This window comes from Glaciecola sp. G7-5 (assembly GCF_055808975.1).
Genome location: NZ_CM147892.1, coordinates 2,768,232 through 2,883,574 on the forward strand (window position 1 = coordinate 2,768,232; position 115,343 = coordinate 2,883,574).

The 115,343-nt window shown below is 41.2% G+C and carries 97 protein-coding genes, 3 tRNA genes and 5 pseudogenes (2 of these 105 cut by a window edge); 74 read left to right on the forward strand and 31 right to left on the reverse strand.

Annotated elements, in window-relative coordinates:
* The 10 genes from AC0L6H_RS12225 to AC0L6H_RS12270 all read right to left on the reverse strand — a co-directional run.
* On the reverse strand, positions 1 to 735 hold the 5' portion of the coding sequence (locus tag AC0L6H_RS12225; RefSeq protein WP_473389269.1) for an EAL and HDOD domain-containing protein. Its footprint begins 486 nt before the window's first position; 735 of the gene's 1,221 nt are visible here — the first part of the coding sequence; the start codon lies at positions 733 to 735; its stop codon lies beyond the left edge, outside the window.
* A 25-nt stretch (positions 736 to 760) separates the two neighbouring features.
* Positions 761 to 2,272, reverse strand: a complete 1,512-nt coding sequence (gene putP, locus AC0L6H_RS12230) for a sodium/proline symporter PutP (protein ID WP_473389270.1) — start codon at positions 2,270 to 2,272, stop codon at positions 761 to 763.
* Between the two features lie 163 nt (positions 2,273 to 2,435).
* On the reverse strand, positions 2,436 to 3,134 hold the full coding sequence (locus AC0L6H_RS12235; RefSeq protein WP_473389271.1) for a DUF3379 family protein: 699 nt from the start codon (positions 3,132 to 3,134) through the stop codon (positions 2,436 to 2,438).
* The gene (locus AC0L6H_RS12240; protein ID WP_473389273.1) at positions 3,127 to 3,678 is read right to left on the reverse strand and encodes a sigma-70 family RNA polymerase sigma factor; all 552 of its coding nucleotides are present in this window, start codon (positions 3,676 to 3,678) and stop codon (positions 3,127 to 3,129) included. The genes AC0L6H_RS12235 and AC0L6H_RS12240 overlap by 8 nt, the downstream gene beginning before the upstream one ends.
* Before the next feature lie 71 nt (positions 3,679 to 3,749).
* Positions 3,750 to 5,498 carry a BatD family protein gene (locus AC0L6H_RS12245; protein ID WP_473389274.1) on the reverse strand — a complete coding sequence of 583 codons (1,749 nt, stop codon included), beginning with the start codon at positions 5,496 to 5,498 and terminating at the stop codon, positions 3,750 to 3,752.
* A 5-nt stretch (positions 5,499 to 5,503) separates the two neighbouring features.
* On the reverse strand, positions 5,504 to 7,573 hold the full coding sequence (locus AC0L6H_RS12250) for a vWA domain-containing protein (RefSeq protein WP_473389275.1): 2,070 nt from the start codon (positions 7,571 to 7,573) through the stop codon (positions 5,504 to 5,506).
* The gene (locus AC0L6H_RS12255) at positions 7,570 to 8,613 is read right to left on the reverse strand and encodes a vWA domain-containing protein (protein WP_473389277.1); all 1,044 of its coding nucleotides are present in this window, start codon (positions 8,611 to 8,613) and stop codon (positions 7,570 to 7,572) included. The genes AC0L6H_RS12250 and AC0L6H_RS12255 overlap by 4 nt, the downstream gene beginning before the upstream one ends.
* Positions 8,606 to 9,202 (reverse strand): DUF4381 domain-containing protein, encoded by a 597-nt coding sequence (locus AC0L6H_RS12260; protein WP_473389278.1) that lies wholly within the window; start codon positions 9,200 to 9,202, stop codon positions 8,606 to 8,608. Before AC0L6H_RS12260 ends, AC0L6H_RS12255 begins: the two co-directional genes overlap by 8 nt.
* Positions 9,199 to 10,209 (reverse strand): DUF58 domain-containing protein, encoded by a 1,011-nt coding sequence (locus AC0L6H_RS12265; RefSeq protein ID WP_473389279.1) that lies wholly within the window; start codon positions 10,207 to 10,209, stop codon positions 9,199 to 9,201. Before AC0L6H_RS12265 ends, AC0L6H_RS12260 begins: the two co-directional genes overlap by 4 nt.
* 64 nt (positions 10,210 to 10,273) lie before the next feature.
* Positions 10,274 to 11,242 carry an AAA family ATPase gene (locus AC0L6H_RS12270; protein WP_473389280.1) on the reverse strand — a complete coding sequence of 323 codons (969 nt, stop codon included), beginning with the start codon at positions 11,240 to 11,242 and terminating at the stop codon, positions 10,274 to 10,276.
* Positions 11,243 to 11,699: 457 nt separating this feature from the next.
* Between AC0L6H_RS12270 and fadI the strand changes: the two are divergent.
* The 3 genes and pseudogenes from fadI to AC0L6H_RS12285 all read left to right on the forward strand — a co-directional run bounded on the left by fadI (position 11,700) and on the right by AC0L6H_RS12285 (position 15,493).
* Positions 11,700 to 13,009: pseudogene (gene fadI / locus AC0L6H_RS12275) on the forward strand (acetyl-CoA C-acyltransferase FadI).
* Positions 13,009 to 15,117: a fatty acid oxidation complex subunit alpha FadJ gene (gene fadJ, locus AC0L6H_RS12280; protein ID WP_473389281.1), complete on the forward strand. Its 2,109-nt coding sequence runs from the start codon at positions 13,009 to 13,011 to the stop codon at positions 15,115 to 15,117. Before fadI ends, fadJ begins: the two are co-directional and overlap by 1 nt.
* A gap of 172 nt (positions 15,118 to 15,289) precedes the next feature.
* Positions 15,290 to 15,493, forward strand: coding sequence for a hypothetical protein (locus tag AC0L6H_RS12285; RefSeq protein WP_473389283.1), 204 nt, complete (start codon positions 15,290 to 15,292; stop codon positions 15,491 to 15,493).
* Positions 15,494 to 15,512: 19 nt separating this feature from the next.
* On the opposite strand, the gene AC0L6H_RS12290 is transcribed toward AC0L6H_RS12285, so the two are convergent.
* Positions 15,513 to 18,383 carry an insulinase family protein gene (locus tag AC0L6H_RS12290; protein WP_473389284.1) on the reverse strand — a complete coding sequence of 957 codons (2,871 nt, stop codon included), beginning with the start codon at positions 18,381 to 18,383 and terminating at the stop codon, positions 15,513 to 15,515.
* 274 nt (positions 18,384 to 18,657) lie between these two features.
* Between AC0L6H_RS12290 and sixA the strand changes: the two genes are divergently transcribed.
* Both sixA and AC0L6H_RS12300 read left to right on the forward strand, forming a co-directional pair.
* A complete protein-coding gene (gene sixA, locus AC0L6H_RS12295) occupies positions 18,658 to 19,167 on the forward strand; it encodes a phosphohistidine phosphatase SixA (protein ID WP_473389285.1) in 510 nt (169 codons plus the stop codon).
* A gap of 49 nt (positions 19,168 to 19,216) precedes the next feature.
* Entirely contained in the window at positions 19,217 to 19,393 is a 177-nt protein-coding gene (locus AC0L6H_RS12300) for a hypothetical protein (protein WP_473389287.1), read from the forward strand.
* Between the two features lie 25 nt (positions 19,394 to 19,418).
* Here AC0L6H_RS12300 and AC0L6H_RS12305 read toward each other — a convergent pair whose 3' ends face one another.
* Both AC0L6H_RS12305 and AC0L6H_RS12310 read right to left on the reverse strand, forming a co-directional pair.
* Entirely contained in the window at positions 19,419 to 20,732 is a 1,314-nt protein-coding gene (locus AC0L6H_RS12305) for an HlyC/CorC family transporter (protein ID WP_473389288.1), read from the reverse strand.
* A gap of 53 nt (positions 20,733 to 20,785) precedes the next feature.
* On the reverse strand, positions 20,786 to 21,592 hold the full coding sequence (locus tag AC0L6H_RS12310) for a cytochrome C assembly family protein (protein WP_473389289.1): 807 nt from the start codon (positions 21,590 to 21,592) through the stop codon (positions 20,786 to 20,788).
* A 234-nt stretch (positions 21,593 to 21,826) separates the two neighbouring features.
* Here AC0L6H_RS12310 and ffh point away from each other — a divergent pair, with 234 nt between their 5' ends.
* Positions 21,827 to 23,263, forward strand: a complete 1,437-nt coding sequence (gene ffh, locus AC0L6H_RS12315) for a signal recognition particle protein (protein ID WP_473389290.1) — start codon at positions 21,827 to 21,829, stop codon at positions 23,261 to 23,263.
* 49 nt (positions 23,264 to 23,312) lie between these two features.
* Here the strand turns inward: ffh and AC0L6H_RS12320 are convergent, their stop codons facing one another.
* Genes AC0L6H_RS12320 through AC0L6H_RS12335 form a run of 4 tightly spaced genes read right to left on the reverse strand, consistent with a single transcriptional unit; the run spans position 23,313 to position 25,284 of the window.
* A complete protein-coding gene (locus tag AC0L6H_RS12320; RefSeq protein ID WP_473389292.1) occupies positions 23,313 to 24,002 on the reverse strand; it encodes a hypothetical protein in 690 nt (229 codons plus the stop codon).
* A complete protein-coding gene (locus AC0L6H_RS12325; RefSeq protein WP_473389293.1) occupies positions 23,995 to 24,597 on the reverse strand; it encodes an RNA polymerase sigma factor in 603 nt (200 codons plus the stop codon). The genes AC0L6H_RS12320 and AC0L6H_RS12325 overlap by 8 nt, the downstream gene beginning before the upstream one ends.
* A 28-nt stretch (positions 24,598 to 24,625) precedes the next feature.
* The gene (locus AC0L6H_RS12330; protein WP_473389294.1) at positions 24,626 to 24,826 is read right to left on the reverse strand and encodes an energy transducer TonB; all 201 of its coding nucleotides are present in this window, start codon (positions 24,824 to 24,826) and stop codon (positions 24,626 to 24,628) included.
* 8 nt (positions 24,827 to 24,834) lie between these two features.
* Complete coding sequence (locus AC0L6H_RS12335) at positions 24,835 to 25,284, reverse strand: hypothetical protein (RefSeq protein ID WP_473389295.1); 450 nt, start codon at positions 25,282 to 25,284, stop codon at positions 24,835 to 24,837.
* Positions 25,285 to 25,516: 232 nt separating this feature from the next.
* Between AC0L6H_RS12335 and rpsP the strand changes: the two genes are divergently transcribed.
* The 4 genes and pseudogenes from rpsP to rplS all read left to right on the forward strand — a co-directional run.
* Positions 25,517 to 25,765: a 30S ribosomal protein S16 gene (gene rpsP, locus AC0L6H_RS12340; RefSeq protein WP_472616181.1), complete on the forward strand. Its 249-nt coding sequence runs from the start codon at positions 25,517 to 25,519 to the stop codon at positions 25,763 to 25,765.
* A gap of 30 nt (positions 25,766 to 25,795) precedes the next feature.
* Positions 25,796 to 26,326 carry a ribosome maturation factor RimM gene (gene rimM, locus AC0L6H_RS12345; RefSeq protein WP_473389297.1) on the forward strand — a complete coding sequence of 177 codons (531 nt, stop codon included), beginning with the start codon at positions 25,796 to 25,798 and terminating at the stop codon, positions 26,324 to 26,326.
* Positions 26,326 to 27,081 (forward strand): tRNA (guanosine(37)-N1)-methyltransferase TrmD, encoded by a 756-nt coding sequence (gene trmD, locus AC0L6H_RS12350; protein ID WP_473389298.1) that lies wholly within the window; start codon positions 26,326 to 26,328, stop codon positions 27,079 to 27,081. The genes rimM and trmD overlap by 1 nt, the downstream gene beginning before the upstream one ends.
* Positions 27,082 to 27,120: 39 nt before the next feature.
* A pseudogene (rplS, locus tag AC0L6H_RS12355) lies at positions 27,121 to 27,474 on the forward strand (50S ribosomal protein L19); the annotation flags it as partial.
* Between the two features lie 145 nt (positions 27,475 to 27,619).
* Here rplS and AC0L6H_RS12360 read toward each other — a convergent pair.
* Both AC0L6H_RS12360 and AC0L6H_RS12365 read right to left on the reverse strand, forming a co-directional pair.
* The gene (locus AC0L6H_RS12360) at positions 27,620 to 28,693 is read right to left on the reverse strand and encodes a GGDEF domain-containing protein (protein WP_473389299.1); all 1,074 of its coding nucleotides are present in this window, start codon (positions 28,691 to 28,693) and stop codon (positions 27,620 to 27,622) included.
* The gene (locus tag AC0L6H_RS12365) at positions 28,690 to 29,736 is read right to left on the reverse strand and encodes a GGDEF domain-containing protein (RefSeq protein WP_473389301.1); all 1,047 of its coding nucleotides are present in this window, start codon (positions 29,734 to 29,736) and stop codon (positions 28,690 to 28,692) included. Before AC0L6H_RS12365 ends, AC0L6H_RS12360 begins: the two co-directional genes overlap by 4 nt.
* Positions 29,737 to 30,108: 372 nt before the next feature.
* Here AC0L6H_RS12365 and AC0L6H_RS12370 point away from each other — a divergent pair, with 372 nt between their 5' ends.
* Entirely contained in the window at positions 30,109 to 31,722 is a 1,614-nt protein-coding gene (locus tag AC0L6H_RS12370) for an eCIS core domain-containing protein (RefSeq protein WP_473389302.1), read from the forward strand.
* A 51-nt stretch (positions 31,723 to 31,773) separates the two neighbouring features.
* Here the strand turns inward: AC0L6H_RS12370 and AC0L6H_RS12375 are convergent, their stop codons facing one another.
* Complete coding sequence (locus AC0L6H_RS12375) at positions 31,774 to 32,952, reverse strand: 1-acyl-sn-glycerol-3-phosphate acyltransferase (RefSeq protein WP_473389303.1); 1,179 nt, start codon at positions 32,950 to 32,952, stop codon at positions 31,774 to 31,776.
* Between the two features lie 203 nt (positions 32,953 to 33,155).
* Here AC0L6H_RS12375 and modA point away from each other — a divergent pair, with 203 nt between their 5' ends.
* From modA to tyrA, 7 genes are all read left to right on the forward strand, one after another.
* The gene (modA, locus tag AC0L6H_RS12380) at positions 33,156 to 33,980 is read left to right on the forward strand and encodes a molybdate ABC transporter substrate-binding protein (RefSeq protein WP_473389304.1); all 825 of its coding nucleotides are present in this window, start codon (positions 33,156 to 33,158) and stop codon (positions 33,978 to 33,980) included.
* The gene (modB, locus tag AC0L6H_RS12385) at positions 33,977 to 34,663 is read left to right on the forward strand and encodes a molybdate ABC transporter permease subunit (RefSeq protein WP_473389306.1); all 687 of its coding nucleotides are present in this window, start codon (positions 33,977 to 33,979) and stop codon (positions 34,661 to 34,663) included. The genes modA and modB overlap by 4 nt, the downstream gene beginning before the upstream one ends.
* A gap of 30 nt (positions 34,664 to 34,693) precedes the next feature.
* Positions 34,694 to 35,569 carry an ATP-binding cassette domain-containing protein gene (locus AC0L6H_RS12390; RefSeq protein ID WP_473389307.1) on the forward strand — a complete coding sequence of 292 codons (876 nt, stop codon included), beginning with the start codon at positions 34,694 to 34,696 and terminating at the stop codon, positions 35,567 to 35,569.
* Positions 35,529 to 35,867, forward strand: a complete 339-nt coding sequence (locus AC0L6H_RS12395) for a hypothetical protein (protein ID WP_473389308.1) — start codon at positions 35,529 to 35,531, stop codon at positions 35,865 to 35,867. The genes AC0L6H_RS12390 and AC0L6H_RS12395 overlap by 41 nt, the downstream gene beginning before the upstream one ends.
* Before the next feature lie 162 nt (positions 35,868 to 36,029).
* On the forward strand, positions 36,030 to 37,568 hold the full coding sequence (locus AC0L6H_RS12400; RefSeq protein WP_473389310.1) for an AbgT family transporter: 1,539 nt from the start codon (positions 36,030 to 36,032) through the stop codon (positions 37,566 to 37,568).
* 324 nt (positions 37,569 to 37,892) lie between these two features.
* The gene (locus AC0L6H_RS12405; RefSeq protein ID WP_473389311.1) at positions 37,893 to 38,981 is read left to right on the forward strand and encodes a 3-deoxy-7-phosphoheptulonate synthase; all 1,089 of its coding nucleotides are present in this window, start codon (positions 37,893 to 37,895) and stop codon (positions 38,979 to 38,981) included.
* Between the two features lie 15 nt (positions 38,982 to 38,996).
* Positions 38,997 to 40,160: a bifunctional chorismate mutase/prephenate dehydrogenase gene (gene tyrA / locus AC0L6H_RS12410; RefSeq protein ID WP_473389312.1), complete on the forward strand. Its 1,164-nt coding sequence runs from the start codon at positions 38,997 to 38,999 to the stop codon at positions 40,158 to 40,160.
* Positions 40,161 to 40,272: 112 nt separating this feature from the next.
* Here the strand turns inward: tyrA and pheA are convergent.
* The 3 genes and pseudogenes from pheA to yciH form a co-directional block, all read right to left on the reverse strand.
* Positions 40,273 to 41,450: pseudogene (gene pheA, locus AC0L6H_RS12415) on the reverse strand (prephenate dehydratase).
* 268 nt (positions 41,451 to 41,718) lie between these two features.
* The gene (locus AC0L6H_RS12420; RefSeq protein ID WP_473389314.1) at positions 41,719 to 42,519 is read right to left on the reverse strand and encodes a response regulator; all 801 of its coding nucleotides are present in this window, start codon (positions 42,517 to 42,519) and stop codon (positions 41,719 to 41,721) included.
* A gap of 92 nt (positions 42,520 to 42,611) precedes the next feature.
* Entirely contained in the window at positions 42,612 to 42,938 is a 327-nt protein-coding gene (gene yciH, locus AC0L6H_RS12425) for a stress response translation initiation inhibitor YciH (RefSeq protein ID WP_473389315.1), read from the reverse strand.
* A gap of 188 nt (positions 42,939 to 43,126) precedes the next feature.
* Between yciH and AC0L6H_RS12430 the strand changes: the two genes are divergently transcribed.
* From AC0L6H_RS12430 to AC0L6H_RS12610, 37 genes and pseudogenes are all read left to right on the forward strand, one after another.
* A complete protein-coding gene (locus AC0L6H_RS12430; RefSeq protein ID WP_473389316.1) occupies positions 43,127 to 43,552 on the forward strand; it encodes a hypothetical protein in 426 nt (141 codons plus the stop codon).
* Positions 43,549 to 44,148, forward strand: a complete 600-nt coding sequence (locus AC0L6H_RS12435; protein ID WP_473389317.1) for an extracellular solute-binding protein — start codon at positions 43,549 to 43,551, stop codon at positions 44,146 to 44,148. Before AC0L6H_RS12430 ends, AC0L6H_RS12435 begins: the two co-directional genes overlap by 4 nt.
* An 82-nt stretch (positions 44,149 to 44,230) precedes the next feature.
* Positions 44,231 to 45,871 (forward strand): ABC transporter permease, encoded by a 1,641-nt coding sequence (locus tag AC0L6H_RS12440; protein WP_473389319.1) that lies wholly within the window; start codon positions 44,231 to 44,233, stop codon positions 45,869 to 45,871.
* Entirely contained in the window at positions 45,868 to 46,932 is a 1,065-nt protein-coding gene (locus tag AC0L6H_RS12445) for an ABC transporter ATP-binding protein (protein WP_473389320.1), read from the forward strand. Before AC0L6H_RS12440 ends, AC0L6H_RS12445 begins: the two co-directional genes overlap by 4 nt.
* Before the next feature lie 140 nt (positions 46,933 to 47,072).
* Positions 47,073 to 48,851 (forward strand): aspartate--tRNA ligase, encoded by a 1,779-nt coding sequence (gene aspS / locus AC0L6H_RS12450; protein ID WP_473389321.1) that lies wholly within the window; start codon positions 47,073 to 47,075, stop codon positions 48,849 to 48,851.
* 20 nt (positions 48,852 to 48,871) lie between these two features.
* Positions 48,872 to 49,327, forward strand: coding sequence for a dihydroneopterin triphosphate diphosphatase (nudB, locus tag AC0L6H_RS12455; RefSeq protein WP_473389323.1), 456 nt, complete (start codon positions 48,872 to 48,874; stop codon positions 49,325 to 49,327).
* Positions 49,328 to 49,425: 98 nt separating this feature from the next.
* Complete coding sequence (gene ruvC, locus AC0L6H_RS12460; RefSeq protein WP_473389324.1) at positions 49,426 to 49,947, forward strand: crossover junction endodeoxyribonuclease RuvC; 522 nt, start codon at positions 49,426 to 49,428, stop codon at positions 49,945 to 49,947.
* A gap of 45 nt (positions 49,948 to 49,992) precedes the next feature.
* Positions 49,993 to 50,616 carry a Holliday junction branch migration protein RuvA gene (gene ruvA / locus AC0L6H_RS12465; protein ID WP_473389325.1) on the forward strand — a complete coding sequence of 208 codons (624 nt, stop codon included), beginning with the start codon at positions 49,993 to 49,995 and terminating at the stop codon, positions 50,614 to 50,616.
* Positions 50,617 to 50,672: 56 nt separating this feature from the next.
* Complete coding sequence (gene ruvB / locus AC0L6H_RS12470; RefSeq protein ID WP_473389326.1) at positions 50,673 to 51,677, forward strand: Holliday junction branch migration DNA helicase RuvB; 1,005 nt, start codon at positions 50,673 to 50,675, stop codon at positions 51,675 to 51,677.
* 263 nt (positions 51,678 to 51,940) lie between these two features.
* The gene (ybgC, locus tag AC0L6H_RS12475) at positions 51,941 to 52,333 is read left to right on the forward strand and encodes a tol-pal system-associated acyl-CoA thioesterase (RefSeq protein WP_473389328.1); all 393 of its coding nucleotides are present in this window, start codon (positions 51,941 to 51,943) and stop codon (positions 52,331 to 52,333) included.
* A gap of 11 nt (positions 52,334 to 52,344) precedes the next feature.
* On the forward strand, positions 52,345 to 53,025 hold the full coding sequence (gene tolQ, locus AC0L6H_RS12480; RefSeq protein ID WP_473389329.1) for a protein TolQ: 681 nt from the start codon (positions 52,345 to 52,347) through the stop codon (positions 53,023 to 53,025).
* 15 nt (positions 53,026 to 53,040) lie between these two features.
* The gene (gene tolR / locus AC0L6H_RS12485; protein WP_473389330.1) at positions 53,041 to 53,463 is read left to right on the forward strand and encodes a protein TolR; all 423 of its coding nucleotides are present in this window, start codon (positions 53,041 to 53,043) and stop codon (positions 53,461 to 53,463) included.
* A gap of 35 nt (positions 53,464 to 53,498) precedes the next feature.
* Positions 53,499 to 54,365, forward strand: a complete 867-nt coding sequence (gene tolA / locus AC0L6H_RS12490; protein ID WP_473389332.1) for a cell envelope integrity protein TolA — start codon at positions 53,499 to 53,501, stop codon at positions 54,363 to 54,365.
* A 37-nt stretch (positions 54,366 to 54,402) separates the two neighbouring features.
* The gene (tolB, locus tag AC0L6H_RS12495; RefSeq protein WP_473389333.1) at positions 54,403 to 55,770 is read left to right on the forward strand and encodes a Tol-Pal system beta propeller repeat protein TolB; all 1,368 of its coding nucleotides are present in this window, start codon (positions 54,403 to 54,405) and stop codon (positions 55,768 to 55,770) included.
* 59 nt (positions 55,771 to 55,829) lie between these two features.
* Positions 55,830 to 56,408 carry a peptidoglycan-associated lipoprotein Pal gene (gene pal, locus AC0L6H_RS12500; RefSeq protein ID WP_473389334.1) on the forward strand — a complete coding sequence of 193 codons (579 nt, stop codon included), beginning with the start codon at positions 55,830 to 55,832 and terminating at the stop codon, positions 56,406 to 56,408.
* Positions 56,409 to 56,413: 5 nt separating this feature from the next.
* Positions 56,414 to 57,247 (forward strand): tol-pal system protein YbgF, encoded by an 834-nt coding sequence (gene ybgF, locus AC0L6H_RS12505; protein WP_473389336.1) that lies wholly within the window; start codon positions 56,414 to 56,416, stop codon positions 57,245 to 57,247.
* A 166-nt stretch (positions 57,248 to 57,413) separates the two neighbouring features.
* Positions 57,414 to 57,489: transfer RNA gene (locus AC0L6H_RS12510), tRNA-Lys, on the forward strand.
* 27 nt (positions 57,490 to 57,516) lie between these two features.
* Positions 57,517 to 57,592 (forward strand) — tRNA-Lys (locus tag AC0L6H_RS12515).
* Positions 57,593 to 57,738: 146 nt separating this feature from the next.
* Entirely contained in the window at positions 57,739 to 58,797 is a 1,059-nt protein-coding gene (gene nadA, locus AC0L6H_RS12520; protein WP_473389337.1) for a quinolinate synthase NadA, read from the forward strand.
* 130 nt (positions 58,798 to 58,927) lie between these two features.
* Positions 58,928 to 59,017: transfer RNA gene (locus AC0L6H_RS12525), tRNA-Ser, on the forward strand.
* A gap of 301 nt (positions 59,018 to 59,318) precedes the next feature.
* Positions 59,319 to 60,533, forward strand: a complete 1,215-nt coding sequence (locus tag AC0L6H_RS12530) for a tyrosine-type recombinase/integrase (RefSeq protein WP_473389338.1) — start codon at positions 59,319 to 59,321, stop codon at positions 60,531 to 60,533.
* Between the two features lie 74 nt (positions 60,534 to 60,607).
* Positions 60,608 to 60,865, forward strand: coding sequence for a hypothetical protein (locus AC0L6H_RS12535; protein ID WP_473389340.1), 258 nt, complete (start codon positions 60,608 to 60,610; stop codon positions 60,863 to 60,865).
* Between the two features lie 39 nt (positions 60,866 to 60,904).
* On the forward strand, positions 60,905 to 61,327 hold the full coding sequence (locus AC0L6H_RS12540; RefSeq protein WP_473389341.1) for a hypothetical protein: 423 nt from the start codon (positions 60,905 to 60,907) through the stop codon (positions 61,325 to 61,327).
* A gap of 162 nt (positions 61,328 to 61,489) precedes the next feature.
* The gene (locus tag AC0L6H_RS12545) at positions 61,490 to 62,074 is read left to right on the forward strand and encodes a restriction endonuclease subunit S (RefSeq protein WP_473389342.1); all 585 of its coding nucleotides are present in this window, start codon (positions 61,490 to 61,492) and stop codon (positions 62,072 to 62,074) included.
* An 89-nt stretch (positions 62,075 to 62,163) separates the two neighbouring features.
* Positions 62,164 to 63,729: a type I restriction-modification system subunit M gene (locus AC0L6H_RS12550; RefSeq protein ID WP_473389344.1), complete on the forward strand. Its 1,566-nt coding sequence runs from the start codon at positions 62,164 to 62,166 to the stop codon at positions 63,727 to 63,729.
* Positions 63,719 to 64,903, forward strand: a complete 1,185-nt coding sequence (locus tag AC0L6H_RS12555; RefSeq protein WP_473389345.1) for a restriction endonuclease subunit S — start codon at positions 63,719 to 63,721, stop codon at positions 64,901 to 64,903. Before AC0L6H_RS12550 ends, AC0L6H_RS12555 begins: the two co-directional genes overlap by 11 nt.
* Positions 64,904 to 64,917: 14 nt before the next feature.
* On the forward strand, positions 64,918 to 66,189 hold the full coding sequence (locus AC0L6H_RS12560; protein ID WP_473389347.1) for an SIR2 family protein: 1,272 nt from the start codon (positions 64,918 to 64,920) through the stop codon (positions 66,187 to 66,189).
* Positions 66,186 to 68,204 (forward strand): ATP-binding protein, encoded by a 2,019-nt coding sequence (locus AC0L6H_RS12565; RefSeq protein WP_473389348.1) that lies wholly within the window; start codon positions 66,186 to 66,188, stop codon positions 68,202 to 68,204. The genes AC0L6H_RS12560 and AC0L6H_RS12565 overlap by 4 nt, the downstream gene beginning before the upstream one ends.
* A gap of 7 nt (positions 68,205 to 68,211) precedes the next feature.
* Positions 68,212 to 69,339 (forward strand): MBL fold metallo-hydrolase, encoded by a 1,128-nt coding sequence (locus AC0L6H_RS12570; protein WP_473389349.1) that lies wholly within the window; start codon positions 68,212 to 68,214, stop codon positions 69,337 to 69,339.
* Positions 69,332 to 72,625 carry a type I restriction endonuclease subunit R gene (locus tag AC0L6H_RS12575; RefSeq protein ID WP_473389351.1) on the forward strand — a complete coding sequence of 1,098 codons (3,294 nt, stop codon included), beginning with the start codon at positions 69,332 to 69,334 and terminating at the stop codon, positions 72,623 to 72,625. The genes AC0L6H_RS12570 and AC0L6H_RS12575 overlap by 8 nt, the downstream gene beginning before the upstream one ends.
* A 3-nt stretch (positions 72,626 to 72,628) precedes the next feature.
* Positions 72,629 to 73,426: a M48 family metallopeptidase gene (locus tag AC0L6H_RS12580; protein WP_473389352.1), complete on the forward strand. Its 798-nt coding sequence runs from the start codon at positions 72,629 to 72,631 to the stop codon at positions 73,424 to 73,426.
* Between the two features lie 1,359 nt (positions 73,427 to 74,785).
* Positions 74,786 to 75,727 carry a hypothetical protein gene (locus tag AC0L6H_RS12585; protein WP_473389353.1) on the forward strand — a complete coding sequence of 314 codons (942 nt, stop codon included), beginning with the start codon at positions 74,786 to 74,788 and terminating at the stop codon, positions 75,725 to 75,727.
* 10 nt (positions 75,728 to 75,737) lie between these two features.
* The gene (locus tag AC0L6H_RS12590; protein ID WP_473389355.1) at positions 75,738 to 78,986 is read left to right on the forward strand and encodes a hypothetical protein; all 3,249 of its coding nucleotides are present in this window, start codon (positions 75,738 to 75,740) and stop codon (positions 78,984 to 78,986) included.
* Between the two features lie 423 nt (positions 78,987 to 79,409).
* Positions 79,410 to 79,682, forward strand: a pseudogene (locus AC0L6H_RS12595) (hypothetical protein); the annotation flags it as partial.
* A 314-nt stretch (positions 79,683 to 79,996) separates the two neighbouring features.
* Positions 79,997 to 81,520 carry a tyrosine-type recombinase/integrase gene (locus AC0L6H_RS12600; RefSeq protein ID WP_473389356.1) on the forward strand — a complete coding sequence of 508 codons (1,524 nt, stop codon included), beginning with the start codon at positions 79,997 to 79,999 and terminating at the stop codon, positions 81,518 to 81,520.
* A gap of 667 nt (positions 81,521 to 82,187) precedes the next feature.
* A complete protein-coding gene (locus AC0L6H_RS12605) occupies positions 82,188 to 84,227 on the forward strand; it encodes a metallophosphoesterase family protein (protein ID WP_473389357.1) in 2,040 nt (679 codons plus the stop codon).
* A 798-nt stretch (positions 84,228 to 85,025) separates the two neighbouring features.
* A complete protein-coding gene (locus AC0L6H_RS12610) occupies positions 85,026 to 86,096 on the forward strand; it encodes a hypothetical protein (RefSeq protein ID WP_473389359.1) in 1,071 nt (356 codons plus the stop codon).
* Between the two features lie 467 nt (positions 86,097 to 86,563).
* On the opposite strand, the gene AC0L6H_RS12615 is transcribed toward AC0L6H_RS12610, so the two are convergent.
* The 3 genes from AC0L6H_RS12615 to AC0L6H_RS12625 all read right to left on the reverse strand — a co-directional run bounded on the left by AC0L6H_RS12615 (position 86,564) and on the right by AC0L6H_RS12625 (position 89,603).
* Positions 86,564 to 87,460, reverse strand: a complete 897-nt coding sequence (locus tag AC0L6H_RS12615; RefSeq protein WP_473389360.1) for a hypothetical protein — start codon at positions 87,458 to 87,460, stop codon at positions 86,564 to 86,566.
* Positions 87,461 to 87,707: 247 nt separating this feature from the next.
* The gene (locus tag AC0L6H_RS12620; RefSeq protein WP_473389361.1) at positions 87,708 to 88,727 is read right to left on the reverse strand and encodes a patatin-like phospholipase family protein; all 1,020 of its coding nucleotides are present in this window, start codon (positions 88,725 to 88,727) and stop codon (positions 87,708 to 87,710) included.
* A gap of 390 nt (positions 88,728 to 89,117) precedes the next feature.
* Positions 89,118 to 89,603, reverse strand: a complete 486-nt coding sequence (locus tag AC0L6H_RS12625) for a hypothetical protein (RefSeq protein WP_473389362.1) — start codon at positions 89,601 to 89,603, stop codon at positions 89,118 to 89,120.
* A gap of 213 nt (positions 89,604 to 89,816) precedes the next feature.
* On the opposite strand from AC0L6H_RS12625, the gene AC0L6H_RS12630 reads away from it, so the two are divergent.
* The 14 genes from AC0L6H_RS12630 to AC0L6H_RS12695 all read left to right on the forward strand — a co-directional run bounded on the left by AC0L6H_RS12630 (position 89,817) and on the right by AC0L6H_RS12695 (position 104,069).
* Positions 89,817 to 90,563 carry a hypothetical protein gene (locus AC0L6H_RS12630; protein ID WP_473389363.1) on the forward strand — a complete coding sequence of 249 codons (747 nt, stop codon included), beginning with the start codon at positions 89,817 to 89,819 and terminating at the stop codon, positions 90,561 to 90,563.
* A 2-nt stretch (positions 90,564 to 90,565) separates the two neighbouring features.
* On the forward strand, positions 90,566 to 91,768 hold the full coding sequence (locus AC0L6H_RS12635; protein WP_473389365.1) for a phage tail sheath family protein: 1,203 nt from the start codon (positions 90,566 to 90,568) through the stop codon (positions 91,766 to 91,768).
* A gap of 32 nt (positions 91,769 to 91,800) precedes the next feature.
* Positions 91,801 to 92,259: a phage tail protein gene (locus AC0L6H_RS12640; RefSeq protein ID WP_473389366.1), complete on the forward strand. Its 459-nt coding sequence runs from the start codon at positions 91,801 to 91,803 to the stop codon at positions 92,257 to 92,259.
* Between the two features lie 34 nt (positions 92,260 to 92,293).
* Positions 92,294 to 93,517: a hypothetical protein gene (locus AC0L6H_RS12645; RefSeq protein WP_473389368.1), complete on the forward strand. Its 1,224-nt coding sequence runs from the start codon at positions 92,294 to 92,296 to the stop codon at positions 93,515 to 93,517.
* A complete protein-coding gene (locus AC0L6H_RS12650; RefSeq protein WP_473389369.1) occupies positions 93,505 to 94,245 on the forward strand; it encodes a CIS tube protein in 741 nt (246 codons plus the stop codon). Before AC0L6H_RS12645 ends, AC0L6H_RS12650 begins: the two co-directional genes overlap by 13 nt.
* A gap of 2 nt (positions 94,246 to 94,247) precedes the next feature.
* A complete protein-coding gene (locus AC0L6H_RS12655) occupies positions 94,248 to 95,744 on the forward strand; it encodes a phage baseplate assembly protein V (protein ID WP_473389370.1) in 1,497 nt (498 codons plus the stop codon).
* Between the two features lie 24 nt (positions 95,745 to 95,768).
* Complete coding sequence (locus AC0L6H_RS12660; protein ID WP_473389372.1) at positions 95,769 to 96,113, forward strand: hypothetical protein; 345 nt, start codon at positions 95,769 to 95,771, stop codon at positions 96,111 to 96,113.
* A gap of 15 nt (positions 96,114 to 96,128) precedes the next feature.
* Positions 96,129 to 96,560: a GPW/gp25 family protein gene (locus tag AC0L6H_RS12665; protein WP_473389373.1), complete on the forward strand. Its 432-nt coding sequence runs from the start codon at positions 96,129 to 96,131 to the stop codon at positions 96,558 to 96,560.
* Positions 96,560 to 99,124, forward strand: coding sequence for a hypothetical protein (locus tag AC0L6H_RS12670; RefSeq protein ID WP_473389375.1), 2,565 nt, complete (start codon positions 96,560 to 96,562; stop codon positions 99,122 to 99,124). Before AC0L6H_RS12665 ends, AC0L6H_RS12670 begins: the two co-directional genes overlap by 1 nt.
* 16 nt (positions 99,125 to 99,140) lie before the next feature.
* Complete coding sequence (locus AC0L6H_RS12675) at positions 99,141 to 99,701, forward strand: phage tail protein (protein WP_473389376.1); 561 nt, start codon at positions 99,141 to 99,143, stop codon at positions 99,699 to 99,701.
* A gap of 96 nt (positions 99,702 to 99,797) precedes the next feature.
* Complete coding sequence (locus AC0L6H_RS12680; protein WP_473389377.1) at positions 99,798 to 101,102, forward strand: PASTA domain-containing protein; 1,305 nt, start codon at positions 99,798 to 99,800, stop codon at positions 101,100 to 101,102.
* 120 nt (positions 101,103 to 101,222) lie between these two features.
* The gene (locus tag AC0L6H_RS12685; RefSeq protein WP_473389379.1) at positions 101,223 to 101,843 is read left to right on the forward strand and encodes a hypothetical protein; all 621 of its coding nucleotides are present in this window, start codon (positions 101,223 to 101,225) and stop codon (positions 101,841 to 101,843) included.
* A 268-nt stretch (positions 101,844 to 102,111) separates the two neighbouring features.
* Positions 102,112 to 103,158, forward strand: a complete 1,047-nt coding sequence (locus AC0L6H_RS12690; RefSeq protein ID WP_473389380.1) for a YecA family protein — start codon at positions 102,112 to 102,114, stop codon at positions 103,156 to 103,158.
* A gap of 293 nt (positions 103,159 to 103,451) precedes the next feature.
* Positions 103,452 to 104,069, forward strand: a complete 618-nt coding sequence (locus tag AC0L6H_RS12695; protein WP_473389381.1) for a hypothetical protein — start codon at positions 103,452 to 103,454, stop codon at positions 104,067 to 104,069.
* A 94-nt stretch (positions 104,070 to 104,163) separates the two neighbouring features.
* On the opposite strand, the gene AC0L6H_RS12700 is transcribed toward AC0L6H_RS12695, so the two are convergent.
* From AC0L6H_RS12700 to AC0L6H_RS12710, 3 genes are all read right to left on the reverse strand, one after another.
* Entirely contained in the window at positions 104,164 to 105,465 is a 1,302-nt protein-coding gene (locus tag AC0L6H_RS12700) for an Lcl domain-containing protein (protein ID WP_473389383.1), read from the reverse strand.
* Positions 105,466 to 105,717: 252 nt separating this feature from the next.
* Positions 105,718 to 109,749 (reverse strand): hybrid sensor histidine kinase/response regulator transcription factor, encoded by a 4,032-nt coding sequence (locus tag AC0L6H_RS12705; protein ID WP_473389384.1) that lies wholly within the window; start codon positions 109,747 to 109,749, stop codon positions 105,718 to 105,720.
* Between the two features lie 244 nt (positions 109,750 to 109,993).
* Positions 109,994 to 110,245, reverse strand: coding sequence for a DUF3293 domain-containing protein (locus AC0L6H_RS12710; protein ID WP_473394527.1), 252 nt, complete (start codon positions 110,243 to 110,245; stop codon positions 109,994 to 109,996).
* A 131-nt stretch (positions 110,246 to 110,376) separates the two neighbouring features.
* Here AC0L6H_RS12710 and AC0L6H_RS12715 point away from each other — a divergent pair.
* Positions 110,377 to 110,520 (forward strand): annotated as a pseudogene (locus tag AC0L6H_RS12715) (antitoxin Xre/MbcA/ParS toxin-binding domain-containing protein); the annotation flags it as partial.
* Positions 110,517 to 110,927 carry an RES family NAD+ phosphorylase gene (locus tag AC0L6H_RS12720; RefSeq protein WP_473389385.1) on the forward strand — a complete coding sequence of 137 codons (411 nt, stop codon included), beginning with the start codon at positions 110,517 to 110,519 and terminating at the stop codon, positions 110,925 to 110,927. The pseudogene AC0L6H_RS12715 and the gene AC0L6H_RS12720, both read left to right, overlap by 4 nt.
* A 163-nt stretch (positions 110,928 to 111,090) precedes the next feature.
* Here the strand turns inward: AC0L6H_RS12720 and AC0L6H_RS12725 are convergent, their stop codons facing one another.
* Both AC0L6H_RS12725 and AC0L6H_RS12730 read right to left on the reverse strand, forming a co-directional pair.
* A complete protein-coding gene (locus tag AC0L6H_RS12725; protein WP_473389387.1) occupies positions 111,091 to 111,939 on the reverse strand; it encodes a hypothetical protein in 849 nt (282 codons plus the stop codon).
* A 190-nt stretch (positions 111,940 to 112,129) separates the two neighbouring features.
* Complete coding sequence (locus AC0L6H_RS12730) at positions 112,130 to 112,702, reverse strand: hypothetical protein (protein ID WP_473389388.1); 573 nt, start codon at positions 112,700 to 112,702, stop codon at positions 112,130 to 112,132.
* 356 nt (positions 112,703 to 113,058) lie between these two features.
* Between AC0L6H_RS12730 and AC0L6H_RS12735 the strand changes: the two genes are divergently transcribed.
* The 3 genes from AC0L6H_RS12735 to AC0L6H_RS12745 all read left to right on the forward strand — a co-directional run.
* The gene (locus AC0L6H_RS12735; RefSeq protein WP_473389389.1) at positions 113,059 to 113,814 is read left to right on the forward strand and encodes a hypothetical protein; all 756 of its coding nucleotides are present in this window, start codon (positions 113,059 to 113,061) and stop codon (positions 113,812 to 113,814) included.
* A 4-nt stretch (positions 113,815 to 113,818) separates the two neighbouring features.
* Positions 113,819 to 114,322, forward strand: coding sequence for an alpha/beta hydrolase (locus AC0L6H_RS12740; protein WP_473389390.1), 504 nt, complete (start codon positions 113,819 to 113,821; stop codon positions 114,320 to 114,322).
* 118 nt (positions 114,323 to 114,440) lie between these two features.
* Positions 114,441 to 115,343: the 5' portion of a hypothetical protein gene (locus tag AC0L6H_RS12745; protein WP_473389392.1), read on the forward strand. The gene runs 321 nt beyond the window's last position; 903 of the gene's 1,224 nt are visible here — the first part of the coding sequence; the start codon lies at positions 114,441 to 114,443; the stop codon falls past the right edge of the window.

Genomic DNA, 115,343 nt, shown 5'->3' on the forward strand with positions numbered 1-115,343 from the left:
AAGCGGGGACTGCGTGTAGCGTAATACTTTAAATGAAAGACCCGCATCCATTTCTAGCAAAGCAGTTACGTGTTTTACATTGGGTTCGGGCTTAGTGACTTCGTTTAACAAATCTGACAGCAATGATTGTGCAGAAGACATACTGACGTTTTTCATTACCTCAGGCTTGCTAAAGAAAAAACCTTGAAATAAATCAAAACCCATCTGTGCATAGCGCGTGAACTCTTCATAGGACTCGACTTTTTCAGCGAGCAGAATAATGTGCGGATGCCTTATTTTAAGCTTTGAAATTTCCTTTAATTCTTCAGGGGAGGTGTTTAAGCAATCTACTTTTACGATTTTACAAATCGCATAGAAGGCCTCCCATGCGTCGCTGTGAATAAAATCATCAAGGGCAATTACATAGCCTTCCTCAGATAATTCTTTAAGTGCTTGGTAAATGTCAGCGGTGGGCTGTACTGTTTCGAGTACCTCTACAACCACTCGGCTTTTAGGAAGCAAACTAGGATAGGACTTTAATATTGAGTCTTCGGTAAAATTAATAAAGGCATATTTACCAGAAGAAATTTTGTCGAGGCCTAAGTCAAACTGTAGGCCTTCAATCATTTTGGAGGTGGCTTTTTCTTGATCAATATCAGGAAAAACGTTATCGGTACTGGTACGAAACAAGAGTTCGTATCCATAGACCTGTTTATTAACGTCTAAAATTGGTTGTCTTGCTGCGAAAAAAGCCATAAGCCCCTAAAAAAATTATGCGTTACTACCCTTGGTTATAACGCTCTGTAAATTGATCAAATAGCTTAGTGATTTCTTTATTTTTGTCTGGCATCGCTAAACTTGTAATGACTATAACGGCAGAAGCGACCAAAAACCCAGGGATTATTTCGTAAATATACGAAGATAATACTGTTCCTTGAGCATCAATTGGCACAAAAATCCAAATTAATACAGTGATTGTGCCTGCAAGCATGCCTGCTATTGCACCGGCTTTTGTCATTTTATCCCATAGTAAAGAGATGATAACTAGCGGCCCAAATGCCGCGCCAAATCCTGCCCAAGCATTACTGACCAGAGATAAAATCGTTTTATTTTCACCTAATGCCAAGCCAATAGCGGCTACGGCTACAACGATAACGCACAAACGCCCAACCAGCACTTGCTGGCTTTCACTCGCTTCTTTGTTAATAAAACATGCGTATACGTCGCGCGTAAGAGAACTAGAGGTCACTAATAGCTGAGACGAGATTGTACTCATAATCGCGGCTAATATGGCGGCCAATAAAAAACCACCAATTAAAGGATTAAATAGGAGTTGTGACAGCACAATGAAAATAGTTTCGGGATCGTCTAAGGGAATCGCATTACTGTTCATGTAAGCGAGACCAAAAACACCGGTCATTGCAGCGCCTATTAAGGCGACTATCATCCAAGTCATCCCAATTCTACGAGCAGTCGGAATATCTTTTACACTTCTTATCGCCATAAATCTGACGATAATATGAGGTTGGCCAAAGTAGCCTAAGCCCCAAGACAGGAGCGAGATTATAGCAACGATACTCAACATTTCACCTGTTGCTGCATCAATCATCAATGACAGTAAGTCGGGGTTTATCTCGCGCAAAGTATCAAGGGTATTGTTAATCCCACCAAGCTCAAAGACAACTACGCTTGGCACTAGTACAAGGGCTATAAACATAATGCACCCTTGCACGAAGTCGGTTATCGAAACGGCCATAAATCCGCCGAAGAAGGTATATGTAACTACTACCCCAGCAGTGATAAATATGCCAATTTGATAGCTCAGACCAAAAGAAGATTCAAATAACTTGCCGCCGGCAACTACGCCCGAGGAGGTGTAGAGCGTGAAAAACAAGATAATCACGATTGAGGCAATCACACGAAGCATTCGGCTTTTGTCTAAAAAACGATTTTCGAAGTAATCGGGAAGGGTAATTGAATCATTAGCGACTTCGGTAAACACACGCAGGCGGGGAGCAACAACTAAATAGTTAATCCATGCGCCAAGGGTCAAACCAAAAGCGATCCACAAAGAAGAAGCGCCCGATAGGTACATCGCGCCTGGCACGCCCATCAACATCCAACCACTCATATCTGATGCGCCTGCAGACAACGCAGTGACAGGGGCACTGAGTTTTCTGCCGCCTAACAGATAACCCGAGGCATTGTCTTCATTGGTTTTAAAAGCATATAAACCAATACCCAACATAATTAAAAAATAAATGCCTAACGAGATATAAGTGCCAAATTCCATAGATGCTACCTTCTTTTATTCTGTTTGTGCAAAATTACGCTAGCATAGTCTAACAGGATGAAGATAAAACTAAAGTATAGTCATCCAGTGACATCCATAAACTTAAGGCAATAAAAAAGCCTCTGGACCACCAAGAGGCTTTATTACGCAAAAGTGAAGGGCTTTAAGCCGAAAACGACATGGCTTGTTTTGCGCGTATTTCTAGTTGTTCTACATCGTCTTTATTTTCACCAATAACAATGATTTTGGCTGAATTAAGTAAAAAGGAAGCGCCTTGATAAGTGGCATTGCTAAAATGATCACCAAGGGTTTCGGTAATTGATTCAGGTACAACAAATAGTGATGTTAGGCCATGCTCGCCACGAATGATCAAGTGTAAGCTTTTTATTCTCGCTAAATAACAATAGTTTGCTGACACTACTTCGCCAAGATCAGCGGTCATCTGACCATTAAAGCTTGCCAGTTTGTCGTTAACCGCTGATGCATTGACTTGGGATACTTTCATCATCTCTGCATCCATATGGCTAAGATGAGCATAAATATCTGCGCTAAAATCACCTTTATTGTTTAACATTCCAAAGGTGAGTACCGATGCAAATATTACCGAAGCCGCCAGCGCTAAATACCATGGGCGCTTTTTGCTAGACGTTTTGTGTTCGTTCAGCGATTGCCTGAGTATTAGCTTGTCAGCTAGATTCTCGGGTACTGGAATTTGCATTGCTGCTTTAAGCTCATTTTCCATTTGGCGAACTTCATTCCAAAAGGCTTGTTTCTTTTTGTCTTTCGCTGCTGCTTCAATCACTTCAGGATCGGTGGTGAAAGGGTCGGCATAGATAGTTCTTCTAAAGGTTAAATCATCCATTTATCTGCTCCCCTGTACGCATTTGAGAGGTTAGTATTTCTTTCAATTGGTTTCTTGCTCTAAATAACCGTGTCATTACGGTGTTTTTGTTTAAATTAAGTTGCTCTGCAATTTCATCGCCGCTAAAGCCCATCAGTATTTGCAAGCTAAGAGGTTCTCTGTATTCATCACTCAGGCTCATGATGGCGTTGCGAACTTCTCGTTGTGCCAAGGTCTCTTCACTGTGTGCGAGGGGGTCTGCAATACTAACGTCTTCAATATCGACAGTATCAAACTGTTTACGCTCAAAGCGGCGCGCATTTTCGCGTCTCAAGATAGTAATTAGCCATGCTTTTGCAGCGCCTTCATCTTTTAGGGAGTCGAGCGATTTCCATGCGCGCAAGAAAGTTTCTTGCACAACATCTTCGGCAATCGACTTGTCTTTAATTAACCACACAGCATATCGGAAAATATCAGCGTGCAGTGCCCTAACCAAGGCTTCATATCGGTTTTGTTTTGTTTTCATGTCAGATAGGACCGAGGCATCTGCCGTTTTATTTCCCATTGGGGCAACTTTTTTAGTAAAGGGTGAATATGCGAGTCTCAAGAAAAAGGGAAAATCCCTTTTTCTTGTGTTTAGGGATACAGTGTTGCTAAGGCGTTTGTGCTCGTACTAGTTTGCGCTTTTTGCCTAAATTGACTAAGGCAGGTAATAATGTGTCTAAAATCGAGTTCTTCCTCATTTTCAGAAAAACGTTGCGCCTGTATCGAATTGTAAGCTTCAAGTGCCTGTGTCTCAGGTTGACTTGCTAAGCAGGCACTAACCGAATAGAAACGGTCACCGAACAACTGTTTAAGCCAAGTTTCAAAGGCTTCGTTTGTGCCTGTTAGCTTGCCTTGTTCAAGCAGGTTTTTAAGCTTCATAAACGCAGCTTCTTCATTCAGCAAAGGTCTGCTAACAGGAGTGCTTGAGGATTGCATTTTAGGCTTGTGTTTATTCATTAAGATGTAAACGAAAAAGGCAACCAAGCTAAGAATATTACTCGCAATGAGCAAATAATGAAGCCAGTTAAGACCGCTAGTCTGTGAACTGCTTACGCTGTCTATGAGTGCCTCGTTGTTTTGATTACTTGGTACTTGCTGCGCCGGTGGTGGCGCACTTTGTAAGGGCGTTTTTGCACTATTGGGTTTAGCGATAACTTCTATAGAACGGGCCGGCAAAATGGCAAATTCAGTTTGCCCGGTATTTACGTTAAACCATGGTATGCGTGCTTCGGGCATCACAAATTTACCCGCTTCTTCTGGAATAATGGCACTGTTAAAGACGCCTTGAGCAATTAGTCGGTTGTTGCGTTCGACGGTGGCTAGTTTTGCCTGCTCTGGATACACCTTAAAACTAGGGTGGTAGGGCAAATCAATCGATGGAAGTTGCTCTTTGGTTAAGCCAAGGGCGGTCAAGGTTATTGTTCGAGTCACCGGCTCACCCACGGCAAAGGGTTCGGTGTTGCCTTGCCACTGTTCAGCTATTTCGACGCGCTCACTGGGCAGCCAAGTATAGTTATAATTGTCAGGAATAGGACGAATATTTATGTCGATATCGGGTGCGCGGCGCGCAATGTTCTCGCTGCGACCAAAGTTTGCAAAACTGCGGCGCGAATTGGTTGGCACTTCAGCTTCAAACATAGGCCCTGATATAGTGAAGTCTCCACTTGCTTGGGGAATAATTGCGTATTTTCTTTCAATTATACGGTAGCGTACACCATCAATAATCTCTTGATAATCTTGATCTTCACCGATTTGTTCAACAATCGCACCTTCTAAGTCAGGTTGCGTCAGTTGTCCCCGTTGAATATCTCTAGATAGATGTATTTTTACCGTATATAAAATCTGTTGCTGTAAATAGATTTCTTGATTATCTATACTTGAGGTCACATAAAATTCGCGAGGTTGACCTCCTGCACTGTTATCTATTGGTAAAACACGTACGTTAAATTGCTTACTGCTTTTACCTTCTACGGTGAAACTAGGGATGGTAAATGTACCGGTTTGCTTGGGATACAAGTTGACAGTCCATGTCACGGTGCGCGACATGGCACCGTTGATTATTTGGGTTGATTGCGCAAAAGATGGCTGACTAACTCTGAAATTCTTTTGTAGGGCTGAAAAGTCGACAGCGTCTCGCGCTGCGCTACCCTCAGCAACAAGTGTCAATTGCATCGATTCATCTAATAGTACCGTATTGCGGTCAACGCTGGCGCTTAATTGTTGCACTTGCGCTTGCAATGGCGCTGTCAAAGCAAAGAAGATAAACAACAGTAATGCACTTATCACCAGCGTTTTTTGCTGTGGCAATGAATAATTGGACTGATTAACAATGGATTTCATACTAACTACCAATTTTCCTGTTCGGGTGGAGGAGGATTATTTTTTCGTTTATAGGCTTCTAACTGCATTTTCCGTTTCAACAAAAACGCTGGGTCGTCAGGTATTTTATTTAAAATCATCTGCATTCTTTGCAATTCTTCTTTTTGTTCAGGGCTAAGGTCATCCATGTTCACTTGGTTTGAAATTGCTGCTTGCTGCTCTTGCTCACTCGCTTCGTTTTCATCTGTTTCTGGGGCTTGCGCTTGCCCTGATTCTTGGTCTGTCGTGTCTTCAGGGTCACTCTCACCTTGTGTCTGCTCTTGTTCCTGTGCAGCCTGTTTTAAGGCTTCGTCTTGTTCGCTCTGACTATCGCCTTGTTGGCTTTGATTTTGTTCTGTATTCTCTTGGCTATCTTCTTGAGACTGTCCATCTTGTTGTTGTTGTGAGTCACTTTCTTGGGATTCGCCATTTTGCTCCTCACTTTGCTCCTCACTTTGCTCCTCACTTTGTTGAGAATCGCTATTTTGTGATTCATTTTGCTGTTGTTGGTCTTCATTACTTTGTGACGAATCTTGATTTGGGTTTTGTTGCCCCTCTTGCCCTTCTTGATTTTGTTGCTGCTGAAGTAAGTCCTCAACAAGCTTCTTATTCGCCGCAGCATTTTCATGGTCTTGGGCTACTTCAAGCGCTTGTTCATAGGCGTTGATGGCCTCTTCAAGTTTACCTTGTTTAGCTAGGGCATTGCCTTGGTTATAGAGATTATCAGCTACATTAGCCTGTTTGTTTTTGGCAAGATCTCCATATATAGAAGCGGCTTGTTCAAAGTCTCCGCTTTTATAAGCACTGGCAGCTCGCCATTCGTCGTCCTCAAAAAGTGCTTTAGCAGTATCGAAGTCTTGATTGTCAAAGGCAATTTTTCCTCGTTGATCAGCATTTTTAAACACTTTATCAAGCAAGTTTTCAGGGGATGAATCGGGATTCGCCGTCGTGATTGTTGGGGAGCTTGATGCAATGTCATTGGCCTGCGCTTGCTGAGCATAAGCCGGTTTTGCGCCGGCACCCACAACAAGATATAGGCTACTCACTATTGCGATACTCAATACACCTTTGCGAAAACTATAGGCGGCGATGGGTAGCAACAACAGTACTAAAAACGGTCCCATGTCTTTATAGGTATCGCCGCTGGTATTTTCCACTTCTTTGGATTGCTGTTGCTGCGCAAACTCAACTTTGCGTTTGATGGCTTCAATATCGCTATTATCACTCGCAAACAAATGATAAATGCCTTTGGTTCCCGACATTGCTTGCTCCATGTATCGCGTATTAATGCTGGGAACGACGATATTGCCAGTGTAGTCTTTTAACAGTTGGCCGTCGGTCATTGCAATTGGCGCACCTACTTCTGTACCAATTAACAGCGCCGATACATCAAACGCTGAACTGCTGATGAAATTACGTACTTCTCTTATTTCATCTTGGCGTATGCCATCGGTAATCCAATATATTTGGCCTTGCTGATATCCCGCGTTTTGAAGCAGTTCGCTTGCTTGACGAAGCCCGTTAAGCGCAACACTCCCTGCTGTTGGCATAATCTCTGGTGCCAAGACGGGTATTAATGTCTTTAAGTTATTCACATCATCAGTAAGCGGGCTCACCACAAATGCGTCACCAGCGTAAGCGATTAAACCAGTTTCACCTTCTTTGACTTCGTTGATTAAATCAATCGCTTTGAAGCGCGCGCGGGTTAAGCGGTTAGGAGAAAGATCTGTCGCTCGCATTGACATCGACATGTCCATTAAAATTACTTTGCCTGCTTGAGTTTGATATACCGCCTGGGGTAGTTTTTCCCAAGTAGGGCCAGAAATAGCGACAATACCCAGCGTTAAGGCAAGCATGGCTAGGTGAATAAACTTATTTGAGCTACGCAAACCTTTGCTCACAATCATTTTTTGATAGAGGTGGGCAGGTATAAGTTGTTGCCATACATTTTGGTCTTTACCAAACTTTAGCTTAAGTACATAAAAGAAAAGCAATATTGCTAAAGCCCATAGCCACTGCGGGCGAATAAACTGAAAATTATGGATGATATCGCTCATTCTTCAGCCCCCTGTACGCGCATTGATTGCGGTGTCCCTCGTGCGCCTTTGATTTTTCGGATAGCCATAGATAATAGCGGCCAAATAGCCATTAAGGCAGCAATAGCCAAACTTAACAATAATGGATAGTAAAAAAGTTCTTCGCGAGGTCGCAGAGTTTGGTCGCTGCCTTCTACGGGCTCAAGCAAATCGAGAAGGGCATATATTTGGGCGAGTTCCTCGGTACTTTTTGCGCGGAAATATTCCCCGCCCGTATCTTTTGCTATTTTTAGCAATGTACGCTCATCTAAGTCTGAGGATGGATTGACAATGCGCTGACCAAAAACACTATTTTGGATTTGTTGGTCAGAGCCCACCCCAATGGCGTAAATCGTGACTTCGTTTGACATCGCTAACGCTAGCGCTTGTTCGATGTTAATGTTACCCGCGGTGTTGCGGCCATCGGTCAATAATATTAAAACACGATTAGAACGCTCTTTATCTTTGAAGCGCTTAACTGCCAATCCAATCGCATCGCCAATGGCGGTGCTGTCGCCCACTAAACCAATCACACTTTCTTCTAAGAATTTTTTGACGATGTTACGGTCGAAGGTCAAAGGCGCTTGTAAATAGGCCGTGTCGCCAAATAAAATTAAGCCAATGCGGTCGCCCACTCGTCGGTCGATAAACTCATCCATAACCGATTTGACCATCTCTAAGCGGTCAACGCGCCTGCCCGTAACGACCATGTCTTGTTGACGCATACTCGTCGACAAATCAACCGCCAACATTAAATCACGACCTTCAGAGGGAATGGCAATGGGTTCGCCAAACCAAATAGGTCGGGCAGAGGCCACAACCAACGCGAGCCACGCTATGCTCATAATCAGAAGTTTAAAAAATGAGGCCCTAACCTTAGCCATTGCCGTGCCCGACACTTCACTTACATGGGGAAAGTACAAGGCCACTTGTGTGTTTTTTGCTTTTGCAGGTAGTAGCCACCTCACTAGCAAGGGAAGGGGAATAGCAAACAATATAGGCCACCAAACAAACTCAAACATGTTTGGCTCCTTGTGATTGCGAGCTTATACCAAGCACGTTTTGAGCTTCAAGACGCTTGTTTTGTGAACATGGGAAACTGTTTTGGACAAAGTCTTTCATCGCCTTAAGGATTAATATGTTTTGTTTTTCAATTTCATTGCTATCGTTTGCGTGATTTTCGTTCTCACTAGCGTTATTGCCGAGGTGATGCGCATTTGGCGCATACAAACGTGCTTGCAAGATATCAATTGCAGATGCGAATTCAGTTTTTTGCTTACCTTTATACAGGGCCAACAAAAAAGTGTGCCAAGGATCTCCATACAGCATTTTACTGTTTGACTCTGGTAAATAATGTGCACAAAGGTTTTTAACTATGACTTGGACTTTGTGAGCAATCTCAGCATAAGCGCTATTTTTGCTAATGTCATTAAACGCTTTTAGCGCCGCTAGTTTTGCTTTGCGACGCTGTTGATAGCGCCTAAGGCTGCTTATGCCCCATACGAGTAAGGCGATAAGTATTGCAATGGCTAGCCAATAACCCCATGCCAAAGGCCACATAGAGACCGCTTCGGGAGTGTTTATATCAGCAAGTTGGTCAAGTGGATTCATACAAATTCACCTAAAATCAAACCGGCTTTGTTCGCATTTAACTGTTGTTCAACCGGTACAGCTGCGCTTATTTGTCTGAGGGGCAAGCCTAAACTAGATAATTCGTCTTTCAATGCAGTAAATACACCGTTGCGTTTGCGTTTGTATTGCTCATGGACATTGTTGTCACCAAGCATGATGTGTTGTTCTTGCTGCCCATTTGACAATAGCACGTCTTGTATACCATTCAAATTTGGCAAAGCCTCTTCTATCGGATCAAACACCCGCAAAGGCCTTACTTCACAATGGCGATTTATTTTCCCTAACACAGCAAACGCACTTGAACTAAAATTACTAAAATCTGATATGACATACACCAGTGTGCCAGGCCGGGCGAGCATAGCTAACTTATTCATATTGTGCGTGCTAGCATCTACCGGTGGCAGCGGTAATGTTGTATGGTCAACGCTTTTTTTCAGATCCTTAAACGCGGTGTCGACGGTACTTTTCTGCATATCAACAAGTTGGTTTAACATCGACAATGCATGTTTAGCCGTAGATTTTGGTTTCCGTTCAATGTCACTTGTGTTTGAAACCGCCATACAGCCAATTTTATCTCCGCGTGAGAGGGCGCTAAAAGTGATCAGTGATGCGGCATGCAGGGCTTGCACAGATTTATACAAAAGCTGCGTACCAAAATGCATCGATGCTGACAAATCAACAAATACTAATACTGGTCGTTCACGCTCTTCTCTGTATAGTTTGGTATGGGTCTTTCCTGTGCGCGCAGTCACGCGCCAGTCAATACTGCGAATGTCGTCCCCAGGTTGGTAATGTCGCGCTTCATCAAATTCCATTCCGCGACCTTTAAAACGAGAGCTTAAGGCACCGGCCATTGCACTTTTAATCGTGCCGGTGGGGGCTAAGTTTAATTTTCGCGCGAGCGGGCGGTAACGAACCAATTCATCTAATTCGCAGTTAACGCCATTTGACAATAACGCGTTTAGCACGGCTTGCGGGTTTACCATAACGCCCAGTCACTCTCGTTTATATGTGATTTAACCACTTTCATATGCATGCTTTATTATAAGCTCAAGGTACAGGTACCATAGCCAATATCTTTTCAATGACATGATTAGCACTCACGCCTTGGGCCTGAGCATGGTAGCTGTATATAAGTCGATGTCTTAACACGTTGGGTAATACGGCTTGAATATCTTCAGGGCTCACAAAGTCACGCTTGTGTAACCATGCGTGAGCACGGGCGCATCGCTCAAGGGCAATGGTTGCACGTGGACTTGCACCAATTTCAATCCATTGAGCTAAGTCGGCGTCGTATTTTTCGGGCTGGCGTGTCGCCATAATAAGCTGCACTAGGTAAGTCTCAGCGGCTTCTGATACATGTAATTTTAAAATGTCTGCGCGTGCTTGGGCAATATTTTCTTGGCTTAATTTAGCATGAGAATCAAGCGGACTACTTTTTTCTATGTCACTGAGTGCTTCGCGTCTGGTTAGGGCCAATATTTTATGTTCAGTTTCAGCGTCTGGATAATCAATTTCAACATGCATTAAAAAACGGTCAAGTTGGGCTTCAGGTAAGGGGTAAGTGCCTTCTTGCTCCAAGGGGTTTTGCGTAGCCATGACTAAAAACAATGATGGCAACTGATAGGTTGTGCTGCCCACGGTTATTTGTCGTTCTGCCATTGCCTCTAATAATGCTGATTGCACTTTTGCAGGCGCACGGTTAATTTCATCTGCTAAAACGAGATTATGAAACAGCGGCCCTTTTTGAAAAACAAACATCCCAGTCTCAGGGCGATAGATATCAGTACCGGTTAAATCTGCAGGTAATAAGTCAGGGGTAAATTGTACGCGATGAAAATTTGCTTCGATGCCATCTGAAAGGGCATTGACCGCGCGGGTTTTGGCAAGTCCTGGAGGGCCTTCGACAAGTAGATGCCCATCAGCAAGTAGGGCTATCAAAATACTCTGGGTTAAGTGCCCTTGGCCTAATACTTGTGAATCTAAATGCTCAAGTAGTGCGGTAAATTGGTTGTGCATGTTTGTTTCCCAAATCAAGAATTTTATTTCGCCACTTTGATATAGGTCTATCTAAATATATCTCAAGCTATTATTTACAAAAAAGTAAAAAAACTATTATTATCAAACGCATAAAAGAGTGATTTTTGCTCAGAATGTAAACGCTTGGGTAAAATACAGAGTGTAGACCTTTATGCATTGTAAAAGTTTCAAATAAGGGCGTTGGCTGTAAGTTTGCTATTTGATATGAATTTTGCAACAATGCGTGTTAACTTCAGTGGTCAGACCAGAAGCTCTTCGAATCATTAGCGACAATTGATAAAGATGCTATGCTTTGTAATAGGCTGTGTACTTGATGAACTTGAAGTGAGCATGCTTGTCTATCAATTGATATTTACAGCTTACTCAAAGCCTTAGCTTGAAGCTAATACCGAAACGCGTAGTTAATGACACGATTTCTTAAATAATAGGAAGCAATATGTCCAACAAACAAATGTTGAAAACCCACAGTGGTGATCGGATCGCCATCGTTGCTGGTTTACGCACCCCATTTGCCAAAATGGCGACTTATTTTCATGGTGTGCCAGCGGTTGACCTCGCAAAGATGGTCGTAAACGAAATAATGATTAGTAACGACATCGACCCAGCTTGGATAGAGCAGGTTGTATATGGACAGGTAGTACAAATGCCCGAGGCCCCTAACATTGCTCGTGAAGTCGTACTGGGAACCGGAATGGGAGTACAAACTGACGCATATAGCGTATCAAGAGCCTGTGCTACAAGCTTTCAATCTACCGTCAATATTGCTGAATCAATGTTAGTAGGAAATATTGAAGTGGGCATCGCAGGGGGGCTGATTCTACTTCGGTTTCGCCTATAGGTGTTTCTAAAAATTTAGCTCGTGCTTTGGTCGACTTACAAAAAGCCAAAACCTTAGGCCAAAAGTTTTCCATATTTAAAAAATTAGGTGTAAAAGATTTACTGCCTGTTCCGCCTGCCGTAGCCGAATATTCTACCGGCCTGTCGATGGGACAAACTGCCGAACAAATGGCCAAGACTCACTCAATTTCCCGCGCCGACCAAGATGCTTTAGCTCATCGGTCACACTCATTGGCTAGTGAAAATTGGGAAAAAGGAAATTTAGATGGCGAAGTTATGACCGCATACGCACAACCTTATAAAGGTGCAATGTTACGTGATAACAATATTCGCTTTGACAGCAAACTAGAGAGCTACGCAAAACTACGCCCAGTCTTTGATAAAAAGTTTGGCACTGTAACCGCAGCTAACGCGACCCCGCTTACCGACGGAGCATCGGCGGTGATAATGATGACCGAAAGTCGAGCGAAAGCACTTGGATATAAACCCCTTGGTTATTTGAAAAGCTATGCCTTTGCAGCCATCGACGTATGGGAAGATATGCTAATGGGTCCTTCTTACGCTACACCAATCGCGCTAGAACGTGCAGGTATGAGCCTAGATGACCTGACCCTTATTGAAATGCACGAAGCCTTCGCGGCGCAAACACTTGCTAATATTAAAATGTTTGCAAGCGACAAGTTTGCCCAAGAAAAACTTGGCCGGAAAAAAGCGACAGGCACTATCGATATGGACAAGTTTAACGTTATGGGAAGTTCATTGGCTTACGGCCATCCGTTTGCCGCAACGGGCACGCGAATGATCACGCAAATGTTAAACGAATTAAACCGCCGTGGCGGTGGTACAGGCTTATTAACAGCGTGTGCGGCCGGTGGATTAGGCGCAGCTATGATAGTGGAGACAGAATAATGAGTGCTTTTACTTTAGAAAAACATGATGACGGCATCGCCATATTAACCATGGACGTACCTGGTGAGAGCATGAATACGCTAAAAGCAGATTTTGGCGAGGAAGTATCGGCTGTTTTAGATGAAATAGAAAATGACGCCAGCATTAAGGGCGTCGTGGTTGCCAGTGGCAAAAAAGATTCTTTCGTTGCTGGCGCTGATGTCAGTATGCTAGCGGCTTGTGAATCAAGTGACGATGCTGAAACCTTGTCAACGCAAGGCCAAGTGTTGTTTGATCGCATGGAAAAAATGACCAAAACCTTTGTTGCAGCAATACATGGGCCTGCTTTAGGTGGCGGATTAGAGCTCGCTTTGGCGTGTCACTACCGCATCTGTAGCGATAGCGACAAAACACAACTGGGCTTGCCTGAAGTTCAACTCGGGCTGTTGCCTGGTAGTGGCGGCACTCAGCGCTTGCCAGCATTGATTGGTGTGCAGCAAGCCATGAAAATGATGCTAACGGGCAGTCCTGCACGTGCAAAACAAGCGAAAAAGTATGGCATTGTTGATGAGTGCGTCCCTCAATCTATTTTAATGGATGTGGCAATTGAATACGCAGCTAAGCCAGCAAAAACGCGCAGTATTAAAAAGTCTATTACCAATAAAGTGCTTGAAGACACCTCGTTTGGGCGTAATATTTTGTTTAAAAAAGCTCGCCAACAAACCTTATCGAAAACCAAAGGTAATTACCCAGCGCCGATGCATATTATTGACTGTATCGAAGCCGGTTTGAGCGACAGTAAAAAAGGCTACGAAACCGAAGCAAAACTGTTTGGTAAGTTGGTTATGACACCTGAGTCAAAACAACTACGTGAGATATTTTTTGCCACTACCGAAATGAAGAAAGAAAGTGGTGTGGAAGGTGTAAAACCTGCAAAAATAAGTAAAGTCGGCGTATTAGGTGGTGGCTTGATGGGCGGCGGTATTGCCTTTGTGAGTGCAACGAAAGCAAAAGTGCCGGTGCGTATTAAAGACATCAACGAAAACGGCATTGCTGGCGCAATGAAATACAGCTATGACATTCTCAACAAAAAAGTGAAAAAGCGCTTTATGTTGTCAACAGTCATGCAGCAGCAAATGGCGATGATCACAGGCTGTCTTGATTATTCAGGATACAAAAGCGTGGATATGGTAATTGAAGCGGTGTTTGAAGATCTCGGTCTTAAACAGAAAATGGTCGCAGAAATAGAAGAGCATGCGCACAAAGAGACTATTTTTGCATCAAATACCTCGTCTATTCCCATTAGTGATATTGCGGCGAATGCCCAGCGCCCTGAAAATGTGGTTGGTCTGCATTATTTTTCACCGGTTGATAAAATGCCACTGGCAGAAGTCATCCCTCATGAAGGAACGTCAGAGCAAACGATTTCGACCACGGTTGACTTTGCGAAACGCCAAGGCAAAACACCCATTGTCGTTAAAGACGGGGCAGGCTTTTATGTTAATCGAATTTTAGCGCCTTACGTCAGCGAAGCCGGCTTTTTAGCCTTGGAAGGTCAGCCGATTGACGCGATTGACCGCGCGCTGGTTAAATTTGGTTTTCCGGTGGGGGCCTTTAAACTCCTTGACGAAGTAGGTATAGATGTTGGTACAAAAATTACGCCTATCCTAATGAAGCAATTTGGCGACCGTTTTAGTGCACCAGAGGCTTTTGATAAGCTACTTGAAAATGATCGTAAGGGTAAGAAAAATCGCTCAGGGTTTTATGATTATTCGGGGAAATCGCCGGGTAAAGAAGTTGATGAATCAATTTACAAACTGCTAGGCGTATCGCCTGAAAGCAAATATACCGACTCAACAGTGGTTGAACGCTGCGTTTTGCGCATGTTAAATGAAGCAGCCATGTGCTTAGAAGAGGGCGTAATTCGCAATGCCCGCGATGGCGATATTGGTGCTATATTTGGCATAGGCTTTCCTCCCTTCAAAGGCGGTCCATTTAGATATATGGATGAATTAGGAATGGAGCACTTAGTTGAACGTCTAGAGCATTATGCGTCAAGCTTAGGTGACAAATTTACACCAGCGGCAATTTTGGTGAAAATGAGAGATGAAAAGCAAACTTTTTATTAATACCAATACCTAAGTGTAATATCAAACGAAGGTCTTTTTAGCTATGCTTTGATTGAGCGCTGGTGAGCTTACCGGCGCTCAGAATGTCAGCCCTTTAAAGGCCTTTTTGTTTCGTAGAGAATTTACACTATTTGGTGATTTTTTTTACGTAAAATTAATATAGGTAAGTTACATGCTCATTATCGCAATTATGCTGAGTTTCATCGCGACAACGTTTTACTATTTAGTTGAGGTCACGCGCAATGGGATGGCTAAAAAACGCTGGCTAACTGCTGGGGTTATCTTCGGACCACTCGTATTTCCGATGTTTTATGCATCGCGTAAAAAGGCCATTCGTAAGGTCAGAGGCTATAACTTTTCATTTTTACGCGCATAAAGCATGCTTTTACGCGGGCCTATTGCTCGCGCACAATGACGTGTTCGAAATGCGGGAAGCTTGCCTCATGGGCGCAACATGTAAGTAATATTTGTCCGCGATTTGTCTCTTGTAGATTATCTAGCGCTTTTATTATTTCTTCTTTATTTAGTGAATTCAGCGCGTCTACCAACTCCTTGTAAGCCAAAATTGGATTTTTATCTTCAAAATGTAACCACGTGCGACTGGCTGTTTGGCTAATATCAGTTTCACGGGGCGTAACCTGCCTAACAAGCTCTTTAACTAATTCTTCAATCGTGACGGTTTCGTCTACAAGCATGCCTTGCGCTTGAGTGATTGCTAGTTGCATGCCTCGATGTATATCTTCAACACTGTGAGTTTGGGATACGGCATACATAGCAATGCCCGGATAACGACTAATCGGTTTATAACCAACGCCCAATTCATAGCCCATTTTCTGTTGCTGTCGCAAAACGTCAAAGAAAGTGTGCGCCAATAGCTTTTCTAGCACCAAAGAGCGTGCAGACAAAGTTAGTTTTAAGGGTTTACTGTTTGCTACTCTGGCTTCTTCTAAGTTGTTTAACAATGGAATATAGTGCCACACTAAACTCGCTTCTTTGCTTGATGCGCTGGTTTCATGTACGTGCTCACCAGAACGAATTTCGGGTGAATCGATACTTGGTTTGCTTACACTTCGCAACACCTGAAAACGCCCATTTAGTTGGCTGTAAAAACGTTTAGCAGAGGCCTGTTGCCAATTTCCAATAAGCAAGGTCTCTATAAAGTTGTATTTGAAATATTGCGTTTGTTGCGCATATATTTCTTCAACGGATACTTGCTTCAGCCCCAATAGCATCGCGCTTTGTTTTTTATCATCGACTTGATAAAACTCATTTAAGGAAGAGAAAAGCCGATTGATTGGACGCTGTTTGGGCTTGTTACTCATACTTAACAAGGTTTTTTGTAAATGCCGTTGGATTGTTTTTTTACTCGCTTTAAATTGGCGAATTTCGTTAATGAGCTCAATACATAACAGTAGTTGCCGCTCACTTAAACCACCAGTATGAATGCTAATGCCATGATGATGTGCATAGACCCTAAAATGGATGCTTGCAAGTTCAGTGTCAAAAAAGGCGGCCGCTAAATATTCGTTTAAACATGAAAGCCATACGCGCTTGGCGGCAAACTGACTAATTGAACCGAACATTTGAGGTTCGGTTATTGAGATATAACACTCCCCACGAGGTAATTTAAAGCGTAAATCTTGGTAAAATTTGAAACTGCATTGCATGCTTTGCAAATGCAATAGTTCATGAGGCGCTACCTGCTGGGTAACAAGCCGATATTGTCCTGCCATGTAGGGGTTTTGACGTGGCTTCGCAAAATGGACGACTGGTTTTTTTGGGTCACTCTCAGTGCACAAGTCATGTTCACTATACGGCGTGTCATAGTGTTCGCTTCGTTTATTTGTAGTTGCTAAGGGGGAAGCAAAATAAACGCGCACAAAGTCGCAGGTGAGCTGCATAAACAAGGTCGGCAATGATTTCCACGATTCTGAATTAAGCGTGGTATCTATCTCTATAGGCTTAACTTTCGAGTGGTTTTTGTTAGCTGTTAAGGCCTCGGTGTTATTAGCAGGAATAGGTGCTGCAAATAACTTGGGTAGGTCAATGGAATTGCCTGTTGTACTCATAAGTTGTGACAGCTCAATACAATCTTCGAGCAAGCTACTGCCTTTATTCAAATTAAGACTTAGGCTAAATTGCCCTGCTTTTTCACGAAATCGCCAAGGTTCAATTTTGTTTTGCTTGAGATAATCGATAAAGGCTTGCACATATTGATAAACCGTTTGTGCCGTTTGCGCGCCTTCTTCGGTGAGCACAATACTGATAACGATCTCATCACTTTGTTGGTCAATACTTTTATAGTAACTGTTTATATCACTTGCTAAATTGCGACACTTTAAAAGATGAAAAAGGCCGTTTTCATGTTTGCTCTCTAGCAAATGACAAAGCATGATATACAAAGAATTGCGGTGAGGACTTTCTATCTCATTATTTTTTACGATATAGCTAACGATGAGCTGATGACGTCCGTTGTTTATTTCGATTTGAATAAACTTATTGAGATGTGAGGGCAAATATACCGCAACGTCGTTAGTTTGCGCTTTGCTCTTGCTAGGTGCTTGTTCTTTCTCATTAGCGCAAGAAAAAGCGGCGTCAAGCGTGTAATGCAACTGCGTAATAAGTGTTTCATCAGCTTCTAGTAGTCCAATACAAATAGAAATGTGTTGACCCTGCATAATTTGCTGATGATATTTATGCAACAAAGCTTGGGTTTTTTGTGTATCTAAAGTCCCAAGCGTTGCGTTGTTTCCTGTACTAAAAACGCTAAAAGGGTGATTTTGATTGCAAGATGCTTTTTGAACACTTAGCAATTGCCTAACAGGATCTTTCGCTTGTGAATAAAACTCTGCATCAATAGCAATAATTTCTTTTTCTATTTCTTCGGCCAAAAACAGAGGCGCGCTCAGGCGGTCGATAAATATGTCAAAAGCATCGCTAAATCCATCTTGATCGCAATTCATTTGAAAATTAGTAGAAAGATCTTGCGTCCAGCCATTAACCTGACCATGATGGGCAAATAAATGATTGTCTAGAGCGTCTGCGTTTTTATACTTAGTACTGGCATTGAATAACATGTGTTCGTATAGGTGAGCAAAGCCTTTGGGAAAGTCGGTAGAATCAAAATGACCTTTATTCAAAGTGACAGAAACACACGCTTTTCGCGCGTTCTTATGAATTTCACTAGCTTGAATAAAGGCCAATTGTAAGCCGCTATTCAAGGTGTAGTATTTGTTCAAAAGTGTGGTGAAGCTGTGTGATTGCAATCGAAAACCCGTAAAAGATGTAATGTAATAGAAAACGCTTTTTGTCGTGTTGTTAAGAAAATAGTCTCAAGGTCGTTAACAAATTGACGTTAGTGATTCATAGTGCCAATTAATAGTTCCTGTGTTTTGGGCTATTTTGTCGTTACTTGACTATACATTAGAAAAGAAGCGATCAACACGATGATCTGTGCAAAGTGAACTGTATGTGTTTTTAAGCAATGACTATGCCAGTAGAATAGCGTAAACAAATTTATTTAAGTGGTAATAGAGTAATATGATTCTAATCATTATGCGACATGGCGAAGCCGAAGATTACAGAGAGCCAGACCATACTCGCGCGTTAACTGCATTTGGCCATAAACAATGTGAAAATGTGGGCAAATGGTTGGAGGAAAATTTGTCTTCTTTGAGTCGGCAAACAGACTGTCCAGTTAGTGATATTGATTTAGCCTTGGTGAGTCCCTATTTGCGTACGCAGCAGTCGTTTCGTGCTGTCGCAAAACATATTAAGGTACACGACCAAGTTACCATAGACACAATTACACCCCTTGGAAATGCGGTGCAAAGTGCTGATTTAATACATGCTTATGCGAGCGATTCAAATGCACCAAAATGTATTTTGATCGTGACCCACATGCCGTTAGTTAGCTTACTCGCAGACCGCGTATGTGCTGGATTTAATGCCTTATTCTTTGAAACAGCAGATGCCTTGCTTGTTGATTACAATAGCCATGATGCTATTGGTAAAAAGTTAGGAATGTTTCAGGGTGGCTTAATAAGTTAGTTACAAACCTGCGTGTTACAACGTTACAAGAGAATATTAAGTAAGGACTATGCAAAAATTAACACTGCCCATTACGCTACAGTTAGCGCTTAAACAACATGCAGCAGCGGCCGATATCGATGATGATGACGAGCTTAAAAGCATTATGCTCAGCTTGTCACAGCTCAATGAAAAGGTTGAAGCGGTCAAGCTTCAAGCCCGCTTGAAACGAGCCGGCAAACACTAACACCCGCTAGTTGTAATTAGGCCTGCTAATCCTCTTTGTCTGTCTCAGGGGATTTAAAGAATTCAGGAATTATCCGCACGGTTTTAATCATATTTTCAGACAATTCAACGATTTCAATTGGGTAGCCAGCTAAACGCAAACTCACCTGGGTTTCAGGTAATTCTTCTAAATATTCTAAAATCAAACCATTGAGTGTTTTCGGTCCGTTTATTGGAAATGCCCAATCTAGTTCTTTGTTGAGTTCTCTTATATTAGCACTGCCATCTACCAAAAAGCTGCCATCGGGTTGCTGAATCGCTTCTTTACTGTGATCTGGGGCATTTGAGGTGGTAAAGTCGCCAATGATTTCTTCCAATATATCTTCGAGGGTAACAAGCCCTTGTATATCGCCATATTCGTCGACTACCAAGCCGATACGCTCGCGCTCAGCTTGCATTTTGTACATCAACGAATGCAGCGGAGTAGAGTCGGGTGTAAAAAAGATTTCGCGTACCGCTCGCAGCATGGTTGCTTTTGTGAATTGGTCTTTAGCCAACAAGCGTAACGCGTCTCGAACATGCATAAAACCTACGGCATCGTCTATGCTATCACGATATAAAAGCACGCGTGTATGTTGCGAATGAGTGAGTTGTTTTTGAATTATTTTCCAGTCATCGTTTATGTCGATGGCGTAAATGTCACTGCGAGGTACCATAATATCTTCGGCGGTCACTTTTTCTAAGTCGAGGATACTGACCAGCATTTCTTGGTGCTTTTGTGGAATTAGGGCGCCGGCCTCATGCACTACCGTGCGCAGCTCTTCTTGGCTTAATGCGGTTTCAGCGCCATTGACAGGATTAATGCGCAATAACATCAAAACACCATTCGTAATTAAATTGATGAACTTAACCGCTGGCGTAAACAAAAACATCAAGGGAATGAGAATAAATGAACTGGGAAATGCAATTTTTTCAGGGTATAGCGCAGCGTAGGTTTTAGGAGTCACTTCTGCAAACACTAAAATTACAATGGTTAACACGGCTGTAGTTACAATAGGACCGTAAATAGGGCCATACCAACGCGTGAACACCTCTGTGGCAAGCACTGTCGCGGCTATGTTAACTAGGTTGTTACCAATCAGGATGAGGCCAATCAAACGATCCGGTCGAGCCAGCAAACTCTCTACTCGCTTAGCGCCAGCTAAGCCTTCATTCGCTAAATGCTTTAACCTATAGCGGTTTAAGCTCATCAAGCCGGTTTCTGAACTAGAAAAATAGGCCGACAACAAAATTAGAACACCCAGCAAAACAAGTAGGGTAGATGTTTCTAAAGGTAGCGTAGATGTTTCTAAAGTATCCAATCAATGGTTCCTAAAATATAAAGATAAGTAATCATGGTGGTTTAATGCGCTAATTAGGACAACAACACTTCTTTTACTAACCTACTACCGAAGTAAGCTAAAGTTAGTAGTAGCAGTCCAACGAAATTAAAAATAATCGTGATGCGCGCTTTTAAACCAATAAAGTGATGCAGCATAATACATGCAAAATAACAGCCAAGCGCAATGCTCGACAGGACTGTTTTGTGGGCGTAGCCATCTGCAAACATATTGGGGATAAACACAAAGCCACTAACCAAGGCACAAAATAGTAGTACGGTACCCACCGTCATTAATTGCACCAGTATACGCTCAACCGACAACAAGGGTGGCAAATGACCGCTAATCAAAATGCGGCTTTTTTGCTTCAGTTGATACTTGATATAGGCTAACTGACAAGCATAAAGCATGCTGATACTGAGTAAACCAAAGGCGACTAAAGATAACAGTATATGCACCACCATGCCTACCGACATGTTAACGCTTATTCCGGTGGTCGCCGGAAAAAACAAGTCAATTGATATAATAAAGGCAGAAACAAAGCAAACAACAGGTAGAAATAATAAATTCTTAATAAACTTGTTGGTAATAAACATGGTGAGCGTGACTAGCCATGCGAGCATCGTCGCGACAAAGGCTAGGCTAAGTTGTTCGCCACTGTGATTTTCTGTGGCAAGAATGAGTAAGCCTAAATGACTAGCAAGCGCAACCATCACCGCCGCCTGTGCATATTTACCTAAACTTAGCGTTTGCTTGAAAAATTGCTGCACATATAAAACACCAGCTACTAGGTAACATAGCAGCGCGAGCGCAAGTGCGAAGTGAGAAAGCGAAATGTTCATGAGCGCTTGACCTTAGGTCTGCCTTTCAAGTGTGAATTCCTTGTGCTTTATTGATAATACCAACATAGCGATTAAACTAACTAAGTGCAAATAAACGCTTTGCACACTCGCTACCTAGGCTTAATGTGTACAAAAACTGCAGTAATCTTTAAATAATGTTAACGCAATCGTTACCATCGTGTTTCGCTTATTGTATACTCTTTACCAAATTAGAAAATACTAAATTGATGATTTATGTTTCAGAATCTTACTGACCGCTTAGGTCAAACCCTAAAAAACATCAGTGGCAAAGGCCGTTTAACTGAAGATAACATTAAAGAGACACTGCGCGAAGTGCGCATGGCCTTGCTTGAGGCCGATGTTGCTTTAAGTGTTGTTAAAGACTTCATTGAAAATATAAAAACGCGCGCATTAGGCGTTGAGGTATCGAAAAGCCTGCAACCCGGACAGATGTTCATCAAAGTGGTGCAAGAAGAGCTTGAACTTGTATTAGGTGATGGCACCCAAGGCTTAAACCTCGCGGCAACACCGCCTGCAGTTATTATGATGGCAGGCTTACAAGGTGCGGGTAAAACCACCAGTGTGGGCAAACTTTCTAAATTTTTGACCGAGCGTGAAAAGAAAAAAGTCTTAGTGGTGAGTGCTGACGTTTATCGTCCCGCCGCAATAAAGCAACTACAAACCTTATCTGAAGAAGTCGGCGTAGAGTGCTTCCCTTCAAGCATTATGCAAAAGCCGGTAGATATTGTAAAAGCGGCAATTGATCACGCAAAAATGAAGTTCTTCGATGTGCTTATTGTTGATACCGCCGGTCGCTTAGCGGTCGACGAAAAGATGATGGAAGAAATCAAGCAGCTTCATAGTGCAGTGAAGCCCGTTGAAACCTTGTTCGTAGTTGATGCGATGACGGGGCAAGATGCGGCCAATACGGCCAAAGCATTTAACGAAGCCTTGCCGCTTACCGGTGTTATTTTAACTAAAGCTGATGGTGACGCCCGCGGTGGTGCTGCGCTTTCAGTCAAACAGGTTACCGGCAAACCGATTAAATTTTTGGGTATGGGCGAAAAACTAGATGCCTTAGAACCATTCCATCCTCAGCGTATTGCTTCACGCATACTGGGCATGGGTGATGTATTAAGTTTAATTGAAGAAGTCGAACGCAAAGTAGATAAAGAAGCCGCTCAGCGTGTTGCTAAAAAGATTCAAAAAGGCAAGGGCTTTGACTTACAAGACTTTAAAGAGCAATTAGCACAAATGCGCAACATGGGCGGCATGATGTCGCTTATGGACAAAATGCCCGGTATGGGCGGCATGAGCGCAAAGATAAAAGACCAAGCTAACGATAAGCAATTCACCCAAATGGAAGCCATCATCAACTCCATGACACCAGCAGAACGACAACGTCCAGAGGTGATCAAAGGCTCTCGCAAACGCCGTATAGCGGCGGGTTCGGGTTCACAAATTCAGGATGTTAACCGTCTTCTTAAGCAATTTACGCAAATGCAAAAAATGATGAAGAAAATGGGCGGCGGCAAAATGAAGAACATGATGCGCGGCATGGGCGGCATGATGGGAGGAGGCGGAATGCCGGGCGGTGGAATGCCTGGTGGTGGTTTACCGCCAGGAATGAAGCTTCCACCAGGCATGGGAAATTTTGGACGTAAAAAATAGACCAGCCCAATTAAAAACCTGATCTAATGACGTGCTAAACCACCAGTGTTTAGCACGTCGTAGTAGATTTAGCTTGCGATATGTAAATAATGTGGCCTTTTTCGTCAAACGCCAGCGACAGCATTTGTCCCTGTGAAAAGTCTATGTTTGTCTCATCATCCTTCGACAACAGCATATCTACCACTTCTTGTGACAATTTCAATAGATGCTTATTGCAGGTTAACAAATCTAAGCCATCTTCATTTTGCATGATGGTCGCGTAGCGTTGTTGATGGACAACGAGATCCGCTTGCCTTGCCAAGTAAACATTTTGCGCACGTTGATACTGTACTTGGCGCTCTTGTGTACGCGCAGGACTTGATAAGCTTTTGTTTTTCAATGCATTTTCATAGCGTTCTTGTACGCTTGCTAGCTGATCATCCAGTGGTGCAAGTTCATGTATTTCAACAGCCTGATACTCATTTAAGGCGAGAGACTGAAGCGGCATATTCACCGTATTTTTATTCATCATATGAATACTGATGACAATAAACGCCACAGCGAGGGTGCCAGTGAGCGCGCTAATTTGGGCAAAAGGTCGCAGGTTCATTTGCCACCAAGGTGTTTTAAGCGGTTTTTGAGTCGCAAGCTGCGTAAGCACTTGTTGTTTTACGTCACTAGGCGAGGTAAAACGCGCTTTGCGTTTTTCATACAAAGCGGCTAAAGCATCGTCATCGTGCTGATTGTTGTGCTCAGTCATACGCTTGCTCCAATAGAGTTTTAAGCTTACTTCTTGCATAACGTAAGCGGGTTTTAATGGTTTCTTGTTTACATTCGCTTATGTTGGCAATGTCGGCAAGGCTAAAGCCTTCCTGCTGCAAACAAAAGGCTTCGCGTTGTTCAAAGGTCAATGCCATTAGTGCTTGGTCAAATGACGACTGCAATTCTGCCTTGAGTAATGACGCATCAAGGTCTGGCTCGATATTAGCGATAAAGGCAGTGTGATCAGGACCGTCATAAGAAGTGTCTAGCGCTATCCAGCGATTCGTTTTTCTGAATTCATCAATGAGCGCGTTGCGTGCTAAGGTGAATAACCAAGCTTTGACACTGGTGGCGGTGTGAAAGCGATGGGGGTTCTCAATCACCTTAAGCCACGTTTTTTGTACTATATCTTTGGCCAGTGTTGGGTCGCTTAGGGTGACTAAGTAGTGATACATGTCGTCTGCGAAGGCGTCGTATAAGGCGGTGATTGCTTTTTTATCTTTATTCATGATGTAGTCTGCCATTACCTCTTCAGGTAATGGCACTTTACGCGATGAACTTGGCATCAATAATGATGGTAAAAAGCTAAACATATCCGCGAACTGTTCCTTATCTATGGCTCTATTCTTTGGCCAATGTGAAATCGAGTCTGACCTGCAAGCCTTCCATACCTACCGGTGAACCGCTCACCATTTTGGGCTGATAGCGCCATTTGCGCAAGGCTTGTTTAGCGGCCTTGTCAAATACCCGTCTAGGCTCAGATTCAATAACATTAACGTCAGTGACCTCACCGCTGCCCGATACACTAAACGATAACCTCACAAAACCCTCTATTCCATTATTCGCGGCGGCTGCGGGATAGCGGGGTCTATTCTTACTATTGGGCGAGGTTGTTGGTCAATGGCTTGCACATTAAAATCGACCATGCCCGTTTCGATACCAGGGATTTTTATCACATTAGTAAAGCTTGTATTGCTTGATGGTTCAAGCGGCATTTCAATCGGTGTTGTGGGTGCTTCTTGCATTACCGGTGGTGGCTTTAACCTTGTTATTTGAATGACTTTCTCTTCTGGAATATCAAGGATGGATGAAAATACCTTAATCGGCGTTACTTCTACAGGGCGCTGACCGTCTTGTTTAATTAAGGCCTGCATGCCGGCAAAAAGTGCAAAGGTGACAATAGCCCCTACTATTAGGCTTGCGACTATGCGTAAAAGTGAGGTTTTAGCGATATCAATTTGGCCAAAGCCCGCGTTTGCTGTGTTTTCTATAGTGTGCATGTGTTACTCCATTAGTGGTTTCATGGAAGTAACGTTTGGCAAAAAGAAAAGGGGTGAAATTTGTTTGTAATGAGTAAAACAGGCCTAAATACTTACTATTCAGTCTTTTTAGCTCAAGCCCTTATTATTCTTGCATTTGCAGGGGAAATACGTATAATTCGCGCACTCTTTTTCCCACGTAGCGGGGGAAGGGTTTTGTTAACGGTAACGCTACAACGAGTTTGAGGCATATATGGTTACTATTCGTTTACAGCGTGGTGGTGCGAAAAAGCGCCCATTTTATCAAGTGGTTGTTGCTGACAGCCGTCGTGCACGTAATGGCAAATTTATTGAAAACATTGGCTTTTTCAATCCAACTGCACAAGGTCAAGCTGAAAAGCTTCGTTTAGACCTTGAGCGTGTTGAGTATTGGGTTGGTCAAGGTGCAGGTTTGTCTGATCGTGTTACACGCTTGGTAAAAGACGCAAAAGCGGCTGCTTAATAGCAGCTCTTTTGTAGGTTTGGAGTAAAAATGAGTATCGCGTCTGACATTTTGATTATTGGTTCAATCGGCGCACCTTATGGTGTAAAAGGTTGGGTTAAAATCAACAGTTTTACTCAAAACAAAGACAGTATTTTTGATTATGCGCCTTGGAACATTAAGTTGGAACACGGCACTGATCAAACGATTAAAGTTGATCAATGGCGGTATCATGCCAAAAGTTTGGTTGCCAAACTTGAAGGCGTTGACGACCGCAATGCAGCTGAATTGATTAAAAATGCCCAAATTAGCATTGAATCTTCACAGCTACCTGATTTAGACAACGACTACTATTGGAAGGACCTAATAGGCATGCAAGTTGTAACCGACAAAGGTTACGAAATGGGTGTGGTCAAGGATATGTTTGAAACCGGTGCAAATGATGTCATGTTAGTAAAGGCAAAAATGAATGATGCATTTGGTCAAAAAGAACGTTTGTTGCCATTTTTACACGACAAAGTTGTGTTAAGTGTCAACAAAGATGGAAAGGTCATTACAGTAGACTGGGATCCAGCCTTCTAATGAGCGAAAGCACAGAAACAAAACAACGATTTAGCATCGTTACTTTGTTTCCCGAAATGTTTGATAATTTCTTTTCTCAAGGGGTTATTGGCAGAGCGGTAAAGCAGGGCTTAATAGAAGTGTCGATGTATAACCCTCGTGATTATACTTTCGATAAACACCGTACGGTCGATGATCGTCCATACGGCGGTGGACCTGGCATGTTGATGATGATGCAACCATTAACTGACGCAATTGTTAGTGCCAAAAAGGCAGCTAGCAAACAAGCAAAGGTGGTGTACTTATCACCCCAAGGGCGAAAGCTAGATTTTGACGGCGTACAAGCATTGGGTCAAAACACTGACTTAATATTGATAGCCGGAAGATACGAAGGCATTGACGAACGCATAATAGAAAGTTTGGTAGACGAAGAATGGTCTATTGGTGATTATGTGTTAAGTGGCGGTGAATTACCGGCCATGGTGTTGATGGATGCAGTGTCTAGGTTAATTCCTGATGTATTGGGACATAATCAATCTGCAGTAGAAGATTCTTTTACCAGTGGTTTGTTAGATTGTCCGCACTACACTAGGCCTGAAACCTACCAAGATAAAAGCGTGCCTAAGGTGTTGTTAAGTGGCGACCATGAAAAAATTAGGCAGTGGCGCTTAGAGGAGTCGTTAAAACGCACCCTACAAAGACGCCCTGATTTATTAAATAATCTAGCTCTGACTGAGGAGCAACAAGCGATACTGAAGAAATTCAACAAAGCTTGATGCAGCATATGACAGTTATTTCTAGGACGTGAGGATTCGATGGCTAAAGTCAATCAAAACATCATAAAGCAAATTGAGGAAGCACAACTCAAAACTGATTTACCAGAGTTCGGCCCTGGTGACACAGTAATTGTGCGCGTTAAAGTGAAAGAAGGTGACAAAGAGCGTTTGCAGGCATACGAAGGCGTATGTATCGCTAAACGTAACCGCGGTTTACACTCAGCTTTTACAGTTCGTAAGATTTCAAGCGGAGAAGGTGTAGAGCGTGTGTTCCAAACTCATAGCCCTGCTATAGATTCAATTGAAGTGAAGCGTCGCGGTGCCGTGCGCAGAGCTAAATTGTACTATCTACGTGAGCGTTCAGGTAAATCTGCACGTATCAAAGAAAACTTAATTAATTCTAATTTTACGTTACCGTTAACAACTAAATGTAAAAATAGCTACGTAAGTTACAAAAAAACCGCCATCTGGCGGTTTTTTTGTTTTTAAAATAAGTCTTAATAACAATATCCAAGAACAAACTAAGGCTTAATGTAAATCAATCCTGTTGTTCTAGCTCAATGCGATTACGGCCTTTCGATTTAGCAACATAAAGCAGATCGTCTGCACGTTTTAGTATATGCTCCAGTGGCTCATCGTTATTTAGGGTAACAATACCAAAACTCATAGTGATGTTGAGTTTTTCAGATGATAACTGCGTTTCTTTTAGTTTTTTGACCACCTTATCGATTACTGAAGGGGCGGTTGCTATCGGACAACGCGGCAAAACAATGACAAATTCTTCCCCGCCCCAACGACAAATCACGTCACTTTTGCGTAAGCTTTTTGTTAGTACGTCAGCGATACCCACCAATACATCGTCACCAATCTGATGACCATAGTTATCATTAACTTTTTTGAAATGATCAATGTCGGCAAAGCATAAACAAAATGGTGAGCGCGCTTGCTTCATCATTTCTAGCTCATATTCTAGCAGTTCGTATAAAAAACCGCGGTTATACAAGTTGGTGAGTTCATCTTTGTGGATCTGGTTTTGTAGTTTTTTACGTTGTCTAATTTGAATTGACTTCATACGCAATAAAACAAACATTAAAGGTATTGCGGTAAGTACAGTCATAAAAATGAAGGACAAGTCTTCGTGACCCGCAAAAGGCCTAAGCTCGGTTGCACCAGGTAATAAGGCATATAAAAGTGCTAGTTCACTGACTATCATAATACCAATGACATTGTTTACCCATCGCTTTTGAGACGAGTTTAGAGTGACAAAAGCGATGGCGGACCATAAAATTAACTGGACGCCGTAGTCTGTCCCTATCACATATGTGATGACGGCCACTCGAAAGGTCAGATCAAATAGACCGATATAAATTGCCGCTGAAAATTTTCCTTGCCGTGTTAGATAAGCGCTAAATGACCATAAAATAGCACCTAAGAGACTAAACAAGCTGAGACTATAAATAGACTCAATAGCAAACAAAACAAGCAAAACCAGGTTCGCGACAACAGCAGTAATACACGATAAGAAAATACCGAAATATTCTGCATATTTTTGTTTGTCGATGTTCTTAGGTGCAATGTTAATAAAACGATTGCAACTTACTAGCGCTCTCATAAAAGTTTGCTCTGAATGTTGTCTCGCCCTTGAGATTTAGCTTGATACATCAATGCGTCAACGCGCTGGAGTATTTCATCGAGCGTTTCGTTTCCATCGCTTTCAACAAGGCCGAAACTCATCGTAATAGCTAAATCACCGATTGTTGTAGTACTGATAACACTAGCAATTGCCTCGACCACACGTTCAGCGTTTTCTACCTTACTTTCTGGTAGGTAGATTAGAAATTCCTCCCCTCCCCAGCGACAAGCAGCGTCATGTTGCGCTAAGTAAAGTTTAAAGCAATTCGCTACTGCTTTTAGGACTTCGTCGCCCTTATCGTGGCCATGCTTATCATTGATGGATTTGAAATGATCGATGTCGGCCATGGCCAAGGTGAATGAACGCTTTTCACGTAGCGCAACTTCTAGTTGGTAACTTAAAAATGAGCTGAAAAAACGTCTGTTGTAGAGGTCGGTTAGGTTGTCACGATTAGCCAAGCGTTCTAATTTATTACGACGTGTGCTAAGTGATTTGCTCATGCTGGTCATGGCGACAACGAAAATTGTGCCACCAACGAATAAAAAGAATAATAACGAGTTGCTGTAAAATGAAACCTCAGTTGTGGCGGGGATAAAATATTGCAAGCTAATAAAGGTCACCAGTGCCAATATTGCGAAGTTTTGCCCCGTGTCTACTTTGACAGTGCTGTTTGTCGCAAACAGGCAGGCCAAAGGCCAAATAAGCATGTGAAAACCTGACTTGCTGCCAAATACGCCAGTATGAATGATGACAGAAACTAAGATAATTACAGTGATGAGCAAAACGGCTGTTTTAAATTGTGTTTTTAGAATTAATGTACAAATATATAAGAACACTAAAATACTCATCAGATTGAGCACGATGAGGGTAGGTAATTGAAGTGAATATGCCGTCCATAAAAGAAACGCAAAGCACCCGATAACACTTATTGAAAAGCTCAGCAAGCGCATATATTCGCGCTGTTCGTATACTTCCAAATTTTGGTAAACATCCAGCCAAGGCTGATACAGTGATTTTAACATTACATACTATTTAGTTTGTCGTTGACACTGCTTATCATTAAACGATCACAATAAGTAAAAAAGGTGCCATCAAGGTTTTTTTAACTGTGATTAGCGTATCGGCAAAAAGCCACTTTTATTTAAGACTTAATCACTGACAAATCATGCTAAAAAACATACAGGTGACCACAGCCCAAGCGATAGCTCGTAAAACAAAATTGATAAACATTTCGTTGCATGCAAAAACGATTTGTCATTGAGTGATATCGTCAAGCAATCTGTATACGCACTATTAGGTGGTTGAATATTAACCAAATTCAGACTAATCTACTTACTAGGCCGATATTATGTTGTTGAATAAATTCGTTTGTACAACCAAAGGTAATAATGATCATGCATACTGGCGCGGTACAAGAAAACAAAAAGAATGGCGAAGAAACTACGCAGCTTGCTGAAAGCAAAAACCTTTCTCGCTCGCGTCTTCGCGACAACACCGCGAAAACACGTTCTCATCATCAACAACAAGAAACGGTCAACAATAGTGTAAAGCTAAAACAATTAAAATCCCATCAAAGCAGCTTAAACAGCAGTTCATCAAAAAGCCACACCGCACAATTGCAAAAACAAGCAAATAAAGCCCAAGTTACTATCCAAAAAAAGGAAAACACGACAGGCTTACCCGATAACCTGAAATCAGGTATTGAAGGTTTGTCTGGGATGTCGTTAGATGGGGTTAAAGTACATCGCAATTCTTCAGAGCCGGCAAAGCTGCAGGCCCATGCTTTTGCACAAGGTAGTGACATCCACTTAGCTGCGAACCAAGAAAAACATCTTCCTCACGAGGCATGGCACGTTGTTCAACAAATGCAAGGGCGGGTAAAACCCACCGCACAAGCTAAAGGCAAGGTCAATATTAATAATGACAAAGGGCTAGAACAAGAAGCCGATATAATGAGTGAAAGAGCTTTGTCGCAAAACGCTATTCAACACGCTAACGGTGAAGTGTCAACTCAATTAAAGGCGGATGGCAGCAACCGTAATACTGTGGTGCAGCGAGTACTCGATAAAGGAAAAAAACGTCAGACCGATGAATCAATGAACTCTCTCAACGAGAGGACGATTATACTGCTCAGCAAAATCGCATCGATTACAATACAAGAGAAAGCCAAAGAACAGCAAGGGCAAGCAAAAGGCGAAGCATTAGCCGACAAATCTGATGAAGTACTATATGCACTTACGCATCCAACCGACGCCATCAAACAAAAAGCGGTTGAAGAATGTAAAAAAGCCGCAAAAAACGCATGGAAGGAAATGCCTGTTGAAGACAAGTTATATTTGTGTACTAATGCGACAGGTGCGTTATCTGAAAGTTTAGCTACCGTTGTAGTGAGCATTTCCAAAAATGTTGATTTAGGTGAACCCAAAAAGAAAAGCATACTTACTAGTATAAAAGGTAAAGTTAAGGGCGTGCGAGCGAGTAGTGTTGATTTTGGATTTAATCAAATAGTAAGCGAGGTTGACGGTCAAGACTTAGTCAATCTTTATCGACTTATGCGGGAAAAATCGAAAGCCCAAAAAGTATGGGAAGATGCTAACGAAAAAGTCAGAGCAGGCATAAAAAGTGTCTTAGCCTCGGCTGGTGCCAAGATTGGAGGGGCCATAGGAAGTTCTCAAGACTCATTTATGCAACTGAAATTGGCATCAGAAATACTACCTGAAAAAAATGAGATACACGCACTGTTTGAAAGTTTAAAAAACCAAGCAAAAGAAAACGAAGACGACAGCTATACAGAAGAGTTTCATCAATTAGGTGTTATCCTAGAATCAATACGCGGACCTCTTGGCTTTATTGCTGGAGATATGAATATGGAGGGCTTAGCGCATTGTAAAGAACAAGCGGCAAGGGGAATTGATAATCTGAAGCTTGCTCAATCCCGACGTAAATCTTCGTTTGTAAAGGTATTCACTAATATGTTTGGCGCCAAAGAAACCTTTACAGACAACTAGCGTTTCTGGCGCTAACTAAGTTCACCCCTTCCTTTTTAATAAGCTCAGGGTTTAGTCAATCAACGACTTTTTATGGTGCTTTCTAATCAATGGGTTTGCGTACATTTGTAGAAGTCTGATTCGTTGTGAGCCCTTTAAAGACTCAAGGCGTTTGCTTAAATAGGCTTCTGCTTTTCTCATACTGCTACTATGACTTTGCTCATCTGCATCTTGAGGTGAAAAGTCGAGCGACGGGTCTTGTACTTCTTTTTTCAGCAAATTGAGCGCGGCGGCGGATGTTGAGAAGGTCTGGTATCCGGCTAAAATCTCTGCATCAAGGTAGGCAGAAACAGCTTTAGCGTCGGTGCATTGTGCGTCGACTAGTTTGCCAAAATGTACGTTTACTCGGCCTTTTTCCCCAGTTACACCGCTTACAATGCTTTGCATATCTTCGTTGTCGGGTTTATCGTAGCTGCCATCTTGTGCTTGCTTGTCTAGCTCTTTTGCTTTGCTAATATCACAAGGGTCAAATTCATAAGATATAGATACCGGAATAATGCGCAAATCTGCCACATAATCAACAAAGCTAATCTCTTTAGGTTTATTTAACAGTAACATAGACACAATAGCGGGGTTGGTGACATCAATGCCATCTTTAGCGCGGCCCTCGCGTTGAGCTATCCAGATATGCTTGTTGCTATTTTTAAGCGAATAATAAATATATTCGCTCAATAATTTTGCCGCGGCGAGCTTTTCTCGTCGACCCGCGACTGAACGCTGTACTACAAAGCACTTATTTAAACGCAAGAGGTGCGCCACCCAGTCATTTTTTAGTAGGTTGTCACCTACCGCAATTCGAACGGTATCTTGACCATTAATATGCAATACCCAATTAACAAAAGCAGGATCTAAAGCAATATCTCTGTGATTACTTACAAACAAACAGGGTTTAGATAAATCGAGCGTTTCAAGGCCCGTAACAGTAAGTGCTGATGTCGTGGTTTTTATCATGCGTTCCATGTAGGGCTCAACCATGAGCTGAAAATCACGCAGCGTATTGGTCTTTTGAAACTTTTTCGCGACGAGATATTTAATGCCTGCACCTAACAAAGGCTTTGTGAATGTGGGCCATTTTGCAAATCGAAAGCCCACTAAAGTGCGGATAAAGGCTTCGTTATCGACGAGTTCCTCGAGTACTTTTGGTAAGTCGGAATCGTTATATGGTCTTATCTCGTCAAATTTAGACGGCATGATTGCTCTGTTACCTTTTGTTGCTTAAACGCTAATAGTTAATAGCCCGCTATTGTCCGACTTTTCTGCATCAGAGTAAACACTTTGGTCACTATCAGCAAAACTACCCACAAAGATTCTATTTATAATGTAGCGAAAAAGATGACAATTATGGTAGTGTTAAGCGCTTAAGTAAACATTCAAAAGCATGTACGAAGAGGGCTATGAACAGCTTGAATAATATTGGTTTATGTCTTTTATTCATATTGTACTTTTTCGTCAGTATTGCGCCGTCTATGGCGAAAGACAATCCTTTACGTAATGCTTCTCAGGGATCATCTGGACTGACTATTGCCGTGGCGAGTAATTTTCATTTTCCTTTGTCACACCTTATAGATAACTCGCCATATTGGTCATCGCAATCTATCCGTTTGGTGGTAGCTTCGAGCGGCACCCTATATGCGCAGCTTGTTAAAGGCGCACCCTTTGATTTATTCTTTAGTGCTGACGAAAAACGACCTTTAGCCCTCGTTAACGACGGTTTTGCTAGCAGTCTACAAAGTTATGCCAGAGGCAAACTTGTGCTATACCCTGCAAGCGACGCTCACAAAAAGGAATTGCTCGTTAACCGACAAGTTTTGTTGTCAGGGAAGTTGGCGATAGCCAATCCTAAACTTGCTCCTTTTGGTGCGGCTGCTAAGACCTTTATATCGAGCTTAAACAATAGTGAAAGCCTTACTAAGCAGCTCGTATTTGGGGCAAATGCGACACAGGCCTTTCAATTTGTGGATTCAGGCAATGCTGAACTTGGCTTGCTTGCTGAGTCAGTACTTATTCAAGCACAGCAAAATTTAAAAAATAACAAATATGCCCAATATTTAGTTATTCCCGCGCATCTTTACGAAGCAATTAATCAAACGGTGGTTATTGTGAGTGCGTCAAAACAACAAGCACAAGCGCAAAAGTTTGTAGATTATGTATTATCTAGCCAGTCTCAACATATGTTAAGTGAACTCGGCTATTTTCCCATTGGTGAAGCAAAACAATGAGCGCGTTAATTGATAGCTGGCCTGCCATTTGGTTAACTATAAAATTAGCAACAATAACGGTGTTGATACTGCTGTTTATTGGTTTACCCTTTGCGTGGTGGCTTGCACACTACCGAGGTAAACTAAAGGCTTTGATAGAGGCTTTAGTTGCTTTGCCTTTAGTATTGCCACCTACGGTCTTAGGGTTTTATTTACTTAGTGCGTTTTCACCTAATTCATTTTTAGGTGCTTTGTGGATTGACATTACCGGCGGACAATTTGTGTTTAGCTTTGGCGGCATTTTGTTTGGTTCGATAATCTATTCTTTACCTTTTGTTGTGCAACCTTTGCTAACCGCTTTTAGCCAGTTGGGTACTCACGTTTCATCAACTATTCGTACTTTGGGCATTACACCTTTGCGTGGTTTTCTCTTCGTCATTTTACCCATTATTAAACCAAGTCTTATTAGCGCCGCTACCTTAGGTTTCGCTCACACCTTGGGGGAGTTTGGTTTAATTTTAATGATAGGCGGTAACATCCCGGGTGAAACACAAGTTGTGTCTATTGCCTTATTTAATCAAGTGGAATCATTACAATACCAACAAGCGCATGCACTTTCGTTATTTCTACTGATTGTGAGCTTAGTCAGCCTGACTTTGTTATACAAATTTAATCGCCAAGCTCGCTTGGTTTCGGTGCGCTAATGAAAACGCAATTCGAGTTGGCGAGTGACTATGAATATTGAGCTAGAACACACCTTAGTACGTGAGAAGAATCCCGTTTTAGCGATAAAGGCAAATATCCGCATAGACAACGAAGACGCCATCGTGGGCGTATTTGGTCGCTCTGGGGCAGGTAAAACGAGCATCTTAAAAATCATCGCAGGTTTAATCCCGGGCGCTAATTGCAGCATTGAATGTGATGGCAAAACCTATGTTAACACCCGCGGGGAAGATAATCCCAGCGTGTTTCTTGGTGCCGATAGTCCTTTGTTTGAACATCTTAATGTGCACGAAAACCTTGCGCTAGTAGCGCGGCATAGTCGTAGCCGTTTGAAAGATTCATTTAGTGTTGATGAGCTTATTGCTATGTGTGAATTAGCGCCATTGTTAGAGCAGTTTCCTTGGCAGCTTTCTAGTGGTGAAAAGCAACGTGTTTGTTTTGCCAGAGCGATTCTAAGTGGCAAAAAAATATTACTCCTTGATGAGGCCTTTTCTGCACTGGATTGGACGACGCGCCAAGCGATGCATTTGCAGTTAAAGCGCTTGGTTACAGAGCATCACTACAGTGCAATTATGGTTAGCCACTCTCTTAAAGAGCTGAGCCTTTGTGTTAGTGAACTAATAAGCGTTGAACAGGGCGCAATGCGCAATCAAGCGCCAATCGACATCGCACTAGAATATCAATTGCAGTCGGCACAAGGTGCTGTTGAGCAAGACTTCTTTTCTGCTATTAGCGCCGAGTTTAGTCATATAGATGAGCAAGATGCTGCATTACAGGTCTGGAAGGTGGCAAATGCTGATATCACGAGCTGTGAGAAAAAAGGCGCTAAGCCACAAACATGCTTATGTGCATTCTACACTTTACGTAAAAGCAAGGAACTCAGCTGATGACAAAACGCCTAGTAAGCAAGCAGGCCTTGGGGGCGTTGCTCCAACCTTCAAAGAAAGCCGCACTTTTGTGATAGATGCGAATCAACTAAGCGTTTCACGCGATGAAAATCAGCAGTCAAGCATGGTGAATTACTTTCCGGTCGTCATTAACGATATTCGAGCACAAGGCACAGGGGTACTATTAAGTGCGACTTGGCATAAACAAACATTACGCGCAATGATTACACTTAAGTCACTAAAAACGCTTGATATCAAAGTGAATGATGCATTGTATTTTGTTTGCAAAGCCCTGTAGTGAATTGTTTTTAGTCGCTCTACTTTTTTGAAAAAGCTTGCGCAGACGCTTTCGTCAAAATCTGTTTTAAGGCTCGATTAGGCGTTGTTTATTTTGCCTACACTGTTATATTTAGTAAAAATAAAACACGCATACAATAATAATAAAATGGAGTGAGTGGCGATGCAACAAGCAAAATCCACCTGGGTAACACGTGCCCTCGACAAGGTTGAAGTAGTCGGAAATAAACTACCTGACCCCGCAATTATCTTTTTCTTATGTTTACTCATCGTTTGGGTACTTTCGGCTATTATGTCGCAGTTCACCTGGACGGCGCTGGATCCCCGTTCGGGCGAAGCTGTTGTTATCAACAACCTTCTCACTGGCGATTCATTGGCTGATTTTCTATCTAGAATGGTGACTATCTTTACGGGTTTCGCACCCCTTGGCGTTGTTTTAGTGGCGATGTTAGGTGTGGGTGTTGCAGAGCATTCGGGTTTTATTAGTGCAGGTTTAAAACGCATGCTCGACTGGACGCCGCGTAGCTTGTTAACGCCAATGGTAGTGTTAGTTGCCATTGTAAGCCACACTGCTACTGATGCCGGCTACGTGCTGGTGATTCCCTTGGCAGGAGTCATATTTTACGCCATGGGCCGACATCCTCTAGCAGGCATTGCAGCGGCCTTTGCAGGGGTAAGTGGTGGCTTTTGTGCAAACTTTATTCCCTCAGCCATTGACCCTCTATTACAGAGTTTTACGCAAGCCGCTGCGCAGATTTATGAACCGGGTATACAAATAAACCCATTAAACAATTGGTTTTTCAATTCATTCTCAACCTTACTCATCGTCAGCATCGCCTGGTATTTGACCGACAAAGTGATTGAACCGCGCTTAAAAGACGTAGAAGTAGACGGCGATTCAAGTGAAATTCCAAAGTTTGAAGAGCTCCAGCCTCATCAAGTTAAAGCCTTGAGAGTGTCTGCGGCCGTGATGGCTTTAGGGATTTTAGTGTTGGTGTTGGTATTAATACCCGAAACCTCCCCAATGCGTGATGCACAAGGTAACTTAACCTCGTTTAAAGCACCGATAATGCAGTCCATCGTGCCTATCATCTTTTTACTGTTTTTATTGCCTGGCGTGGTTTATGGCTATATGGCCGGTGTTTATACCAGCACCAAAGATATGATTAACAGTATGGTTAAAGCAATGAACGGCATGAGTTACTACATTGTAATGGCCTTTTTCTGTGCTTTGTTCATTGATGCTTTCGGCAAATCTAACTTGGGCGTTCTTTTGGCGATTGAAGGAGCGGGTGTATTACAAGCACTTAATTTACCCTCAATGGTAACCATTGTTGGCATTATCTTTTTAACTGCCTTTGTGAATCTATTTGTTGGTTCGTCCTCTGCAAAATGGGCATTGCTTGGCCCCATTTTTGTACCCATGTTAATGGAATTAGGAATATCGCCTGATTTAACGCAAATTGCGTATAGAATAGGGGACTCATCAAGCAATATTATTACCCCGCTTATGCCTTACTTCCCCTTAGTTGTTTTGTACTGCCAACGTTATGTGAAAGGCACCGGTATTGGCACACTATTGTCACTCATGCTGCCATTTAGTGTGTGCATTATTTTGGCTTGGACAGTATTTTTACTTATTTATTGGACCATTGGCATACCTTTAGGAATTCAATCTAGTTATATCTATCCAGCAGGCTAATTACACCTAGCCTTGCCCACTAAATAGTGCAAAGTAGGCACTTAATAAGCTAAAACTTGTTAAGTGCCTTTTTCTTTGACTTTTCTGCGCTTTTTACTTGCTCATTCCTAGCAAGTTTGTTACAAACATGAGACGCGTTAGGGGATAGGCGAAGGTACTTCTTGTAACGCATTGCTCGGGATCCACTTTAGTGACAGAAATCGTCTATACATACATTGTATTGTGTAGCACGCAAAATAATAATATTAGGTTTCTCTAGTCTGTTTATTAGTAAGTTTGTACTTGCTTTTATGTCTTATTCACAATCATTTTAAGAAAACACTCATGCAAAAAGATAGAGTTAACAACCTACACGTTTCATCAGAACAAGTATTAATCACTCCACAGCAACTTGCTGAGGAAATGCCGGTAACAGAAAAGGCACTGGCCTTTGTACAGTCATCACGCAACACCATTTCAGACATCATTCATGGGCGCGACCATCGTTTGCTTGTGGTTTGCGGACCATGTTCAATTCATGACGTAAAAGCAGCGAAAGAATATGCGCTGCGTTTAAAAGAATTACACGAATTATGCAAAGACACCTTATTTATAGTAATGCGTGTTTATTTTGAAAAGCCAAGAACAACCACCGGTTGGAAGGGCTTAATAAATGACCCGCACATCGATGATTCATTTGATATCGAAACGGGCTTGCGCAAAGGTCGCGATTTACTCAACTTTTTAGCCGAACTTGAAATACCCGTGGCTACCGAAGCCCTTGATCCAATTAGCCCACAATACTTAGGTGAATTTTTCAGTTGGGCTGCAATTGGTGCACGTACTTCTGAATCACAAACGCACCGTGAAATGGCGAGCGGCTTGTCGATGCCTGTGGGCTTCAAAAATGGTACTGACGGCAGCTTGAGTATTGCTATTAACGCGCTTCAGTCAGCCGCTTCAGGGCACAACTTCATGGGTATAAACCGCGAAGGCCAAGTGAGTATTATAAAAACCGAAGGAAACCCCGACGGTCACATAATATTGCGCGGTGGCAAGCAACCAAACTATGATTCTGTGTGTGTTGCCGATTGCGAGGAATCGTTAGTCTCAAATGGTGTTACTTCATCCTTGGTTGTAGATTGTAGTCACGCTAACTCAGCTAAAGACTATCGTCGCCAGCCTCTTGTGGCACAAAACGTTGTCAATCAAATTCTAGAGGGCAATCAGTCTATTATTGGCATTATGCTCGAGAGTCATCTTAACCCTGGCAACCAAAGTTCGAACGGTAAAAAGGTAGAAGAATTAGCCTATGGCGTTTCAATTACCGACGGTTGTATTAGTTGGGAAGAAACTCACGCACTTATTCATGCGACGCGCGATAAGTTGATTACGGTGTTACCGCTAAGACAGCAAAAGCGCGATTTAGCATAAGCTCTCGACACGTAAATGACTGAGCGAAAATCACCAAGCAGCGAATATAAGCGCGAGTTAGATGGGTATCGAGAGCAAATCGATGCCCTCGACTCGCAACTTGTTGATCTTTTGGCTGCGCGCCAAAAAGTGACACAAAAAGTAGGCAACTTAAAACGGGCTAACAGTTTGCCTATTTATGTACCCGAGCGCGAAGCGAGTTTAATTGCTAAACGCAGAGAGCAAGCGAAAAATGCCGGTGTGTCAGGTGACTTAGTTGAGGATGTGCTTCGCCGTGCCATGCGTGATTCCTATTATTCGCAGCACGCTAACTACGCTAAAACCAATGATGCTATTAGTAAAGTCGTTGTTGTGGGCGGAAAAGGGGCTTTAGGAAAAGTACTGGTTGGCTTATTTGAAAGCAGTGGTTATGCGGTCACTATTGTAGAAAAAGACAATTGGGATGCGCGTGAAACTCTGTTAGCAGACGCTGATTTAGTTGTACTTGCCGTGCCCATTAACCAAACGCTTTCGATTATTAAGGCGCTACCGACCTTGCCAGAAAACTGCATTTTGGCTGACGTTACCAGTGTTAAGCAAGCGCCCCTTGACGCTATGTTAGAAAAGCACAATGGCCCTGTGCTTGGTTTGCATCCCATGTTTGGACCAGATGCGCCGGGTATGATTAAACAGGTCGTTGTGGTGTGTGATGGTCGTAGCCCAAATGCCTATGCTTGGTTTATTGAGCAAATGCTGGTGTGGGGTGCGCAAATTCATCAGACTGAGGCCAAAGTACACGACAAAGCGATGGCTTTTATCCAGGTAATGCGCCATTTCAACACCTTTGTTTACGGGCAACATTTACAACAAGAAAACCCTAACTTAAGTGAGTTGATTGCCTTTAGTTCGCCTATTTATCGTTTAGAGTTAGCCATGGTGGGCAGGTTGTTTGCACAAGCACCTTCACTTTATGCTGACATCATATTTAACGACAGCGACAATATCGCTTTGCTTGAACGTTTTCATCAACGTTTTGGAGAAGCGGTCGAATTACTCAAAAGCCAAGATAAAGAAGCCTTTATTGCGTGCTTTAAAGACGTAGAGACATGGTTTGGTGAATACGCAAACCAATGTTTAAAAGACAGTAAACAAATGTTGTTAAAAGCCGATGATGGCCGTCTGTTGCGCAAAACGCCATAGTAAAGCAGTATAACGTTGAATGCTTTCGCAAAATAAGCGCGTAAGTTAAACACGCAAAATAAAAAAAAGCCCCAATTATTGGGGCTTTCTCATTCTGTTGTGTGCCAAGCGATTAGCTGAGTGCTTTGCTTGCCGCTATTCTTGTGGGGAAACTTCTTCTATTGGATAACAACCCAGCACTTTAAAGTAACGAGTCATGCCGCGTAGTTTTTCAAAAGCGGTTTGCATTGGACCATCTTCGATATTACCTTCTACGTCAACATAAAACATTTCTTCCCAAGGGTTACCATTAATTGGTCTCGATTCTAGCTTGGTCAGATTAATACCGTTTTCTTTTAACACCATCAGCGAATCGCAAAGTGCACCAGGGGACTGCACGGTAGACATAATCACCGTGGTTTTAGCTGGGACTTGCAAGGGTACCTTGATAGATTGGCTCGCAACCACAATAAAGCGGCTATGATTTTCTTTTTGGTTCGCTAGATTTGATTTAACTGATTTAAGCGCATAAAAACCACCGCTTTCTTCTGACCCAATTGCCGCTGCGTGGGGCGAGGCAAGTTCACTGACTATCATCATGGCATCGGAGGTGCTATCGCAGGTTTTAACTTCTACATTACCAAATTCAGCTAAAAAGTGACTACACTGTGCGAACACCTGTGGGTGAGCGTAAAGCGTCTTTATTTGCGCGTTTTCAACACTTTCATGGACCAGCAGAGCATGTCGAATCGGGTGAGTTAACTCACCTACAATGTTTAATCGTGTATGTTGTAATTGGTCATAAACCTCATTGATACTGCCAGAGCTGGTATTTTCGATTGGCAGCACTGCGTAGTCAGCTTCATGGGTTTCTACTTTTTCAATAATTTGTGCAAAACTCTTGCAGCCAATTTCAACAAGTTCACCAGGACGACGAGAAAAATATTTCTGCGTGGCTAAATAGCTATATGAGCCTTTCTTACCTAAAAATGCAACGCGATTTAGGGGTAAGCGCGAATCAGGATTTGCCCATTCATGCAACATTGACTGCTGTTGTAACACAGAGTCTTCTATAATGACTTGAAACAACTTGGTGATAAAGTGTGGGTCTAGACCAAAGTCTTTACCTTGTTTTATGAGTCTAAGGAGTAATTGTTCTTCACGAGATTTGTCGCGCACTGATATTTGATGTTTTACTTTTGTTTCAGCCACCTGAGCGGTTAGCTTTTGGCGAGCTGCAATTAGTGCAAGTAGCTCACTATCAGTTTTAGTTATTTGCTCTCGCAATGAGGCTAAGACATCTTTTGACACGAATATTCCCTGAAGTAGTAATGGACCTGAATAGCAATATAATAGGTCACTGGAAAAGGTGGGTGCAAAATGCATCTGCATGCTTTAACGAAAGCAAAGCCTGCCACCTTTAAATAAAACGGATAACCATCAGTGCAATGTAAAAAACGAAGGCATGACTGTCAATGACTTATTGGGATTAAGTTATACGATTATAGAAAAAACAGCGCTTATTCGCAAAATAAGCGCTGTATTAGCTAAAAATAGAAAAAAGGGGCCTTGGTTTTTTTTAATGTTTGTCTAATAGTCGGGCGAGGATCCCTCTGACTTCGTCGGGTTCAAATGGCTTGTCGCAAAGTGCGTTTACACCGGTTTGTTGAATGTTACTCATTTTTGCGCTGTCGCTAGCTTCAGAGGTAACCATAATAATGGGGATGTGAGTCGTTGCTGGATTAAATCGAATATATTCCGACAACTCACGGCCATCCATTTCAGGCATATTGTAATCGGTAACCACTAAATCAAATTCCATCTCTTTTAAGAAGCTAAGGGCATGAGCACCATTTTCTGCTTCGGTAATTTTTTCCATGCCCATGTTTTGCAATACTCGTTTAATGTGATGACGCGCCAAACGGCTATCGTCAACAATTAGTACGCGTACATTTTGAATATCAAAGACAGATAAATCTAGCTCTTCGCTATTTAACAATTGCAAACTAGCATTTAAGCCACGGTGTAAATGAATGGGCTCAAAAGGCTTGGGCAAAATAGCGGCAACACCCGATTGTTTAAATTTATCTAACTTAGTCAAGCTGGTTTCACTCGAGACCAACATAAAAGGGACACCCGAGGTTTCATCTCTATTTTTTAGATAGGTTAGTATGTCAAGCCCAGTGCCATCAGCTAAATACATGGCGCTTACAACTACATCTACGTTGTTGCGATTAATCGCCTCTTTTGCTTGTGCCACGTTTTTGACGATATCAACGCCATTGACATCTTCTTGACCCATTAAGCCTGAAATGATTTTCGCTTGAGTGTCTGAAGGCTCAATTAGCAAAATTTGTAAGTCTGAAATTGATAGTTGCATTTATCCTCTACTTTACCCATCAGGGTTTTCGTACGTTCGTTGTTGTGCACAGCTTTTAGAGGTTTGTTACGACTTTTGCGGCTTGGTGTTAACTATCCACCTGCCAATTTAACCTTTAAACCTTTCGCTTCAAGAAGCCCTTTGAGCTTCTCGCGCACGTCGCCTTGTATTTCAATGGTAAATTCTTTTACGCTACCACCACATCCACACTGCTTTTTTAATTCACTGCAAAGGGTTTTTAATTCGGGGGCTGTCATTTCGAGCCCTTCGATGGTGCTAACACCTTTGCCTTTTCTTCCTTTAGTAATACGCTTTAAACGCACAATTCCGTCGCCCTTGGGGGCTTGGGCAGTGCTTTGGGTATTATTGTTTTTTATTCGACCCACATCGCTCGAATACACTATGTTTGAATCTTTCATAAGGTAAACATCTCTTATAAGTCATTGTTATACAAAATAAGTGCCAATCTGCATTAGCGCAACTTATTTTGGGTAAATAGTAAATAAAAGTAAACCATTAGCTATTTTATTACGTTGAGTTTATACTTGCTTAATCTTAGTGAGAATTATTATCATTTGAAAGTGAAATTTAAGGGGAGTTTAAATAAATGCTTAATTTACGAAGCTTATTGTGTGTAGGACTTATATTTTCTGGGTCTTTTCAAGTGCTTGCGCAAGAAGTCAATGTATATTCGGGGCGCCAAGAAGCCTTAATAAAACCTTTACTTGATAAGTTTAGCGAGCAAAGCGGGATAAAAGTGAATTTAGTCACGGGTAAAGGCGATGCACTACTTAGTCGTATTAAAGCTGAAGGGCAGTTTTCGGCAGCCGATCTCATCTTAGTGGCAGACATTGGCCGTTTAGTGCGCGCTAAAGACATGGGGCTAACCCAAGCTATTGAAGCTAAAGGCGTGAGCGATGTAGCCGGTAAATATTGGGTCGAAGAAAATAATCAGTGGGTTGCGCTAACCAAACGTGCGCGTCCCATCATGGTAAAAAAGGAGCTTTTACTAAGGATCCCATCGAACATTTGAGCGACCTTACAGACAAACGTTTTGCCAACAGTATTTGTATTCGTTCTTCTAGCAATATTTACAATCAGTCTATGGTCTCTGCGTTAATCGAAATTTGGGGCGAAGCGAAAACCCTAGCATGGGCAAAAGGCTTGGTAGCCAATTTTGCCCGTTCGCCCAAAGGCGGCGATCGTGACCAGATTAAAGCGCTCGTTGCTGGCGAATGTACGGTTGCCATTGCCAATACCTACTATCTTGGCGGAATGCTAAGTAGCAAAGATGAAGAAACGAAAAACATTGCAGAGCAAGTTCAAGTGGTTTGGCATGACCAAGCCGAAGACGAAATGGGCGTACATGTGAATGTTTCAGGGGCGGCCATCGCAAAATTTGCTCCCAATAAAACCAACGCTGAAAAACTAATTGCTTACATGCTGACAGACGAAGCACAAAAATGGTATGCAGAAGTTAACCATGAATACCCTGTGATTGAAGGCGTTGCGTTAAGTGAGGCGCTAAGTGCTTTAGGTGATTTTAGTGGTCAAACGGTCGCCCTCAAAAAAGTAGGTGAAAACAACGCAAAAGCACTCATGTTGATGGATCAAGCCGGCTGGAAATAAACCGTTCTTGATATTTCTTTGAGCACCGGTGTTAGCCGGTGCTCGTTTACGCTTAGGTTAAAACGGGTTTGTTTTTATTCGCATGTTTGCAAAACTCAACTTATTGGATTTTAGTTTTCTTAAAATAAGTACGTGGTTAATTACTGGGCTTTTCGCGATCCCGCTTTTGGTCGTTTTTGCCAGCGTTTTTCAATTTGATATTGCCGTTTGGTCTCATCTTCTCAGTACGGTGATGGGAAGTTATGTCTTCAACAGCATCGTGCTTGCCTTGGGAGTAGGAATAGGCAGTGCAGTGGTAGGCACATATTTGGCGTGGTTGATGGTCAACTACCAATTTTTTGGTAAAGCCATGCTAAATTGGTTCATTCTTTTACCTTTAGCCATGCCTGCCTACATTATTGCGTATACTTACACCGGCATGCTCGAATTCTCAGGCCCATTGCAAAGCGCCTTGCGGGATTGGTTTGGTGCCAGTGCAAGTGCGCAAATGCTACCAGATATACGCAGTCTTGAAGGCGCGGTCGTAGTAATGGTTTTGGTGCTATACCCCTACGTTTATTTGCTAGCAAGAACGGCCTTTAGCGAACAATCCGCGCAATTCTCGTTGGTCTCGAAATTGGCTGGACTCAGTACATTTCAACATATAAAACAAGTTGCTTTACCACTAGCAAGGCCATCTATCATAACCGGCGCAGCCCTGGCAATGATGGAGGCCCTAGCTGATTATGGCACGGTAGCCTATTTTGGGATTTCTACCTTTACCACAGGTATTTACCGTACATGGTTTGGCATGGGTAACGCGGCAGCGGCAAGTCAATTGGCTACCTTCTTGTGTTTAGTGGTATTCGTGCTTTTGTGGATAGAAAAAAATAGCCGCAAGCATCATAGCCGCTACCAATCTCGCCAGGCCAGTGCAATAACCCCGAAAGCAACAAGCCCAGCAAAATCCCTTGGTTTATTTTTGCTGTGTGCTTTGCCTGCTGTATTGGGTTTTCTCATCCCTTTTATACAGCTGATGTGGTGGTCGCTACAGTACTTTGACCAAGCTGTTTTTATTGATTATTTGCCTTTGCTTTTCACTTCCTTGCAACTTGCGTTTATTAGTGCGTTGCTTATTACCGGCTTAGCGTTGAGCATCAGTTATTGTAAACGCCGATTTAGTAGCCGAAAAATTGCCCTTGCTAGTCAATTTGTGGGTTTGGGCTATGCGCTTCCTGGCGTGGTGATTGCCGTTGGCGTGGTGCAAGTTTCTGGGTTTACTGATATTAATATCAATCAATTTACCATGGCCGCTTTTGATTGGCGTCCAGGCTTATTGATTTCTGGCAGTATGGCCATATTAGTTTTTGCCTATGCGGTGCGTTATTTAAGCGTTGCTTTGCACAACACCGATACCGGTTTAGAACGTATTAAGCCAAATATAGACGAAGTATCGGCAAGTTTGGGGATGAGTAATTCTGCTACCCTGAAAAAAGTACATATACCCTTGTTGCGAGCAAGTTTGATTAGCGCCTTTATTTTAGTCTTTGTTGATGTCTTAAAAGAGTTACCAGCAACCCTTATTTTACGACCCTTTAACGTAAACACGTTGGCGGTAAAAACATTCGAACTGGCGTCAGACGAACGCCTGATAGACGCCGCCTTGCCAGCTGTGAGCATTGTGATAGCGGGCTTGCTACCTGTCATCTTTTTAACCATGAGCCTTGAGAAACGTAAAAAGTGAAAACAAAGCCCAATAAATTAGCCCTGTTGCAATTAGACAATGTGAGTATTGCCTATGGTACAGAATCGATTGTAAATGATGTCGATATTGCCATTGAGAAAGGCGATATTGCCTGTATTTTAGGCCCCTCAGGCAGCGGCAAAACCAGTTTGCTTCGCGCGATTGCTGGTTTTATACCTGTAAGCGGGGGAAGTATCACTATTAACCAACAAAGAGTGAGTGATGCAAAAGGCATCACGCCACCAAACCAGCGCTCAGTAGGGCTTGTGTTTCAAGATTTTGCCCTGTTCCCCCATTTAACCGTGCAGCAAAATATAGAATTTGGTTTAGGCAAGCTAACGAAAACTGAAAAACGCGCCACCGCCTTGCATTACATGCAAATAATGGAAATAGACAGCTTAGCAAATAAATATCCGGCTGACTTATCGGGCGGACAACAACAGCGCGTAGCAATTGCAAGAGCATTAGCGCCAAAACCAGATATCTTATTAATGGACGAAGCCTTCTCTAGCCTTGATCCAACCTTGCGTGAGCAAGTCGCCCGCGACGTTCGCGCCATCATTCAAAAGCTAGGCGTTACGGCAATACTCGTTACCCACGACCAACAAGAAGCCTTTGCCTTTGCTGACAAAATAGCGGTGCTTGCCATGCAGCGATTACAGCAGTTTTCGTCGGCCTACGATTTGTATCATGAACCGCAAAGTTTTTTTGTGGCAAAATTTATTGGAGAAGGGGCATTTATTGAAGGCAAAACAGTGCAAAAAGATAAAGGCTGGTTTGCTAATACTGCCCTTGGTTTGATGCGCCTTGAAGGCGAAGATTATAGCAACATGCCCGTAGTGAAAATATTGCTACGTCCTGATGACGTGCTGCATGACGATGCTAGCCCAACTAAAGCGATTATTGCAGAAAAGCATTTCAGAGGTGCCTATATTCGCTATCAGCTTACCTTACCCGGCTCCAATGAAAAAGTACTTTGCTTTGCGCCTAGCCATCATGATCATAGCATTGGCGAAACATTTGGTATCCGCGCTGAAGTAGAGCACGTGATCTGCTTTTAATAATAAGTATAAATTGTACAATTAATTCCTTTCATTCGTTTAGTCTGTTTCATCTTTAGTCTATAATACGGCGCTAAACTATGGGCCGAGCTTTTGCTGCCTGTACACCCAAATCAATATTACTAGGAAAGGTTGTATTAATGCGCACTGATTATTGCGGAAGAATAGACACAAAATATCTCGAACAAAGCGTTACTCTTTACGGTTGGGTTAATAAAACACGTGATTTAGGTGGCGTCGTATTTATCGACTTACGCGACCGTGAAGGTATTGTACAAGTTGTGGTTGACCCAGACACTGCTGAGGCTTTTGCCACTGCATCAACGGTACGCAATGAGTTTTGTTTGTCTATCACCGGCAGAGTGCGCGCACGTTCAGGTTCTCAAGTAAATAAAGACATGAGCACCGGCGCGATTGAAGTACTTGCCAAAGAAGTAACGATTATTAATAAAGCGCCCGCGCTGCCATTAGATTGGAATCAAGAAAACAGCGAAGAACAGCGTTTAAAATACCGCTATTTGGATTTGCGCCGTCCACTAATGACCAATCGCTTAGTCTTTCGTTCTAAAGTGACCGCTGCGGTACGTCGCTTTTTAGAAGACAACGATTTTTTAGATATCGAAACCCCGATCCTGACCAAAGCAACGCCCGAAGGCGCGCGCGATTATTTGGTGCCGAGTCGCACACACAAGGGTGAATTTTTTGCCTTGCCACAATCACCGCAATTGTTTAAACAGTTGCTAATGATGAGCGGCATGGATAAATACTATCAAATCGTTAAGTGTTTCCGTGACGAAGACTTGCGTGCAGACCGCCAACCTGAATTTACCCAAATCGATATTGAAACCTCATTTTTAGATGCAAACGGCGTGATGGAAGTCACCGAACGCTTGATTAAAAATCTCTTTGAAAAACTACTGCAGGTTGATTTAGGCGAATTTCCACACATGACCTACGCTGAGGCCATGCGCCGTTTTGGTAGTGATAAGCCTGATTTACGTAACCCACTTGAGTTAGTTGATGTGGCAAGTGCGTTAAAACACATCGAGTTTAAAGTATTTAGTGGCCCCGCTAATGACGAAAATGGCAGAGTAGCCACCATTTGCGTACCGGGCGGCGCTAAATTGTCGCGCAAACAAATAGACCAATACGCTGAATTTGTGGGTGTATATGGCGCTAAAGGCCTTGCGTGGATTAAAGTTAACGACCTTGCCAAAGGTGCTGAAGGTCTGCAAAGCCCAATTTTAAAATTCCTTGATAGCGCGGCTATCGATGAGATTTTAGAAGCCACCAATGCCAAAGATGGCGATATTCTTTTATTCGGCGCAGGTGACTACAACACCGTAACTGAAGCCTTAGGTGCGCTTCGCCTTAAATTGGGCGAAGACTTTGAATTATTAGAAGGTGAATGGAAACCACTTTGGGTGGTTGAATTCCCAATGTTTGAAGAAGCTGACGGGCGCTTATATGCCTTGCATCACCCGTTTACCGCCCCAAGCAATAGTGACGTACAAGCACTTAAAGATAATCCAAAAGCAGCCCTTTCAAATGCCTATGACATGGTCTTAAACGGCGTTGAATTAGGCGGTGGTTCGGTGCGTATTCACAACATGGAAATGCAATCGACTGTATTTGAACTGTTGGGTATTGAAGCCAAAGAAGCACAAGAGAAATTCGGCTTTTTACTTGAAGCCTTAAAATATGGTACGCCGCCTCATGCTGGTTTAGCGTTTGGCTTAGACCGTTTGGTCATGCTAATGGTGGGTGCTGATTCGATTCGTGATGTAATGGCCTTTCCTAAAACGAATACTGCGGCTTGCCCCCTAACAGACGCGCCTGGAATCGCTAATCCGCAGCAACTGAAAGAATTGGCGATCGCGACCTTAGTTGACGCAAGTAAAAAACACGAGAGCGAATAGTCGCAAGGCCCTCGTACTAGATGACTTTTAAGCGGCCAGAGTCAGTCTTGGTAGTGTTGTATAACGAGCATAAGCAGGTACTCGTTATACAGCGCTTAGACGACGCTAATTTTTGGCAGTCGGTCACCGGCACAATGGAAGCTAATGAAGCACCCATTCAAACGGCCCAGCGCGAAGTGCTTGAAGAAACCGGCATCGATTTACGCTTAGGTAGCAAAGAGAAAAACGGATTCTTACAGCATTTAATGGACTGTAGGCAAGTGAACCAATACATTATTCGACCGCAGTGGCGGTATCGCTATGAAGCCGGCGTGACGAAAAACTTCGAATATGTGTTTTGTGCCTGCGTACCTAGTAAGGCCAATATTATTCTGACCGAGCATAGCGCTTATGAATGGCTGTCTAAAACGGCAGCGATTGAAAAAGTATGGTCACCTAGCAATAAACAAGCGATTGCGCAGTTTGTTCCACAATAATGTTTTGCTTATGATGAGGTTTTTGTAATGTGTAAACTCGTGTCACCTTTAGCGGCATTTGCCGTAAATTCTAGGCTAAAACAAAAAATGTTGATTACATGCATGTAATTTTAGGGATTGACCCAGGCTCACGCATTACCGGTTATGGCCTAATTGGTGTAAAAGGCAATAAGACCGAATACCTAGGTAGCGGCTGTATAAAAGTAATGGACGATAACCTAGCCAAACGCCTCAAAAACGTATTTGACGGTGTGGGCGAAATCATCAAACAATTTCAACCTAGCGAATTTGCCATCGAGCAAGTGTTTATGGCCAAAAACCCAGATTCAGCGCTTAAACTAGGCCAAGCCCGCGGCGCGGCTATTGTGGCTGCCACCTTTGCGGATTTACCGGTGTTTGAATATTCAGCCCGACAAATTAAACAGTCGGTAGTAGGAAAGGGGAGCGCTGATAAAACGCAAGTACAGCACATGGTGACGCACATACTAAAATTAAACAAAACACCGCAAGCGGATGCAGCTGATGCACTAGCCGTGGCACTATGCCACCTGCACACGCAACAAAGTATGATTAAAATGGCCGGTAGTGCTACTAAAACAGTGCGCCGACGTTTACAATAAACACATAGCTAACATAAACGATAATAATAAGATAAAAACCCCATTATGATTGCGCAACTTACCGGTATTATTGTAGAAAAAATTCCACCCGAAATCGTATTAGACGTAGGTGGAGTAGGCTACGAAATTCAATTACCCATGACCAGTTTTTACCAATTACCTGAGGTCAGTCATCAAGTAACCTTATTTACGCATTTTGTTGTGCGTGAAGATGCGCAGTTATTGTTTGGTTTTGTAGACCGTTTAGAACGTAGCTTGTTTAGAGTGTTAATAAAAGCAAATGGCGTAGGTCCAAAATTAGCCTGCACGATATTGTCAGGAATGTCGGCCAATCAATTTGTGACCGCAGTAATGCACGAAGACATAAGCGCCTTGGTGAAAATGCCGGGTGTGGGAAAGAAAACCGCAGAGCGACTGGTGGTTGAACTAAAAGATAAACTTAGCGACTTAGATGCGCTGCCCAATTTAAGTATTCATAAACCCATTCAAAGCGGTAGCGCGGTTGAACCCTTACTGGCGCCCGAAGTAAGTGCGGTAGACGAAGCCATAGGCGCATTAATCGCCCTAGGTTATAAACGCAATCAGGCTGAAGCAACGGTCAGAAAAGTCGCAACAGATGATGCGAGCAGTGAGAAACTCATCAGAGATTCACTAAAATCAATGATGTGAATGTACTAAACATAAATTAAGCAACACAAAAAAACAAAGAACAAACGAGAAACCCTATGATTGAAGCCGACAGCATTTTACGACCCCAAGAGCAATCTGAAGATGTTGCGATTGACCGTGCAATACGTCCAAAAATGTTGGCGGATTATGTGGGCCAGCAGCCGGTCTGCGATCAAATGGAAATCTTTATCGAAGCGGCGCGTGAGCGCGAAGACGCACTTGATCACCTTCTTATTTTTGGGCCTCCAGGTTTGGGCAAAACAACACTTGCAAATATTGTGGCCAACGAGATGGGCGTTAATATAAAAACCACCTCGGGACCGGTGCTTGAAAAGGCCGGTGATTTAGCCGCCTTACTGACCAATTTAGAAGAAAATGACGTGTTGTTTATTGATGAAATTCATCGTTTAAGCCCGGTCGTAGAAGAAATCCTGTATCCGGCGATGGAAGATTATCAGCTTGATATTATGATTGGTGAGGGCCCAGCAGCCCGTTCAATTAAACTTGAATTACCTCCATTTACGCTCATTGGTGCAACCACTCGCGCAGGCTCACTTACCTCTCCACTTCGTGACCGATTTGGTATTACCCAGCGCCTTGAGTTTTATAAAGTGGCCGATTTAACCAATATTATTGTGCGCAGTGCAAAACATTTAAATATGGATATGCAAGAAGAAGGCGCCTTAGAAATTGCCAGGCGCTCGCGTGGTACGCCAAGAATAGCTAACCGTTTGCTCAGACGCGTACGAGATTATGCGCAGGTTAAAAACGACGGTATTGTGACCAGTGAAATAGCCGCTTTAGCGCTCAATATGCTTGACGTAGACAAGTTAGGCTTTGATTTAATGGACAGAAAGCTATTGCTCTCTATTATTGAAAAATTCAACGGTGGACCAGTAGGGCTTGAGAACGTAGCGGCGGCAATAGGCGAAGAAAAAGAAACCATAGAAGACGTGATTGAGCCTTTCCTTATCCAGCAAGGTTATTTACAGCGCACGCCTCGCGGCCGAGTGGCAACCGACAGCGCGTATTTACATTTAGGTTTTGATATTAAAAGTTAGGCAAAAAAAAGCCCGCACAATGTACGGGCTAAAAATGACTATTCAATGGAGGGAGTCCTTGATGAAAATATCAAATAAAGGCGTGCCTTGTTTGATACGGAGCGTATTATAGCGATAATTTCATCCTCGACAAGGCAATAAAATTTGAGTTTGAGATTAGTTAAAATAATGAGTGGCCTTGTTTCTATTTTTAATAACTTGTTGATAAATATGGTATTTATCAAATATTTAACAATTTTTCGTAAAAATTTACAAGTGAGTACATGAATAAATTTGATATACAATCCAGGGTGTATTACGAAGATACCGATGCAGGTGGCATTGTATATCACGCTAACTACTTGAAATATATGGAAAGGGCCCGAACTGAATGGGTTCGCTCCATTGGTATATCGCAGCAGAATTTATTGGAACAATCTTTGGGTTTTGTCGTCATAGACATGAGTATTGCGTTTAAGCAAGGCGCAAAGCTTGATGATGTGCTTGATATAAGCTGTGAAGTCATACAAAAAAAGGGTGCGAGTTTAACTTTCGCTCAAGAAATTAGAAAAAATAATATTTTATTGGTTAGTGCTGTTGTAAAAGTGGCGTGCGTAAACACCAAACGCGCTCGCCCCACAGCAATACCAAAAGTACTACTTAACGCAATTGATTAGGGAAATGCGCAGTGAATTCTGAGATGTCAGTGTTACATTTGTTTTTAGATGCTAGTTTTGTGGTTCAATTTATTATGTTGCTGTTGCTAACAGCGTCAATAGTAAGTTGGACATTTATCTTTCAGCGCGGCGCGGCACTTCGCAAAGCAAGCGACGAAGTAAAAGAATTTGAAGAGTCGTTTTGGTCAGGCGCAGATCTCAATCAACTCTATTCTGACTTAACCCAAAAAGAAGACTTAAGCGGTTGCTCGTTAATCTTTTGTTCTGGGTTTAAAGAATATGTACGTTTACGAAAGGCCTCAAGCGTTGTGCCTGAATCAATTACCGATGGTACATATCGTGCTATGCGAGTGGCGATGTCACGCGAGATTGATGACTTAGAACAACGCTTACCTTTTTTAGCCACTGTCGGTTCAATTTCACCTTATATCGGTTTATTAGGAACGGTTTGGGGGATCATGACAGCCTTTATCGCTTTGGGTCAGGTTAAACAAGCTACCTTACAAATGGTTGCGCCTGGTATTGCAGAAGCCCTTATTGCGACAGCAATTGGTTTGTTTGCAGCAATCCCAGCGGTAATCGCGTATAACCGTTTTAGCAACAAAGTTGAAAAGATTGAAAATCACTATGGCAATTTTATGGAAGAATTTTCTTCTATATTGCATCGCCAAAGCTTAGCCAACAGAAACTAATACTCGGAGAAATGAATGTATATTCGTAAACGCCGTAAACCTGTTTCTGAAATCAATGTGGTTCCCTACATTGACGTAATGCTGGTGCTACTGGTGATTTTCATGGCTACGGCTGCAGCTGTTACCCAAGGTGTAAAAGTTGATTTGCCAAAAGCCGAAGCCCAAACAATCGAAACCGAAGATGAAACGATGATGATCGTGTCGGTTGACCAAGCCGGTTTGTATTACCTAAATGTAGGTGATGAACCCACCGCACCTATGAGCGGTTTAGCGATTGCAGAACTGGTTAAAACGCGCCTTCAAGTGGCACCAACAACACCCGTAGTGGTTAATGGTGACGGCAACGTAAAATACGAAAAGGTGATTGACCTAATGGTGCTGTTGCAGCGCGCTGGCGTGCCATCTGTAGGGTTAATGACAGACCCAAATGAATCGTAGAATGATGGATATGAGTGTGCAAACAAGGGCTAGCTATGCCGCAGCAAGCTAGGCCCAATAATCCACCAAACGACAACGCGACTGAGCCTGCTGTGCAAGCACAACCCAGCGCGTTTAAAGAGTTAATGACGTCACCCTTGTTTAAATCGGTGGCCTTGCATACTGCGCTGCTTTCAGGGCTGCTGATCAGTTTTAATTTTTCAGCCAAGCCTTTAAAGTTTGTCGCGCCAGAATTTAGCGCGTCCGCACCTAAACCAGATATTGTGCAAGCTACCTTTATTGACAGCAATGTTATTGAACAAAAGAAGCGCGAAAAAGCGCAAGCAGAGGCGGCGGCGCGAAAACGTCAGCAAGAAATAAAGCGCAAAGAAGCTGAAAGACAAGAAAACTTGCGCAAAAAACGCGTAGAAGAAGCGCGTAAAAAGCGCGAAGCTGAGCAAGCAAAACAAGAGCTCGACCGCTTAGAACGCGAACAGCAAAAAGAACGCGCAATAGAGCAACAACGAAAAAAAGAAGCTGAAGAAAAAGCCAAGCAAGAAGCGCGGCAGCGAGCGCTAGAAGAGCAGCTCACTAAGCAGTTAGAAGAAGAGCAGGCAGCAATGTCACAAGCAAACCAAAAACGCATTATGAGTGAAGTCGAAAAATACCAAGCGTTGGTGCAGTCAAAGGTACAACAATATCTGCAAACCGACGGCGGTTTTATTGGCGAAACGTGTTTGGTAACTATACAATTGGCGCCCGACGGGTTAGTGCTGAGTGTAAATGCAGTATCAGGGAATACGGCACTTTGTCGTATTGCTGAGGCAGCGGTATTAAGAGCCGGAACATTGCCAATGTCAAAAGACCCTGAAGTGAGCAGCCGTTTTAGAAAATTTGAACTTGAAGTATCACCACAGAGATAATAACAGTATGAGAATAAATAAGTTGCCCACACGTATAATGAAACAAACAAGCGTGTTCGTAATTGTTGCAGTAATGACTATTGTTAGTCAGTTGGCTAATGCCCAATCCAATATGGTTCGCATTGTCATCACCGAGGGAATGAATAATGCGCGCCCAATCGCCATCGTGCCCTTCAAATGGACAGGCGAAACCATATTGCCCGAAAATTTATCAGACGTTATTTCAAATAACTTACAACGTAGCGGTAAGTTTAGCCCGGTAGCGATGTCGCAAATGCCGCAATTTCCGGCTTCAGATGATCAAATGGATTATGCTGCTTGGGCACAAAAAGGCATAGATACTGTGCTTGTGGGCAGCATAGCGCCAGCTGGAAACGACCAATACGTGGTAACCGTGCAATTGATTGACGTATTGCGCGCCCAACTAACGGGCGGCGAGGCTAAAAATTTGGTCAATGGCCAGCTTATGCTTACCAAAGACCACATCATTATGAGCCGCGAAAAAATCATTCAAGGCGAAGATTTTAGACAATATGCGCACATTATTAGTGATATCGCCTATGAGGCACTCACCGGTGAAAAAGGCGCGTTTTTGACTCGCATCGCTTACATTGTTGTGCGCGACCGCGAAACGAACCCACTTCCGTATCAGTTAGTGATTTCAGATTATGACGGTGCCAACGAAACGCGCCTGCTGTCTTCACCTGAGCCACTTATGTCGCCTTCATGGTCGCCAGACGGCAACAAGCTAACCTACGTGAGCTTTGAAGGTAAGCGCCCGCAAATCTTCGTTCAAGATATTTACACTACACAACGTACTCGGATTACCAATTACCCGGGCATTAATAGCTCGCCGGCATTTTCACCCGATGGCACTAAGCTTGTGATGGTATTGTCAAAAGATGGCAATCCAGAGATTTATGTGATGGATTTGGCAACAAGACAATTAGAAAGAATCACTCGTAATCGGGCTATAGATACTGAACCAGAATGGGCGCCTGACGGTAAAAGTATCATCTATACTTCAGAGCGAGGTGGTAAGCCACAAATTTATGAAGTCGATTTAAGGACAAAAAGGTCAAAAAGAATCACTTTTGACGGCGAAATGAACCTTGGAGCTGCAATTACTCCCGATAATTCGCATTTAGTAGTCGTAAATCGCACGCAAGGCGATTATCATATAGCTAGACAACATAGAGCCACTGGCGATATGCTTGTACTGACGAAAACGTTTTTAGACGAGTCACCCAGTATTTCACCTAATGGTAGTATGATTATTTACTCTACGCTCCATGAGGGTAAACAGGTGTTATCATTGGTGTCTTTAGATGGACGCTTTAAAGCGTTGTTACCGGCAACCGAAGGGGAAGTTAAATCACCCAGTTGGTCACCGTTTTTACTATAACCAGATATAAAGATATAATAACAGTTTTACATAATAGCTTTACATAATAAGGATTAAGCATGCTTACTAATAATAAATTTAGAACCCTGTTACTTGCGCTTACAGCAACTACGCTAATGGCTTGTAACTCAGGCCCAAGTGAAGAAGAAATTCAGGCCGAGAAAAACCGTGCTGCTGAAGTAGCACAACAGCAAGAAGAAAGCGCTCGCATTAAGAGAGAAGAAGAAGCGAAAGTACGTGCAGAAGCTGCCCGTGCTGAGAAAATGGAACTTGCTAGAAAAGAAGCTGCTGATCTTAAAGCATCACTACAAAATCAAAATACCGTGTATTTCGATTTTGACCGTTCAACTATCAAATCTGACTTCATTAGCGTACTTAAAAAGCATGCTGATTACCTAGTAGCTAACCCAAGCCAAACTATCGTGATTGAAGGTCATGGTGACCAACGTGGTACTCCTGAGTACAACATTGCGTTAGGTGAGCGTCGTGCTAAGTCTGTAGAAACTTACTTCAGAAACGAAGGCGTACGTGCATCACAAATTACGGTTGTATCATACGGCGAAGAGAAGCCTGCAGTTATGGGTACTTCTGAGTATGCATTCGCACAAAACCGTCGCGGTGTAGTGGTATACGAATAAGCGTAATGAACACTAAATTATTAATTAGTGTAAGTTGCATTTTTGCTACCGGGGTTTGCCTAGCGCAAGCCCCAGTAGTAGATGCACAAGACACCTCAACACAACAAACGCAGCCTCCTGCTACTTCAAGTGCTAGTGCGCTTGGCGTGTCAAGTGGCGGTATTACCTCTTTTGAGCTTGAACAGCGCCTTGCAACGATTGAACGCATTGTAGATTCGCGAACTGAATCACAGCAGCGCATGCAGTCGCAAGTAGACGAGCTTCAAGCAGATATCGATGACATGCGCGGTTCTATTGAATTGCACAATCATCAGCTCGAAAAACTCCTTGAAAGACAACGCGAACTTTTCTTAGAAATTGATCGCCGCTTTGAAAACATGGAAGATTCGACCAATCAATTTAGTAATGATCTTGCCAGAAGCAATGCTGCAGCAGTAGCGAATACTACGCCAGCAGTAAGTAATACCGCTGATGAGCAAAGCATGTATCAAGACGCAGTTAATTTGATTCTTAAAGAAAAAGACTACGAAAAAGCCATTCCCGCTTTTCAAAACTTTTTGGCGCAATTTCCTAACACCAGCTTGACGGCTAACGCCCACTACTGGTTAGGTCAGTTGCTTTATAATCAGCAAAACTATCCTGATGCAAAAGAACAGTTTAGTAATGTGGTTGACAGATTCCCAGATTCTCCCAAACGCAGTGACTCTGTTTTGAAATTAGGCTTGATTGAAAAGTCTATCGGGAACGAAAGCGCGGCAAATAAATTGTTTCAACAAGTTATAGCCGAATATCCAAACAGCACGCCAGCCCGTTTGGCCGCTCAATATTTGGGCAATTAATCGCTAGTTTTTTGTATCATTGTTTACTTTACATTCAATTATATAAATAAATAGTAAAAAAGGCATTTATAGGTTGCACCTTGTGCTGATTTAAGTATTATATGCGCCCGTTGCAGAGGTAAGTTACTCGCAACGGTTTACAATTTGCATGTAAGTTTGATTTTGTGGGTCGTTAGCTCAGCTGGTAGAGCAGTTGACTTTTAATCAATTGGTCGCTGGTTCGAATCCAGCACGACCCACCAATATCAAACAACCAAGTACACTTGAAAGGGTCGTTAGCTCAGCTGGTAGAGCAGTTGACTTTTAATCAATTGGTCGCTGGTTCGAATCCAGCACGACCCACCATTTCAAGATTGTTAGCTCTTAGCGCAAAACTTCTTAGTTATTCACAAATAAACTCAACTTGTACTAAAAACAACGCACATCAGTGTGACCTTTTGTTATTTGCTAGGTATAATACTTAGACGTTTCGATTATACACTTTATTAAACATGACTCTTGCTAACAGAATAGCGCCAGTAAATTACCCCTTTCCAAAAATGCCAGCGAAGTTGTCTGATATAGAAGAAGCTTCACTTGTTGCTGAGATCAAAGAATTACTCATTGCAAATAACGCCGTGCTGGTAGCCCATTACTACACTAGCCCCGTTATTCAAGCTTTAGCCGAAAGCAGCGGTGGTTGCGTGTCTGATTCATTAGAGATGGCGCGTTTTGGTCGTGACCACAAAGCACAAAACTTAGTGGTTGCTGGCGTGAGATTTATGGGCGAAACCGCTAAAATACTCAGCCCAGAAAAATCAGTGGTAATGCCTACGCTAGATGCTACTTGTTCGCTAGATTTAGGCTGCCCGGTAGAAGAGTTTAGCGCCTTTTGCGACCAACATCCTGATCGCGTAGTTGTGGTATATGCAAATACATCAGCTGCGGTTAAAGCGCGCGCCGATTGGGTGGTAACCTCAAGCATCGCCCTTGAAATTGTAGAGCACCTTGACAGCGAAGGTAAAAAAATAATTTGGGGGCCTGACCGCCACCTAGGTGCTTATATTCAAAAAGAAACGGGCGCCGATATGCTAATGTGGAATGGCGAATGTATAGTGCACGATGAGTTTTCGGCCAAAGCCTTATTAAAAGCGAAACATTTGCACCCCGAAGCAGCCATACTTGTGCATCCTGAATCACCGGCAAGTGTGGTTGAAATGGCCGATGCCGTTGGCTCGACCTCGCAGCTTATAAAAGCGGCCAGCGAATTACCCAACGAAAAGTTTATTGTGGCAACCGACAAAGGCATTTTTTACAAAATGCAGCAAATGGCCCCAAACAAGACCTTAATTGAAGCCCCAACAGCAGGTGAGGGCGCAACCTGCAGAAGTTGCGCTAACTGCCCATGGATGGCCATGAACGGCTTACAAGCCTTAAAAGAGGCACTAACAAATCCTCAAGGCAAAGAAATATTTGTAGAGCCAAGCCTAGCAACGCGCGCCATGGTGCCACTAAACAGAATGCTAGACTTTGCAGCACAACTTAAAATGCAAATAAAAGGCAATGCCTAACAACTAATATTGGTAAAAGCGTTAAAGATTAGGCAAACGAAGCCGCTTTGCCATTCTTTACTTGCAACCAACAAAGCTTTTGCCTACCATACGCGCCGCAGTCTGTTAAAGATTGCCCGCAACAAATTTCGGAGAGGTGGCTGAGTGGCTGAAGGCGCACGCCTGGAAAGTGTGTTTAGGGTTAAACCTAACGAGGGTTCGAATCCCTCTCTCTCCGCCAATTTAACCTTTTAAATCAATGTTTTAAAATTCACTTTTTCTTCTTTGGGATCATTTTGGGATCATTTAAAGAATATATAGTAGGGTTTTGTCTATTTCCTCGTTACACCAAAATACGAATTAGTGGTTTTTCAAAACCGTTCAATATATACCTAAGCTAGTAAGTCATTGTATTCTGTGGTGATGCTTGTAAGAGGGGAGGTAAGAGTAAGGAATTTAGTCTGAGCTTTGCAGCGAAGATTCCTTTTTATATCTTAAAAAGCCATTAAAATCAATAGGTAAACGTTAAATAGGTTTACCACATGCAGTCACTTAAATCCGCCAAAGCATTTTGTAAAAAACACAATATTAAAGGCTTAGACATTCGCTCTGCCTCCTCAATTCGCGCTCTTATTCGGTTTGATGGTACGTTGTATCGCATACCAATATCCGATGTCGATATCTCTCACTCTGGTTTGTTCAAAGCAGCTGAGAAAGTAAACGAATACAGAAATCTCGCAAAGTATAATTTCGCTGAGTTTGAATTGTTAACTAACGGCAGGAACAACATACATGATAAGTGTTTTGGCGAATATATTGAGTCCTTTTTGAATAGTAAGCGTTACAAGCTGGCATCGTGTACATATAAAAACTACCTAAAGAAAATTAATAAACACATATCTCCGAAGTTCGACAATTATTTAGTATCAAAAATAACGCCTCTTGCGATAGAGAAATGGGTGACGATAGATCTTTACTATTTAGGTGATAAAAGTATAAAAGAACTTTTGTCCTTGTTATCGCAAATCTTTGCTATAGCTATACTCGATGAAACAATAAAGACTAACCCTGTGGATTCCCTTAAATCATCGAAAACCATAAAACTGCGAGCTTCGCTAAGTCTGCCAGATCCATTTACCATTGCTGATATGGATTCAATAGCAACAACAGAGTCAAAATTTATATCTGAAAAGAACATGATACTCTTTAACTGTGCAGTTGGGTTGCGACTCAGCGAGTTAATGGCTTTGAGTTGGGAAGATATCGACTTTGAAAAGAATGTTATCTATGTTCAACGAGCAGTCGTGGAGCGTGATTACAAAACACCAAAAACAGCATCTAGCGTAAGGTCTGTAGATTTATTACCCAAAGCTCGTGAAGTGCTTTTACAACAGCTTTCACTTAGAGAACCACCAATATCTGAAGTGTCAGTAACTCAGCCTGATAATAGAAGTCAAAAAGTACAAGCGATTAGATTTGTATTTTTTGATTCTCGGAATGGGACGCCATTGTCACATGACAATCAATTTAGAAATACTACATATAAAAAGATAATCATCGAAAGCGGTGTTAGGTGGAGAGGGATTAATCAAACTCGGCATACATATGCAAGCCATCTTATTTCCGCAGGGTTACCATTGGCATGGGTTGCACGGCAAATGGGCCATGAGAGTATTAAGATGATTGAAAAGCATTACAGTAAGTGGTTGCCAACTAATAACGAAGCGTTGTTGCAACTAGCTGCAAGAGCCTTTTAGAATCTTACCTGCTAACCAGTTTAATTCTCCAGTGTATGGTCGTACATAGTTTTTTAACTCAAAGCGAGAATACTATGTACAACGAACACAATACCAGTCACCGAAACCTAACACATTCAGATTTTGATGAAGTGGTTGAACGACTCTATGAATCCATCGTGTTAAATCCTATCGGAAGCTACGATAATCAAGAGAACTTTATGCATAACGCAGGGGAACGCAAAGATCAGATTATCTATTACCTGAACAAGACACTGGCTATACCTCATCATGCTAAATTAGCAACAGCGCTTGCTGAAGCTTTGTTAGAGGACGACATTATTCGCTACTAATGAACTTACTTAACCTTGAGTACAAAAACTGAGGTTAATATGGAAAATAAGACAAAGAAACAAAACCTATTCACAAAAGTATATAAGAGAGCAAGTAAATCACCGTTTGACGATCATGGCACCATTTTATGGCTTGCATGTTGTTCAGAAACCGATAACGACGAAGTGCAGTTGAGTTATGAGCGCTATATATATCTTCATCGAAGTGCAAATGGTAAAATATGCGGTATAAGCGTGAGTAAGCAAATTCTAGGTGAAAACCCAGAGTTTGAGGACAATAGGTATATGACGGGAATTATGATGTACAGATTCTTATCACTTCATGTATCTGAAATATATGAATTTTGTGATGTATTTCGGGACCAGTTTATTGAGCTGTTTCTTATTCCGCCTCTGGAATATTTTACCGCTGCGGATAATTATTGGTCACAAGTAATAGCCGAAGCTGAAAGCAATTGTTAGCGAACCCTAGGGTTCGCTTTTTCTCTATATACTACATGAGAGAGACTAAAATAATATCTTTGTAATATTTGAAATAAGTGCATCAATAAAAAGATGCATTTAATACTTGACTGATATTTAACCATTCTATACTGTTACTGCATCAACTAAATGGTGCGGTTTATGCGTAAGCAAACAATTCTATTAAAAGACATTGCAGAAATTAAAGCAGGGCATCCATTTCGGGGAAGAATACTACCCGATAATGATGGCACGGCTCGCGCTATCCAATTAAAAGACGTCGATAAAGACGGGCTTATTATATGGGATAGTCTCGTTAAAACTGAGATAACCGGCAGGAAAGTACCTAATTGGCTTCAAAAAGGAGACATATTGTTTGCAGCCCGTGGCTTCCGTAATGTTGCAGCGTACATAGATACAGAGTTCAAAAATATAGTGTGTGCACAGCATTTCTTTCATATTCGTTTGCATACCAATAGCATATTACCAGAGTTCTTAGCTTGGCATCTAAACCAACATACATCACAAAAGCACTTCGCTAAGTATTCACAAGGTAGTGCTGTAGCGAGCATTCCAAGAGGCTTCTTGGCATCTACACCGCTAAGCGTACCTGATATAAACCAACAACAAACCGCAGTTTCATTTTACAATGCATGCATTAGAGAAAAACAGATACTTCAAACACTAATTAAAAATAGAGAATTACAAATGGAAGGTGTTGCCAAGCAACTACTTAGCAAACAATGAATGAATACTCGTAACTGCGTCTCGGCATAACTGCGTATCTACGATAATTAAAAATACTTTCCAATAATAAAAACATCGAGGACACAAGAATGAGTAAGCAAGATAGCCAAAGCAACCTAAACAATAACGACATGGTCAATCAAGACCAAATCAACAAAGCTGTTTGGAATGCTTGCGATACATTTCGCGGAACAGTGGACCCATCCATCTACAAAGACTTCATTTTGACTATGTTATTTTTAAAGTACATATCAGATGTTTATCAAGATGAATACGACGGCTTAGTAAAGCTCCATGGTGATAACCCAGAGCTAATTCACGCAATGATGGCAAAGCAACGTTTTGTATTACCTAAAGGCTCAAGTTTTTGGGATTTATATGAAGCGCGTCACGAGCCTGGAAACGGACAACGAATTGACCAAGCTTTGCACGCTATTGAAGAAGCAAATGGCGGTAAGCTTAAGAATGTGTTCCAAGACATCAGCTTTAACACTGACAAGCTAGGTCAAGAAAAGCAAAAGAACGATCTACTGCGGCACATATTAGAAGACTTTGGTAAAGAGATACTCAACTTACGCCCTAGCCGAGTTGGTTCATTGGATATCATTGGTAATGCCTATGAATTCCTCATAAAGAACTTCGCTGCTAGTAGTGGTAAATCGGCAGGAGAGTTCTATACCCCGCCAGAGGTATCAGACCTACTAGCGATAATTCTCGATCCTCAAGAAGGTGATCAAATTTGTGATCCAGCTTGCGGTTCAGGCTCGCTATTGATGAAGTGTGGTCGTATGGTTAGAAAGAACTTCAATGGCTCAAAAAAATACGCTTTATTTGGGCAAGAAGCTATAGGCTCTACTTGGGCCTTGGCTAAAATGAATATGTTCCTGCACGGTGAAGACAATCACCGAATAGAGTGGGGCGATACTATACGCCACCCTATGTTGCTCGATAAATCAGGCAAAGGCTTACTGCATTTTGATATTGTGACTGCAAACCCTCCTTTTAGTTTGGATAAGTGGGGTGTTGACGGCGCAGCCAATGATGAATTCGGACGGTTTCGAAGAGGTGTGCCACCCAAGACAAAAGGCGACTATGCATTCATCAGCCATATGATAGAAACCTTAAAACCAGGTTCGTCATCGCAGAAAGGCGGGCGAATGGGTGTTGTTGTTCCTCACGGCGTTCTATTCAGGGCTTCATCAGAAGGTAAGATACGTCAGCAACTTATTGAAGAGAACCTACTCGATGCTGTAATAGGCTTACCCGAGAAGCTATTTTTTGGTACTGGTATTCCTGCTGCAATATTGATCTTTAAGAAAAAGAAAACAGACAATAACGTAATGTTTATTGATGCTAGCCGCGAGTTTAAGTCAGGTAAGAATCAAAACCAACTAACACCAAACAACATCAAAGATATTTTTGATGCATACAAGCATCGGGAAACTAAAGAGAAATATGCATACCTAGCTAGCTTTGATGAAATCAAAGAGAATGATTTCAACCTTAATATTCCGCGTTATGTTGATACTTTTGTGGAAGAGGAAGAGATTGACTTGGTTGCAGTGCGAGATGAGCGTATTCATTTACAAAACGAACTAAAAACTTTGGAAGTTGAAATGGGTCGTTATCTTGAGGAGCTTGGCTATGGCTCGTAGTTTAAGCCCTGAGCAAATACCACTAGGTTGGAGTTACGGTTTGCTTGACAACATGGTTGAAAGGGTCAGTGGTCATACGCCCAATAAATCTCATCCAGAATATTGGAATGGTGGAATTAAATGGATTTCACTTTCTGATTCGTCTCGACTAGATAATGGATATATTTATGAAACTGATAAAGAGATTTCTGAACTGGGAATTAAAAATAGCTCAGCACAGATACATCCTGCCAAAACAGTAGTTCTTTCCAGAGACGCAGGTATTGGGAAAAGTGGCGTAATGGCGGAGCCTATGGCTGTGAGTCAGCACTTTATCGCATGGAAGTGTGACAACACTAAAAAAATGAATAGTTGGTATTTATATAACTGGCTTCAGTTACATAAGCGCGAATTCGAAAGGCAAGCAGTAGGTTCAACCATCAAAACAATAGGGTTGCCATACTTCAAAAAACTGACTATTGCCGCACCACCTTATCAAGAACAATGCAAAATAGCCGAAATCCTATCCACTTGGGATAAGGCGATCCGCAACACCAAGCGCCTAATTGAAAACAGCAAACAACAGAAAAAAGCCCTAATGCAACAACTGCTCACAGGCAAAAAGCGTTTGCTTGATGATTCAGGTAAGCAGTTTGAGGGCGAGTGGACAAAAGTCGAGTTGGGCAAGTTACTTGATTATAAACAACCTACACCATATTTAGTTAAGTCTACAGAATATTCAAAAGGGTACAGCACACCAGTATTGACTGCTGGAAAAACATTTATTCTCGGTTATACAAATGAGGACTTTGGAATATTTAATGAAAAGTTACCGGTTATAATATTTGATGATTTCACAACTGCCAGTAAGTTTGTAGACTTTTCTTTTAAGGCTAAATCTAGTGCAATGAAAATATTAGTAGCGAAAGATGGTATTTCGACTAAATATGTGTATGAGAGCATACAGATGCTGAATTATCCTGTCGGAGGCCACCAGCGACATTGGATTTCGATATTTTCGAATTTAGTTATAGGAATGCCTTGCAAAGAAGAGCAGAGAAAGATCGCGGCTGTTTTGAATAATTTGGATAGTGAAAATAAAATACTCAACAAACAACTCAAAGATCTTAAACAAGAGAAAAAAGCTCTAATGCAACAGTTATTAACCGGTAAACGTCGAGTAAAAGTAGATTAGAAGGATTTAAAACGATGAGTGACGTCAAAAAATTAGCTAGTGAATATTTGGTTTTTAAGCAGGGACAAGAAAGCTTACTCAATGAACTAGATTCTGTTGATGAGGGACTTGAAAAGATTAGGACTAAGCTATCTGACCTGAGTAACATAAAGAACCTTCACTTCTTAATGGGAGCTGGGGTTAGTTCAGATTCAATACCTGCAATGGCTCAATTGATAGATATAGTGCAAGAATGTGTAGATAGTGAACAGACAGCAACTACTTTATCCACATCTCCCAATGGTTTCACTCATGCTGACTTAAAAGAATTATTTCAATCAGCGAAAGATCATTCCCCTAATAATCTAGAGGATATATTAGGAACATTTTACTCTAAACGGGCTTTCCAGAACGGTACTGGTCAACAAGATGAATTAAATGATTTCTTGATAGAGTTAATAGAAACGCAGATCTACTATTCAATTAATATCGACTGCACCTCTGCTGCCGCTTCAAAATCGATGGGGCTATACAAGCAGCTTTATCAAAAACTATCATTAAGAAACAAGGATTTGGCGAGAGTTAATGTATTCACTACAAATAATGATCTACTAAGTGAGACAGCCCTCGGATACTTAAACATTAACTACAACAATGGTTTTAGTAGTGGTCTTTCTCGAACATTTAACCCAGCGCGGTTTTCATATACCTTTTCAAGGAAGATTGACTCAGGGATGGAGAAATATGAACCGCTAGAAAATATGGTTTACCTATATAAACTTCATGGTTCTATCAGCTGGATTGAATCTGAAGACAATTCATTTTTTAACATAAAAGAGGTTGACGTAAAACCGAATCTACCATCGAATGGAAAGAATGTACTGATTTATCCAACCCCTCTAAAACAAAACAAGAGTTTAGGTTCTCCATATTCGGACCTCATCAGAGAGTTCCAAAACAAGTTGTTACTTCAACATGGTGTACTAATCGTTATTGGTTATAGTTTTAGTGATGAACATATAAATAATGCAATTTACTCAGCTTTAGCATCAAACTCTAGTTTGAGTGTCATTGTATTTGGTAATTACCCAGATGAAAATTTAACCAAGCTTACTGATCGCCGTATTTATCAGATATCCGGAGAGATTGAACTGCCATCTGATGAAGGTGCTGCGCCAGAGACTGAGAAAATTCACTACTTCAATTATATTGTTAATAACCTAATACCTGATCTCGATAGGAATAAAGACAATGAAATCCTAAAAGAGTTTATCGACTCCCTTAAATCTACTAGAGGCAACTTATGACGATTGGAAAAATTACCTCAGTTAATTTTAATCAATTCAAAGTCAAAATATCCTCTGAAATAAGAGGGAATTCGGTTAACCAGGCTGGAGTAATATATTACTTTGGTAACATAGGTAGTTATCTAAAAACAACTAATTCTGTTGGAGAGCAACTAATCTGTGAAGTGATATCTATTTTTGACAGTGACCTTAAACTGAATGACGCCGTTTACGATATTGATAGTAACCGAGAGCTGCTTTTAAAACCAGTCGGTACAATCAGTCGGCAAGGTGGTTTTAGTCTCGGCGTTGGTATTTTTCCTAGTATTTATAGCGAGGTTAGCATAGTTACCTTTGAAGATATGGAGTTAATTTTACACACTCATAAAGATATAGACCTAAGCGACTGCGTACACCAGAGTTTTAACTTGGGTGAAAGTAAAAATCTAATAAATTACCCTATTGATATATCTATCAACTCGTTTTTTAACATTCATTCGGCAGTGCTTGGTAATTCGGGTAGCGGAAAATCCAATACTATTGCTCATATTATTCAAGAAATTCATAAAAAGAGAGAAAATTCAGCAATAGGTTCTCGGATTCTCATTTTTGACGTGAATGGGGAATATCAAAATGCATTTACCGACCATGAAAAGTGCCCGAATATAAACGTTAGAGTTCTAAAGCCGAATATGCTAGCTCCTGAAGTTGGGGTTGAACCATTCTATATGCCTCACTTTCTTATGAATATTGATGAGTGGTGTTCTTTTCTAATGGCAACCGACGCTACACAACGACCATTTTGGGATAAAGTGCTCCAAGAGAGTTATAAGTTTTATATGATTTCGACCCTTGAGGGTAACGATCGACAAAAGTTTATAAATTATTTACGCTTTAAAGTATGTAATTTGGTTCATATGCTTCTTTCCCAAGGTGATACTGATACAGCATTAGTAACAGCGGCTAGAAACGTTATTAATGGTATTTCAGAACAGATCGAGACGGATATAACTCTTAAAGAAGCGTGCAGAGTTGAAGGCATGACGCAAGATCTTCAGCTCCTTTATGACAGTTGTTCTATTTCATTTGGGAATAATAATAATCAACTAACAGCTGCAATAGCACAAGTGCGCAATAAGATTGACTATGAAGTCGCGCAAGAAGTCTTAAATATGCGAGCGAATGCCGAACAATATTTTGACTACAGATTCTTGAGGCAGGCTGCAAATTTAACTCTATTGGAAGAAGATGCCAGAGGCAATAGACGAGTTAGAGAGTATACTTCAACTATGATGACACGGTTGGATTTCTTTCTAGACAATCCTGACTGTTCATTTATGAAGTTTGGACCACCTAATACATCGAATGCTCACCAATATTTTGAGTGGCTTTGGCAAACTAATTCTGACATCCCTTCACAATCTAACATGCTAATTATTGATACTAGCGAACTCTCAAAAGACGCCTTAGAGACTCTCACGTCGGTAACATCTAGACTTCACTTCTCTTTCAGGAAGAAACTGAGGGGCAATGCAAGGCGCGAGAAACCAATTCACCTAGTGTTAGATGAGGCGCATCGTTACATCAAAAAAGATTCTAAATATCTACTACGTGAGAACATTTTTGAACAAATCGCTAGGGAAGGAAGAAAATATGCCCTTTACTTATTGGTATCTTCCCAGCGTCCTTCAGAATTATCTGAAACTGTTCTCTCTCAATGTTCAAACTTTATAATCCATAGAATTCAGAACGAAATAGATATGAAGTATGTCTATGCAATTCTTCCGTACTTTTCTGACGATTTTGCAAATAAGATAAAACAGTCTGTACCTGGAGAAGCAATCATATTCGGCAACTGTGTCTCAATGCCGCTGCACGTCAGAATCAAACAAGCATCACCAGAACCTAATAGTGAAAATTGTAAGGTTCATGAGGAATGGTTTAAACCCTTACCACCTGCCGCAATATTTTCACCTGTCCCGCAATCTCCGCAAGAACCAAGCGATGTTTCATTTTTAGTTGAAAATGATGAGTAGTTTTAGTTTGTTACGAACATTTCACCCCATAGGACAAGGAGCGTTTTATACAGAAAAACACTCAGGCTTCAATGTGGTTTATGATTGTGGTTCCATGCCATTGACTAATTATTCAAAGTCAGTTGTTAACGCAGCTTTTTCTAAAGAGGATGATATAGACGCTTTGTTTATTTCACACTTTGATTATGATCATGTTTCTGCAATTTCAACGCTCGTAAAATCAGTAAAATCATTCAAAACTGTAGTATTGCCTTTATTGGATGAGGAAGAAAGAAACCTATTAGTAAACATTAGTCGATTGCTTTCGTTGCGGCAATTAAGCCTGCTAAATAATCCGAGGCAGTTATTTGGTCCCGACACAAGAATAATATATATAAGGCCTGGTAACGTATTTGATGACAACGCTCAGACTGAACAGATTGTAAATTTGAACGACCGTTCGCCAAAAAACTTAGGAACAGAAGAGTTAGAAAGTCGGGTGACTTTAAACTTTGGAAATCAAAACAGTTGGGTTTTCGTACCTTATAACTTTAAACATACCTCAAGGCAAAAACAGTTGTTTCAAAAGCTTGGAAACGCCGGTTTTGACATTGATAAACTTCGCAATGACCCGAGTTACACATTAAATCAAATAAGCTCGCGAAACCAGCGTAGAAAGTTAAGGCAGATTTATTCTCAAATTGACGGAAATGTAAATGAGAACTCAATGTTGGTTTACTCAGGCCCTAGCGGTGGATGTCGAATAGTGCCTTTTCTTTGTGCACTTGGTGTGTGTTGTTCTTATGGATGCAAGAATGGAGTTTGTCCAAGTGAGCGGCCTGGTTGCATATACACTGGCGATACTGATCTAACAAAGCTTTCGCTTACTGAAGTTTACACAGAGTTTAAAACGTATGTGGGCACCTTGCAGTTGCCTCATCATGGTTCAAAGCATAGTTTTTCTTCAAGCTCATTGACTGGTTTCAAAAATCGACTCCTAGTACCTATTTCATATGGGTCAAAAAATCAATATGGTCATCCAGCAGCTGAAGTATTGAATATAATAGCCGATACTGGGAACTTCCCCTTATTTATAAATCAAACACCAAGCTCGAAAGTAGAGCATTCTATATTCGGAGTAGTCCTTGATGAGTAAGTCTGCAAACTTCAAAGAGGAGTTTGCATCAAAGCTCCCAGCGTTATCATTGCTTATTAAATTAGGATATAAGTTCATTGCTCCTAATGAATGTGAACAACTGCGTGGTATTCAGTTTGTGGGTGATAAAAAGTCCACTGCACAGGTAATGCTTATGCCGATTATGCGAGCATTCTTAGCCGAGCAATCGTTTCCTTTTGCAGGTAAGCAACATAAGCTTTCAGACGCTGCAATAGATAAAATCATGCATGAACTCAACCCTACTATGAACGAGGGATTACAAGGTGCAAATGAAAAGCTATACAACGCTATGTTGTATGGCATCAGTATCACTGAGTTTGTTGATGGTAAAAAGGCTTCACCTACCATTCAACTGATTGACTGGCAACAAACAGCCAATAACTACTTTCATGTTACCGAAGAGATGGTGGTACAGAATACAGAAGCAACCGGTAATAGACGGCCCGATATAGTATGTTTTGTGAATGGGCTACCATTAGTAGTTATTGAAGCTAAACGCCCCGATTCTATACATGAAGGTAAATCTACTTGCGCAGAAGCAATATCGCAACATATAAGAAACCAAGGTCTACAAGAAATACCACACTTGTATGCATACAGTCAGTTACTCTTGTCTGTTAACGGGTATGAAGGTTTATATGCTACTTGCGGCACGCCAGAGAAGTTTTGGGCAAAATGGAAAGAAGAAGAGTTTAGCGATGCCCATTTCACCAGAATAAAAAACCAAACATTAGAAACAAAAGAAACAGACAATTTGTTTGCACATCGTTCTGTTCAGGAAAAGAAAGAGTTTTTAGCGCTGATTGCAGCGGGTGATTTAACGGTTACGGATCAAGATAAACTCATTATCAGTCTATTAAGTCCCGATCGTCTTTTAGAGACGACACGGCTCTTTACTTTGTTTGATAAAAGCATTGGTAAAATAGTTGCGCGGTATCAACAAGTCTTTGGCATAAAAGCACTGATAGAAAGAATTAATACCTTTAATGATAATGGCGGCAGAGATGGCGGTGTTATTTGGCACACTACGGGTAGTGGTAAGTCATTCACTATGGTGCTTTTATCAAAGGTACTCATTTGGTTAAAAGAGCTTTCAAGCTGTCGCGTTATCATTGTAACCGACCGTGTGGATTTAGAAGATCAGCTTAGTAGTACCTTTGCATCAGGTGGGGTGTTAACCGACAGAGACCAAAAAGACTCAATGGCAACTTCGGGTAAACGCTTGGCTGAGCAAATTGGTAAAGGGAACGAGCGTGTTGTGTTCTCGATTATCAATAAGTTTGGTTCAGCGATGAAGTATAAGGAATGCTTCAATGACAGTCCCAATATAATTGTATTGGTTGATGAAGGGCACCGCAGTCAAAACGGCGAAAACAACATCAGAATGAAACAGATGTTACCGAAGGCTTCTTTTATTGCTTTTACTGGTACACCATTACTAAAAGACGACAAAACTGAAAACAAGTTTGGTAAGATTATTCATTTCTACACAATGCAACAAGCAGTAGAAGACAAAACAGTTACGCCATTATTGTATGAAGAACGAGTGCCTGAGCTGAATATTAATGATAAAGCAATTGACGCTTGGTTTGATCGCATTACCAGTGCATTAACCGACCAACAACGAAACGACCTTAAGAAGAAGTTTGCTCAAAAAGGTCAAATCTACCAGTCAGAAGGACGCATCGAACTCATTGCTCACGATATTTCTGATCACTTCCAAAACTTTCAGCAATTGGGATTAAAAGGGCAATTGGCTTGTGACTCGAAAGTGTCAGCTATCCGCTATAAGACAGCCTTAGATAAGATTGGCAAGGTAAAGTCGGTTGTGGCTATGTCTTCACCTGACACTCGTGAAGGACATCAGGTTGTCGACCAAGAAAGTAAAGATGTTGTGCAGAAGTGGTGGAAAGCCAATGTTGATAAAATGGATGAGAAGAAGTACACCAAGGCGATAATAAAAGACTTTGGCAGAGATGATGGTCCTGACATTATGATAGTGGTTGATAAGTTACTCACTGGCTTTGATGAACCTAAAAATACAGTCCTTTATATAGATAAACCACTAAAAGAACATAATCTTATTCAAGCTATCGCTCGCGTCAACCGGTTGCACACTAAAAAACAATTTGGTTACTTAATTGACTATAGGGGTATTCTCAAAGAACTAGATACCACTATTGAAAAATATCAAGATTTAGCAGAGCGCACGCAGGGCGGGTTTGACATAGACGATCTCAAAGGTCTGTATAACCGCATGGACACTGAATATAAGAAACTACCAGGCTTGCATGCCGATTTGTGGGCAATATTCGCAGATGTTAAGAATAAACAAGATGGTCCGGCACTACGGCAAACATTAGCACCAAAAGTCAATGACGTTGACGGAAAACTAGTTGATACCAACCTGAAAAAGCGGGAAGACTTTTACGCTTCCTTAACCGAGTTTTCTAACTGCATGAAAGTAGCGCTTCAATCAGCTACTTACTTTGAAGACAAGTCTTTGAACAACAAACGCGACCAATATAAACAAGACCTAAAAATGTTTGTTGGCTTGCGTAAACAAGTAAAAGAAGATGCAAACGAAACAATCAACTATGACGAATACGCAGAGGACATCAAAAGCCTATTAGACAAGCATATAGCGGGAGTTGAAGTTAAAGAACCAGAAGGCGCATACCTAGTAGGAAACCTTGGTAAAAACGTAAAACCTAAAGACATGTCAGATGATGAGGCAAGAAACCAAACAGATAAGATCACTGGCCGCATTACCAAGATGATTGAGCAAGACTTGGCAGATGACCCCTATGCACAAGAATACTTTTCGAAAATGCTTAAAAAAGCGATAGAAGACGCCAAGGCAATGTTTGATGCACCAGTGAAACAATACATTATGTTTGCTGACTTTGAGCAAAAGGTAAAAGAAAGAAAAGTACCCGATGCCCCAAGTGCGTTTTGTGATGATGAGGGTAATTTAAACAAGCATGCTCAAGCGTACTTCGGATTGTTCAAACATCTATTTGAAGAAGGGTTTAGGCAAGACAAGGGATTGGATACTTCTAAGCTTACAGAGTATGCCTTTCAAATAGATGAAGTGGTCAATAACGCTGTAGCCGAGTTCTCAATAAACCCTTCAGAGATTGAAAACTCAATCAGCATGAAGCTATTGCCATTATTGTTTGGTGACTTGGGAATAGACAAAGCGCAGCACTTTATTGAGGAAGTCCTAAAAATAACGCGTTTAGGTTTATCTAGGGGCGACTAGATAATGAGTAAAAGTTCGATCGCAACAGATATAAAAACTTTTGCCACCAACACCGGAGTGCTTCTCTATGGTGGTAAACATATTCCGTATGAAATTATTAGAAGAACTGTCAGTACAAAATCTAACAAGGTAGTTATTAAGGTGCACCCTGATCAAAGAGTCGTGGCAACAGCACCGGCCCACGCCTCTGACGAATCTATTGATAATGCCATAACTAAAAGAGCGCGATGGGTCTGGAATAATATTCAAGAGTTTGCTGCGCAAAATGAACATGTGTTACCTAAGCGTTACGTTAGTGGTGAAACACAATTTTATTTGGGTAAACGATATGTATTAAAGATACTTAGCGACCAAGACGAACAACAAGGAAAAGCAGGGCAAGTAAAGCTAACAAGAGGTAGGTTTGTTGTAACTTTACCAACAGCAACTAATGATCGAGGCGCGAGCACCAAATACCTTCTCGAACAGTGGTATACATACCGAGCTAAATATATCTTCAGAGAAAGATTAAATTACATGCTTCAAAAAGCCACTTGGGTAGAAGGGCTTCCTTCGTTTAGGGTTATGGCAATGAAAACTCAATGGGGCAGTTGTTCAACCAAAGGCAACCTTATGCTTAACCCCCACTTAGTTAAAGCACCCAAAGAATGCATCGACTACGTTATTTTGCATGAGCTTTGCCACATTGCTGAACACAACCACAGTGAGAAGTTCTGGCGCTTGTTGACGCAGGTGATGCCGGAGTGGAAGGGGATTAAGTCGCGATTGGGTGGTATGGCTGAGCAGTATTTGAATTCTTGATTGGACGATCACTCATAAATAACGATAAAGGACTTTATTGGCTTAGATAATCTAATTACTGCAGAGACCCCGTCGAATCAAGACTAGCAGTTGAAAACTGAATTTGAAATCTTACGCTATATATTGAGCTAAAGACGCCACCGATAGCCGTCATTTAACAGACTATAAAAACTGATTAAATTAACAATACGGAATGCCAATTCAATGGCATGCTATTGTGCAAACGAAGCATAATCTAGATTTAATTTTTATTTTTTCCTGTGCAAAAATAGTTGCATCATTCAAACAATGATAAAGCTAGGTTTGGCACAACATTGAAACAAAAGCCTAAAATAGCGCAATACACGTAGATACCGACATCACGCAGGAGTACTAAATTTTGAGTGTTTAAAGCCCATGTTGTTAACACTTCTATTTTTTGAGTGGAACAAAGGTATAGCCTAACGTCGGTATGACTTGTAAATCCTTTTCTTCATCATCAAATATTTATTATACAAAAGACTATCCTGTGCCTAATCAATAATCAACGGCATCTAGGGAGAATAGAGACATGTTTCGCAAATGCGAATAACATGCGTATTTTCATGGGTAATAGTAACCTTTGATTAGTGTTAACCAACTTGTTTAAGTGTCTTTGTTGTTCAGTTTACTTTGGAACCAATTTGTATTGCACGAGTGTTGTGATTAACCAAGAAGCTGTCGGTTAAATTACTGAGCGATTTTGTTACAATGATAACAACTGGTGGCTTTGTTTGCTTTTTGAGAGGTTGTTCCGAGCCAAAGTTGACCTTCATATGTTGAGATTGAACAGAACTAAGAAACTGATTACATATCCGAATATATTGAAAATCGAATTCCAACATCCCCACTTCAATAAAAAAAGACACCGTTCGTCTAAAGTACTGTCATAGTAAATTATATTTCATACGACGCAACATCCAACGTAGCTCAGATAATACCTAGGCTCAGAGCCGTTTTGCATGCTGTTGTTATTATGCATGCATAGTGAACACATAAAAAGTTGTAGAAATTGTAATCGAAAAAATAGTAAGCTATTGAAATTAAATAAGTATGTAGGCTATGTGAGATGGGATAGGGATAAACGGATAAACAGAAGTTTTTCGCTATGGTCAGGTCAATGTGAATGCGAATCATGATTGAATGATGGTTTAAATAATCTGGCTAGACTAATTTGTAATTGTAAAAGCAATAAAACTATGTATATTCGTTTGAGTATTATACTAGATAGCATCAACACCCCGCCTAAATTATTCTTAATAATACAATGTTTTAAATTAAAACTTTTAGACCCGCTCCTCAGACTCAAGCGGGTCGGCCAAATACAAGGACAAAATTAATATGGACATTTCATTTTTTAATAAGCACGCAACAATAATCAAGGTTGTAAGCATTTTTTTATCTCTACTGATTGTCGGCTGCAGTGATGATAAGTCGTCGGTTAGGCATGACGATGCGCCATTATCAAAAATAGTTTCTTTTGCGAATAGTAATAACAACCCATCGCCAAATTTATCAGATTACTTAAATGCAGGCGTTGTTGGTGTTACCGCCAATAATCTAGATACAGTGAACGAAAAGATAAAAAGTTTAACAGGAGAAGAAGTAGACACAGTAGATGAAATTAACAATATCGTAGCTTCTTTAAACGACAATATTGTTAATACCACCGTTATTTCAGGGACAGTCGGATACACTCCAATTACTGGTGCCAGAGTAATAATAAAGTCATCTTCCGGAATGCTAATTGGTGAAGGAGTAACCAAAAACGATGGTACCTATTCTATTGAAGTTAACGAGGGAGATATTGATGAGATTTATCAAATTAATGTTACTGATGGGTTTTTAAATGGAGTAAAGTTTTTAGACGAAGTTACGGCAATATATCTTGCATCAGAACCTAGAGATACAGCAAATGTTAATGCAATAACTTCTCTTGTAAGAAAACTTTCTACTCAAGCAAATGGAGAGCTTTCTTCTGATGCGCGAGCATTAGCAATCGAGAGGCTCTCTAGTTTAGGGATGATTACTGCAGATAGTTGGTCTGAGGTAACACCAATATCTGTAAATAAGATCCTATTATCTGATAGCGCTTACGGTGAAGGCTTAAACAATTGGATTGACCGTATTTCTGATGATATTACTGATGAACTTCTTGATAACTCATTTATGAATATTTTTCCACTGGCGCATGGGGGGATTTTTTCAATTAATGTGCCAGAAGTGATTAATATATTTCCTGGCGATACGTTAACTAGAATCTATTCTGGCAGAAGTTGCTGACCTTTCAGACTTGAATCAAATTGGTATTGAATACGCTATATCGATTGATTCAGCGCCAGACTGGGTAACAACTGAGGAATTTGATTTGATAGTGTCGCCGCCAGATTCTGTAACACCTTTAACTGTGAGTTTTCAGTTAACAGTAGAACCCAACAATGGAGTGGTAGGCAAATCTAAATTTTTAAAAATTAATGTGTTAGATGAAATTACTCTTTTAGAAGGTGTTTTAGATTCAAATGGTGGTCGCATAACAAATGAATGGAATGATATTTCAATATCTGTTGACGAAAACCTTTTAGATGACGCCTATACAATTCGTTACTTTGGTGGAATAAACCCAGAAGGCGAGCTAATACTAGATTTAGAAATTACGCCTAGCATATCTGATTACGAAGTTAGTCAGCTTATATTAAGAGAACCACCCGTTGATGTTTTGAAAAGAAACTATTTTGATAATAGTACACTCAACACAGAATTGAAAAGCTCTTTGTCATCTTTAAGCAATGTTAAAGTTGCTTCTACTTTAACAGACCCATCGAATAGCTGTGGTGGATCGTGGGATGATAGAAATGGTGATGGATTTGTTTTTGATTTTATTTGGTTGTCTAATTTCGCATTTTTTAACGATTCCAGGCACGTGCATGAACCTGTTGGTAAAAAGGATGGTATTTTTGAATCAATTGTTGGGAATATTGTAGAGGGAGCACTAGGTATAGGTGATGCGGATTTTGGCTTACCTCGATTACAAGATGGCACACTACCTGTTGCTTTTAAAGTAAAAAAAGTTACAAAGTGTGCATCAGCGCTTCGAAGCTCTCATAGTATGAATGAAGTGAATGGTAAAACACCGGTTATCTTTGTTCATGGATTTATACCTGATGGAAGTTTAGGGGGCGTTGATCAAAAGTCAGAATATTTTGGTAAATTTCCGAAGTTAATAGAAGAGCTTAGTATTTCTGGAGAACAATACGTTCCCTTTATTTTTCAATGGAAAACTAACGCTCGCTTGCAAGATGTTGCAACAGAATTAGGTGAAGCAATCGATTTAGTTACTAAAAAAACTGGACAAAAAGCACATATTGTTGCGCATTCATTTGGCGGAATATTAACTCGTACTCTGATACAAGGTTTAAGTACTAATTCTATATACAATAACGAATGGAATGAAGCCCGAATTGCAAGTGTGACAACTGTGGGTTCCCCACATTCAGGTATATTTTCAGAAGCACAAGATAACGTAGAATTTGATAATCTAGGACGCATGAGCTTTTCTGTTGGATTTCATGGTCTTCCAGGAGTTGTTTCTGGTGTATTCTGCAGAGCAATAAGTTGTTATCAATTGGGCAGTATTGCTGCAAAAAGTGATGAACCACCAGCTTATTGGGATGAGCAAAGACAGGGGGCTTATAAACAGGCAGTAGTTGCATCAAATCCTACTATTTACGGTTTACGGCAAGACCTTGGATACATTCCGTATATGTTACATAAGAAATTAAGTAGTTATCCCGACATACCAACCCAACAGTTGATAGGGCTAACGGGGTCACAGCGTTGTACATATTTAGAGTCGGACCCTGACAAATGTCAATTTACAATTACATTAAATGGCTCAGAATATATTGGCGATAGCTTGATTTCTGTAGACGGACAGCGTTTTGATCTTGCTCAGACAAATGAGGTGGGGTTTAACCTAAGTAATATAAATCTGAAATTAGACACCTACATAGAAGAGCATTTACTTGGCTTTAACAAGGAAATAGACGCTATTACCGAACACGACAATTTACCTTACTTGTTTTTAGGCACAAAATATTATCCTGAAATATATGATTTAGAGCGTGACGATACTTCAATTTTTAGGCCAGACATTGTTTCCTTTACACAAGAAAGTATTATGAGTGTTTTGAAATATACTACAGGCTATAATCATAGTGGCTCAAAATATAATCCTCGCGTTAAAAATTACTACGGCTCAGGTTTCGAAAATTTTTGGTCTAGTAGTCAACTTACAGAAATGACATTATCAAATTGTGTTAATGCGGCTATATGTAAACATGCCACTTGGCATTATGTTAAAAGGTTCCTAAGTTTACATGCTTCAAATGAAGAAGTTGTTTCAGAAGAAATTAGCTTATTTGGTGACGTGGAGTATATAAATAGTAATATTAGTCAAGCAAAAACTACAAATTCAACTACTACCCTAGACTCTACTATTGTTCCTTTCCCAGTTATGGTTGAAGCGTATACAGGTAGCGTTTTTAGTTATTTTAGTACCAACGTAAGGGACTTAATAAGTGACGATGGGTCATATGAATTAGTTGTACCGTATTACCCAGCAACGACCTACACTGTCATTGCGTACCCAGAAGGCGATACTTTAGCGCGTGTCGGTGCCTTTGTTAGAGCCTCAGCGAGCAAATTCCTTTCAACATTGGAAACTTTAGAAGAATCTACCCTTCGATTTCCAACTATTACGCTAGTAACCGATATTTATGAAGATGGTCAAATCAGAATTGATGTGACAAATGGCGTAAACGGCGAATTACTTAATAATTTTGATTTATCAATATTTAACACGTCCCAATCGCTTATTACCGAAGGTGCCAATGCCGATTCCGGCTATTTGACTTCTTTGGTTAAAGGTGACTTTACAATTAAAATAACTAAACAAGGATATAATGATGGTGAAGGTTATTGTTCAATAGAGCCCAATTCAATTACTACCTGTGTGATTAATATTGTACCTGATAGTATTTTGGCTCAAGGTGCTTTAACAGCCGTTCTTAGCTGGGGAGCAACACCATCAGATCTTGATAGCCATTTAGTTAAGAAAACCAATGAAGTTCAAAATTACCATATATATTACGGAAACCGTGGCAACGATGAGTCTAATTTGGATGTGGATGATACTAGTAGTTTTGGCCCAGAGACGATAACTATAAATAATATAGATAATGAAAGCGTATATACCTATTATATCCATAACTATTCAGGAGGCGGAAATGATGTGTTACCCAATTCTGAAGCAAAAGTTGAAATTAATTTTTCTGACGGACAGCGAACATTTTATGTTCCAAATTCTGAGGGCTTATACTGGAAAGTTTTTGAAATTATCAATGGCAGAATAATCCCATGCGTTTTGGAGTGTGTTACAACAGAGAGCGGAACGGTGACAAACACTATGATTAATGGACCTGTAAATGACAAGCAATTATTTGAAAATTGGTTTCCGAAGGACGATCAATATAAGAAATACTAACGCTACTTCATTTCTTACACCACAGTTGGCGTTTTGAACGTCAGCTGTGGCATAGAAAGACGTTTTGGACATTTTCATTGATGTTACTAGTTTCAGTGTTTGATTTTTTTGAACATTTTTATCAGTTTTATTATTGAGTTTATTTCGAGATTACGATAACTATAAAAATCAGGATCTTGACAAACTAACACTACACCTCAACAACAAAGATAGTTATAGATGACGCTCTTTTTTATAGATTCAGGAAAAACAGAAACTCACATCCATACAAAGGTAAGCGTCTAGTAAACCACATATTTCCAAGCTAAGTCCTACCCAGCATCATAAGACCTCAACTTTCAAACAGAGGTTTTTATGAAAAACGAACGACGAACCAAAGCGCAATGGCTAGACATATTTGAAGCGCAGTAGAAAAGTGGCTTAAGCATCAAATCTTTTTGCGAGCGCCACAACATTCACTTACAAACATTCCGCGCTAGAAAAAGCGATTGGCAACCACGCAGTAAAAAGCCAGGCTGCGCTTTGGTTAAGATTGAAAAGCCTAACGCCACCCAATCAAACGCGACGATTACTTGCCAATTCAAAGGCGTTGAACTCGCTTGCAATGACTCAGTCAACCCCCAGTGGTTTGCTGAATTGGTGAAGGCCCTTGCGCTATGGAGATGTTCGTTGAGCCTATACCTGACAAAAAGCTAACTGCCTTAAATAGTTACCCATAATTAATAGCGAACTGGGTCTTTATATATCTTCTTTGTTGGCAAGATTTTTCGCCAGTGCCCACTAGTCATAGTGACTAATAATTTGATGCATAAATGAACAATTAATGTCATTTAATATAAATATTTAAAACATAATCGAAATTTATTTAAATCTAATTATTATTTTAAGCTCGTTCTCAGTTTAAATCTAAAGAGAACATAAAATTATGAAATTATTACTCAAATGGGAAATTAAAGCGTCATTTACAATTACACCATCTCACAAGTTCTCTATTTCATTAAGTTAACTACGTGGGTTCACATCATCAATCAACTAAAAAAGGCCAACTCGCAGATGGCGAGCTTGATTTTGCCTGGTTGTTTAAAAATGGAGACGAAAGACTAGATATATCAACTGCAAAAATGATTATCAAAAACAACAATTACAAATATATCGCACCTCATGGCAAGTTAATTCGATTTACAAAACGTGCAGGTTCTGCCGTTGTCCGCATTGAACTGAAAGACTGCACGTCAAATGGAATAATAGCTTCTGCTGAAATTGCCCAGAAATATGCAAACATGAGCAGTGAAGAGTTGTTAGCAGAAAAACAGCGTCTTATTCAACCTAGCGAGTCTAAATCAACGTTCGCGTTTGTTTGTGCTGATTATAGTAAAAACGAAATGGTTGGTTTAAAGCCATCAACAATAAAAGGTTACAAAACATCATTGAATCGCTTAATTAGGCTATTTGGTCATTTATCGTTAGACGAGTTAAAACACAAGCATATTGAAGATTGGGTGGTTAAAAAACTAAGTAGTTCAAAACCAGGTTGCAAAACAATAGCACATACTCTGTGGATGCTTGAGCAAGTTCTTTCTCGCTCTAGAGTGTTGGGACTAAGCACAGCAATCGCGGGAACTATCGACTATAAGAAATTATACAAATTCGTTAGTAGATATAAAAAAGCCAATAGAACCGTAGATGATAGCAAAACACTCACTCTCAATGATATTAATTTGCTTAGTTCGCTATCTCACCAGACTCTAGTAAAACATAATTTACACGTTATCAGAGACGCCGCTATGTTGACGGCTACATCAGTTGCAGGGCGATCTGGAGAAGTGCGAGCAATTGCTTTGCAAGATATTTTAAAAGACGGATGCAGTTACCGAATTAATATTCAACGCGCAATCGTGTTGGAGGAATTCAAAACTCCAAAGGTCTTTGATGAGTGCATAAGCGAAATTGATGTATTCGATATTAGTGTTCCGTATTTAAATCGCTTGATTGATGACGCCAGCAACTATCCAAGTTCAAATGTGAATGTACTACTAGAAAATAACGGGTATGAATGTCAAACTGTTAATATGCTAGTGGTCAATCCATTTACTGGTTTACCCTATACAGAAAAAGAATATCGCGATGAACTCTATCGTTTACAAAAATTTGCCGGTATTGAGAATCCCGTGCCGCCAAAACAACTTCGTCATACAGCTGCTAAAGTATTCAAACAAGCAGGAATTGATGTTGCGGAATTTAGTAAACAACTTACTCACTCCAATGACAAAACAACAGAAAAATTTTATAGCGGTGTAACTCCTCGTAATAATTCAGCAGAAGTGGTAGCAATAATAAACACGAAAATGAACAAGCTATTGCCACTAGAAAGAAAACTACCGTTAATGGCCGTAAACAATATTGGAGAGTTTAACATAAGTAGTCAAAGAGTAACTAAATTGACACCTACTAAAACAAAGCCGTTGATTAATGTTAGTCCATATGAAATCGGCCAGATCTTAAGACCATTGGTACAGAAATCAAATACAGTTTAGCGAACTGTTTGAAATATTAAACAAGATGGGTTGCTTTCTTTCACCAGTAGCCCCCTAGGATTCTGCGGAAAAACCTGCAATTTGAGTATTTAGATTTGGTTCTAATGTAAGGTTTATACACAGAACCAATCAGTATTAACTTTTCTTTGTCGTTAAAACAGAGTGGATTATTCGCTGCTAAAAGTAATTCTGTTTAATAATAAGGTGGCACTCAAGTCTGCTGACAAAAGAGATTTTTTTGTTGGGAACAAATTGGGATCAAAATATATCGATTTGACTAATAAAAAACCCATATAAATCAAAGGTTAATTCAATTATATCAATAACTTAGTGTTCTGGGCGAGGGTTCGAATCCCTCTCTCTCCGCCAGATAATCGTTAAAGCCCGTTTTATAGGACGTTCCTGTATATTGTAGCAGGGACCGCCCCAAAGTCTTAAACGGGCATTTAACATCAGCAAAATGACCAGAACAATCTCACAAAAATATCTCACTATTCTAAAAGCCAGCTACGACTGGAGATTATAGAGCTTTGATTTCCCTTATATTTGAAAGCTTAACTGTCATCTAACCTTCATCTAAGTAACACACTTCAATAACTCGTTTGTAATAAAACACAAATATAGTAGCCGCGTTTTTAAGTCAGTAGTCCCCTGTAGCGATAAAAGGATGTATAACGTGATTCGAATTAATCAATTTTTAAAAACAGCTGCCTGCTTAGCCTTAGTTTTAGCTTTGTCAGCTTGTGAAGATGAAAAGACAATAGTAGAAGTTGTAGAAGTAGAAGTTCCAGTGATTGTTGAGGTTCCCGTCGAAGAGCCTGTGGCAGAACCTATCGAAAAATCTACAAATCAATTCAAAATAGGTTTATTGCCCGATACTCAAGGCGGCTTTGACAGCGAAGGACAAGGCCATGTATCAGTGCATCCAATGTCCGAATTACTGAAACATCAAGCAGCAGCCAATGTTGACATGGTTATCGCAGTGGGAGATTTAACTGACGGTGGCAGTGAAATTGAGTTTGCCGAGTGGCGTTCAGTTGCCGATTTGTATTCTCAACAGGGGATTGAGTTTTTACCCTTGATGGGAAATCACGAAACAAGTTACGCTTATACATATAACTGGATAAATAATATGAAGCATTTTATTCCAGAAGACGCCACTCATATGCCCAGTTTTGAGTGGGTAAACTACTATGTTGTACGAGAAAACGTGATCATATTTGCTTTAGCGTATTATAACCTGCCGGTTGCGTTTGACTGGATAAAAGAAACGGTTTTAGCTAACGAAGATAAGATTGATCATATAGTGGTAGCAAGCCATGACGGTTTGGTCGGAGCCAAATACGGTCAAACCATTGAACAAATTGTTGATGGTACTAAAGATGATTATTGGGTTTACGATGTGCAACCGCAGATAAGAGACTTTTTCTCTGAGTATGACGTGATATATGTACAAGGTCACGAGCATCAATATCAACGTTCGTTAATTAGCGCAAAAACAACATTAACTACCTATCCATCAAGTTCAACACCCACTGGTGGTAACTATCGCATGGATATGTACACTCAAATAATGACTGGAAACGCTTCTTATAAAGGATATGAGTTCCGCTTTGGTGAGCGCGATTTAGTTCAAATGATTGTTTCTCAGAAAAACCAAACCAATGCATCTACTGAGGATAGTGGTTTTGATGTCAATTCATCCATATTGACCTTCGAAAATGATCGTGTCGATTACCAATCATATTTTGCCACTCACAATGCTACGTCTAATCATGCAGACCAAGCATTTAACGCAGAATGGAAACTCATGGATAAATTTTCACGCACTACTAACCGATGTGAAATGATTGTTTATCCTAATGCTATTCATGACGAAACTCGCCCGGTATTGGTTTTACAACCTAACTACATCAGCAATGAGTGTTATGCTGATGATGGCTCATATGCTCGCTTGGCAGGCGGGACAAATGATACTTTTAATCGCACAGATACTCGCACCCGTGATTTGAGTTTCACGCCAGGCTTTACACGCTCTGAAAGCTTAAATGATTTGGTTCGCCTTGCTTATCAATGGTTATTCCAAGTCCACGAAAGGTGGTCTCCAAACTTAAATGCGGCCTATCGTGTAGTGCCTGATTACGACAATAACGAAATGATCATTCCAGAAACCACCATTGATTTAAAAGAACACGTAACATTAAGCTGGACAGCAGCGACAGACGCAACAAGCTCAGATATTTTAATTATTAGTGGAACGCAAAACCAAACCGGTATGTATCAAGATGATTACGGTCTAGAAAAAGACATTGAAGTTGATACTGGTCTTGCGTATTCCTTGTCGGGCCCCGATTTAGGTAGTTTAGAAGAAGGTGAAGGAAAACCTGCAGTTTCATTACCAGCAACGGCTACAAAGTCTTGGGATATTAACGATGCTGTCTCGGACCAGTATGTCGTAGAGTTCGTGGTACCTGAATCTGTCGATGTCACAACAGTACAACTCGCAACTAAATCCGATGTTTGGGCGGCTATTGCGCCTGCAGAGTGTGTTATTGAAGGGAGCTGGGACGATACCTATTTAGCCACACCGCCAACTCGTGAGACTGCATGTAGTGATTATCCGTTGGTTGGGTTTGATGCTAATTTGGGTAATCTTTGGTGGGTTGTTTTAAGCTCTGATGCAGAAATCGCATTAGTAGCAAAATAAAACTAACGAGATACCTAGTCAAGTAACTATGAAAAGCCAGCCACATCTTAAAGCTGGCTTTTTTTGATTGAAAGGTGCTTTAGGTTGGTAAGTCACTTTAGCAATCAATCGTCAGGGTGTATTTCGAAATTCCAAATCTATTAATAGCTGTTCACCATCTATGGCAAGTTGCAGTTGTCTTTAGACTCGCTCAGTTTATTGAAATGTCGAATTGTGTAAGTTTTGTATGACGTGTTGGTTTGCAATGTCATGCGAGGATAAGCTATTGGTGCAGGAATTGGGTGATTAGGATGCCACTGCTCCCACCATGTAATAGTGTGTATCTTTCACTCTTGCAGTGAAGGTAGTCTATCCCCCAAAGTTGAAGTCACGTTGAATAGTAAAATCGTTTGCGTATTGTTCTTTAATTGGTGCCCGCAAAGGTGGCAACTTTGTTGGTTGCGCAGACTTTGGGTACTTTTTATCTAAATGCCTTAGTATTTTGTGGATGTGGCAGGTCCGAGCGGTCACCGGACGCTGGGCCCACTGAAGAGCTACTCTAAATATTCACAGCTTTGTTGAAACAATGGATGATAACCTTAGCAAAAGTATTGGTGGATTTTTTTACTCGATTGATATACCTTTCACTCAGGCGCTAGCCTCACATGCACGCGAGTGGAAACCAGCACTTTTATTATCTAACGATAAACAAACTCTACAATTTGAATTTTACATAAACTGAATTTGGCTTGAAGATCAGCCTTAAACGCGTGTGGTATTGATTGTTGGCATTGTATGCCTCAAGCGTAGGATTTATTTATGAAAAATTTGAAGTCAGTTATTTACACGCTCCATACTCAGCTTTACCCATCCATAGAATCCCTAAAGAAGTCACACTTGTACGAGTTGATCGCGGCCTACAACGGTTCAAAAAGTTATGCGGCGTTTCAGAATACCTTTACACAACAGCCATTGCTGAATCACGATACAGAAGCTGTCAATCGTTTATGTTTTGATAGAGCGCTATCACTCGGCCTTAATGCGGCAGATGCTATGGTTGCTTGCAAAGCAATTGAAGTTTGTTTTAAGCCACGCATTCGAGCAGCGCTTCAATTTGAAAAGTTATACCAGTGGTACATAACCGACAGTGATGACCATACTAGCCCCCCAATAGAATACTTGGGCTCGCTTACTGAACTAGTAGAGTTTGGCTTGCCCGAAGCATACATACTATCGGTCATTATTTGTCGTGATGTTATTTATGAGTATTTTGAACACGGTGATAACAAACAAGGCAAATACTGGTTTGAAAAACGAGTTTCTGGGCAAAGTCTAAACGTGCTTCAATCTGAAGTCGCAGATAATTACTTTGAAGTTAAGGTGTATTTCGACCTATTAGAACTTCTAAAGGCAAAATCACATAGTTTTGTAATGCCAGCTCCATCTACTATCAAAAACGTTATTCAACGTTTTGGGGACGGAACTGATGATACATGGACCACTGCTTTCAATGACAATCCTGAGTTAGTTGTGCATGCTTTTTATGAACTTGAAAGCGAACATCTTCTTTCTGTTGATGAGACTAATGCTGCAGTCTTTCAGTACTGGCAGTCTGCCGCTGTTTTGTTACACCCAAATCAGTATGCTCTTGCAGAAAACATCGAAAAAAGTAAAACCACAGAAGAGAAGTGGTTTTGGCATCATATTGGTTTGACCCACAATATTGATATTACAAAAGACGATCTATATGCCATCAACGCCGACACTGGAGAGGACTATGATGATTATGGCCCCATGGACGTTGCAGGTTTTGAGGGAATTGCACTGCCTGAAATCACACCAGAAACTAGAAACGAGCTCGAACACTTTGTGATTAGCCTCACAAAATAGCGCTTTTGTACTCTGAAATAGCTGGCATTGACTATACCAGCTTAGATTTGACTGTGGCTTCATTAACACTAGGAAGTTCACCTATAGTCGATGATGATTGTTGACCTAAAATTGAGAATAATATCAATCAACGAATAAGGCTTTATATTATTGAAAGGCACCCAATAAAAAGACTCACGATGACGGTGGAATGTATCAGTTCTTACACAAAAGTAGCCCAAGTGCCCGCAAGTTATTCTACTTTTAATTTCGCAGCCAACTAATTATGTTAAACGCTGCTATCTTGAATTTACTGCTAACTTACCAGCAAACAAAGGCGAGTAGTAAATAGTTTTAATGCTTCTTATACTTAGTCTGTATTTCGCTAGGGTATCGCAGTTACAAGCTCGTCGCGTCGAGCGCGCCAAATGTCAATCAATAATGTCAAACATGGCAGGTAAGGAATGACTGATGTTAAATCCGATACACTAATTTTCTTTTTGTAGATAGCTTTTTATATGTCGAAGAGCAATGTTAGCGTCGTGGTCAGTTTGTGACAATTCAACTAGACGTTTACCCATTGTCGTCCTCAAGTAGTTACTAAGGTCTCCTTGTAACGCAATAAAATCGATTTCCGATCGACCATTGTGCCAATCGTCGGGAATATCAAATTTAAGACTCCTTACATCATCGAATAACTCGCTCCTGTCATTTTCGATAATCGTTTGCACTATTGAATTAACAATTAAACTGTCATACTCGCCATGAACTTTTACCGTCGAGTCGCTCCATATTTGATGTAGTGTTTCTCCTCTGTAATTAAATGATTTCAGTACTTCTGATGAGTAATTAGCTATTCGTTTTGAATCGCTATAAGTTGGGTTAATAAGCTGTATAGCCTGTTTCTTAAAAAAAATAGACTCTCGAGTGAAAATACTGTGAATACGCTTGAATTCATCATTCTTATTAGCGCCTGAAAAATCGAAATCGTGCACCTGTGAGTTTATGTACACAGTCCTTGTGTTGGGATTTTGGTCATAATCTTTATCAAACCATTCATGGGCGTACAAGTCCCCGCTACCTTCGTAGTATTCATCAATTTTCTTAAAAAATACGTCATCGAGAGTTCTAGTATAATTCATCGACACAATGTCTAGAATCGAGCGTGCTTGATCAAGCGTTAGACTTCTTTGGGAAGGGTTCAACGCTTCTCTCAATAGAGTAATTTCGTTAATCCACTCTTCGCGTTCTTGTTGCTGGGTGGGATAGATTTCTAGAACAAAAAAAACTACAAGAAAAATCGCTATCCCATGGTACTTTATGAAATCACTTAACATTGTATATATTCGTGTTTCTTTACCCGTATTAATCTCATTTCCTTGCATACTCGTTCCTTTTTGGTACTTATTGTTAACTTTAAAATATATCTGTACGCATAAACACAAACTCAGTGAGTATTGGCCTCCTCAAATTGTTTGACAATTGAGCAAGTTTTAAAAGCTGGGGTCGCTATTTAGTTATGCTTAATTTAAATATAATCAATGATTTATGTGGAATTTAAGAATGCCATACTAAGTTTTAACTCTAGTCTATAAAACTGACTTTGTTTACGGTTCACGCTACCCTTTTAAGCTAGCTATGATATTTCTTATCCCATGAGTCGTACCATTCAAAGTACTTTTCAGTTCCAAGCCTGCCCGATGCAATTAGTTCTTCTTTTTTACCATCGCTAAGGTCGAAATCAGTAGTACCAACTCCCAGAGAATCTATATAGATAGTTCGCCGCCAATCATCACTATGTAAATGGGTGTTTAGTTGCGCGTTAATCACTGTTTTTAAGAGATATTTAGTATAATCGAAAAAGCTATTTATTTTTTGGTGGGGAGGTTCAGCTTGATCCCTAAAAACTGAAATGAGTTCTTTCGGTTCGAGTCTGAATCCTAATGTTTGCTTATTAAAAACATAGGGAGTAATGGGTCTAACACTTTTCGCAATTCGTTTGTTCTCTCGTTTATAATATTCAGGGATAGAAGAATTACTTTTCGCAACATACTTTTGTCTGTCAAACAACTTGATAGGGAAGTTCATAAGTACACCACCATCTACATAAACATCTCCTCTAGTATTGCGTATCGAAGCGAAAAATAGTGGAATGGCCATCGACATTCTTGCTGCATCGGCTATGCACATTGTAGGTGTATGTTCATAAGAAAGCTTTTCGGAAAATCCTGTAGATAGATTGGTGGTCATGAAGTACATTGATTTGAATTTGTATTTAGATTTCAGTTTCTCAATATCTGCAAACGTAGACTCGCTATTGCCGGTCTTTTTTTGAATTATAGTTGCGATCCAACTTCGGAAAAAATCGCCCTTGTGCCAGCCATATTCATCAAGTAGCCTTTTTGTATCTCTGATTACAAAAAAGTCATCATCCATAAAGCGATTAAAATCTAATTTAGACATTACCTCTAAGGCTTCTTCGGAGTTGTAATTGAGTGCAAGAAGAACAGCATTAATTGCGCCAGCAGACGTCCCGCCAACTCGTTCTATTTTTGATAATATCTTTTTTTCTTCTAATACCTGCATCGCCCCAATATAAGCTATGCCTTTAACGCCACCGCCCTCCAAGCAAAGATTTTTGAATTTGTACATGGTGAGTCCTTATATACTAGAATATTCGTTATTCGTACGCACAGTAATTCTACATCTCGTTCCGTGTGATAATTTAAATATAGCAGAGGATATTTTTGTTGCCACTTTCGTTTCAGCTAACGAATCGTTTAAATTCTTTTTGGCATGCCGCTGAAGTTATTTATTAAGTGCGAAAATTATTTACCCCTTTGTTTACCAAACCCACAGCATCCATAATTAACATGACGACTCCCCAAATAGATCCAATAAACAATATTAAGAACCAGATTAAGGCTAATACGCTTATGATGATCGTACCTATAGCATCGGTGATGCTGACCAAGAAGCCTGGCACTAAAGCATATAAAAAACTTAAAACAATATTAACTAGAAATGAGCAAGCAAGCAGAATTAGGAATTTACGATAATCTTCAAAAAGCCTTTTTCTCCAAACACAATAATAACTGCGAATGTCGTTTTCAATAGCATTAAAATTCCAAGGGTTGCCAGTGCAGAGTCTCTTGGGAAATCAGCATACTCCGCCATATAAGCGATAGTGCCAAAAGGTATTGCCATTAGCAGAGATATCATAAATAAAAGTAACGCGACAGCACCAAAAAGAACGATAAATGAAACTATCAACATGACTACGAAAAAAATGAAATTACTAATTTTAGTGCTTGGAGTAAGTATTTTTTCAGTCACTAAACTACCCAGTTTAATAGTGGTCCATGAGTAAAAAACCAAACCGTCAATAAGTGCCAGTGATGAAATACCTAATCCTGGAGCCGGTAAATTTTCAGAAGTTGAAATAGGCAAAAAAGCAAGGTAACTAAGCTCCAAGCCTAAAATTAAAGCGAAACAAAACCAAGCGACATAATTGAGCAAGTTACGCACTGCATCCTCCAGAAAGTTTTGCTGGCAGCATCGTTATTTTTATTTTTCCTACAACTTGAGTTGGGTGAATTATAATCAATTTCGATAGATAGTATGTCTAATCGAATAATAACGCAAGAGACACTGCTCTGTATGAAGCAGGTAATCTATTGTTTATTAACTAAATCATTGTGCTCTGCTCCTTAATGGTGTTAGGATAGATTTAACATCGAATTGTCAAGAAAAATTTTTAATCCAATTAGAAAGTGGGGCGGTGTTGTGGAAATTATTGAGCAACAATTGACCCAGTGGATAAGCACAGTGTTATCGGGTATCGAAGATGATATCGGTAAAAAAGTACGTGTCAGTTGCGAACCTATTGAAATCGACAACTTACCTTGTGTCCATTGTTTATTAAAAGAGATTCTGCCCGCGCCTCCGAGCCAACGGGTGCACTCTGCGCCTTTAACGATTGCTTTAAAGTATTTGGTTTATGTTAGCGCTAAGAGTCAATCCTTGAGCAATAAGATCATTGAAGAGTTGATATTTTCAGCTATGGAAGATCAGAATTTAGAGCTTGAGTTACAGCCTATTTCAGACGGTTTTTGGCAGGCACTAAAGGTAACGCCACGACCTTGTTTTACCTTACTTGCTAAGCATCAAAGAGAAGTGAAAACAGTGGTTGCGGGTGCTGTATCCAAGCCTTTAGTTATGCACATTTCGCCACCGGTTTACCTTCGCGGACGTGTGGTGGTTATATTGAAGTCAGGAGCTATTCCTATTGAAGGTGCTTTGGTATCTCTTGGTAGTACAGGTATTTCAGTGATAAGCGACAAACAAGGCAAGTTCAATTTAGGTGCAGTACCAGCAAGTCCAAAACAAAAAACACTAATGGTTAATTATAAAAGTAGCTCGCAGCGTGTTGTAGTTTCTGTATCAGATTCGCCAGTCGAAGTTATCTTTAACACTGAGGAGATCTGACTATGGCGTCGACCTACAGCATTCCTGGAATTTATATCGAAGAGGTTTCAACAGGGCCAAAACCCATTGCTGCGGTTTCAACAACAACCTGTGCGTTTTTGGCTAAATCTCCCATTAAGAATGCATTCCTAAACACCCCCGTTGCTTGTAATAATTTTCATGAGTTTTGCAAAAAGTTCGTACCTGAAAATCGAAATGAGATAAAGGATTTTGCTTTATTGCATGCAGTATACGGTTTTTTCTTCAATGGTGGCAGTCGTTGCTACATTGTTAATATTGGCGATGGCACTGTTGCAGGCGATGCAGGAAAACGTACTGGTGTTCATAGCTTAGATGCCTTTGATGAGATTGCCTTAGTTGCAGCACCTGGTGCAAGCTCTATAAGTGAGTACAATGCATTAATTGATCATTGTGAGAAAATGAAAAATCGCTTCGCTATTTTAGATGGCCCAGCTACCTTTGAAGATGTGACTGAACTTACCACTGTAGGAATAGACGAGCCGGCAGGGGATGTTGAGTCTAAAAAAACCAAAAAAGGCGTTCGTCCCAAATCTACTTCGTTTGCTGCCGTTTATTCGCCACACATAGTAATGACATGCCCCTTTACCCATGAAAGAGTTACCGTGGCCCCTTCAGGACATATTGCCGGAATATATGCTAGAACTGATGTGGATCGTGGTGTGCACAAGGCTCCTGCAAATGTTGGCATTCGTGCTTGTTCTGGTTTAAGTCAACGAATCACAGCCAGTGAACAAGGGCAACTTAACGACAATTACGTAAACTGTATTCGGTATTTTCCTAGCGCTGGTATCCGTGTTTGGGGTGCACGAACGCTTTCAAATAATGATCCTGAATGGCGCTACATAAACGTACGTCGGCTATTTCTAATGATTGAAGAGTCAATTAAACGCGGCACAAATTGGGTGGTCTTTGAACCTAATAGTGTTCGTTTGTGGAAAACTGTTATACGAGATATTTCCGCGTTTTTGAAGTTGCAATGGCAAAGTGGAGCATTAGTAGGAGCTTCTCCTAGCGAGGCATATTTTGTTAAATGCGATGGTGAAAATAACCCTCAGGAGTCTATTGATGAGGGGCGGTTAATTGTAGAAATTGGTATAGCGCCTTCAAAGCCAGCTGAATTTATAGTTTTCCGTATTGGGCAATGGCAAGGCAGTGGGGACGCAGCTCAGGCTAGCGAAGAATAATGCATCAGTGATCAACCTAATGGAGATGAGTCATGGTGGAAGCAGATATATATCGTAATTATCATTTTGTTTTGTATTTGGGAAGTCAGCCTGCGGGCTATTTTACCCGTGTGACTGGTTTGGGCTTAAAAGTATCGTGTATAGAATATCGTGAAGGGGGCACGCCTAATGCGGTTCGAAAATTACCGGGCCAAACAAATATTTCCCCTATTACTCTAGAATGGGGGGTCACGGCTTCTCGCGCTATGTGGGATTGGTTAATGAGCGCAGCAAATGGAACCGTAGAGCGTAAAGAGGTCTCGGTAGTGATTATTGGCAATGATCCCAATGAAGAAAAGGTTCGATGGAATTTCGGAAATTCTTGGTTATGCGAATGGTCAGGAACCAACTTAGATTCGTCAGGTAATAGTGTTGCAATTGAAAGTATGGTTCTTCAAGCAGAATCTGTAGAGCGGGCGCCAGATGTTGCAGCTGCATCTGTTGAAGAATAAACTCGGTCAACTTTTAATGAGGGCAGGCAAGAGATTGTCACCCCCTGCTGAAGTGCCACGCAAGGAAAGTGTCCCTGATGAAGACCTCCTACCCCCAGCACATTGGCTTGCAATGGTTGCCCAAAAGGCTCCTCAGTGGTTAGAGGAAAGTCAACATCCCATGATAGCGCGTTATCGTTCGAGTCAACATCATCTAAAAGCTGCAGAACCTCACTTTGCACAAAATCGCTCCGCCTTAGCCCCTTTAACTCCTCAATCTAAGGCAGTTCCTGAAGAGAGAAATCAGCTTCAAAAAGATATGTTAAGTACAAACATTGCTTCTTATCAATCTGTTAGTGACTTAGCGAGGGATAAGGATGTTGGGCATAATAATAAAGATGCGGCGACAAATGAACAATCTAGCTCCAATAACGAGCACTTACAATTCCCTCTACATGTTGATCAAACTCAAACTGAAAATAATGAATTTCAGCATGTAGATAAATTACCTTCAATAAATAATAAAAAAAGTCGTCAAATAAACACTCGCACTGCTGTGCATTTAGGGCCTAATAAAGAGTCATCGCAAACAATCTTAAAAGTGAAGCCTCAAGAGCGCGCCTTTAAGGGGACTGATGAAGGTATAAAAATAACTAATTCTAAGTCTAAAGCCACTTTTAGCAAAAAAAAGATAGTTTTTCCTACACTGAGTCAAAATATTGATAGGGACTCATCTTCGCTCAAGCCTATACCTGAGAATTCTAAAATATTAGCACAGCCCCAATTAGCAAAAACACATGTATGGCCTAAGCACATATTAAGGTTTGCGAAAGCAGCCATTAACACCTCACTCAACAACAATTACAATAAAAAGAGTGTTGAACGAAAGATCCAAAAACAAGTTAAAAATAACGATGTCAATCGTACATTTGGCACTTTGGCACCAAATGAATATCAAGAAAAGCTGCAAAACAGCCAAATAGATATGCCTGTAGACCGGCAAATGTCTGGGCCTCATCCGCGCGGTTCTGAGCAAACTCAGCCCGGCATCAAGCAAGAGTACTTAACACTAACTTCGGATATTGAAATGTGGCCACCGCTCCCACAGGAAGGTTTCACATCGCCACAAAATTGGCCCAAACTTCCAAGCGAATGCGCAAACGCCAAACTCTTTGTTTCACCAAGGCCAAAACAATCAGCATTGCGCACTATTCACGCACAAAACGGATTTGAGCAGCGTCAAGACATAGAGCAAAGGGGACACTTATGGAACGAGTAGTGTTCATTGTAGAGGCAACCGGCGAGCAAATTCCATGTTTACTTAACCCCGAAAGCTTGGTTTTGCAACGCCAAAGTGGCATTGAAAAGCATCGTGTAAAAAGTGGTTTTTTGGCGTCTAAAACGCTTAGTGATGACCCGATTATGTTTACCGGTGGTGGCACAACACTGTTGACAGTAAACTTGTTGTTTGATGTTAACTTACCTGAAGCTCAAAAGGATTGCACTGACGTGCGACAGCTTACAGGGCCACTTTGGCAGCTTTCTGAAAATAATGTTGGTGTAAACGAACGAAAGTTTCCAGCACTGATGCGGTTTATTTGGGGAAAAGCGTTTAATTACCCTGGTGTTGTAAAAGAAATTGCTGAGCGCTTAGAATACTTTACGACGCAAGGAATACCTCAACGCTCATTTATTCGCTTGTCTATCCAGCGCGTAGCGGAAAATGCAGATGATTTGAGCGGTGGAACTATTACCCCACTACCGTTACCTGAAGATCTAAATATGGCACCTCCAACTCTGGGTGAAGATACTTTAATTCATACTACACGCGGCGCAGATGATGTACACAATAACGATGGCGATAGCGAGCGCTTAGATCAACTTGCATTTGAATATTTTGGCGCACCTGAACATTGGCGTTTACTTGCATGGATAAACGATATAGACAAGCCGTTAGATTGTCCTGCTGGTACCCAATTAAATATAGCTAGCCTTACGGATGTGTAATCATGATTCTTCCAGAAATTACCTTGATGCTAAATGGACAGCCCGTAGGAACTGAAATACGCAATGCCATTGAGCGAATTGAGGTTTTGCAACAGGCCAATTTACCCAGCCATTGTGAACTGCAATTAATATTCGACGAACTAATAGAATTTCCATGTGTACCTGGCAACAAGCTGGAAATACGAATTGTTGGATCTTCTGAAATACTATTTTCGGGGGATATCGTAGCTAAACGAACACAAGTGTACTCGAATGGCAACCGCGGTTTTGTTGTTCGCGCTTATGACTCGCTTCATTTATTGCGCAAGTCTCAACCGGTTCGCCAATTTGAATCAATGTCACTTGAGTCGGTTCTCAGCACAATACTTGCGGATTATGGAATAAGCCTAAAGTACAGTGGTGAACAAATAGAAATTGACCAGTTATTCCAGTGGTGTCAATCAGACTGGCGCTTATGTATAGAACAGTTGAATCGTTACGGACTACATTGTTTTTTGCATGGCACTCAGTTGTCTGTTTTTAATTTACTGCAAGGCGAAGATGAATACGTACTAAATTTTGGTGAAAACTTATTCTCCGTTATTGTTGAGGAAAGTGCTGAACCAGGATGTAGAGAAGTCTCTATCCAAAGTTGGAATTCTAGTACCGTTGATACTTTTCAGGCTAAACAATCCCAGGTAGAAACAAGCTTTACGGTGGCAGAGCATTTAGCGCCTGATAATTTCAATGCATCAGGCGAATTAATCATTACCAACGCCATCAGTACTTCTAAGAAAAGCGCGCTGGCCTTGGCAACTGCCACTTTATATAACAGACTTGCCAGTGAAGTTATTATTCAAGGGACTGCGCAAGGTGATCCTGCGTTAACTCCCAGTAAAAAGATAAAACTTAGTGGTGTTGAACCTGACTTGTGTCGCTCGTATGTGGTAACGCAAGCTAGGCACCTTATTAGCCGAGACGAAGGTTATATAACTGAATTTCATTCAATGCCTCCAACAATTTTACAACCAAGGCTCATTCATTCTGCACTTGCATTGGTCACTGATATTGATGATCCCGATAATGCGGGTCGAGTAACCGTCAGTTATCCCTGTTTAGGTGAACTAAGGTCGGGGTGGCTACCTTGTATCGCCGCCGGAGCAGGTGAGCAAAAAGGTTTAGTCGTCTTACCTGATGTAGGTGATCAAGTTTTGGTTATGTTTGCTGGCGGCGATGTTATTCAAGGTATCGTTTTAGGAGGCCTGTTCGGTCAGCACGCCTTGCACCAGCAACATTCGAACAACGGCGACAATAAAGTTTTTAACCTGACTACGAAAAATGGTCAAAAAGTAATTTTAGATGATAAACGCAATGCTGTGACATTGAAGAATCGAGACGGTAGTTTTATAGATTTAGCTCCAGGTAAAGTTACCTTGCATGCGAATGCAGAACTAGTAATTGAAGCACCAGGAGAAAGTCTAATATTTACAGCAAATACTGTGGATTTTAGACAAGAGTAATAACTATACAATTAAGGAGGGAGCATGCTTCATTGGTTGACAGAAAACGGCGCTCTGCATTGTTTGCATCCTGGTGCCGGTAGGGTAGATATTGCGCGAGGCTCTAATTTTGTTCGAGTAAACAAGAAGCGTGTTCACATAAAACCTAACGCTTTATCGCGAACAATTGCCGGTTGCAAACACCCTGCTAGTTCCAATAGCAAACCGTGTAGCTTGACCTTGTCGGTTGTTGAATCAGGGTATTCTGCATTTGTTACCATTGGCGGTAAACCAATTTGTTTGCAAAGTATTACTGGCATAACTGACAGTGTACCACCATCAATGTATAAGGTCAGTTATCCCGGCCAAGCCATGGTGAAGAGCACCTAATCTGGAGGGGAAAATATGAATAACAAGCGATACCTAGCGTTCAAGTTTGTTCATCCTGATTTTGACAGTAATGAAGGCCCTGAAGGTTTGGTAATTGATCAGCGAGATTGCATTGCAAGCGTGCAGGGGTCTGCTTCTATCCGTCAGTCGATACTTATGCTCTTGTCGACCCGACCAGGAGAAAGAGTGATGCGTCCAGACTACGGTACACATTTATATCGTTTGGTGTTTGCGCCTAATGACGCAACCACTGCAGGTCTAGCTATTCATTATATCAAGCGGGCGCTAAACAGATGGGAGCCGCGCATTGATATTTTATTACTAGATGCAAGTGCATCAAAACTAGCGGACGGGCAACTCGATATTAGTTTGGAATACAGAGAAAAGGCAAGCCGCGTGCAAGAACATTTATTATTAACTATTGATCTTATGGGGCAGGCAGAATAATGACACTTCGTTCGCTTAATTTAGACGACCGCCAATTTACTGATCTGATCCAAGAAGCAGTTGCGCATGCAGAACGATATTCCGGCTGGCGACCAAATAATGCAGGCGATCCAGGTATGATCCTGCTTGAGCTTTTTGCTCACTTAACGGAAACCATGATTTATCGAGTAAATCGCTTACCAGAAAAAGTATATATCGAATTATTAAGAATGATGGGGGTTGAACTTGGTGCACCCTGTGCCGCTACAACAAGACTTCTATTTTCTATTGATAAAGCGCGAAAAAGTGACCTAACTATTCCGCAAAATACAAGAGTTGCAGCAGGAGACAAGGGCCCTGAATTTATGACCCTTGATGACGCCACAATCACTGCAGGGGAAATGAAAATTGAAGCGTTGGCTATTAATGCCAAATGGGTAGATTACCAAACTATTGGCAAAGGAACAGGTAACCCGGGACAGGCATTTTCGTTACCCCACTCACCACTTATCGCCTCGGTACCCGACAGAATCGACTTAATAGTAGCGGTGGAATTAGGTGAAGGAGAAGCGCCCGGATCGGGTGAACATTACCGTCATAGTGATGGAAAGCCCTATCGCATTTGGCGAGAAGTAGAAAACTTTTCAGCAGTAAATACCAGTGAATGCGTATATCGGATTAGTAGAGTTGAGGGTGTTTTACATTTTGCGCCAACGCTGTCACATGGACAAAATGCGCAGCATGAAGCTGAACCATTGGCAGCGGTACCCGAAGTGGGACGTAAAATACTGGCGAGGTATCGTATTGGAGGCGGTATACAAGGTAATTTGGGCCCTCATTGTATTAATAAATTAATTGAGCCATTAAATGGTATTAATTTAACTGTAACCAACCCTAATCGCGCATTGGGAGGTAGCGACCAAGAAAGTTTACATAACGCCCTTATTCGAGGTCCGCTCGAGTTGCACTCGCTACAACGAGCCGTTACCGCACAAGACTTTGAACTGATAGCTATTAAACAATCAGGTTTGGTAAATCGAGCACATGCCTATACCAAGCGCGAACAATGGCAGTACGCAGCTCCAGGTACGGTTGAAGTTGTTTTGGTTCCTCAAGTGTCAGGCGAACAAGGTAGGATTACGCCCGATGTAATGTCGCAAAATCAAAATACTCAAGTAGCAGCGCAAATACAAAACACCTTGAAACAGCGCAAGCCGCTGGGCACTCAATGTATTGTTTCATGGTGTCGTTATAAAAGTGTCAAAGCGATTGTGAGTTTAACTGTGCATCGTGAAGAAAATCGAGAAGCTGTGAAAAGTAGAATATTAGAACGACTTTTCAACACAGTAACACCGCTTTCTAAAAGCAACACTCAATCAGCTTGGCCGTTTGGTAAGGCACTAGGGGCGTATGATATTTATCGTACACTTATCGCCGAGCCCGGCGTAAAAGCGGTAGAACCGGTTAGATTAGAAGTTAGTCACGTCCCTAATGAAGACGTGACTCATATTGATGCCGATCCTTGGCAAATCCATACTTGGTATGCGGCGGCTGGCGATGCATTGTTTCGAACTATCAATAATGCATTTGGTTGGGAGCGAATAAATCAATGGCCAGATGAAAAGGTCGTGTGTGCTAAAAGTTTCCCACGTGAAAATCGAATTGTTGCAGAAGTGGCTGGATTAGTCATTGCGCTTACACGCTCTACCTCAAGTAAAGAAAATACTTTGTACTTGTCTAGAAACTGCGGTGAAACATGGGTTCGTGTTCGCAAACCTGACTTTATTGTTAACGATGTGGCATGGATTGAGCGAAGCGGTCGTCCGAGCTTATTAATTGCAACTGAAAATGGCTTGTTTGAACAAAGTGTTTCATCAGGAGAGGAGTGGAAGTCGATTGTTGTGAATCCGCATAAACCCTCTCTTGCAATACGTTCAGTTGTAGTTGCGACCAATCAAGCGGGAACTAACTTTGTGGCGGTAGCAACCCCACCAGATAGCGGTGTTTTCCTATCTGTTGGGGCGCAAACAATATTTAAACAAATTGGATTAAAAGGTGAAATTGTTGCCGTTCTTAAAATTCAGTATTTGGATACGCTACGTTATTTATGGGCTGGCTTATCAGCGGTGGGAAATGACCCCGGAAAGGGTTGCTATCGTTGGCAGATGCAAGATTCAGGAGACTCTGCAGAAGGATGGAAGCCCTTCAATAATAATTGGACTGCAGGGGGATGCACTGCTATCGATTTTTCCGATAAACTCGTTTTCGCGGCCACCAAAAATTTAGGGGTTATGTCGCTTGATTGGCAAGGTGACAGTGCTACTTGGGTTCCAGCTAGTGTAAATTGCGGTTTACCCATGGCACAAATTAATCAATTTGAAACTGTTAGTGCCTTGGCAATCACGCCAAATACTATGGCTGATTCAGTGATGTTAGCAGCAGGACCGCAAGGTATTTATAGGCAAGTTTCTGGTGAATCTACTTTTCAATATTGTTCGCCGACGCATTTCAATGACCAAGTTACTTTGCCTGCTAATTGGTTGTTTTGTTCAGCAGAACACGAAGTAAAGGTCAATTATGATTAAATGGGAGCTTAAATAGGTGGAAGAATCTCGTATTAAAAAACTGTTGCCCTCAGTCATGCAAAGAACCGTGCATACGGACTCGGTCTTACAAGCAATGCTTAATATTATGGCAGGTTTTCACGCGCCTACTGAAGAACTGCTAAGTGAGCTTGATAAACGTTTTAATCCTACCACGGCACCCGACGAATTATTACCCATGCTTGCTCACTGGATGAATTTGCTACGTTTGTTTCAGTCAGGTACAAACAGCAACAAGGACAATCCTTGGTGCAATAGAACCTTACCAACTCAAGCGAAGCATTTAAGAGGCTTGATAGAAAATGCGACACGGATATCTCAGTGGCGTGGAACGCAATTTGGTATGTTGCAGATGTTGGAAATTGCCACAGGAGTAAAGGGCTTTGAAGTTGATGATGGTACCAATGGTGAAGCGAGTTGCCATAACAAGCCCTTTCATATCCATGTGACAGTGCCCATTGCGGCCGAACCATACAAGGAATTGATTGAGCGTATCGTTTGCCAAGAAAAGCCAGCATACACTACTTTAAGTATTTCGCTGTGTTCAACGCCAAAATAAATTGCTGAGCGAAATGCTCATACAAAAACTTAATGGGCTGCTTATAACAGCTTTTTTGCTAGACCATTCACATTATTTTTATTTTAGGAGATATCCATGGAAATCGTAAATATAACGCCAACGGGCGAAAAAATGACGTGCCGGGCAGGTGAAAAAACTAAATTCCAGTTTAGCTTGGTCAATACTTCTGGGCGCGCCTTGCGAGTTGGTTTAGATGTGCGTGTTGACGATGATTCTGGCGCTTGGTTGAGCATTGAGGGTTCTACTGAACGAGATCTTAGCGAAGGTGTTTCAACTACTGTCTTGGTAGAAATAAACCCGCCACAAAATTTGCTAAACCCAGATGATCCAGAAAAAGTTTATACCTTTCGACTACGTGCTTATGACGCACGTAATACCGAAATTGCAGAAGACAGCGCCACGGTTAGTGTTGTTGTAGGAGCTGGTAAAGAAGAAAAGAAACGATGTTTATGGTGTTGGATCGTTCCTGTTGTTGCAGTAGTGCTTATTATTATAGCTGTGGTTGTTTTTTGGCCTAGCGGCGGATACCCAGATTTAGTGGGCAAGAAGTACATAGATGAAGAGAGCAGTCTGCTGGAAAACAAATATGATATTACTTTATTTGAGGTGGTTAGCGAATTAAGCCCAGGACTAATTATTCATCAGTCACCTGAGCCAGGCGAGCCTATAACTGAAGTTGAAGGCAGCATTCCCTTCACGCTTACCATATCTGCCATATCTGTCACTGTACCCAATTTAGAAGGGAAATCGATTGCTGATGCGCAACTTGTGCTTGAAACCTTAGGGTTAGAAGTTGGCGAAATTCAAGAAGGACAAAACGCAAGCCGTAATAGCAGATCAATGTTGGTCATTAGGACTGATCCCATGAGCGACACTCAGGTGTTACCCGGTGCTAAAATAGACTTAGTTATACCATCACAAAGTGTCACAGTTCCTAGCCTAATCGGTTTTTCATATGCAGAAGCAAAATCTGCATTAGAAACGTTAGGCCTTCGCGTAAAGGCACAGTATGTGTCGACTGGTACCGCTGATTTAGGTGTAGTTATTAGCCACATACCAACAGTTGAAAGCAAAGCTAAAATAGGTGATTACGTTACATTGAAAGTGGAAAAAACAACTATTATTGTCCCCAATGTAGTGGGTAAATCACCTAGCGATGCGATTAAAGAACTGAAGAATCTTGGATTTGCAGTAAAGTCAGTCATTAAAGGAACATGGGTCAGCGCTAGTGACTATAAGGTAAAAGCGCAAAATCCATCCCGCGGCGCGAAACTTGAGGTTGGAAAAGTTGTTGAACTCACTTATCCCAACAAAAAAAGAAAATTCGGTTTCGTTGAGCTTGATGTTAGAAAATTTCAAGGGTTGAAAAAACCACAGTAAAAAATAATTGACCGAGAATTTATGCTTGATTGGAGTAGTTGGCATACAAAAAGTCGAAGTGGAAACAATACGTAAGCAAGTTACATCTTTGTAGGTGTACCAAAAACGAGTGAATGAAAGATGACGAAAAATCAAAAGATATTTCTGGTGATCTTGCTTGTGTTAGTGTCGTTGTACGTAATTGCACTAACGCTTGGATTTACGCAATCTTCTGCACAAGATAAGCAAGATCCAAAGGAGCACGCTTGGGCATCTGTCCTAAATGATGTCATGTCCAACTTTGCTCCTCGTCTAGAACTATCAAAGTTGACCTGTAACAATCAACCGGTAGCTAATTATTTCGTTTTAAATGCAAATAAATTGAGCTGTGATATTACGCTGGATCAGGGGTTAACCGGTGATAATGATTTTTGGAAAACAGATCTTGTGCTGTCAGCTAAAAACAAGGAAAAACCAGACGTTTATTTTTACGCAAAATACCCGGAGAAGAAAAAAACGTCCGATCCAGAAGCAGATGAAGATTGCTTGAAAGTAGCTGCCAACAAAGTACCTTCCGAATTTTGGTTAGCGATTGATATAAAGCCAGTTAATGCTAAAACCGCTAAAACAAAATGTTGGCTGAAATCTGATAGCAATGGCGTTATAGGATTAACTGTAACCGGTTCAACCACCCTCACTGTAGCTTGCCATGGCTGCACAGTTGAAAATAGAAAGAACATTCAGTTGCGATTAAAACAATAGTGAGAGAATGCTAAAAAGTACCTCCCCACCAATGAGCCGTTTGAATGGAATAAAGTCACGCCACACACAGATATCACTAAGGAATAAAAATGGGTGATGTGCTAGAAAAAGCCGATGAGTATTTGTGACCTTATCTTTGACACTTGTGGTGTGTGTTAGTGCGTGTTAAAACAAGGCCAAGGTTCAGGTACTTGGTCAGATATTGGTGTGATAAGCTGTCATTCGTTTAATATCATTACTCTAGACTCATTTTTGTATTGGCTTAATTATGAAAATCTCAAGAAACGCACCATGCCCATGTGGCAGTGGTAAAAAATATAAACGATGTTGCTTAAGCGCAAACACAGCTGATGCCCTAAACGATGAACTAGCTGCTATATTGGGCAATGAAGAGTTGGGCTCGTTAGATGAAGCACAGGCTATAGCAGACCAGTTTATGCACAACAAAAACCATCAAGGTGTTGATGAGTTCTTGGGTTTGTCGCCAGAGCAAATGCACTGCTTCTTGCACCAAGCGTTTGAGCCGTCGCCATGGTTTACTATTTCTAAACATCTATTGTCTGAGCCTTCTGCCCCAATTCTCACATTAGTGCAAGGCATTGCGTCTGCCATTGACGACAACGGCCTCAAAGCCACTGCAAAAGGAAACTTGCCGCAAAAGCTTTGTAAGTCATTGTTTGAAGAGTACAAGCAAGTTAATCCCTTTGATAAATTCTTCGATTATATGAAAATAAACAAAGAAGAAGATTTTTACGAATTAAATATAACGCGTTTACTCATGCAAGATGCTGGCTTATTGCGCAAAACGAAAGGGCGCTTTTATCTTACCGGGAAGTATCAGAAGGAAGCGCAGCAACATGGCTTTAAAACACTCTATCCAATACTATTTGAATATTACTGTAAAGGGTTCAATTGGGCATATTTGAGCAGGGGTGATGCGTTGCCATTTTTACAGCAATCATTTTTGTTTACCGTATTTATGCTCGACAAACTTGGACATAAATCAAAGTCGCTCTTTGACTATCAAACACTTTTTATTGATGCTTTCCCAATGGTGCTGACCGAAGTAGAGTGGGTTACAGATTATAGTGATGAAGAGTCTACAGTTCGCAGTAGCTATAGTCGCAGGGTGCAACAACAGTTTCTTTGGTTTATGGGATTGGCAAAAATAGAAGTTAACGATGGCTCTGCAATCAAACGCAGGTATTGGGAAGATGATAAATTTATGTTTATGCACAAATTGCCACTACTAAGTGAGCTAGTCCAATTTACGGTAAGGCCAGTTATGCAAACAAGTAGTCTTACGCGGCACTAAGCCGAATGAATTTATACAAGCCAGTAAAACAAAAGTCTTCGAACAACTAAAGTTTGCTGCTAGCTACTGTATAAGTATGACCGGTTAAATTGCTTGTAAACACAGGTTAGTCTAATACACTAGAGTTATTAGTTTAATTAACTAGGTTGTCAGTTATTTTTACATATACGTAAAGAACATTGTTGTATTGAGTTTCAAGTGTTTGAAAATTATACGTTAAATTATTTGGTGCACAAATTGCAAGCCCTATTACTAAAAAATATTCGTAATCATTAGAATAGAAGGTAGTAAAAATGAAGAAGTTATTTAGTGGAATTATCGTTGTTGCAACATTAATTTGTTTACCAGCAATCAGTCAGGCCGAAGTGATAACCTTTGGTACAAATACTGATATAGACAGGCTAGATTTGGCAGGCACGCAAACCGAAGATGGCTTTGATTATACTGCCATCGGTTTAGGCTGGGAAATTACTTCGGCAAGAGGTAATGGGCCTAGTGCACTAGTCACTTTTTTTAATGATGATGGATCACAAGTAGGCGATAATGTAGATATTGTTAGTAGTATAGGAAGCCTATTCACTTTCGATTCGGTCGATTTTAGAGGTCAGGGTGGAACAAACTCTGATACAGTAAAATTAATTGGTTTGCTTGGTATGTCTGAGCTTTTTACTATTGACATTGTAGCCACTGATTCGTTATTTCAAACTCGCATGGGTTCAATGGTCGATACAGGTGCAACGGGCCAAATTGACATGCTAAGAGTAGAAGTAACTAGTAGTGGAGGTTCAACAATGATACTTGATAACTTCACTTTTTCTACTGGCATAGTAGACGTAAATGCACCTCTTTCAGTTGCGTTTGTTGGTGTAGGCGCGTTTTTAATGCTTTCGCTAAAGCGTAAAGATAAGTAAAACTAAACAGGTTAGTAACAATATAAGGGTTTAAGAAAGCAACCCTTTAACTAAATCCACCTCAAGCGGTAAAAATAGTCAAAGGGTTAGATGGTTAAAAAGCTCGAATTGCACGTACTCTTTTTTTGCCGTTCTTACCAAGGTGGGTTTGATAGCCACTGTTTAAGTACTGTAACCAAGCGTTATTGCTGCCTGTTTGCGACGAACTCCAATAAAAGTCAAGACTAAAATTGGCTAAATGCGCTCTTTTTAAATGCAACTTGTTCAATTCATCTTTTGAAGGCAGAAACCAGTCATCGAAACCGTTTAACTCGTAGTTAGCGGCCGCCTGCGCGGCGTCATGAGTCGGTACACCTTGTTCTGGCTGAACATTGCAAGTATGCGCTAATATCGCCGCGGTATTCTGCGCGCCCCAGCCAATCGCCGTGGCAGAAGCGCCTGCAACCTTTTCTCCGTAACATCCCCACTGAAAACTGCCTTGGTCAACTGGCGCCGCTTCTAACCCATTTAAACCGCCATTTGAGACATAAAATACGACGCCGCCTGCTGGGCCGGTATCGCCAATTTGGTAGGTGATAGGTACTCCACAATCATTCGCGTAACTACCAGGGTAAGTATCATAATCTGCATCATCACAATCACCTTCAGCAGGCGTATAGCCATCCAAATCGATATCGGAATTTGCGAAGCGCGCTTCGTACGCCGCCAGACTTGCCTCTAATTGAGCTATACGACTAAATAATTCGTCATTATCAGCATTAATACCTTGTTCACCTTGTGGACCCGTTGCGCCATCAGCACCATTAACTCCGTCTCGACCAGCAGGACCTTGTGGCCCTTGAGGGCCTGCTGGTCCTTGTGGACCTTGGGGACCAGTGACACCTGTCAAACCGATTGGACCTTGTGGCCCGACTGCACCGTCGGTACCATCAACTCCATCGGCACCAGCAGTGCCTTGCGGTCCTTGTGGACCTTGGGGGCCGATCGCACCTGTCAAACCGATTGGACCTTGAGGACCGGTTGCGCCATCTGCGCCGTTAACACCTGCAGGACCTTCTGGTCCGGTCGCGCCTTGTGGACCCATCGGACCTGTTAAGCCTATTGGACCTTGAGCACCTTGCGGTCCCATTGCGCCATCAGCACCATTAACTCCATTTGCACCAGCGGGACCTTGCGGGCCTTGAGGACCCATTGCACCTGTCAAACCTCGTGGACCGGGTGTGAGTTCAATGGTATCAATTTGGCTTTGCAAGTTGCTGTCGGCGTCAACCCGTGCCGCAGTTTCAGCTGCTAGTTCTTCCACAGTTGCTTTTTTCCCAGAGGCTGCCCAAGCAGTTGGCGAGGCTAGTGCACTAATCAAAGTCAGTAAAAAGAGGTGTTTAATTTTCATATTCATGAGTGATTCCTTTTGTGTCGTTTATTGTTAAACGTAAAGTCAAAATACAAATTACTGTTTATCAATTTGTAGCTTGCCCTTCGTTTAAACCAACTAAGCCTTGTAAAATATAAAAGCCGGTTACTAATTTTTGCTTTTATAAAAAACAAGTCGCGTTTTCAGTATTGATACTAGGGGGAGTTGCTTTAAAGGGTTTGCACTTTTGACTCAATCATTTGCAATTTTGAATCAAATTGCTCGAATCAACCGGTATTAGTGGTTTTTTAGATGGACAGAGGGGGGATTGCCGGTGTGTTTTTTGAAACTTTTAGAAAAATAGGCAAGGGATTCAAAACCTACAGCATAGGCAATTTCACTAACCGACAGGCTGTTTTCTTGCAGCAAATTACTCGCATGATGAATACGAGTTTGATTAATAAACGCCTTTGGCGAGATATTTAAGTTGTCTTTGCACTTACGCGTTAAGGTTGCTTTGCTCATAAACATAGAGCTGGCCAAATCCTCAACCGAAAATTCGGGTTGACTTAGGTGTTTTATCACCTGTGCATGAAGGTCTTCAACAAACGGAGTGACCGTCGATATATTGGTGATTTCTGCACTTTGTTCAAAGCGAATTCGCTCTCGAATGGTTTTGCGGATATTGATTTGTGCGTTAACCCGCATAATTAATTCAGAGGTATCAAATGGTTTGGTTAGGTAGTCATCCGCGCCACACATAAACCCTTCAACTGTTTCTCGTTTGCTGGCTTTAGCGGTTAATAATATTACCGGAATAGTTTGTGTAGCCGGCGTACTTTTAAGTTTTTTGGTGAGTTCATAACCAGATAATATTGGCATCATCACGTCTGATACAATAAGATCTGGTAGCGCCTCGCACGCCAGTTCAAATCCCTCCTCGCCATTATGAGCCTGTATAATTTTATAGTTTGCCGATAATTGCAGGCTCATAAAATGTCTCAGCTCTGCGTTATCATCCACGATCAATAAGGTAGTTTGATCCTGTTGATTAGAATTCGCCGTTTGAGTGGGTGCAATGAAAGATGGACCTTGAGACTGAGATAGCGTGATAGGTTCGACTAGTTGTTCTTTAGCAAAATGCGCGTTTCCCTTTTTAAGTTGTATATTAAAGCAACAGCCGTGGTTTAATTTTGCGCTAACACTGACATAACCATGGTGTAGTTCAACTATTTCTTTCACCAACGACAATCCTATTCCAGTCCCTGGGGTTGAGTTTTGCTCTGACTCTTCACCTTGGTAGAAGCGCTCGAAAACCTTTTCTTCGGCCGATTCGCTAATGCCTTTGCCATTATCAATCACTTGAATAGTGACATCATCAGCTTCAATAAGCGTGTTTATCTTAATGTGGCTATTTTTACCGCTGTATTTGATCGCATTAGAAACTAAATTGGCGATGCATTTATCAATTTGATCAATATCGAAATATAAAAGAATAGGCTCTTCACAGTTTTCACAACTGATAGTTTGTCCTTCTTGTTCTGCCCAAGACTTAAATCGTTGTTGTATGTTTCTAACTAGCTTAGCAATGTCATACTCGCTTACTCTTAATGGCAACTTGCCAACTTCAAGCCGATTAATATCAAGAACTTGCCCCACTAGCGCTAACATTTTATTGGCATTATTTAGCGCTGTTGCTGTTAGTGTTCGAGAATTTTCGTTTATCGTGTTGGAGTATTCGTTTAGCAGTGATTCAAGTGGCCCGATGATGAGCGTAAGCGGTGTTCTAAATTCGTGAGACACGTTAGCAAAAAAGCGATCTTTTAACTGTTGCTGTTCATTGAGTTTTTGTACCTGTTCGCTGACCTCTTTGGTGCGCTCAGCGACGGTTTTCTCAAGGGCTCGATTTGACTCTTGCAGCGCGGCTAATCGCCATTTTTGCACAATCCAAGCGATAAAAACGAAGATAAATAGGCCAATAATAAAATAAATGGTGTAGGCGATATTAGTTAAATACCAAGGTGCAATTGCGCTTAAATGCAATTCGTTCGATGTGACTCTCGACCAAGCATCTTGCGCCTGCACTTCAAATGTATAATCGCCTGGCGAAATCAAGATGAAATCGTGGTAGGTTTCGTGCGACCAATTTGACCATTCACCAGCTTCGTTTTCATAAAGCAGCCGCGTACGGTATTTAATTGGGCTAGCTGAGCCGAAATCGGTGGACGCATAGTTTATTCGTATTGAATCCTTAGGGCTTAAGTGATTAATGTGCCTCCTAGCGGATTTACTTTCGCCGTCGCGCTGGTTAGCGTCTAGTGATCCCTTCATAAATTCTATCGGACGGTTGTGCATGCTGACAGAGCGGATATTTACAGGGGCGGAGGGCGGCAATTGATTAGCTTTTTTTATATCTACCCGGTAAATTTCGCCTTTGTCGCGCACAAACCATAAAATGTCTTGTTCGGTAACAAATAGATCATAAAACCCACCACTTTTTACGCTGTCAAAAATAGACGTGTATTCTTGCCACTGGTCATCTGACGTTGCTTCAAAATAGCCACTTTTACCATTCTTACGATACCAAATACGCTCTGGTAGTGTGTTATTACCCAGTTGCTGTCTAAGCTTATCAATATTTTGACTATCTGTTAGCCAATCATCAGCGATCATTGGAATATTTGCATCGATGAGTTGATTGTTGTTTTCCACAAGCAATTTACCGGCGCTACTGATGATGGTTCTACCGTCAATATTAAACAAATAAACGGGCCCTTTACCTAATCCATGGGAGCCATCATAAGTGCTGAGTATAGGTTTTGGCGACAATGCTTTCTCAACATTGTAAATCTTGCCGCTGTCTGAACCAAGCCACAGTGTATTTTGCGTATCGAGGTTTAGGCTCACTAAATTGTCACGCGTACCCAAATAAGGGGTAATGCGCCATTTATCATCGACAAATCGTAACAAAAAAGCCCCATCTGATGAGCTTGCAACAAACTCATTGCGGTTAGGTGTTGGCTTTATTATGCGACCGAGTCCTAGCTCTATCAGCTTGGATTCTTTAACTATCTGACTTGCCTGCGGATTTAACTCAAGCTGATATATACCGCCGAATCCGGGCTTAATCAAATTACCATTATGTTCCATTAAGTCTACGCTGCTGATAAAATTGTTGTTCATGGCCTTAAAAGTGGGTGCACCAAACGCTTTTGTGGATGGCATTAATTTAAACACGCCATTGCCAGAAGCGATGATACCTAGACTCGTATTTTTAAGACTTAGAATTTCAGTTGATGTTTTTCCGGCTTTAAATTGACTAATCACATGAGGCGGGCGCATCTTGATAATATTCGGAATACCCGCCAACCATATATTTCCTTGCTTATCTTCGGTAACGGAAAATATCGTGTCCATGCCAATACTGTCTTGTTCACGGTAGTTTCTAATAATATTGAATTGCTTATCGAGTATAAATAAGCCGTGATAGACCGAACCGATATAATAGAAACCGTCAGTGGATAAGATGGCATCGTATAACTCTATATCTGTCGCAAATGCGCTTGCGCTTTTTATTTGTTCTACGGTCTTACCATTGTGCACAAATATACCGTGGCGCTCGCTTACTATAAGTAGCGTGTCGGCAGTGGTCTTGATTATTTCTTTTACTACCACATCTTTAGGTAACTGCCCCGAGATTTTGCTATTAATAAAAACTAGATTTTCATTCTCAATAGCACTTGTAAGGCGGTAGATATTGTCTAGGTGAGTTGGTTTGTAATAAAAATGATTGTCGATTGAAAACACGTTTTGCCGGCCAGAGGCCATTGTGTTAACGGTAGTTAGCTCTTTTCCATCATAAAAAAAGCTATATTCACTAGAATTGAATAGAATACCGTGTGAGTTAGATGCACTTGACCATATGTCTCCAAACACCTTTTCTGCAAATGGGGAATGCTCAAGTAGGCTTGTGTAAGTTAATTGGCCTGTTTTTTCTAGTTGCAATTTTGCGATATCGTTTGTCGTTCCGATATACAGTTGATTATTCCACTGTGAAATGGAGCGCACAGGTGTGTCATGAGGAGTTTGGATATTTTGCCAATGTTCACCGTCGAACTGCAACATCCCTCTGGAATGCCCAACATAAATGAGTCCGTCATGGTCTTGATGCAAGGTCCAGTTCTGATTATGTCCGCCTAACGATTTAGAATTGTATACCGATGTTAAGGCTAAACCAACGTCACCATAAGATTCTTCAAATACTTGCTCACCATGGGCAAAAAAGCTAAATAAAACAAAATAGACAAGAATAGACTTTATATTCAACATTGGGATACTACAAATGTGATGTATAAGTAATCGATAATAATTCGCCTAAAGCATTCTCAAGAATAATCAAACGAATAGCTATTCAATACAGAAGAATATGAGTATAAGTCGAATTAACACCATATACCAGTCCTGGTAAAAGCAGGTGTATATGGAGGCAAATACGGAAATTAGCAGCATACCGACACCTGTCATAATAAATTAAGGAGATGTTGTAATTCTTTAAGTGTAGGACACATTAACACTATAGACTAGCCTCGGTGACCGCCCCAGCAAAGTCAAAATCTCTTTGGATGGTGAAATCGTCACACATAAGCGTTTGCTCTAAAAGCTCCACAACGTTTCCTTTCTTATTTTTCAATATTGCATTCTGCCCAAATGTCTTTGCAAGGTCAGTCAATGCAGCCTCATCATCATTAAAAATAAGATAGCTTTTTTCTCTCGGCCATTTCTCATTTTCATCTGTACCAAAGGCATCAAAAAAACACGCTAGTATTTTTGTTAATTGCTTCTAAAAACTGATAGTAAAGCCAGTTATGCAATCAAGTAGTCTTACGCGGCACTAAGCCGGATGACGTTTACGATCTATCCACGTTATGGGTTGAGCTAAACAGCTTTTTTAATAATGACAGTGATATGATTGCTGAATGGTTGCAAACGCCAATCCCCGCGCTTGAAAGCAACAAGCCAGAGGACTTGTTAGATACATCCTTTGGTAGGCAGCAAGTGAAGTTATGCTTAGAGGCAATGAAATTTGGTGATTTTGCTTGATACTATTTAAAGCTATTCAATCAAATTATGTTGATAAATGGCGTGACTTCAGCCAAACCAGTAGCTTTAAAAATGGCGCTCGATGGAATCACGCTGGGGTTCCCGCTTTGTACACAAGTAAGAACCCACAAAATGCGATGCTTGAAGTGGCAAACTACACACCGTCTCCTAAGATGGCAAACGCGCTATACACCTTGGTCGTCTTTCAGTTTCCTGAGCTTTCTTTGTATACAATAGAGCCCAGTGAGCTGCCTAAAGTGTGGTCTCACCCGTCACATAAAAAGAGCGTAAAGAACACGGGGACTAAATATCAGAATGTTGTATTAAACCTTTCTAGCATTGATTTAAACGAGATAAAGATACTTGATAAATTTAAGCCTATTTATTCAGATGCTATGTTTAAGTAGCGCCAGTATCACCCCGACATGGCGCTATGTTATTGCAGTGAGAAGCTTGTCGCGTCTAGCGCGCTAAATGCTAATCAACAAAGCCAATTGAAGCACTAAAGGAATGACTGATGTTAGCACCCAAACTCAAAAGCCACAAAGTGGCAGCGATGCTCTTTGGAATCTATTGCGTCGAAAAATGATTCTCGGGTTTGTTCTTGGCAGCACCCTCAAGATATTCGGTATTGGTACTCGTCCGATACCCAGTATATATATAAACTTTATCTTCAGGGTGCAATGTGCCTGAAGCTTTCTCAACCTTCACGTAATATTGCTTTTCTCCTTCGTGAACAGTGCGCATTTCAAAAGATGCGACATAATCGTCACTCCCAGAGTCACCATTACCTCTATCGGGGTCTGCAATAATCAATCGTGGTTTGGCACGATTGTTCGAAAAAGCACTTATCACTTTATAGTCATTGCCCTCATGCACATTCATTTCAAAAATAATTGGTAGATCTGACGCCTTGTAAATAACAAAATCGATTGGGCTATAATTAGCGATGTAACCCATTTCACTAAAATGCCGTTTATAAGAAGCATCATCTGAATCAAGTTTTTCACTAGGTTTTTCAGCGGGTTCTTCAGTGGGTTCATCTATATATTCAACCATGGCAACATAAATGGACTTTCCATTAGCAAACGCATCGGTCGCGGCCTTAAATATGAACTCTTGACTTTTTATAGCTGCTTCTATGCTATGCCCAGAATATTTGAGTCCGCTATCTTCAAATTGTTCACCCGCATATTCAACTGAAGCGTTACCGGCAGAATCGTATAATTCAGTCTTTATTTCGCCTTCGCTACTGTCTAATATCGCTAAGATTTCGTATGTTTTGCCTTGCTCTATTTTTATCTTTTTTTTGTAATGCAGTACATTAGCTTGATAGGTTTTTTCAAACACTATGTTAATTTCACCCTCATTGGCTGAATTTGTTATACCATCTTTTATTTCTTGTAGTTGACTACTCAACTGTGCCGTTTCGTTAGCTGACAGAGCACCTGGGAGAATTGATAAAATAATTGAGATGCAGCAGCTAGTAATTAAGAAGTAAATTTTTTTCATTGCATTGTGAAGGGTGAATACTAAACGTGTTTTTATCATAAACTAGAGTGAAATAAAGTTCAAAAAGTAGACACAAAAGCACAACTAGATTTAACAATCACCAAAACCGCCACCAAGGGTCTGCCGCTTTGGCTTTCATTTTTTGTTTTAAAATGTCACTTCTTTTTTGAATTACTTTATTCTTTTCATTAACGTAGTTAACGTATTCTTGATGATTATCTACATCACAAAGGAATGTCCATGCCCAATCTACAAATATCAAACCTTTGTTTTTAAACACTTGTGGTATTTCCAACAAGGCATCTGAAAACCAAATAGAGGATACAATTTTATCTTTTGAACATTCAATAAAAATCACTCCTGTTGTTTCACATCCATATGCATAAACTGACGGGCATACAATTTTGGCATTTCCATAACCTGTGACTACTTTATCGAATTTACACAGTTTACTGGATAAAAAAGTGTCAATTTCTGTGAAAGATATATTAAGGCTTTCAAGCTCTGCTTGGGCACTTTCTCTTGCATGGAGTTGTGCTAAAGTTGGGTCTGAAGATCGCGTGTAACTTTGTTCAATAGCATTAAAATGCTCTAAACAATACAATTTGTTTTGTTCAGGTATTAGTTCGATTTGGCTATGGTCGTCTTCATGAAAAAAAATTGTTTTCAAAAATAACTTCTCTAGTTTTAGTTGGCTTCTAAGTTCAAAAAGTTAAAAATACAGCAGTTACAAAGGCTAGTAAATAAGGTTAATCCCTCTCATAGCCTCGCACCTAAATGAATTGTAGACAAACTAAACATCTCTGGCTCACGTTTTTTTAAAGTAAAGCAATCACTTCGAACATTAGAGTATTAGCTGTATAAGACTTCTTCTGGAAAGCGCCCTTGAATGTTATATTTACCTTGTAAATTTTTACGTTTTATAAAATCGTAACGAAACGCAATCGCAGCAAAAAGTGCGGCTAGCAGCAGCCTCACCATTGCCCATAAATACTCATTACCACATCTAAAGTAAACGGATAGACTATGTCAAGATTTGCAAACCCAACTACTGTCGCTTGTCCAAAGTGCGACAGCTACTTTTATCGAAAAGTGCCGTTGTCAATTACAATGCATTACCATATTGAATTTTCAGATGGCGGCGTTCATTCTTTTCCTAAAAGCATATTGCCCGAATTAGGGCGCTGCGAGGCATGTCGATTTATAATTGAAGACTTAAACGCACTTACTGTTATTGACACGAATGATGATGAGCCTGACGAGCCATCATCAGCTTGGGGGCAAGCGAAAATATGGTTAAGAGACTTATTCAATATAGGTGGTTATCAATATGTTAGCGATTTTGAACGCAAGTATAAGTATTTACCTGAACCAGGTTATGAAGAATACGCAGAGCTATTTATCAATAGTACTAACGAGGATGATAAGCGCATGCGCGCAGCGGAGGCTTGCAGGGAGTTTCATCAGCTGTTTTGTTTAAGCCTTGAAGATCAAAGCACGATTTATCGTAGTGAAGGGTATCGGCCTCAAACAAAAGAAGAGCAAGCGCAGTATGAAGAAATGTATGATTACTTGCACGCGCATCCAATCGCGCCAATGCTTGATGAATACACCTTGTTGCGTGCTGACTTGTATCGACTAAACGCTAACTTTGCTTTAGCACTCGAGCAATACGCTTTAGTTACAGAAACTAAGTTTAATGATGTCGTTGAGCTAGGCAAAAAGTGGTGCAGCGAACAAGATAATTGTTTAAAGATTCTAGTGCGACGAGGGAGACACTAATCAAATGAAAGTCATTTTTTCGCACGGTAAAGAAAGCGGGCCTTGGGGCAGTAAAATAAAGCGCCTTGCCAGCACGGCAGAAGCACTTGGTTATTCGGTAGATAGTATTGATTACGCAGGCATTATGAACCCTGATGAGCGAGTTCATAAGCTTAATGATTATTTGGCAACTCAGTCACAGCCATTTGTATTGGTTGGCTCAAGTATGGGTGGTTATGTGTCTTTAGTTGCCGCGCAAAAACATTCGCCTGTAGGCGTATTTTTACTAGCACCTGCACTTTATATTGAAGGCTATTTACAGCAAGATTATAAAGCCGATATCAATAATCTAGAAATAATACACGGCTGGCTTGATGATGTGATCCCAGTTGAAAACTCAATACGCTATGCTCAGCTTTCAAAGGCTAGTTTGCATCTACTAAATGGAGATCATCGTTTGAATTCGTCAATTAACGATGTAGACAGGTTATTTAAAAGTTACCTAACAAACTTACTCACCCGCAATTAGGTAAGATGGGGCTAGCTAGACAAACGCTTATTTTTTAGTAGTATTGATGTTACTAAGCTGCAGGGTAAACCCCTAATGTTTGTTTTTGCACAGCATATTTATTGAAAAGGACGTCACTATGAATCAATGCAAACTTTGCCTTTTTCTCCTTATTTCACTTACCGTCTCGTTTTACAGCGCCAGCGCGAGTGCAACCAGCGCAGAATTTAAAAAACAAGCCAGTGTGTACGAGACGCTTTGTAGTTCTCTAGGCCGGCCTAATGTCGATTGCAATTGCGTTGCCAAATCTCATGCTACTTATGCGCATTTAAGCCCAAACCAGCGCTATGCTGATTACCTTGTTGAGTCTTACAAAGAACGCCTTGGTAAACCCAATCAAAAAGAAAAAGCGTTTGAACGCTATGCGAACGGCCGTCCAATGGGGCAGGTGCAAATTGAAATGTTTAACGCCTTTGATGAATACGAAAGTGCAGACCCTTTTTATGAAGAAGTAAAGGGCTGCGTTATTCCAAATACCGCCAAAGTATCTATTGCTCCTTTGCCATCTGCGCCTATATTTTCAGAAGTTTATGCTTATCGCGTAAGTAGCACCGGTACTGAGCGTTTAGAGCAGTGTCAGCTTGTAGAACTTGAACGTGTTTTAAGCGCAAACGAATTAGCTGCCTTACATTATGTATTTTACCGAGGGCTTGACGACGATGCATTAGAGCGTAAGACCGGCTCATCCAAAGAAGATGTAAACGCACTAGCACAACAGGCGCATCAGAAGCTCAAAAACTATGAACAAAATACATTAAATATTGGCAATTACTGTGCAGCCTTGTTGGCCGCTGAAGAGAATTCTTCTGGCAATATTATCAAAAGGTTTGTTCGCAATAACGAAGAAAGAGCCGGCCCTCCTTTAGGTTTAGAAGCGATTGACGTTTCAGGTAACAGACCAGAAGTGACCAATAAATTTGGCAACGAAGTCGCGCTTATGCAGGCTAAAGTCGACGAGATAAAAGCAAAAAATGCCAATCAG

Coding starts and splice junctions, on each gene's coding strand:
- AC0L6H_RS12440 (WP_473389319.1), top strand. CDS start 44,231: ATGTTTGCAAAACTCAACTTATTGGATTTTAGTTTTCTTAAAATAAGT.
- AC0L6H_RS12535 (WP_473389340.1), top strand. CDS start 60,608: ATGTACAACGAACACAATACCAGTCACCGAAACCTAACACATTCAGAT.
- trmD (WP_473389298.1), top strand. CDS start 26,326: ATGAGCGAAAGCACAGAAACAAAACAACGATTTAGCATCGTTACTTTG.
- AC0L6H_RS12310 (WP_473389289.1), bottom strand. CDS start 21,592: ATGAACATTTCGCTTTCTCACTTCGCACTTGCGCTCGCGCTGCTATGT.
- ruvA (WP_473389325.1), top strand. CDS start 49,993: ATGATTGCGCAACTTACCGGTATTATTGTAGAAAAAATTCCACCCGAA.
- AC0L6H_RS12575 (WP_473389351.1), top strand. CDS start 69,332: ATGAGTAAGTCTGCAAACTTCAAAGAGGAGTTTGCATCAAAGCTCCCA.
- tolR (WP_473389330.1), top strand. CDS start 53,041: ATGTATATTCGTAAACGCCGTAAACCTGTTTCTGAAATCAATGTGGTT.
- AC0L6H_RS12610 (WP_473389359.1), top strand. CDS start 85,026: ATGAAAAATTTGAAGTCAGTTATTTACACGCTCCATACTCAGCTTTAC.
- pal (WP_473389334.1), top strand. CDS start 55,830: ATGCTTACTAATAATAAATTTAGAACCCTGTTACTTGCGCTTACAGCA.
- sixA (WP_473389285.1), top strand. CDS start 18,658: ATGATTCTAATCATTATGCGACATGGCGAAGCCGAAGATTACAGAGAG.
- AC0L6H_RS12740 (WP_473389390.1), top strand. CDS start 113,819: ATGAAAGTCATTTTTTCGCACGGTAAAGAAAGCGGGCCTTGGGGCAGT.
- AC0L6H_RS12705 (WP_473389384.1), bottom strand. CDS start 109,749: ATGTTGAATATAAAGTCTATTCTTGTCTATTTTGTTTTATTTAGCTTT.
- AC0L6H_RS12365 (WP_473389301.1), bottom strand. CDS start 29,736: ATGTTAAAATCACTGTATCAGCCTTGGCTGGATGTTTACCAAAATTTG.
- AC0L6H_RS12335 (WP_473389295.1), bottom strand. CDS start 25,284: ATGCACACTATAGAAAACACAGCAAACGCGGGCTTTGGCCAAATTGAT.
- AC0L6H_RS12320 (WP_473389292.1), bottom strand. CDS start 24,002: ATGACTGAGCACAACAATCAGCACGATGACGATGCTTTAGCCGCTTTG.
- AC0L6H_RS12545 (WP_473389342.1), top strand. CDS start 61,490: ATGCGTAAGCAAACAATTCTATTAAAAGACATTGCAGAAATTAAAGCA.
- AC0L6H_RS12250 (WP_473389275.1), bottom strand. CDS start 7,573: ATGAGCGATATCATCCATAATTTTCAGTTTATTCGCCCGCAGTGGCTA.
- AC0L6H_RS12400 (WP_473389310.1), top strand. CDS start 36,030: ATGCAACAAGCAAAATCCACCTGGGTAACACGTGCCCTCGACAAGGTT.
- putP (WP_473389270.1), bottom strand. CDS start 2,272: ATGGAATTTGGCACTTATATCTCGTTAGGCATTTATTTTTTAATTATG.
- AC0L6H_RS12615 (WP_473389360.1), bottom strand. CDS start 87,460: ATGCAAGGAAATGAGATTAATACGGGTAAAGAAACACGAATATATACA.
- AC0L6H_RS12640 (WP_473389366.1), top strand. CDS start 91,801: ATGGTGGAAGCAGATATATATCGTAATTATCATTTTGTTTTGTATTTG.
- AC0L6H_RS12670 (WP_473389375.1), top strand. CDS start 96,560: ATGACACTTCGTTCGCTTAATTTAGACGACCGCCAATTTACTGATCTG.
- nudB (WP_473389323.1), top strand. CDS start 48,872: ATGACTTTTAAGCGGCCAGAGTCAGTCTTGGTAGTGTTGTATAACGAG.
- AC0L6H_RS12650 (WP_473389369.1), top strand. CDS start 93,505: ATGGAACGAGTAGTGTTCATTGTAGAGGCAACCGGCGAGCAAATTCCA.
- AC0L6H_RS12585 (WP_473389353.1), top strand. CDS start 74,786: ATGGACATTTCATTTTTTAATAAGCACGCAACAATAATCAAGGTTGTA.
- AC0L6H_RS12550 (WP_473389344.1), top strand. CDS start 62,164: ATGAGTAAGCAAGATAGCCAAAGCAACCTAAACAATAACGACATGGTC.
- nadA (WP_473389337.1), top strand. CDS start 57,739: ATGACTCTTGCTAACAGAATAGCGCCAGTAAATTACCCCTTTCCAAAA.
- AC0L6H_RS12240 (WP_473389273.1), bottom strand. CDS start 3,678: ATGGGAAATAAAACGGCAGATGCCTCGGTCCTATCTGACATGAAAACA.
- fadJ (WP_473389281.1), top strand. CDS start 13,009: ATGAGTGCTTTTACTTTAGAAAAACATGATGACGGCATCGCCATATTA.
- AC0L6H_RS12255 (WP_473389277.1), bottom strand. CDS start 8,613: ATGTTTGAGTTTGTTTGGTGGCCTATATTGTTTGCTATTCCCCTTCCC.
- AC0L6H_RS12660 (WP_473389372.1), top strand. CDS start 95,769: ATGCTTCATTGGTTGACAGAAAACGGCGCTCTGCATTGTTTGCATCCT.
- AC0L6H_RS12390 (WP_473389307.1), top strand. CDS start 34,694: ATGAATATTGAGCTAGAACACACCTTAGTACGTGAGAAGAATCCCGTT.
- modB (WP_473389306.1), top strand. CDS start 33,977: ATGAGCGCGTTAATTGATAGCTGGCCTGCCATTTGGTTAACTATAAAA.
- AC0L6H_RS12560 (WP_473389347.1), top strand. CDS start 64,918: ATGAGTGACGTCAAAAAATTAGCTAGTGAATATTTGGTTTTTAAGCAG.
- AC0L6H_RS12375 (WP_473389303.1), bottom strand. CDS start 32,952: ATGCCGTCTAAATTTGACGAGATAAGACCATATAACGATTCCGACTTA.
- aspS (WP_473389321.1), top strand. CDS start 47,073: ATGCGCACTGATTATTGCGGAAGAATAGACACAAAATATCTCGAACAA.
- AC0L6H_RS12265 (WP_473389279.1), bottom strand. CDS start 10,209: ATGGTAAACCCGCAAGCCGTGCTAAACGCGTTATTGTCAAATGGCGTT.
- AC0L6H_RS12700 (WP_473389383.1), bottom strand. CDS start 105,465: ATGAATATGAAAATTAAACACCTCTTTTTACTGACTTTGATTAGTGCA.
- AC0L6H_RS12655 (WP_473389370.1), top strand. CDS start 94,248: ATGATTCTTCCAGAAATTACCTTGATGCTAAATGGACAGCCCGTAGGA.
- AC0L6H_RS12420 (WP_473389314.1), bottom strand. CDS start 42,519: ATGCAACTATCAATTTCAGACTTACAAATTTTGCTAATTGAGCCTTCA.
- AC0L6H_RS12260 (WP_473389278.1), bottom strand. CDS start 9,202: ATGAATCCACTTGACCAACTTGCTGATATAAACACTCCCGAAGCGGTC.
- AC0L6H_RS12370 (WP_473389302.1), top strand. CDS start 30,109: ATGCATACTGGCGCGGTACAAGAAAACAAAAAGAATGGCGAAGAAACT.
- ruvC (WP_473389324.1), top strand. CDS start 49,426: ATGCATGTAATTTTAGGGATTGACCCAGGCTCACGCATTACCGGTTAT.
- AC0L6H_RS12685 (WP_473389379.1), top strand. CDS start 101,223: ATGACGAAAAATCAAAAGATATTTCTGGTGATCTTGCTTGTGTTAGTG.
- AC0L6H_RS12270 (WP_473389280.1), bottom strand. CDS start 11,242: ATGCACAACCAATTTACCGCACTACTTGAGCATTTAGATTCACAAGTA.
- AC0L6H_RS12430 (WP_473389316.1), top strand. CDS start 43,127: ATGCTTAATTTACGAAGCTTATTGTGTGTAGGACTTATATTTTCTGGG.
- AC0L6H_RS12530 (WP_473389338.1), top strand. CDS start 59,319: ATGCAGTCACTTAAATCCGCCAAAGCATTTTGTAAAAAACACAATATT.
- AC0L6H_RS12605 (WP_473389357.1), top strand. CDS start 82,188: ATGTATAACGTGATTCGAATTAATCAATTTTTAAAAACAGCTGCCTGC.
- AC0L6H_RS12565 (WP_473389348.1), top strand. CDS start 66,186: ATGACGATTGGAAAAATTACCTCAGTTAATTTTAATCAATTCAAAGTC.
- AC0L6H_RS12620 (WP_473389361.1), bottom strand. CDS start 88,727: ATGTACAAATTCAAAAATCTTTGCTTGGAGGGCGGTGGCGTTAAAGGC.
- rimM (WP_473389297.1), top strand. CDS start 25,796: ATGAGTATCGCGTCTGACATTTTGATTATTGGTTCAATCGGCGCACCT.
- AC0L6H_RS12580 (WP_473389352.1), top strand. CDS start 72,629: ATGAGTAAAAGTTCGATCGCAACAGATATAAAAACTTTTGCCACCAAC.
- tolA (WP_473389332.1), top strand. CDS start 53,499: ATGCCGCAGCAAGCTAGGCCCAATAATCCACCAAACGACAACGCGACT.
- AC0L6H_RS12235 (WP_473389271.1), bottom strand. CDS start 3,134: ATGGATGATTTAACCTTTAGAAGAACTATCTATGCCGACCCTTTCACC.
- AC0L6H_RS12635 (WP_473389365.1), top strand. CDS start 90,566: ATGGCGTCGACCTACAGCATTCCTGGAATTTATATCGAAGAGGTTTCA.
- AC0L6H_RS12665 (WP_473389373.1), top strand. CDS start 96,129: ATGAATAACAAGCGATACCTAGCGTTCAAGTTTGTTCATCCTGATTTT.
- AC0L6H_RS12540 (WP_473389341.1), top strand. CDS start 60,905: ATGGAAAATAAGACAAAGAAACAAAACCTATTCACAAAAGTATATAAG.
- ybgF (WP_473389336.1), top strand. CDS start 56,414: ATGAACACTAAATTATTAATTAGTGTAAGTTGCATTTTTGCTACCGGG.
- yciH (WP_473389315.1), bottom strand. CDS start 42,938: ATGAAAGATTCAAACATAGTGTATTCGAGCGATGTGGGTCGAATAAAA.
- AC0L6H_RS12695 (WP_473389381.1), top strand. CDS start 103,452: ATGAAGAAGTTATTTAGTGGAATTATCGTTGTTGCAACATTAATTTGT.
- AC0L6H_RS12245 (WP_473389274.1), bottom strand. CDS start 5,498: ATGAAATCCATTGTTAATCAGTCCAATTATTCATTGCCACAGCAAAAA.
- AC0L6H_RS12735 (WP_473389389.1), top strand. CDS start 113,059: ATGTCAAGATTTGCAAACCCAACTACTGTCGCTTGTCCAAAGTGCGAC.
- AC0L6H_RS12300 (WP_473389287.1), top strand. CDS start 19,217: ATGCAAAAATTAACACTGCCCATTACGCTACAGTTAGCGCTTAAACAA.
- AC0L6H_RS12680 (WP_473389377.1), top strand. CDS start 99,798: ATGGAAATCGTAAATATAACGCCAACGGGCGAAAAAATGACGTGCCGG.
- tolB (WP_473389333.1), top strand. CDS start 54,403: ATGAAACAAACAAGCGTGTTCGTAATTGTTGCAGTAATGACTATTGTT.
- AC0L6H_RS12405 (WP_473389311.1), top strand. CDS start 37,893: ATGCAAAAAGATAGAGTTAACAACCTACACGTTTCATCAGAACAAGTA.
- AC0L6H_RS12325 (WP_473389293.1), bottom strand. CDS start 24,597: ATGTTTAGCTTTTTACCATCATTATTGATGCCAAGTTCATCGCGTAAA.
- tyrA (WP_473389312.1), top strand. CDS start 38,997: ATGACTGAGCGAAAATCACCAAGCAGCGAATATAAGCGCGAGTTAGAT.
- ffh (WP_473389290.1), top strand. CDS start 21,827: ATGTTTCAGAATCTTACTGACCGCTTAGGTCAAACCCTAAAAAACATC.
- AC0L6H_RS12285 (WP_473389283.1), top strand. CDS start 15,290: ATGCTCATTATCGCAATTATGCTGAGTTTCATCGCGACAACGTTTTAC.
- AC0L6H_RS12690 (WP_473389380.1), top strand. CDS start 102,112: ATGAAAATCTCAAGAAACGCACCATGCCCATGTGGCAGTGGTAAAAAA.
- ruvB (WP_473389326.1), top strand. CDS start 50,673: ATGATTGAAGCCGACAGCATTTTACGACCCCAAGAGCAATCTGAAGAT.
- AC0L6H_RS12360 (WP_473389299.1), bottom strand. CDS start 28,693: ATGAGAGCGCTAGTAAGTTGCAATCGTTTTATTAACATTGCACCTAAG.
- ybgC (WP_473389328.1), top strand. CDS start 51,941: ATGAATAAATTTGATATACAATCCAGGGTGTATTACGAAGATACCGAT.
- modA (WP_473389304.1), top strand. CDS start 33,156: ATGAACAGCTTGAATAATATTGGTTTATGTCTTTTATTCATATTGTAC.
- AC0L6H_RS12555 (WP_473389345.1), top strand. CDS start 63,719: ATGGCTCGTAGTTTAAGCCCTGAGCAAATACCACTAGGTTGGAGTTAC.
- rpsP (WP_472616181.1), top strand. CDS start 25,517: ATGGTTACTATTCGTTTACAGCGTGGTGGTGCGAAAAAGCGCCCATTT.